Below are 112,798 nucleotides of genomic sequence, written 5' to 3'. Positions count from 1 at the left end.
GTCGGTGACCAGGTTGATGTTCGGCGTCGCCAGCCCGGCGCGCTGGAGTTCAGCGAACACCACCGGCAGGTCGTCCAGTTTCACGTGCGGCAGGACCAGGTTCTGCTCGTGCGTGACCCGGATGTCGTCCTGGCCGAAGCGCTCCGCGAGATCAGCGACCACGTCCATCTGGTCGGCCGTGGCGTCCCCCGGCGTTTCGCCGATCGCCTTCAGGCTGATATCGACGATGGCATAGCCAGGCCGCTTGTGCGGCTTGACGTTGTTGCGCACGAACCGGGCAAACGCCGGATCCGCCGCCTTGGCCTGCTCGAAGATTTCGGAGCGGTTCACCGCCACGTCCAGGTTGGGCATGGCGAAGGCGCCGCGGATGCGGGCCAGCTCGCTGTCCGGCAGATCGCCCGAAGGACCGATCTGCTCCCACTCGGCCTCGACCTGGCGTTTGAACTCCTCGGCGCCCAGCGCGGCCACCAGGATCTTGATGCGCGCCTTGTAGATGTTGTCCCGCCGGCCGTGGCGGTTGTACACGCGCAAAACCGCTTCCAGGTACGAGAACAGCCGGTTGGCCGGCAGGAACTCGCGAACGGTCGGCCCCACATGCGGGGTGCGGCCCAGGCCGCCGCCGACGATCACCTCGAAGCCCAGCGACCCGTCCCGGGCGCGCTTCAGCACCAGTCCGATGTCGTGGACCTTGGCCGCCGTGCGGTCCTTGGGCGCCGCCGTCACCGCGATCTTGAACTTGCGCGGCAGGAAAGAGAATTCCGGGTGCAGGGTCGACCACTGGCGCATCGCCTCTGCCCACACGCGCGGATCGTCCACCTCCTCGGCGGTGGCGCCGGCGTAGGGGTCGGCGGTCACGTTGCGGATGCAGTTCCCGCTGGTCTGGATGGCGTGCATGTCCACGCTGGCCAAATGGTCCAGGATGTCCGGGGTGTCCGCCAGCCTGATCCAGTGAAACTGCAGGTTGGTCCGAGTGGTGAAGTGGCCGTAGCCCTTGTCGTAGGTGCGGGCGATCCAAGCCAGCTTGCGCATCTGCGTCGAGTTCAGCGACCCGTAAGGGATCGCCACCCGCAGCATGTAGGCGTGCAGCTGCAGGTACAACCCGTTCATCAGGCGCAGCGGCTTGAACTGGTCCTCGGTGATCTCGCCGGCGAGCCGGCGGGTCACCTGTTCGCGGAACTCCGCCGACCGATCGGCGACCAGTTCCTTGTCGATGGCATCGTAGCGGTACATCCCGCCCTCACTTACGCTTGATCAGGTTGACGCGGCCGGACGAACGGGCCGCGCCGGAGGCATGCAGCAAGGCCTCGACGACTTCGCCGCCTTCAGCCTGCTTGCCATGATGTTGGTGGTTGGTGGGGCCGAGCGCCCGGATCCGCTCGCGATAGCTGAGCGGCGCCCAGATGCCGTCCGCATCCACCAGGTCGATGAGATAGGCGTCGATCACCACCGTCGGCTGGTTCTTGCCGTGCGCCTCCGCCTCCTGGGCGGCCGCGTCGTCGTCGAACAACTGGGCGTCGGCGAAGCGCTCCACCCATTGGCCCTCGCGCCAGAAGACGACCTCGCCGTCGATCAGCCGATTGGCGGTGAGCGCCTTCATGCCCGAACTTTCCTCAGAACAGCTTCAACTTGCGGTGGGGCTTGCCCGGCATGCGCCAGGGCCATGGCTTCGCCCACGATCAACAGAGCGGGACCACTGACGCTTTCGGCGGCTTGCGGCAGGCCGGCCAAGGTCGTTAACACCCGCCGCTCGTCGGCGCGGGACGCGTTCTCGACGATCAGCGCCGGCGTGGAGCCCGCGCGCCCGGCGCCCAGCAGGCGCGCCGCAATCGGCCCGGCCATGGAGACGCCCATGTAGATCACGACGGTCAGGTTCGGCTTAGCCAGGCTTTCCCAGTCGAGGTCCGGCTCCCCGCCCTTGGCGGCGTGGCCAGTGACAAAGGTCACCGCCTGCGCCGAGCCGCGGTGAGTCAGCGGCGCGCCCGCACCCGCGCCCGCGGCCAAGGCCGCCGTGACGCCCGGCACAACCTGGCATTCGACGCGCGCCTCACGGCAAGCCTCGAGCTCCTCGCCGCCCCGACCGAAGATGAACGGATCGCCGCCCTTCAGACGCACCACTTTCAGCCCATCGAGGGCGAAAGCGACCAGCATCCGGTTGATTTCGTCCTGGCTGTAGGAGTGCCGCGACTTGCGCTTGGCCACCGAGATCCGCCGCGCCGACGCGGGCGCCAGGTCAAGGATCTCGTCAGACACCAAGCCGTCGTGCACCACGACCTCGGCGGCCTGCAGCACTTTCAGCGCCTTGATCGTCAGAAGCTCCGGATCGCCCGGTCCCGCCCCCACCAGCCACACGGCGCCGGCCGCGCGCTTGGGCGCGCCGTTCAGAAGCACGAAGCTCCCCGAACGCTTGGACCTGTTCTCGTGGTTGGGCATGGAGTTTAAGCTTCTCTAAAAGCGAAGAACGCTTGAATCAGGACGGGACGGGCTTGCACCCGCCCCGCCAAACGCCCGCCGATGAAAAGGGCCGATACAGCGGCGGACGCTTGCAATTAGGTGCCGCAAAGGCCACTTCGCAACCCAAGGACTTCTGCCGGGGGCGTCAGGAAAACTTATGGATCGACCGCAAGAGCGCAGGCGGCTGCCGCCGCTCAACGCGCTGCGCGCCTTCGAGGCCGCCGCACGTCATCTGAACTTCAGCCGCGCCGCCGACGAGTTGTCCGTGACGCCGGGCGCCGTCAGCCAGCAAATCCAGAACCTGGAAGACTATGTAGGCGCCGCGCTGTTCAAGCGCACGCCCAAGGGCCTCCTGCTGACCGACGCGGCGCAGACCGCCCTGCCCGCTCTGCGCGAGGCCTTCGACCGCCTCGCCGAGGCCGCATCGCTGCTGACCGCAGCGGTCGACGGGCGCCGTCTCACCATCACCGCGGCGCCCTCCTTCGCCGCCAAGTGGCTGGTGCCGCGCCTCGGCAAGTTCGAGCAGGCCCACCCGCAGGTGGACGTGTGGCTGTCCGCCGGCCTGGAACTCGTCGATCTCACGGCCGGCGAGGTCGACGTGGCGATCCGTTACGGCGCCGGTCGCTATCCGGGCCTGGAGGTTCGCCGCCTCATGAGCGAGACGGTGATCCCGGTGATCAGCCCCGAGCTGCTCGCGCAGACGCCGCTCAGCTCGCCGGAGGACCTGTCCTCTCACGTCCTTCTGCACGACGGCTCGCCCGATCTCGACGATTCCTGCCCTGACTGGTCCATGTGGCTGGCGGCGCGGGGGGTGAAGGGCGTGGACGGCATGCGCGGCCCTCGCTTCAACCAGTCGAGCCTCGTCATCGAAGCGGCGGTGAACGGCCGCGGCGTGGCCCTGGCCAAGCAGACCCTGGCCCAGGCCGACCTCGAAGCCGGCCGGCTGGTCGCGCCTTTGCAGATCGCCACCGCGGTCGACTTCGCCTATTACCTCGTCCATCCCAAGGCCAAGGGCCGGCTTCCGCAGGTCAAGGCTTTCATCAGCTGGATCGAAGCCGAAGCCCAGGCGCACGAGGACGCGCTGCGGGCGATCAACAACGGCGCCGGCATCTAGACGAGATCGCTAGTGAGCTTAGCAACCCTCCCCCCGACCGATGAGCGCCCTGCCCCGGCCGATTGCCAGACCATGGCGGACGTGCGGCAAGGCGTCGACGCCCTGGATCGCGCCCTGGTCCTGATGCTCGCCGAGCGTCAGCGCTACATGGATGCCGCCGCCCGCATCAAGCAGAACCGCGACGCCGTGCGCGACAACGCGCGGGTTGAGGACGTGGTCGCCAAGGTGAAAGCCGCCGCCCGTGAAGTCGGCCTTTCCGAAGAGATCGCCGAACCGGTTTGGCGCACCCTGATCGAGCAGTGCATCGCCTACGAATTCACCGTCTGGGACCGGCTTCGCAGCGGGTCCTAGCCGCTCTTGGCCGCGCGATAGGCATCGATCGCTGCAACCACGCGGATCAGTTCGGCCCGCAACGCTGGAACGTCCGCCTCCCCGCCGAACTCCGCGACATCCGCCAGATCCCCCAAGGTGCGCGCGCCGATCCCACGGCCTGCGCCCTTGATGGTGTGCGCCACCTCACGCCGGCTCTGCGCTGGTGCGTCCAGCGACTCGACCCAGCCGGTCGCCTGCTGCCGAAACAGCTCCAGGACCTCGAGAACAATGCCGACGTCACCGGCCATGAAGCCCTCGAGATAAGCAAAATCAACGGGTTCGGAGCCGTCGAAGGAACTCAAGTCAGCACCTCGATTTCGCGTATTGCCAACGCGGGGATTGCGTGTATTTTCCGCGCCCTCGCCGCCGGTCCTCTCAGAGAGCCGGAGCCGGGACGGGTGTATAGCTCAGTTGGTAGAGCAGCTGACTCTTAATCAGCGGGTCCAAGGTTCGAATCCTTGTACACCCACCATCATCAAAGATGTTCGCTGACGTAGCGTTCACGCCGCAGCGCCTTCCGACCTCTTGCAGCTTTGGCTGACCGCATGAGCGGCGCAGGTCGCGTCGCTGCCGCTCGAATCACGCCGCCCGATCGATTTCAGAAACAAGGCGATCTAGCGGCGCCGACGTTCACGAATCCGTGTTCGCGCAACCCGGATTTGTGACCTGAGTTTTATGGTTAAGGTTAGGGGGCGCTCAGGCGATCTCGTGCGGTCTGCTCGACGTGCACGAACGCCAGCCCACAAGCGACTGCGTATTCAATAGTTTGTCCTCGCTCCTGACCCAGTCCGCTTGGTCACATCAGGAGCCTTCATGTCCCAATCCGTGGATACCCCGTCGTCGGTAAAACTCCGTCCCGCCGCCAAGTCCAAGGGCGGTGAAAGCACCCGACAACCGCCTCTCGAGACCGCAACCTTTGCTCCGCCCGCCGCGCGGGCCAGGTCAGCGCGCGACGGACGGCGCGCGACGCAAGCGACACCGGTGCTGTCCATTGTCGCTCCCACCTACAACGAAAGAGGCAACATCCGCCCGCTGGTGGAGGCGATCGCAGCCTCTATGGGCGATACCCGCTGGGAGCTGATCATTGTCGACGACGACAGCCCCGATGGCACCTGCCAGGAAGTGGCCGCCGTCGCTCGTGAGGGAGCGCCGGTGCGCTGCATCCGCCGGGTCGGTCGGCGCGGCCTGTCCTCGGCCGTGGTTGAAGGCGTGATGAGCGCCACGGCTGACGTTGTCGCCGTCATGGATGCCGACCTGCAGCACGACGAGCGGCTTCTACCTCGCATGCTCGAAACCCTTCGGACCACGGACGCGGATTTGGTCGTGGCCAGCCGGCACGTCGAGGGCGGCGGCCTAGGCGAGTGGAGCGCGATCCGCCGTCGGATGAGCGAGTTCGCCACCTGGTCGTCGCGGATCTTGATCGGCGACGCTGTCAGCGATCCGATGAGCGGCTTCTTCATGACCCGCCGCGCGGTGTTCGACGCGGTCGTCTACGACCTCTCTCAGCAGGGCTACAAGATCCTGCTGGACGTGCTGACCTCCTCCCCTCGCCAACTGAAAGTGGTGGAAACGCCCTACGTGTTCCGCGACCGCCGCTCGGGCGAGAGCAAGGTCGAGGCGATGATCATCCTCGAGTACGCCTTCCTGCTCATTGAGAAGTTCTCGAAAGGGCTGATCCCGCCCCGCTTCGTGCTGTTCGCCGCCGTCGGTTTCATGGGCCTGGCGGTCCACTTGGCGGTGCTGAACGCGATGAAGATCGCCGGCCTGGCGTTCTTGCCGGCTCAAGCTGTCGCCACGCTCTCGGCGATGACCTTCAACTACGTCCTGAACAACACGATCACCTACAGGACCGAACGTCTGAAGGGCCTCAGGTTCCTAGTCGGCTATGTCACCTTCTGCGGAGTCTGCAGCCTGGGTGCGGTGGCCAACATCAGCGTGGCCAACCTGACCATGAGCGAGATGCACAGCTGGCCGCTTGCCGGCGTCGCCGGCGCTCTGATGAGCTCTGTATTCAACTTCGGCGTGGCTAACCGCCTTGTCTGGGGCCGCCGTCGCCGTCCTGCGACGCCGATGGTCGTGCAAGCGGCGATCGCCTGAACGTCGGTCGCGGAACGAAAGCCGGAGCAGAACCCATGGCCGATCTCGCCGCCTCTCCGGGCGGGTTGAACAACTGCGCCGCTCGGCCCGCATGGGCCGGGCGGTCAATGAGCGGCGCGACATTCGCCGCCCTGATGTCCACCATCTTCGCTCTGGGAGCTGCCCTTCGGTTCTGGGACCTGGCCCGAGCGCCGATCTGGATGGACGAGGCCTTCTCGTACATGGCGGCGCAGCTGCCGCTACAGACCATCCTCTTCGGACAGATCGACAACCATCCGCCGCTCTTCTTCGCGCTTCAGCACCTCTGGCTCTCGGCGCAGCCCAGCATCGAGGCGCTCAGAGTTCCAGCGGCCTTGGCCGGAAGCCTCGCCGTGCTGATCACCGGGTTGGCTACAGCCGACCTGGTGTCGCGCCGAGCCGGCCTAGCCGCGGCCGCCTACTTGGCGCTTTGCACCGGTCACATCTACTTCAGCCAGGATGCCCGGATGTATCCGCTGCTCAGCCTGGGCCTCGCCCTCGCATTTTGGGGCCTCGTTGGCTTGGCTCAGCGTCCTGAACGCCGGCTGCCTTACGCGGCGCTCTACGTCGCTGGCGGCGTGGTGGCGGTCTATTCCCAGCTGCTGGCGCTGGTGTTCCTTGCCCTACTGAACGCCGCCTTGGTGCTGTGGGCCGTTGCTGCGCAGCGCTGGAAAGCAGCCGTTGCGCCCATTGTCCTGAGCAACCTCGTGCTTGGCGTGCTCAGCATCCCCTGGCTGCTGTCGATGGCCACTGCGATGGATACATTCCACGGGCTCAAGACCTTCGGCCCGCGCACCGCCGTCTGGTTCTTCAACAACATGGTCGGCTTTCCAGGTCTCCCGAAGCCGCTCAAGACGCCGGCGAACCTGCTCTTCGTCGCCCTTCTGCTGTTCGGCGCCTTCCGCGCTTGGCGCGGCGGCGAACGAGCCGTGGTGCTGGCCACCGTGACAGGCCTGCTCGCTTTTCCGATGGCGCTCGTGGTGCTGAACACGCGCGAGGCGATCCTGGAAAACCGCGTCTTCACGCCGTGCGAGGTTGCGGCGGCGGTCCTGTTCGGATTGGCGGCGACCAGCCTAAAGCCGGCGGCGCTGCGCTATGCGGTTCTGAGCGCAGTCTTGCTGCTTTCCGCAGCCTCCAGCTTCGCCGAGCACCGCCTGCGCGTGAAGCCTGAGGATCCTCGCCAGGTTCTCGTGAGCGCTGCGCAGCATGGCTTCTCGGAAGCCCCAGTCGTCACCTGCCACTTCCTCCCCGCCATGAGCGCCCACCTGACCGCGCCAGATCACCCGGTCTACTTCCTGGGACTGGATGGTCCGGTGCGTGTGGACCAGGACTTCCATCGCGTGATCGCGATGTCCATGAACGCTCTGCACCGCGCTCGCTCAGCCGACTACGCCCGCTACATCGGAGGGAACGCTAACGTGGCCCAGAACGAGCGCACGCTTGCGAGCGGCGGTCGCGTAATCGCGGTCAGCTCCTCATGCAGGGAGAACCGGGTGGACGAGTATCTGTCGGCGCTTGGAATGACGAAGGTCGCCGAACCTGCCATCCATCCGGCGCCGCGCACGATCTTCACCAACGTCTACACAGAGGTTGGACTCTGGAAGAAGCCGGGGGCCTGACCTCGGCATCTAAGCCCTGGCGGCGGCTTGCTCCGCGAGCTGGCGACGATCCACGGCCCACGACAAGCTCCAAAACAGCAGGCCGCCGATCGCCAGGCCCGACCCGACCCAACCGGTGGAGGTCCAGCCGAAGCCCGCGGAGATCGCCAAGCCGCCGAGCCACGGGCCCAAGGCGTTGGCGGTGTTGAAGGCGCTGTGGTTCAGCGCCGCCGCCAGGGTCTGGGCCTCCCCCGCCACATCCATCAGCCGGGTCTGCAGAACCGAACCCAGGCCACCGCCGCAGCCGATCAGGAACACCGCCGGAAGGATCGTCCAGAAGCTGGGCGCCGCGAATGGGTAGAGCGCCAGCGCTGCGGCGCTCCAGAGCAGAAGGCCTGCGATGGCCGGCATCTGCATACGGTCCGCCGCCCAGGCGCCCGCCAGGTTGCCCACCGTCAGCCCGCCGCCGAAGACGGCGAACACCACCGGCTCGAGTTCCGCGCCCACGCCCGTGACCGCGCGCAGGGTGGACGCGAGATAGGCATAGACCGCGAACATGCCGCCGAAGCCGATCGCGCCGGTGCCCAATGTCAGCCAAACCTGCAGCCGCTTCAGGGCGCCAAGCTCCTTCAGAGGGCTGGCGTCCGGCCGCGCGGCGTCCTTGGGGGCCAGCCAGGTGACCAGCACCATGGTCAGCACCGCGAGGCACGCGACCACGGCGAATGTGGACCGCCAACCCAGGGCCAGGCTGAGGGCCTTGGCGAACGGGACCCCGATCACCGTCGCAATGGTGAGGCCCATCAGAACCCGTGCCACGGCCTGGGTCCGCTTTTCGGCCGGCACCAGCGATGCAGCAACGAGAGCGGCGACGCCGAAGTAGGCGCCGTGGGGCACGCCGCTCAGGAAGCGGAACGCCAGCATCCACTCATAGGAGGGCGCCAGCGCGCTGAGGCCGTTGCCCACGGCGAACAGCCCCATCAATCCGATCAGCAGGATGCGTCGGGAGAGCCGCGCGCCCAGCACCGCCAGCACAGGCGCGCCGATCACCACGCCGAGAGCGTAGGCGCTGATCACATGCCCCGCCGTCGGCTCGTCGATCCCCAGGCCGGCTGCAAACTCGGGCAGCACGCCCATGGCGGCGAATTCGGTAGTGCCGATGGCGAAGCCGCCCATCGCCAGAGCCAACAAGACGAGGCCCACGCGATGGGTCGCCGGAACGGCTTCGTCGCCCGCGCGGGGCGGCGAAAGAGGTGTCGATGTCATTTGATTCCGCAACGCAGCAAGGCTTGGGCGTCCGCAACATAAGGACGCACGTCCCATGCACAACCGCGTCTTGGTCGAATATGGCCTGCCTCGCACGGTAAGCCGTCCGACCAGCGTTGATCGCGACACTCCGCGCCTGTGCGCGGGCGCAACATCTGTGGAAGAAAGCGCGCCGTTGCGACCAACACACCTTTTGACACGTTGCTAGCGGCGTGAAGGCCCTCATCTCTCCCCCCATGTTCACCCGTCGATTCCTGGTCTCCTTTGCAGCGCTTGCGGCAGGCTCATTGCCCGCCGCCGCCTTCGGCCAGGCCGCGCCCATGACCGCCGCTCCGCCGGCGCTTCTGCCGCGGCTCACGCCCGAGCAGCTCGCTTTGGCTGTGAAGGTGCTGAACGCCGCCGACACCCATGGGCTCGCGAAGCGCAACTTCAGCCCGGGCGATCCGGCGGAACAGGTGACGTCCGCACTGGTTGACTATGCCCGCGAGATCCACGTGGGCCGGTTGGCGCCGGAGGAGTTCCCGGCGGACTGGGCCGTTCGCCCGGCGCCCTATGATCCCCGCAACGAGCTTGCCGCGGCGGCGGCGTCGAACCGGCTGGGCGAGTGGTTGGAGGGCTTGCCGCCGCCCTACTCCGGCTATCGCGCCTTGAAGCGCGGCTTGGCGCAGTACCGGCAGATCGCCGCTGATGGCGGCTGGCCGACCATCCCGGCCGGCGAGGCGTTCGGTCTTGGCGCCTCTGGTCCGCGCGTGAGCGCCCTGCGCGCTCGCCTCGCGGTGGAGGACAAGGCGGTCACGACGACGGGCGCGAGCTTTGACGCGCCCCTCCAGCAGGCGGTGATCCGGGCGCAGCGCCGTTTTGGGCTAAAGCCGGATGGCGTGGTGGATGCCGGCACGCTTACGGCGCTGAACCAACCCGTTGGCCAGCGGGTGTTACAGATCATCGCCAACATGGAACGCTGGCGCTGGCTACCGCCAGAAATGCCGGCCACCCGGGTGCAGGTGAACTCCGGCGCGGCCATCGTCACCCTGTTCCGCGACGACAAGCCGGTGCTGTCGATGAAGGCCGTTTCGGGCCGGCCTGGGGACGAGACCCCCATGCTGTTCTCGCAGATTCACAGCGTGGTCCTGAACCCGCCTTGGAATGTGCCCTCCTCCATCGCCAACAAGGAGCTGTGGCCCAAGGAGAAGAAGAACCCTGGCTACCTGAAGCGGAACGGCTTCACCGTCATCTCCACGGAAGGCGGTGGCAGTCGGCTCCAGCAGAAGGCCGGCGATCAGAGCGCCCTCGGCCGATACAAGTTCGACTTCGACAATCCCTTTGCGGTGTTCCTGCACGACACGCCGTCGCAGAGCACCTTCTCGCGTTACGGCCGCCAGGCCAGCCACGGGTGCGTGCGCCTGGAGAAGCCCGCCGCCCTCGCGGAAGCCCTGCTCCAGGGGGATCCCCAGTGGACGCCGGAAGCCATCAAGTCGACGGTCGCGGCCGGCAAGACGGTGCGTGCCCGCCTGCCCCAGCAGATCCCGGTTTTCATCTTCTACTGGACGGCGTTCGGCGGTGCGGATGGACAGATGAATTTCCGCTCCGATCCCTATAATTGGGATCGCATGCTGCTGCAGCGGACCGGAACCCTCGCGCCGCCGGCCAGCAAAGCCTAGGAGCCGACGTCAGATGAGAAACTTGGGCCGCATCCTGCTTTTCGTCGCGGCCTTGGTGCTCGCACTGTTGATTGGAGTTCTGATCGGCCAGCGCCGTTCGGCTGAGACGGCGAGCGAACAGCCCGCATCCGGCGTGCAGATCACGACGGAGGCTCCTGTCAGTGCAGAGCCGGCGCCCGCTCCCCTGCCGGCGCCCGTCGTCGCGCCGCCGGCCGCCGCGCCGGTCACGCCGCCGCCGGTTGATCAGCAGGTGCAGGACGATGCCGCTGCGGTAGGCATGACCACCCGCGACGAGCCGGAAGTCCAGGACGAGCCGGACGCCCCGGCTGGCGCTCAGGGCGAGGCTGACCCCGCGCCAGCGACGAACTAGCTTAGGCGCCCGTCCACTGGCGCACGCGCGCTACGTCCACGTGGACGAAATTGGAAACGGGATAGTAGCCGACGCCGCCGGCCTTCACGTCCCAGGCGGCCTTGCGCAGGTTGCTGAGCTCAACGCCTGGGACACGCACGTCCACGGCCTTGCCGTGGGTGTGCTGACTGTTGGACGCCACGCCCGACGACTTGGCATGCAGCATGGCGTTGGTCTTGGGCGAACGGTAGCCGGAGATGATCTGGAACGGCTGGCGCGTATCGAGCCGCGTGCTGATCTCGTTCAGGGTGTCGAACAGGCGCTCGTCCATCTCGTGCTGTTCGCCGTTGCGCCAGTCGCGGAGGACTCGGCGCACCGCATGCAGAGCGTCGGGAACATACTGCCCCCGTTCGAAGTAGACGTCGTTGAACTTGTCGCCGGTGTGCAGGTTGTGCAGGGCGACCCGGCGGATCGCAGGCCCCGCTTGCGGAGCAAGGGTTTGAGCGAGGCTCACGCCCGGCATGGCGGCTGCGCTCAAGACCGCGCCTGCGCCCAGGCGAAGAAGTCCACGTCGTGCCAGCATCTCGGTCATCTAAGCTACGCCCCGATATCGCCGCCCCACGGCCACGCAGGTGAAAGTCTAGGCGCGGAGCCTTAAGGTCAACCTAAGCCACAGGCCGGTGCGACCACCCGCCGCAAGATGCTCAACGGCGCGCCAAGAAGAAACCCCGCCGGCGAGGCCGACGGGGTTTCGTTGTTCGGTCGATGCAGCGACGGCGGTCAGCCGTCAGCTGGCGCGTCCTACTTCAGGTGCTGCGCCAGGTGCTTGTTCATCTCGAACATCGACACCTTGTCCTTGCCGCTGAACACCGGCTTCAGCTTGTCGTCGGCGACGATCTCGCGCTTGTTTTCCGGGTTCTGCAGGTTGTTCTTCTTGATGTAGTCCCAGATCTTGGAGACCACTTCACCACGCGACAGCTGCGCGGAGCCGACGACGGCGGCGAGCTCCGGCGAAGGCGTGAGCGGCTTTTGCAGAGCGTTGGTTTTCTTCGTGTCGGCCATTGGGCTCCCCCAGCTAGAAATCGAGCGTCCGCCTCTTCGCAGCGCGTAAGAAGCTGAGTCGCTTAAGCCATCCTAGGTGCGGACTTCGCAGCGCGCCACCTAGAGAAGCGCGCTGCGGCGTCGCTGGGCGTGTAAAATCAGCGCAGGTCGCTCTGCGAGGCGCGGTAGGCGTCGCGCTCTTGGGGAGAGCGAGCCTCCGGCGAACGGCTCGTCAGGTCCTCACCGCCCTCGTCGGCGATGGTGTCATAGAGCGCGGCGGTGGCCCGTTCGGTCATCGGGTCCTTGCTCTTGTCGCGGGTGGAATAGCGCACAGCGCCATAGGCCATCGCGATGCCCAGCACGGCGACCCCGATCACTGTGGTCATGAACCAGCCCACCCCGCCGACGTCGGCTCCGCCTTGCGGCGCCTGGGGATTGGTTCCGATCGACTCGAGGATGCCGAAGAAGGCGGTCATGCCCATCGCCCAGAAAGCGGCGGCGGCGGCCCAGGCAAGCCAGATGAAGGCCTGCGCGCCGACGTCACGGCGCAGCGACCTGGGCGCATTCAGGTCGGGCGCGTAGTTGGCGGCTTCAGAAGGATGCACCGCGGCGGCGGTGGAATGGCTGTACGGCTGGGTGGCCATGGTTGGGTCTCTCAAAGCTCATGCCGGCTAACCGGCTTCGCTTGGAAAAACCCTGATCTAAGCCTGGGTTCCCGCCGCTGGGATCAGGCGATCTCGTTGCGAACGGCCGAAACAAACTCCACCAGAGCCGAGCGAGCCGGACCACGCGGCAGCTCCGAATAGGCGCGCAGGAGCTCCACCGCGCCCGGTTCGGCCAGCAGGGCGGCCACCTCGTCGATGGCGCCGCTGGACGCGCTGCCCTCGCCGAACATCTCGGCCACCGGGGCCTGCAGGGTGTTGGCGATCCGGGCGAGCATCGAGGCGCTTACGCGGTTGGAGCCGCGCTCGTACTTCTGGATCTGCTGGAACGTCACGCCGGCGGCCTCGGCCAGCGCCTGTTGCGAAAGCCCGCGCATCTTGCGCAGGAGACGGATGCGGGCGCCAACGGCCACATCCACAGGATCGGGCGCCGTTTCCACTTTCTGCATCGTGTTGTCTCCGTAAAGCCTGGCGGCCGAAGCCGGTGGGCCTCGAGCGGGCAAGCGCGCGGCGAATCGCCGGCAAGCGCGAGCGGGTGGCCCGACGTCCGGATAGCACGGCGGCCCTGCTGTGACGATGGCGCTTATGAAATGTAAACGGCCCCGCTTGATCGCGGGGCCGTCACAGAGTGTCCGGAAGGACGTCTTAGCTGGCCGCGATGGCCCGCGCGGCGCTCTGGGCCGCGATCGTGGTGCGCCCTTCCCGCTCGGCGATGCGGCGGAAGGTGGCGAGCGACTGACCGACCACCTGGTCCATGTTGTAGTACCGGTAGGTCGCCAGTCGGCCCACGAAGTGGACGTTCGGCGTCTCCAGCGCCAGGGCCTCGTACTTCTTGTAGAGCGCCTGGTTCTCCGGGCGCGGCACGGGATAGTAGGGGTCGCCGTCGGCCCGGGGATATTCGTAGGTGATGGTGGTCACCTTCGAGCTTTGGCCGGTCAGGTGCTTGTACTCGCTGATCCGCGTGTAGGGCGTCTGCTCGTCCGGATAGTTCACCGTGCCGACGGACTGGAACCACTCCTGCTGGAGGGTCTCGTGCCGGAAGGCGAGGCTCCGGTACGGGAGCTTTCCGTAGCGGTGGTCGAAGAACTCGTCGACCGGGCCCGTGAAGATCAGGTGGTCGTAGACCGTCTCGGCGCGGGCGTCTTCGTACTCGACGCCCGTTTCGACCGTCAGGCCCTTCTGGTCGAGCATGTTCTCGAACATCCGGGTGTACCCGTCGAGCGGCATGGCCTGGAACTTGTCGGTGAAGTAGCGGTCGTCCTCGTTGGTTCGGGTCGGGACGCGGGCGGTGACCGACTTGTCCAGCTCAGACGGATCCAGGCCCCACTGCTTGCGCGTGTAGCCGCGGAAGAACATCTCGTAGAGCTCACGGCCGACCTTGGAGACCACCACGTCCTCGGACGTGCGGATCTTCTCGACCTCCTCGCCACGGCTGGCCAGGAAGGCTTCCGCTTCATCATCGGTCTTCAGGTTGACGTTGTAGAGCATGTTCAACGTCGTGCGGTTGATCGGCATCGGCACCAGCAGCCCGCCGCGAACGGACGCCAGCACACGGTGCTCGTACGGCCGCCACTTGGTGAACTGCGAAAGGTAGCCGCTCACCTCCTCCGAGTTGGTGTGGAAGATGTGCGGACCGTACTTGTGCATCAGCACGCCGGCCGCATCCTTCTCGTCGAAGGCATTGCCGGCGATGTGCGGACGCTTGTCGATCAGCAGCACGCGCTTGCCGAGCTGAGTGGTCAGGCGCTCAGCCAGGACAGAGCCGGCGAAGCCGGCGCCGACGATCAGGTAATCGAAGGGCTTGTTGCGCGAGGCGGGGCGGATCGCGGGCGCGGCGACGCCGGATTGCGCCAGGGCGTCGCTGGCCGCCTGCTCGCGCTGGGCGATGGCCGAGGAGATCTCCGCGTTCATGCGCGTGAAGGTCTCGTCCCAGGACAGGGCCGAAAGCGCGGCGTCCACTTCCTTCAGCCACTCGCCGCGGGTGCGCGACAAAGCCAGGGCCTGTTCGCAGCCCGCGATGAACTCCTCGGTGGTTTGCGCCACCTTTACCGCTTCCAGGTCGCCGTAGTGGCGAACCACGTCGACGATGGGCGTGGACACCACCGGCCGGCCGCCCGCCAGGTATTCCGGCGTCTTGGTCGGGCTGATGAAGCGGGTCGACTCGTTGATCGCGAACGGCATCAGCGCCACGTCCCAGCCGCCCAGATAGCGCGGCAGGTCGTCGTAGCCCTTGCCGCCCAGGTAGTGGAGGTTCGGACGCTGCGGCAGGTGCGCCGGATCGATCTTCACCACCGGCCCGACAACCACGATGCTCCACTCCGGCCGGGCTTCGGCCAGGGAGTCCAGCAGCTGGAGATCCATGCGCTCGTCAACCACGCCGTAGAAGCCGAAACGCGGCTGCGGCAGGTGCGCCTGGTCTTCCGGGGTCTCGCGCAGCACCCGCGCCTTGGCGAAGTGCGCCCGATCCACGCTGGACGGGAACGGATGGATGTTGGGGTGACGGTCACGCTTGGCTTCCCACAGCGAATAGCCGCCGGTGAAGACCACGTCCGACAGGTTCATCAACTCCCGCTCGAGGATGGTCAGCTCGGGCGGGGCGAACTTGAAGTTCGCCAGCTCGTCCATGCAGTCATAGACGGTGCAGATCGCATCGATGTGCCGGGAGAAGCTCAGCATCATCGGGGTGTAGTACCACCGGACCAGGTCGCCCTCGTTCTCGGCGATCAGGCCGTCGAGGAGGGTGCGCAGCGTCTCTTCGCGCGCTTCGCCCTGGATGGCGTCCGGGATCGCTGGCGTGACGACGAACACGCCGCTGTCCGGGCAGGTGCGGGTGTTGAGACGAGCTTCAGCAACGTCCGGGCCACCCACCGGTTCTTCCCAGAAGATGACCTTCCGACCCTTGGCGAAACGGGTCATCAGGTGTTGCGGCCGCTGGAAGACAAAGTCCCAGCGCAGATGCGAGAAGCAGATCAGAGTCTGACGACCTCGGTCGCGGCCCCCGGCGAGCGTTGACAACGGCGCAGCGCCTTCGGCGCTCGGGAACCACTGAGTGTTCAAGGGCGCATTCCTTTTGTTGTTTGCAGACACACGAAGCCCGCTTTGTGAACTCTCATCTTCCACAAAGGTTCCAGAGGCTTGACCCTACGAGAACCTCCGCAGCGCGCATGAAAAAGGCCGGGTTTCCCCGGCCTTCTGAAGGAACATGCCCCAACACCTTACGGAGCTCAGGCAAGAACTTTGGCGCGGCGCTGACCGGCCGGTCCACGCACGCCAGAGCCGTAGGCGGGGCTGCGCTCCCAGCGCAGGGCGTCCGTGACGATCTGGTCCAGCGACGAGCGCGTCGCCTTCCAGCCCAACAGCGCCTGCGCGCGGCTCGGATCGGCAACCAGGCTCGGGGGATCGCCCGCTCTGCGCGCGCCGATACTGTGCGGCACGGGACGGCCGACGGCGCGACCCACGGCCTCCACCACCTCCAGCACGGAAGCGCCCTTGCCGGTCCCGACGTTGACCGCTTCGAAGGCGCCCGCCGGCAGGTCGGCCTCGATGGCCGCCACGTGCGCGGCGGCGAGGTCGTTCACGTGGATGTAGTCGCGCAGGCAGGTGCCGTCCGGCGTGTCGAAGTCGTTGCCGAACACCGTGAGCGGCTTGCCGTCGCCAAGGGCCGCGGCGATCGCCAGCGGGATCAGATGGCTCTCCGGCTCATGCGCCTCGCCGATCTGACCGGAGGGATCCGCACCGGCGGCGTTGAAGTATCGCAGCGCCACGGCGGTCAAGCCGTAAGCCCGGCACTGGGCGTCGATCAGCCACTCGCAAGCAAGCTTGGTGTCGCCGTAAGGGCTGGCCGGCGCCTTTGGCGCGCTCTCCGGGATGCTCTCCAGCGGGCCACGACCACCCTGCCCGTACACCGCCGCGCTCGACGAGAAGACCAGGCGGTTCACACCCTTCTCACGCATGGTGGACAGCAGCGACACCGTCCCGGAGACGTTGTGCTCCCAGAACAGGTCCGGCTTCACGGTGGACCGACCCACCTCGATCAAGCCGGCGAAGTGGATCACCGCCTTGACGCCGTGGGTTTCCATGGCCTCGCCCAGGGCGCGGCTGTCCCGGATGTCGCCATGCACGAACGCGCCCCAGCGGACCGCTTCGCGGAACCCTGAGCTGAGGCTGTCGTAGACGACTGGGAAATAGCCGAGCTCGTGAAGAGCCTTGGCCGTATGTGCGCCGATGTAGCCGGCCCCGCCCGTGACAAGCACGGCGTACTTAGAACCCCGATCCATGACCGCCATAATCCCTTTCACGCGCCTCGGTTCCAAGCCGGGAAGGCTCAACCAGGGAACGAAACAACCCGGGCATGGCTTAGAACATGCAGTTGTGACGGGGAAAGCCACGCTAGATGCGCAAACTCGAGCTTTGGGGCGGTCACGAGTGCACCGTGAACCGCGTTGGCGGCGCGTACCACGATCAAACCATCCGGTCGGGTCACCAGCATCGCATCTCAGATCTCGAGCTGTTCGCTGACCTGGGGCTGAAGGCCCTGCGCTACCCCGTGCTCTGGGAGCGCATTGCGCCCGAGCGGCCCGACAGCTTCGACTGGCGCTGGACCGACGAGCGTCTGACGCGCATCCGCGATCTCGGCATGCGACCCGTCGCCGGGTTGCTTCACCACGGCAGCGGCCCCCGCTACACCAGCCTCGTCGACCAGGACTTCCCTCTCGCCTTCAGCCGCTACGCCCGCGCCGTTGCGGAGCGTTACGGCTGGGTCGAGGAGTGGACGCCGGTGAACGAGCCGCTCACCACCGCCCGCTTCTCCGCCCTTTATGGGCACTGGTATCCGCACCTGTCGGACGAGCACGTCTTCTGGGCGGCGCTGCTGAACGAAATCGACGGCACCCGTCTGGCCATGCGCGAGATCCGCCAGGTCAACGCGGGCGCCCAGCTCATTCAGACTGAGGACCTCGGCCGCACCTACTCGACCCGGGCCGTGGCCCATCAGGCCGAGTTCGACAACATCCGCCGCTGGATGACCTGGGACCTGCTGTGCGGAAAGGTCACCCGCGAGCACCCCCTCTGGGCCCGGCTGAGCGACTTCGGGTTCGCCGACCGCCTGCGCGCCATCGCTGACGATCCCTGCCCGCCGGATGTCATCGGCGTGAACCACTATCTCACCAGCGAGCGGTTCCTGGATCATCGCACGGACGCCTATCCGCCGGAGCGCGTGGGCGGCAACGAGTTCATGGCCTTCGCCGACGTGGAGGCGATCCGTGTCTGTCTGCCCGCGCCCGCGGGCGTCGAGGGTGTGCTCCAGGAGGCGTGGGATCGCTACCAGATCCCGCTCGCCATCACCGAAAGCCACAACGGCTGTACCCGCGAGGAACAGGTGCGTTGGGTGCGCGAGGCGTGGGAGACCGCCGAGCGTCTGCGCGGCCGCGGCGCGGAGGTGGTGGCTGTCACCGCCTGGGCCCTGCTCGGGACCTACGACTGGAACAGCCTGCTGACCCGCCATGTGGGCCATTACGAGACCGGCGCCTTCGACGTTCGCACCGGGACACCGCGGCCGACCGCAATCGCGGCCGAGCTGAAGCGGCTCGGCACGGGTCAGGGCGAGGCCCACCCGGGCACCCTGGGGCCAGGCTGGTGGAAGCGAGACATCCGCATGGAATTCCGCCCTGTGTTCCGCACCGTGGAGACGCCGGAGCCGCGCGCGGAGGTGCGGACGCCCGCCTCTCCGACCCGGCCGCTGCTGATCGCCGGCGCGACCGGCACCCTCGGCAAGGCTTTGGCGCGCGCCTGCGAGTGGCGCGGGATCGACTACCGGCTGACCAGCCGAGCCGAACTGCCCCTCAATGACGAAGCCGCCATGAGCCGCCTGCTGGACGAGCTCGAGCCCTGGGCGGTGATCAACGCCGCCGGCTGGGTGCGGGTCGATGACGCCGAGACCGAGGTCGAGGGCTGCATGCAGGCGAACGCCGCCGGCGCGGTCGCCCTGGCTCGGCTCTGCCGTGATCGCGACCTGCCGATGGTCGGCTTCTCCAGCGACCTCGTGTTCGACGGCGCTAAAGGCGAAGCCTATGTGGAAAGCGATGCCGCCGCTCCGCTGAACGTCTACGGGCGCAGCAAGGCCGTGGCTGAGAGCGAGATCCTGGCTTTGGCCGGCAAGCCGCTGATGATCCGGACGGCGGCGTTCTTCTCGCCCTACGACCCCTACAACTTCGCCGCTCACGTGGCGCGCAGCCTGGCTGCGGACACTGAAGTGGTCGCGGCTGACGATCAGGTGGTCTCGCCCACCTATGTCCCGGACCTGGTGGACGCCACGCTGGACCTCCTTTTCGACGGGGAGACCGGGGTGCGCCACCTGGCCAATGCCGGCGCCGTCTCGTGGGCCGAGTTCGGCCGCCAGATTGCAACAGCTCTGGGCCTGAACCCCGCCCTAGTGCGGGGCGTGCCGGGCGCCACCCTCGGCCTGCCTGCCGCGCGCCCGGGGCATACACCTCTGGGCACCGAGCGCGGACAGCTCCTGCCGCCACTTCAAAACGCCATCGCCCGCTACGCCGCCGTCATGGCCGAGGCGGAGTTCGCGGGCGAAGCCGAAGCGATGGCGGATGGTGGAACGCCGGAGGACCGTCAGGTCGGCTCCGGCGCCCGGGTCAGCTAGGCGTCAGCCCAACGGCTTCTGATAGGTCTCGCCGTCGTCTTCGGCGTCGACCTCGAACAGGTCTTCCTCGTTCTCGGACAGCAGTTCGTCCAGGGCGTCGATCACCGCGTCGAGCTGTTCGGGAGAGGCGGCGAAGTCCATCTTCTCACCGGAGTCGTCCTCCAGGTGCAGGACGAAGTCCTCTTCGCGGACCGAGATCGAAAACTTGGCAAGCTGGCGCATGGGGTGTCCCTCCGTTCGGGACCAAAACCCCTAGCCTCGCCTTTCGTTCAGCGCAGTTCGCGCGCCGCAGCGACGACCCGCGCCGCCTTCTCGGTGGTCTCAGCCACCGTCTGGCCGGCGCGGTAGATCTCCCCGCCCAGACCGAACGCACGGGCGCCCACCGCCCACCAGTCCGCCATGGTGTCGGGCCCGACCCCGCCCACGGCCCAGACCACCGCCTGGCCGGGCAGCACGGCCTTGAGCTGCTTGAGATGCGCCGGCCCATAGGTCACGGCAGGAAACAGCTTCAGGTGCCGCGCGCCGGCCTCCAGCGCCATGAAGGCTTCCGTGGCGGTGGCGAAACCAGGCGCCGGATCGAGCTTCAACTCCACCGCCCGGCGGATCACGTCGCAGGAGGTGTTCGGCGAGACGATGATGCGCCCGCCGACCTGCGCCACCGCATCGACCCGTTCCGCGGTCAGCACAGTGCCCGCCCCGAACGCCATCCGGTCGCCGAACGCCTCCCCCAGTTTGCGGATGCTGTCGATTGGATCCGGTGAGTTGAGAGGCACTTCCACGCCACGCACGCCCGCATCATAGAGAGCCTGGGCGTGATCGAGGATCTCGTCCGGCCGGACGCCGCGAACGATCGCCACCACCGGGCATTCGGCAAGAGCATCGTCGAGGGTCATTGGCCGGCTCCCATCTGGTAAAGCGCGAACAGGCCGGCCACCGCAGCCTCTTCGCCGTCAAAGGTCTCGGAAGCCACGCCACGCGCCTCCAGCGCTCGGCTGTAGTGGCTGCAGAGCATCTCATCGCCTAGCAGCACGAGCGGCTCGCCCGGCCGTAGGCCAAGCAGTCGTGGCATGGCCGCCACCTCAGCCCCGATCAGCAGCCCCGAGAGATAGCTTGGCGTGCTCTCGACGGGCTTGCCGCCGCCGACCACCCGGGCTCTGGCGGTGAACAGCCGCGCCGCGAGTCCGTCGCCCTCACCGGCCGCGGCGACACCTTCAAGGAAGGCCGCCGCATCGTCTGCGCGCCCCTCGCCTTTTAAGACGCTGTGCTTGCTCAGCACGGCGAAGAGCTCGCCGGTCATGGCGGTCACGAACTGGGCGAGCTTGCCGTCCTCGACCACCATCCACTTGGCGTGCGTGCCCGGGTGGCAGACCACCTGGCGGCCGCGCGCCCGCTCTGGGTGGCGCGCCAGCCAGCCGAAAAGCTGGGTCTCCTCGCCGCGCATCACGTCGCTGGAGCCGGTCAGGCCAGTGCTGCGCATCCCCGGCACGATCCGCGCCCAGGGCGCGTCGGCCTCCACCGGTACGAGCTGCTTTGCGAGATCTTCCAGACCCGCCGCGCAGTCCACGTAGGGCGCGATGGTCCAGCCGAGGTTAGATCCGACCATGCCGCACAGCACCGCAGGCAGTCCCTGCGCCCTCAGATGCGGCTGCACCTCGTTCCGAAAGCGCTCGGCCGCCTCACCCGGTTTGAGGTTCGACACCCCCAAGCCGCGGAACTCGCCGCTTTCCACCACCCGGCCTTCCCCATCCAGGGTCCAGGCGCGGAGGTTGGTGGTGCCCCAGTCGCAGGCCAGCAGCTCGGCTTCCGCCATCAATGGGACTCCCGCGTCACTTCCGAACTCGACTTGCCGACCAGGAACTCGAGGTCCGCCCCCTGATCGGCCTGCAGCACGGTGTCGATATAAAGCTTGTACCAGCCGCGCGTGAACTTACTGGGCTCGCGCGTCGCTTCCCAGTCTTCGCGCCGCCGCTGCAGCTCGGCGTCATCCACCAGCAGCTCCAGCGACCGGTTGGGACCATCCACCACGATCTCGTCGCCGTTGCGCACCAGGGCCAGCGGCCCGCCTGCCTCGGCCTCTGGCGCCACGTGCAGGATCACCGTGCCATAGGCGGTTCCGCTCATGCGCGCGTCGGAGATGCGGACCATGTCGCGCACGCCCTTGTGCAGCAGCTTGGGCGGCAAGGCCATGTTCCCCACCTCGGGCATGCCTGGATAGCCTTTGGGCCCGCAGCCCTTCAGCACCAGGATGGAGGTCTCGTCGACCTCCAGATCCGGATCGTCGATGCGCGCGTGGTAGTCCTCGATGTTCTCGAACACCACCGCTCGCCCTTTGTGCGTCAGCAGTTCCGGCGTCGCGGCGCTCGGCTTGATGATGGCGCCTCGCGGGGCGAGGTTGCCGCGCAGCACCCACACGCCCGAGGACGGCCCGATCGGCGCCTCCGGCGTGCCGATCACCTCGCTGTTCCACACCTGCGCCGCGTCCGCGATCTCGCCCTGGGTATGGCCAGACACCGTCATGACGTCGCGCCGCAGGCGCTCGCCCAGCACGTTCATGACGGCGGGCACCCCGCCGGCGTAGCAGAAGTCCTCCATCAGGTACTTGCCCGACGGCATCAGGTTTACGAGCAGCGGCGCCTCGCGGCCGATCCGATCGAAGTCGTCGAGCGTCAGCTCCAGCCCCACCCGCCCCGCCAAGGCGATCAGGTGAACCACTGCGTTCGTGGATCCGCCGATGGCGGCGTGCATCAGGATGGCGTTCTCGAACGCTTCCCGCGTGAGGATCTGCGACAGCCGGACATCCTGCTTCACCAGCTCGACGATCCGCATCCCGGTCAGATGCGCGAGCGTTTTGCGGCGTGAGTCGACGCCCGGCAGGGCGGCGTTGTTGGGCAGGCTGACGCCCAGCGCCTCGATCAGGCTGGCGATGGTCGAGGCCGTGCCCATGGTGTTGCAGGTGCCGTGGCTGCGGCTCATCCCGGCTTCGGCGCTCAGGAAATCCTTGAGGCTCATTTCGCCGGCGCGCACCTGCTCGGAGAAGCGCCACACGTCGGTGCCCGACCCGATGTCCTTACCCTGAAACTTGCCGTTCAGCATCGGGCCGGAAGAGACCACCATGGTCGGCAGATCGACGCTGGCCGCCCCCATCAGCTGGCCGGGCGTGGTCTTGTCGCAGCCGCCCAGCAGCACGACCCCGTCGATGGGGTTGGCGCGGATGCTCTCTTCGACCTCCATGGCGAGGAGGTTGCGGAACAGCATGGCGGTGGGCCGCATCTGGGTTTCCGGCAGCGACATGGCGGGAAATTCGATCGGCACGCCGCCGGCTTCCCACACCCCTCGCTTCACGTACTCAGCCAGATCGCGCAGGTGGAATTGGCACGTCACCAGCTCCGACCAGGTGTTGCAGATCCCGATGATCGGCCGCCCGTCGAACACATGGTCCGGCAGTCCCGTGCCCTTGATCCAGCTGCGATGGATGAAGCCGTCGCGGTCGAGCTTGCCGTAGCTCTTGGCGCTGCGCAGAGGTTTGTCGGCCATGCGCGTCCTACCCTGAATGTTCGACGATGCTGGCAACCCTAACCCGCGACGACCCGGCTGGTTCAGAGGTCGCCCGTCACCCGGCGAACGTCGGCAGAGGATCGCCCCGAACGCCCGGTTCGAAAGCGAACAGCGCGCCGGCCAAGGGCTGAGCTTGGCGGGCCTCAGGCGTCAGCTCGTCCCAGGCGCTGGTGACGAACAGGGTGCAGAGATCCTCGCCTCCGAACGCGCAGCTGGTCGGCTGCTCCACGGGCACGGGTACGACGCGATCCACTGAGCCGTCCGGCGCATAGCGGACGACCCGCCAACCGCCCCAGTGAGCGGTCCACAGGAAACCCTCCTCGTCCATGGCCGCGCCGTCGGGCGAGCCGTTCTCGGCCGCGACAAAGGTCGTGCGGCGCGACAGGTCGGCCATGTCGTGGGCGAAGATCACGCCGTGCTTGGAGTCGGCCAGGAACATCCGCTCGCCGTTCGGTGTCCAAGCCGTCGCGTTGGCGATGTGAACGCCCTCGATGACGCGCTCCGTCCGCCACTCGGGCGTCGTGCGGAAGACGGCGCCCGGGCGGGTCCCGCCCTCGTCGTCCATGATGCTCCACCAGAAGGCCCCGTCAGGACCGATCTTGCCGTCGTTGGTGCGGAACCCGGGTTCGAAGGCGTGCGGCTGCACCAACTCGAAGGCCCCTGACCGGGTGTCGAACGCGGCCAGGCCACGTTCCGTCGCCAGCACAAGGCCGCCGCCTTGACGGACGACTGCGGCGCTTGCGCGCACCGGAAGGTCGAACGAGCCCTGAGAACCGGTGGAGGGCTCATGCCACGATAGCCTCCGCCCCTTGATGTCGAACCACCAAAGCCGGCGTTCCGACGAAACCCAAAGTGGGCCTTCTCCAAGCCTGTCAGATAGTTGCGCCACGACCCGCGGCTCCGGCGACCTCGACACCTCTTAACTCCCTCGAATCGTGTATCGGTGCGGCGAACACTGTTCTGCCCGCCCTGCGACATCCTGACTCCGGCGCTTAGGTTCCATTCAGACTCCGGGGTCTACTATGTTCATCGACGAATCCGGGAGGGGATCCCAACAATGTCGCTGTCCAGTTACTCTGACGTCTTCTCGATCAACCACGACCGCGGGTACGAAGAAGAGATCCACGCGGGCGACCTCGTCCGCACGGGTCCCAACCTGTTTCCGCACTTCGAGGTTCTCGCCGTTCACGCCGATAAGGCTTGGGTCCGCAACGTGACCACCGGCGCCGATCACCTGGCGATCTTGTCGCGCTGCCGCAAGATCAACGGCCAGCCGCTCGCCGCCGCGGCGGAATAAGACCTCGATTCCCTCCCCTCCGTCGGTCCGCCGACGGAAAACTCGTGAACCAAGCTGCGCGCCCCGAGTTCTAGCGGACAAGGGGCGCTTTTGCGCGCGATCAGCTTGGAGGACGCGCTATCTCCGCTTTCATGTTCGCTACGGGGATCGAAAACAGCATCCCCAAGATCAAGAATGGCCGCGTCCGCGTGGACCAGATGGAGTCCTGCGGCCACTATCGCCATTGGCGTAAGGACTTCGACCTGCTGGAAGAGATGGGCCTGCGCTTCCTGCGCTACGGCCCGCCGCTGCACACCAGCCTGCTGTCCGCAGACAAGTACGACTGGGAGTTCGCCGACGTCACCTTCGCTGAGCTGAAGCGGCGAGACATCGTGCCGATCGTCGACCTGTGCCACTTCGGCGTGCCCGACTGGCTGGGCGACTTCCAGAACCCGGACTTCCCGGAGGTGTTCGCCAGGTACGCGGCGGCCTTCGCCCGGCGTTTCCCCTGGGTGCAGCTCTACACCCCGGTCAACGAGATGTTCATCTGCGCCCAGTTCTCGGCCAAGTACGGCTGGTGGAACGAGCAGGGCACGACGGACAAGACCTTCGTCACGGCGCTCAAGCACATCGTCAAAGCGAACGTGCGCGCCATGCAGGAGATTCTGAAGGTCCGCGCTGACGCGATCTTCATCCAGAGCGAGTCCTCGGAGTACTTCCACGCCGAGAACCCCGCGGCCATCAAGCCGGCGGAGATCGAGAACTCCAAGCGCTTCCTGTCGCTGGACCTGAACTACGGCCATCGGGTCGACTCGGAGATGTACGAGTACCTGATGGACAACGGCATGACCCGGGACGAGTACCACTTCTTCCTGGGCAACTCGCTGCACCACCACTGCATCCTGGGCAACGACTACTACTGGACCAACGAGCACCGGGTGGCCGCCGACGGCCGCACGGCGGCTTCTGGCGAGATCTTCGGCTACTCGGAGATCACCCGGCAGTACTACAGCCGCTACCGACTGCCGGTGATGCACACCGAGACCAACATCGCCGAAGGGCCCAACGGGGACGAGGCGGTGAACTGGCTCTGGAAGGAGTGGGCCAACGTCCTGCGCGTGCGCAACGACGGCGTGCCGACGGTCGGCTTCACCTGGTACTCCCTCACCGACCAGATCGACTGGGACACGGGCTTGCGGGAAAACAACGGCCGGGTGCACCCGGTGGGGCTCTATGACCTGAACCGGGATATCCGCCCGGTCGGCAAGTCGTACAAGCAGCTGATCGCCGATTGGGGCGAGGTGCTGCCCACCCAAAGCGTCTGCCTCAGTGTTCCCATCGTGCTGCCCTCGGAGTACGAGGAGCGATCCGCCGAGCGGCAAAGAGCCGACGCGCGACGCCTGCGGGCCGTGGAGCTCGCCACCGGCAACTGAGGAGGCCCATGGCCGAGCTCCTGATCGGCGGCATGCCCGCCGTCACTCTTCGCGCCAGCGACGCGCCGGCCGAAGGGCCAGCCATCCTGGAAGCTGTGGTCCTTCCTGGCCGAGGCATGATGCTGCTGCAGGCCAAGGTGCGCCTGCCCTCGGGCGAACTGTTCGAGCTGATTCATGCGCCGCCCCTGGCGGAGGCGCCTGGCCAGCTCGACGGCGGACCCGACGACTTCGCGGGCAACAAGGCCTTCACCTTCGGCGGCGCGATCCTCGTGCCCTACGCCAACCGGATCACCGGCCGGAACCTCGAAGGCTCGCGCGAGACGGAAGCCGAAGTCGATGGCCGCACGGTTCGCCTGCTGCGCAACTGGGGCGGCAAGGCTCCCGGCGCGGCCCAGTATTCGATGCACGGGCTGATCCTCGACGCTCAGATCCCCTTCGAGCAGCCCAGTGAGGACGTAGTCCGTGGACGTCTGCAGGCGGGCAGCTTCGGCGGGCGCTGGCCCTCGGAGACCGAGCTTGAGTTCGAGTGGCGGCTGGCCGGCGGCGTCCTCAGCCTGCGGATCGACGCGCACAACCGGGGGGACGAAGTCCTGCCCATGGGCATCGGCTGGCACCCTTACCTCAATCTTCCCAGCCAGGACCGCCGCCAGGCTCGCCTGAGGCTCCCCGCCGCCAAGCGGGCGGAGGTGAACGACTACGACGAAGTGCTGCCCACCGGCCGCTTGCTGGACACGGTCGGCAGCCCCTACGACTTCAATGCCCCTCAAGGCGCCGCGTTGGCCGACCTTTATCTGGACGACTGCTTCACCGAACTGGAGCGCACCGGCGGTGAAGCTGTGGTCGAGGTGCTCGATCCGGCCGCCGGCGTCGGCTTCCGGGCCACCTCCCCCTCGCCCGAGGTGCATGCCATCCAAGTCTATGCGCCGACCGACAAGGCGTTCGTCGTGGTGGAGCCGCAGTTCAACCTGGCCGATCCCTACAGCCCGCTTTATCCGCAAGGAACGCAGACGGGGATGACGCGCGTGGCGCCCGGCGGGTCAGTCACCTACGAGGCTCGGCTGGAAGCCTTTGCCTTAGGAACCTGACTCTCACCTGACAGTTGTGGAGGCCAAACCGGAGGCCTCCATGAGCGGGTCTGTACGACCGCAAGTTCAGGAAGACGCAGAGATTGTCGATTTCGACGAAGCGCTGCTTCAAGCCTGCCCGGCTGAGCTCCGAGCTGAACTGATCAGCGAAGCGAACTTGCTCGCCCAAGCCTTCGCGCCGGAAGGCCGTCCCGCACAGCTTGAGGCCATGGCTGTCGCTCTGACTCGCGGCGCGCAATCGCCGGACATGGACCGTGGACGGGCGCGCCGCCTGGCGGCCGCACTGCGCGCCCTCGCTCGCGAGAGCGAGCGCTGACCCCTATTCGGCCGCCGCCACCGACGAGCCGCGGCCGGAGCGGCGCTTCTTGCCGCCTTCGCCATCCAGCAGCTTGCGCAGCTTGGCCGCCAGCAGCGCCGTCTCGTACGGCTTGTCGAGCAGCGGGAACTCGGCGTTCTCGATCACCGCGCCCTCGCCCACGAAACCCGAGGTGAGCAGGATCTGCAGTCCGGGACGCAACTCCCGCGCCGTGCGGGCCAGGCTCACGCCGCTCACGCCGCCCGGCATCACCACGTCGGTGAACAGCAGGTCGATCTCCGCAGCCGAGTTGAGCACGTCCAGCGCCTCGGCGGCGTTGGTGGCGGTGGTCACCTGGTAGCCAAGGGCGCCGAGCATATCGACCGTCAGGGACAGCACGGTCGCGTCGTCTTCCACGACCAGGATCCGCTCTGAGCCGCCCTCGATGGTCTTCTGGCGCGCTTCCGGGCGGACGTCCTCGGCCGGCGCGTCCGAGGCCGGCAGGCGCAGTTGGAAGCTGGTGCCATGGTTCGGCGCGCTTTCCAGGCGGACCTCGCCCTCGGACTGCCGGACGAAGCCGTAAACTTGGCTGAGGCCCAAGCCCGAGCCCTTACCCACTTCCTTGGTCGTGAAGAACGGCTCGAAGACGCGCTCGCGCACATCGGGCGACATGCCGACGCCGGTGTCCGAGACGGCGATCACGACCTGCTCGCCCTTGTCACCCGCTTCACGCGCGGTCTGGATCGACAGCAGCCCGCCTTCCGGCATCGCGTCGCGCGCGTTGACCGCCAGGTTGAGCAGCGCCGTCTCAAGCTGCGTGGGATCGACGTGGGCGCAGCAGGGCTCGTCCGCCAGCAGCAGTTCGACCGTCACCGCCTCGCCCACCGCCTGACGCACAAGCGGCGCGAAGTCGCGGATCAGGGCGTTCACATCCAGGGTGACCGGGCTCAGGTGCTGCCGGCGCGAGAAGGCCAGCAGTTGGCGTGTCAGGTCGCGGCCGCGCTCGGCCGCCTGGCGGATGGCGTCGATGCGACGGGCTCTGCGGGCCTCTTCCTCTTGCTTGCGGGCGAGCATGTCGACGTTGCCCAGCACCACAGTCAGCAAGTTGTTGAAATCGTGGGCTACACCGCCCGTCAGCTGCCCCACCGCCTCCATCTTGCGGGCGTGGGTCAGCTGCTCCTCGAGCATACGGCGATCGGTGGCGTCGAGGATCACGCCGAAGATCTCGCGCGGCTCCCCGTCCATGCTGGGCGCCAGCACGCCCTGGTCCTGCAGAACCCTGTACTGCCCGTCGGCGCACAGCCAGCGGAACTCGCACGAGTAGCGGCCGGTCTCCGCAGCGCCCGCGAAGGCGTCGATCACCGCGTCGATGTCGTCCGGGTGGATGCGGCCGACGCCGAACTCGGCCTCGTCCACGAAGCGATGCGCCGGAAATCCGGTGATCTCCTCGATGGCTTCGGACACGAACTGAGGCGCGAACGGCGGCTCCAGGCTTCGCGACGTGAAGACGATCGGCAGCGACTGGAGGATCGCCTCCTGCCGCGCCTCCGTCCGCCGCAACGCCCGCTCGGTCAGCGCCTTTTCGGCCTTCACCCGAGCATGCTCGTCCAGCAGCCACTGTTGGTAGGCCGACTGCCGCTTCACCTCTTCGGTCTTCAGGTAGAGGTCCACGAGGACGCTCACCTTGGACTTCAGGATGAACGGGTCCACCGGCTTGAACACCACGTCCACGGCCCCGGCCGAATAGGCCTGGAAGACGTGAGCCTCGTCCCGGAAGATGGCCGTGACAAAGACGATCGGGGTGCGAGCCGTCCGCTTGCGCGTCCGGATCAGCGCCGCCGTCTCGTACCCGTCCATCCCGGGCATGTGGAGGTCGAGCAGGATGACGGCGAACTCTTCGACGAGTAGGCGCCGCAGCGCCTCCTCGCCCGAGCGCGCCACCACCAGTTCATGGCCGAGCTCTTCCAGCGCCTGCACCGCGGCGAACGCATTCCGCTCATCGTCATCGACGATCAGGATGCGGGCCGTGATCGGCGTCGACAGATCTGGCGGAGCCGAAGTCGCGGGCTCCGCCGTCTGCGACGGCGTCCAGGTGGACGCACTGGCGCTTTGAGCTCGGGTCACGTCAGCTCGCTTGCGGCAACAAGGAGACGACCGTGTCGCTGGCCAGCTTCATCGCGTCCGCACGTTGGATCGAGACCCGCAGCACGGACACGAGATGGTCGATGTCCACCGGCTTGGAAACATAGTCCGACGCGCCGGCCTGGATGCATTTCTGACGGTCGCCTTTCATGGCCTTGGCCGTGACGGCGACGATCGGCAGCTCCGTGAGACCCGGGCGAGAACGGATCTCGCGAATGGTCTCGTAGCCGTCCATGTCGGGCATCATGATGTCCACCAGAACAACGTCCACATCCGGCTTGGCGTCGAGCACCTCGAGACCCGCCCGACCGCTTTCAGCATAGGCGAGCTCGATTCCATACTCCTCGAGCGCCGAGGCGAGCGAGAAGATATTGCGGATATCGTCGTCGATCACCACCACCTTGCGGCCGGCGAGGACGGTGTCCTCGTGCTTGCTCTGGTTCAGCTTGGCCTTGGCCGGGGCAGACAGGCGTTCCATCGGCTCGTGCAGCAGCAGGCTCATCTGGTCGACCAGCTGGTCCGGCGTGCGGGCCATGCGGACCAGGCCGCCGAAGATAGCCAGGCGCAGGCGGCGATCATCGTCCCCGTCCATCTCCTCGGGCGCGTAGACCACCACCGGCACCATTCGGCCGTCGCTCTGCTTGAGCAGCTCGACAGTTTCACCGATCGGCTGGGCGGCGGCTTCGATCATGATGCCGTCTGGCCGCTCGGCGTTGGACCGGGAGAGCACCTCCGCGAGATCCGACACGAGTTCGACTTGTGTGAAGCACTGGCGCAGGGTGTCCGCCGCCTCGCCTTCGTTGCCGACCAGGACGATCTTGCGCTCGACCTTGGCCACAAAGCTCTTCACGCCTTGCAGGGTCGAGACCACCACCTCGCGCTCCACCGGCTTGTGGGTGAAGCCGAAGGCGCCGATCGACAAGCCGAGCCCCTTCTGGTCGTCCGCCGAAATGACGTGCACGGGGATGTGCCGCGTCTCGGGCGTGCGCTTCAGCAGGTCGAGCAGGGCCAGGCCGTCCATGTCCGGCAGGCCGATGTCGAGCATGATCGCGTCGGGGCCGAAGCGGCGGGCCAGCGACGGCGCAGCCGCGCCCTCCCCTGTCACCACGCCCTTGAACCCGCTTTCGTGAACCAGGCTCAGCAGGATGGAGGCGAACCGCGGGTCGTCCTCGACGATCAGCACGACGCTGTCGCCGGACCGGATGGTGTCGCGATCGTCCGCCACTGCTTCCACCGGCTCGTCCGAGAAGGCCGACGGCATCAGCATCGGACGCGGCAGCGACGGCATCGCCGGCGCGCGGCTGCTGGTCGGCGCCTGGGCCGGGCTGAAGTTCAGCGGCAGGAACAGGGTGAAGGTCGAGCCCTTGCCCGGGATCGAGGTCACCTTCAGCTCGCCGCCGAGCAGGCGGGTGATTTCGCGGCTGATCGACAGACCCAGGCCCGTGCCGCCGTACTTGCGGCTGGTGGTGCCGTCGGCCTGCTGGAAGGCCTCGAAGATGATCCGCTGCTTGTCCTCGGGGATGCCGATGCCGGTGTCCTCGACCGACAGCGCCAGCACCTGGCCCGCCGTGTTGAGGTGGTCGTTGGTGGTGTTCCACCCGGCGTGCACCCGCGCGACCTTCAGCTTCACGCTGCCCTTCTCGGTGAACTTGAAGGCGTTCGACAGCAGGTTCTTGATGATCTGCTGCAGCCGCTTGTCGTCGGTGTACATCGAGCGCGGCAGCGCCGGATCCAGCTCGACCTGGAAGTCCAGCTTCTTGTCCGCGGCGATCTGCGAGAACGTCCGATCGACGTGGTCGCGCAGGGACGCGAAGGACATCTCGCCGATATCCAGGGTGACCGTCCCGGACTCGATCTTCGACAGGTCGAGGATGTCGTTGATGAGACCCAGGAGGTCGGTGCCCGCGTCGTGGATGTTGCGGGCGAACTCGACCTGCTTGTCCGTCAGGTTGCCCTGGGCGTTGTCCGCCAGCAGCTTGGACAGGATCAGCAGGCTGTTCAGCGGCGTGCGCAGCTCGTGCGACATGTTCGCCAGGAACTCGGACTTGTACTTCGAGGTCAGCGCCAGCTGCTCGGCCTTCTCTTCGAGGGCGAGCTTGGCCTGTTCCACTTCCCGGTTCTTGGCTTCCACCTGCTGGTTCTGGATCGACAGCAGGTGCGCCTTCTCCTGGAGCTCGGCGTTGGTCTGCTGCAGCTCCTCCTGCTTGGCGCGGAGCAGCTCTTCCGACTGACGCAAGCTGGCGGCCTGCTGTTCCAGCCGGTCGTTCGTCTTCTTCAGCTCTTCCTGCTGGGCCTGCAGTTCGGAGGTCAGCAGCTGCGACTGCTTCAACAGGCCTTCCGTCCGCATGTTGGCGGCGATGGTGTTGAGCACGATGCCGATGGATTCCATCAGCTGGTCGAGGAACTGCTGCTGGGTCTCGTTGAACTCGCCGAACGTGGCCAGTTCGATGACCGCCTTCACCTCGCCTTCGAACAGCGCCGGCAGCACGATGATGTTGGCCGGAGACGCCTCGCCGAGACCGGAGGAGATCTGGACGTAGTCCTTCGGCACATTGGTCAGCAGGATGCGCGACTTCTCGTACGCGCACTGGCCGATCAAGCCTTCCCGCAGCTTGAACTGGCTGGCCAGGTGCTTGCGGTTGTTGAAGGCGTAGGACGCTGCCAGGTTCAGGACCGTCTGGCTGTCTTCGTCACGATCCGAGACATAGAACACGGCGTGCTGGGCGTTGATCAGCGGCGCCAGTTCCGAGAGCACCAGGTTCGACACGGTCGACAGGTCGCGTTCGCCCTGCAGCATCCGGGTGAACCGGGCCAGGTTGGTCTTCAGCCAGTCCTGCTCGGTGTTCTTCAACGTCTGATCCTTCAGGTTCCGGATCATCTCGTTGATGTTGTTCTTCAGCTCTTCCACCTCTCCCGACGCTTCCACGGTGATGGACCGCGTCAGGTCGCCCTTGGTCACGGCGGTGGACACTTCGGCGATGGCGCGCACCTGGGTGGTCAGGTTGGCGGCCATGGCGTTCACGTTGTCGGTCAGGTCGCGCCACAGGCCAGCGGCCCCCGGCACCCGGGCCTGACCGCCGAGCTTGCCTTCGATACCCACTTCACGGGCCACGTTGGTCACCTGGTCAGCGAAGGTGGCCAGGGTCTCAATCATGCCGTTGATGGTGTCGGCGAGCGCGGCGATTTCGCCCTTGGCGTCCAGGGTCAGCTTCCGCTTCAGGTCGCCCTTGGCCACCGCGGTCACGACGTCGGCGATGTTCCGCACCTGACCGGTGAGGTTCGCGGCCATCATGTTCACGTTGTCGGTGAGGTCCTTCCAGGTGCCGGCCACGCCAGGCACCTGCGCCTGACCGCCCAGCTTGCCTTCCGTACCCACTTCACGCGCCACCCGGGTCACTTCCGAGGCGAAGGAGTTCAGCTGGTCCACCATGGTGTTGATGGTGTTCTTCAGCTCGAGGATTTCACCGCGCACGTCCACGGTGATCTTCTTGGACAAGTCGCCCTTGGCCACGGCGGTGGTCACGTCGGCGATGTTCCGCACCTGACCGGTCAGGTTGGCGGCCATCAGGTTCACGTTGTCGGTGAGGTCCTTCCAGGTGCCGGCGACGCCCTTCACCTGGGCCTGACCGCCCAGCTTGCCTTCCGTACCCACTTCCCGCGCCACGCGCGTCACTTCCGAGGCGAAGGCGTTCAGCTGGTCCACCATGGTGTTGATGGTGTTCTTCAGCTCGAGGATTTCACCGCGCACGTCCACGGTGATCTTCTTGGACAAGTCGCCCATGGCCACGGCGGTGGTCACTTCGGCGATGTTCCGCACCTGGCCGGTCAGGTTGGCGGCCATGAAGTTCACGTTGTCGGTGAGGTCCTTCCAGGTGCCGGCGACGCCCTTCACCTGCGCCTGACCGCCGAGCTTGCCTTCCGTACCCACTTCCCGGGCCACCCGGGTCACTTCCGAGGCGAAGGAGTTCAGCTGGTCCACCATGGTGTTGATGGTGTTCTTCAGCTCGAGGATTTCCCCCTTCACGTCCACGGTGATCTTCTTGGACAAGTCGCCGTTGGCCACGGCGGTGGTCACCTCGGCGATGTTCCGCACCTGGCCGGTCAGGTTGGCGGCCATGAGGTTCACGTTGTCGGTCAGGTCCTTCCAGGTGCCGGCGACGCCCTTCACCTGGGCCTGACCGCCGAGCTTGCCTTCCGTACCCACTTCACGCGCCACGCGCGTCACTTCCGACGAGAACGCGTTCAGCTGGTCCACCATGGTGTTGATGGTGTTCTTCAGCTCGAGGATTTCGCCGCGCACGTCCACGGTGATCTTCTTGGACAAGTCGCCCATGGCCACCGCGGTGGTCACCTCGGCGATGTTCCGCACCTGACCCGTCAGGTTGGCGGCCATGAGGTTCACGTTGTCGGTGAGGTCCTTCCAGGTGCCGGCGACGCCCTTAACGTTCGCCTGACCGCCCAGCTTGCCTTCCGTACCCACTTCCCGGGCCACCCGGGTCACTTCGCTCGCGAAGGCGTTCAGCTGGTCCACCATGGTGTTGATGGTGTTCTTCAGCTCGAGGATTTCCCCCTTCACGTCCACGGTGATCTTCTTGGACAAGTCGCCGTTGGCCACGGCGGTGGTCACTTCGGCGATGTTCCGCACCTGACCCGTCAGGTTGGCGGCCATGAAGTTCACGTTGTCGGTGAGGTCCTTCCAGGCGCCCGTCACGCCTTCCACTCGGGCCTGACCGCCGAGCTTGCCCTCCGTACCCACTTCCCGCGCCACGCGCGTCACTTCCGAGGCGAAGGAGTTCAGCTGGTCCACCATGGTGTTGATGGTGTTCTTCAGCTCGAGAATTTCACCGCGCACGTCCACGGTGATCTTCTTGGACAAGTCGCCGCGCGCCACGGCGGTGGTCACTTCGGCGATGTTACGAACCTGGCCAGTCAGGTTGGCGGCCATCAGGTTCACGTTGTCGGTCAGGTCCTTCCAGGTGCCGGCGACGCCCTTCACCTGGGCCTGACCGCCGAGCTTGCCTTCCGTACCCACTTCACGCGCCACCCGCGTCACTTCCGAGGCGAAGGAGTTCAGCTGGTCCACCATGGTGTTGATGGTGTTCTTCAGCTCGAGCACCTCGCCCTTCACGTCCACGGTGATCTTCTTGGACAAGTCCCCGTTGGCCACGGCGGTGGTCACGTCGGCGATGTTCCGCACCTGACCGGTCAGGTTGGCGGCCATCAGGTTCACGTTGTCGGTCAGGTCCTTCCAGGTGCCGGCGACGCCCTTCACCTGGGCCTGACCGCCGAGCTTGCCTTCCGTACCCACTTCCCGCGCCACGCGGGTCACTTCCGAGGCGAACGAGCCCAGCTGGCCCACCATGGTGTTCACGACCTTGCCGATGCGGAGGAATTCGCCCCGCAGCGGGCGCTCCTCGTTCTCGAGGTCCATGGTCTGCGACAGGTCGCCCTTGGCCACGGCGCCGATCACGCGGGCCATTTCGGCGGTGGGGTGCACCATGTCGGCGATAAGGGTGTTCACCGCATCGACCGAGGCCGCCCAGGAGCCCTGCGCCGACGGCAGGCGAGCCCGGTGGTTGATCTTGCCCTGACGGCCGACGGTCTCGCCCAGCCGCTCAAATTCCTTGGTCATCCGGTCGTTCAGCTCGACGACGTCGTTGAACGCTTCCGCGATCTCGCCGCCGATGCCCGTCAGCCCGCGCGAAAGACGGACCGAGAAGTCGCCGCGCCGGAACGCGCGCAGCGCGGCCAGCAGTTCGGCCGTTTCCAGCGACACGTCAGGCTTGCTGGCGCGGCTCGAGGTCTTCGATTTGGCGGCCTTCGTAGAGGCGGCGGCGGATGCAGGCATGGTTCCCCCGGAGGACATGGTGCGGTCTCGGGGGCCATGAATCGGAGTCCGCGCGACCAACTCGGTCGTCCGCAGAAACCAAGACACACCCCCGCCCTTTAGGCACAACCGAGAACCCGATCCTTGGGTTCCAGCTTGGCTGCAAATAATTTTTCGTGACGTCCGCCGGCCGTTTCAGGTCGCCCTATGCTGCCCTGAATCGTGCGCCGGATAAGCTAATCTAGCCCTGCAAAATGGTAGCGTAAACAAATGTGTATGGCGCAGGTCGAGGCCGACTTGTCGCACCCAACGAACAGCGTTGCCGGAACCGGGGACAGGGCCTCCCGTTTCCGACGGAGCGCCAACCGGGCGCCGCACCTGGAAGAGCAACCTCGCCCGATGTCCCAAGCCTATGACGCCTCAGCCTTCGAGCCGCCGCCCGAGGCTGAGGCCTTTTACGCCGAAAGTCTGAAGCTGCTGTCGGAATCCGGGATTCCGTTCCTGCTGTCCGGCACCTATGCGGTGACGGCCTACACGGGGATCTCGCGTCCCACCAAGGACCTCGACGTCTTCTGCAAGGCGGGCGACTACCCGAAGATCCTGGCCTTCTTCCAGGAGCGTGGCTACCGCACCGACGTCGAGGACGAGCGCTGGATCGCCAAGGTCTGGCAGGACAACCACTTCTTCGACGTGATCTTCGCCATGTCGAACGGCACCGCCCCCATCACGGAGGAGTGGTTCCACGAGAACGGCGAGATCGAGGTCTATGGCTCGAAGGCGAAGATCACGCCTCCGACGGAGCTGATCCTCTCGAAGCTCTTCATCCAGGACCGGTATCGCTTCGACGGCGCGGACGTCGCGCACGTCATTCTGCGGGCCCACGACAAGATCGATTGGCCGCACCTGATGCGGTACACCGAGCCCTATTGGGAGGTGCTGCTCAGCCACCTCATCAATTTCCGCTTCATCTACCCAACCGAGCGCGACGTCATTCCGCGCTGGGTCATGGACGAGCTGACAAGCCGCCTGCACGCCCAGGTCGGCCTGCCGCCCGCGCGAGTGAGGGTGTGCCGCGGCCGCCTGTTCTCTCCGCGCGACTATGTCACCGACATCACCGAGTGGGGCTTCGCCGACGTCGTCGGCAAGGGCCTGGAGGAACGGCATGAGCCTATCGCCTGACGTGCAACCGACCGGCGGGACGCTCCGCCTGGCAGCCATCGGAGACCTTCACGTCGGCGAGAACCATGTGCATCCCTACCGGGAGCTGTTCTCGCGCATCAGCCAGGAAGCCGATGTGCTCGCCCTCTGCGGCGACCTTACCAACTTCGGCAAGACGCCCGAGGTGGAAATCCTGGCCGAGGACCTGCAGGCCTGCACGATCCCAATGGTCGGCGTGCTCGGCAACCACGATTACGAATGTGGCCAGCCGCAGGAAGTCTCGCGCATCCTGCGCCAGGCCGGCGTCACCATGCTCGACGGCGAAGCGCACGAGATCGGCGGCGTGGGCTTCGCTGGCTGCAAGGGCTTCATCGGCGGCTTCGGGCGCTACATGCTGAGCGCGTTCGGCGAGCCGGAGATCAAGAGCTTCGTCCAGGCCTCCGTCGACGAGAACCTGAAGCTGGAAAGCTCCATGCGCATGCTGCGAAGCGACCGCAACGTGGTGCTCCTGCACTACGCACCGGTGCAGGACACGGTGGAAGGCGAGCCGCCGGAGATCTTCCCCTTCCTTGGGTCCGCGCGGATGGGCGAGACCATCGACCGTTTCGATGGGGTGAAGTGCGTGCTGCACGGCCACGCCCACAAGGGCGCCTACCAGGGGCGGACCCCTCGCGGCGTGCCGGTCTACAACGTGGCGCGCCCGGTGCTGAACCGCGACGTCGGCGTCGAGTTCGCAGTCTTCGACGTCTGAGCGGCGAGCGCGTCGCGCCCGATCGTCACTTCTTGGAGTCGAGCTCGTTGAGCACGGCTTCAGGGGCGACCTCTTGAGAGATTTCCTCAAGTTCGCGGTCCTGAGCCGCCTCGACGTCGAGCCGCTCGGCGATCGAGGTGGTTAGTTTCACCAGTTGGGTGATCTCGTACTCGGCCAGGAGGTTGATCTGCAGGTCGAGATCGGCGCGCTTCTCAGAAAGCGCCGCGATCCGGTTCTGCGAGATCAGCACGAATGTGGACAGGAAGATCGCCTCCACCGAGGCGATGGTGGCCAGGATCACAAAGGTCCGGTCAAAGCGGGGCACGCCAGGGATGACGCCCAGGTTGGCGGCGACCCAGAAGCCCACCAGCAGCAGATGCAGGTAGACGAAGTTCAGGGAGCCGGTGAAGTCGGTGATCCGCGCGGCAAGGCGCTCTCCCCGAGTGGCTTCCGCCTCCTCCCGCTTCCTTTGATCGCGCATCGCCTCGATGTTGCGGCGAAGCACCGCCGCCATGTCTCCCGGCGGCGCCCCGGTCTGGGCAGGATAGGTGACCCTCGGTCGATCTGGCTGGCTCGTCATCGCCAGACGAATTCCCAGCCCCCGCCGCCGTTCCCTCCGCGCCGCTTCGGAACCTTCACCTTGAGCGGGGGTTCACGCTCTCAGGGACGCCAGACCATGAAGCTTGTGATTTTCGGCCTGACGGTGAGTTCGTCGTGGGGCAACGGACACGCCACTCTCTGGCGCGGGTTGATCCGCGCGCTCGAGGGCCGCGGCGTGAAGGTCGTCTTCTTCGAACGGGACGTTCCCTACTACGCCCACCACCGCGATCTCTGGACCCTGCCCGCCGGCGATCTCGTCCTCTACCCGGACTGGGATAGCGTTCGCGAGCGGGCGCGGGCCGAAGCCCGATCCGCCGACGTGGTGATGGTCACCTCTTACTGCCCGGACGGCCGCCAGGCGTCGGCCCTGGCCGCCGAGAGCGGGCGCCAGGCGGTGTTCTACGATATGGACACGCCAGTGACCCTGGCCCGGCTGTCAGCCGGCGAAAGCGTCGACTACCTGCCAGTCGAAGGGCTCTCGGGCTTCGACCTCGTCCTCAGCTACACAGGCGGCGAGGCGCTTGTCCGCCTGCAGCGCGACCTCGGCGCCCGGCGCGCCCTGCCGCTTTACGGCCATGTCGATCCCGCTGCGCACCGGCCCGTGCCGGCGGACGAACGCTACGGGTGCGACCTGTCCTACCTCGGCACCTACGCCGCCGATCGACAGCCGGCCGTGAACGCCTTCTTCGCTGAGCCGGCGCGCCTTCGGCCCGACAAGCGCTTCGTACTGGGCGGCTCGGGCTATGACGCGAGCTTCCCATGGGTCGACAACATCTTCTTCTTCGACCATGTGCCGCCTGGCGAGCATCCGGCGTTCTTCGCATCCTCCAAGCTCACCCTGAACGTCACGCGGCGGGACATGGCCCAGATGGGGTACTGCCCCTCCGGCAGGCTGTTTGAGGCCGCGGCCTGCGGAACACCCATCCTCACCGACGTGTGGGAGGGCCTCGAGCTCTTCTTCGAACCGGGCCGCGAGATCCTCACCGCCACGAGCACGGATGAGGCCCTGGCGGCGGTGGACCTCGCGCCGGGCGACCTGGCGGCAATCGCCCGCGCTGCGCGGGAGCGGACGCTGGACCAGCACACCAGCGATCATCGCGCCGCCGAACTGATCGACATCCTGGCGCGATCGCCAACAGCCACCGACCTGGAGCGCGCCTGAGCATGTGGGGCATCATCCCGGCGGCCGGCCAAGGCACCCGCATTCAGCCCCTCGCCTTCTCCAAGGAACTGCTGCCGGTGGGCGTGCGCCGCGAGGGCGGCACGGAGCGTCCCCGTGCGGTCAGCGAGTACTTGGTCGAGCGGCTCGCCCTGGGCGGCGCCCGCAAGGTCTGTTTTGTGATCTCGCCGCACAAGGCGGACATCCTGCGCTACTTCAGCGACCGCGTCGGCGACGTGGACATCGCCTATGTGATTCAGCCCCGCGCCGCCGGCTTGTGCGACGCCATCTTCCGCGCCCTGCCCCTCATCCACCCGGACGAGCCGGTGGCCGTCGGCCTGCCCGACACCATCTGGTTTCCGGAGGACGGTCTGGCGAGCCTGCCGGACGACCGCTTCTCCTTTCTCACCTTCCCGGTTGAGCAGCCCCAGCACTTCGACGCCGTTCTGTCGGACGGAAGCGGCCGGGTGCTGGAGATCCAGGTGAAGCGCCCCGACGCCGGATCCAACTGGATATGGGGCGCCTTCAAGATGCCCGGCCGCGTCTTCCACGATCTGCACGCCCTGTGGATCGAGCGCGAGCGCGAGGACGAGTACCTCGGCACGCTGGTGAACGCCTGGATCGCCCGCGGCGGCGAGGCCTGGAGCGCCCAGCTTGGCACTGGCTATGTGGATGTCGGCACCCTGAACGGCTATCGCGAGGCGCTTGGCCTGCTGGGCGTCTCGCCTCAACCGGCCGCCGGCGAGGCTCCGTCCAGCGCGAGGTAGACCGGCAGGTTGGACCGGAACGGCCCGGCAAAGTGCAGGGTGAAGGCTCCCTCCACAGGGAACGGGCTCTGCAGCACTCGCCAGTCCGCGATCCGCAGCTCGCCGGCTGCTTTCAGCGTCTCCAGCAAACGCCCGTTGAACGCCCCCTGCTCGAAATCTGCGCCGGCCCATTCGCCGTGACAGACCCAGGCGGTCGCGGTCCGCTCCCAGTTCGTGCCTTCGAACAGCTCGGCCCAGCGCCCCATCAGCTGGGCGCCCCCTTCGCCGCGTGCGGCGAAAACCCCGGCGTTGAACGGCTGCGGCCAGTGCGGATTGTCCGGCGCCCCGACCATCAGCTCGTCGCCCTGGAACAGGTCCTCGATCCTGCGGTCCAGGTCGTGCACCACCGCATCGGTGTCCAGCCACAGCACCGCGTCGTAGCCGGACCGCAGCACGTGGCGGCACATAGCGGGCTTTTGCCAATAGACCGGCAGATCGAAGGGCGCCGCCGTGACGAAGTGGTGCTCGTAGCCCTGGCGGGCGGCGTAGGCCGCGTTCCTCTGCACCAGCAGGGGCATCAGCCCGAGCTTGTCGATCGGGCGATTGTCGAACTGTAGGATCGCGATCTTCATCCGCGTCCCTGCTTCCCACCTGCAGGGCCCGGTGTCCACAGCAGCGCTAGACGTCCGCTTCCAGACCGCTCAGTCGCAGTTGCTCGCGCAGGGTGGCGCGCAGGCGATCCAGGCCGTCGGGATGCAGCGCCTCGCAGCGGCAGGTGATCTTGGGCTCGGTGCCGGAGGCGCGCAGCAGCCACCAGCCGTCGTCGCTTTCGACCCGCAGGCCTAGCTTGGGGTCGAACACCGCGCCTTGCGCCGCCAGCCGCTCGGCCACCTCGGCGACCACCTCCGGCTTGCGGGCTTCGGGGCACGGAATGCGCAGCTCCGGCGTGGCGAAGCTCGGCGGCAGGCTATCGCGGAACTCGGCCAGTCCGCCGGGCATCTTCGAGACCGCCAGGAACGTCTGGATGGCCGCGAACACCGCATCGTCCACCCCGCCCCAGCCGTCGGCGAAGAAGATGTGGCCTGAGAGCTCGCCGCCCAGCAGGGCGCCTTCGCGCTCCATCGCCTCGCGCACCAGCACATAGCCGGAGGGCGACAGGGCGCAGCGCCCGCCCGCCTGCTCCACCCCGTCGAACAGCACCTTGCTGCACTTGACGTCGGCCACCACCGAAGCGCCCGGCCGCCGGCCGAGCAGGTCGCGTGCCAGCAGCAGGATCAACTGGTCGGCCCAAAGGATGCGCCCCCGGGCGTCCACCACGCCGATCCGGTCGCCGTCCCCGTCGAACGCCACGCCGATGTCCGCGCCGCGGGCGATCACCGCCTCGGCCAGCTGCGACAGGTTCTCCGCGACCGCCGGATCCGGATGGTGCGCCGGGAAGCGCCCGTCGATTTTGGTGTTCAGCAGGTGGTGCTCGCCAGGCAGCTTTTCGGCCAGCCGCTCGACCACCTCGCCGGTCGCGCCGTTGCCGCAGTCCCAGACCACCTTCAGCGGCGCCATGTCCTTCGCCGCGCGGGCCAGAGCCTCCACATAGGCTTCCACCACCGAGAAGCGCCGCGACGAGCCGGCGACCGCCTTGCGGCACGTCCCGTCCACCAGTTCCTTCAGGGCCGCGCCATGCACGCGCTTCTCGCCCAACAGGATCTTGAAGCCGTTCTCGTGCGAAGGGTTGTGAGAGGCGGTGACCATGATGGCCCCGTCCAGCCCCATTTCGCGCACCGCCCAGCCCAGCATGGGCGTAGGCCCAAGGCCGATCCGCTCCACCCGAACGCCGCCGTCCATCAAGCCCCAGACCAGCGCCTGCTCCAGGCTTGGCGAGCTGATTCGCCCGTCGCGGCCTACGCCGATGCGGCTCAGCCCCGCCGCCCGCGCTTGGGTGGCGTAGGACAGGCCGAGCCAATAGGCGCCGGCCCGGTCGATGTCCCGACCGGCCACGCCCCGGATGTCGTAGGCGCGAATGGCTTCGGGCCGGATCCTGGGGGCGGACCGTGCGTCCAGCCCTTCGGGGCGGGAGGGCCGTACGCCCTCCTCCGGATGGCTGAACGCATCGAGGCTCATGACGGCGCTCCAGTCAGGCGGTCAGCAGCGCCTTGTCGCCGCCCCGGGTGGATGCGGCCAGGCCTTCACCCGCCTCGAACCAAGCAATCGTGGAGCGCAGCCCTTGTTCCAGGTCGGTCTGCGGGGTCCAGCCGAGCACCCGCTCGGCCTTGCTGATGTCCGGCCGCCGGCGCTTGGGATCGTCGACCGGCAGCGGCTGGAAGATCACTTCCGAGTTCGAGCCGGTCATGGCCAGCACCAGGTCCACCAGCTCCAGGATCGTCCGCTCCACCGGGTTGCCGATGTTGATCGGCCCCGGCTGGGCGCCGTCGAACTCCATCAGCTTCATCAGCCCGTCGACCTGGTCGTCGACGTAGCAGAAGGAGCGGGTCTGCGAGCCGTCGCCGAAGACCGTGATGTCGTCGCCGGCCAGCGCCTGGCTGACCACGTTGGAGACCACCCGCCCATCGTCCGGCGACAGCCGCGGGCCATAGGTATTGAAGATCCGCGCCACGCGCACTTCCACCTTCTTCAGGCGGTCGTAGTCGAAGCACAGGGTCTCGGCCGCGCGCTTGCCCTCGTCGTAGCAGGCCCGCGGGCCTGTGCAGTTGACGTTGCCCCAGTAGCTCTCGACCTGCGGGTGCGCGTGCGGGTCGCCGTAAACCTCGCTGGTCGAGGTCAGCAGGAACCGCGCCCCGCATGCTTCCGCCAGCTTCAGCAGGTGCCGGGTGCCCAGCACATTGGTCATCAGCGTGTGCTCGGGATCAGCCTGGTACAGCGGCGGCGAGGCCGCGCAGGCCAGGTTGTAGACCCGGTCGAAACGCCGCTTCATCAGCTTGGCCGGAAGCGGCTCGACGATGTCGTGCTCGATCAGCTCGAAGTCGGCCGAAAGCTCGAGCCGCCGCAGGTTCTCGGGCTTTCCTGTGAGGAAGTTGTCCAGGCAGACGACCCGGGCGCCTTCCTCGATCAGCCGTTCGCACAGATGCGAGCCGAGGAAGCCGGCGCCGCCGGCCACCAGGATCTGTTTCTGCCGTCCATTCTTCATTTCGCCATCCTTCAACGCTGGACGTTCTAGGCGTGGCCGTCCCCCCGGTCGGCGTTTCCCGTCACCCTAACAAAGTAGAAGATTGTCCTTGCGACGCTGGGCCTTGGCGGCCGCAGCCTCGGTGAGATGCGCCTCGAGTTCCGCGGCGCGGTGGTCTGCTGTGTGCTCGGCCAGGATCCGCCCACGGGCGGCCTCGGCCATCTCCCGGCGCGCCGGCTCGTCGGTGCTGCGCAGTTGCTGCAGCACCTCTTCGCTCGTGCGGGCCAGGACGATCTCCGCCTTGGGCTCGAACAGGGTGTCCAGCCCGTCCCAGACGTCGGAGATGATCGGCGTGCCGCACGCGCCTGCCTCGAACAGCCGCACGCTGGGCGAAAAGCCCGCCGCGATCATGTCCGCCCGCGTGACGTTCAGCGTGTAACGGCTCGCCGCATAGAAGGTGGGATGCTCGGCCGGCGGGACGTGATCGATCCGCTCCACATTGGCGGGCCAGTCGATGTCCGCCGGGTACTGCGGTCCGGCCACGCAGAACTTCAGTTCCGGAGCCTGCCGCGCCGGCTCCAGCAGCAGTCGCTCCAGCGTCGGCTGCCGGTCGGGGCTGTAGGTGCCGAGGTAGCTCAGGTCCCAGCGCCGCGTTCCCGCCATCGGGCGATAGACGTCCGCGTCCACCGAGCAGTAGAGCGCCCGCGCCGCGGGCGAGCCGTAGCGCTTCATCAGCCGCTCCAGCGTCGGGCCGCCGGTGAAGGACAGGTAGACGTCGTAGCCGGGGATCAGCTCGGGCGTCAGGTACTCGAAGTCGCCTGCGGCCAGCTTGGCCAGCGTCACCGGCGTGTCGATGTCATAGAACGCGACCACGCCGCGCGCGGTCTTTTGCGCCCAGCGGCCGACCTCCACGCCTTCCGGAACGTAGGAGCCGACGATCACCGCGTCCGCCTGCTCCACTTCCGTTCGCCACAGCCGGGCAAGTTCGTCACGGTCCTTGTAGAAGGCCAGCTCGCAGAAGTCCGGCGAGGCCAGGTCGCGGTGCGCGCCCGCGTACCAGGGCACATCCCGCTCCAGGAACAGGATCTCGTGCCCGCGTGCGGCGAAGCTGCGAAGCAGCGCCCGGTAGGTGGTCGCGTGCCCGTTGCCCCAGGACGAGGACAGGCTGAGCCCTAAGACGACGAGCTTCACGCGAGGCTCCTTTCGCGCTTGGCGGCCGCCTCGTGCTTCAGCAGCACGTCCACCTCGGCTGCGCGCCGGGCATAGGTGTGCTCGGACAGGATCCGCTGGCGGGCCGCCTCGCCGATCGCACGCGCACGCTCAGGCGTCAGGGCCGCCACATGCTCGGCCACGTCCTGGCCGTCGCGCGCCACCAGCACTTCCTCGTCGGGGTTGAGGAACAGCTCGATGCCTTCCCAGGCGTCGGTGATCAGGCAGGCGCCCGCGCCGGCCGCTTCGAACACCCGCGTCGCCGGCGAGAAGCCGACGTCCGCCATGGAGTCCCGGGCCACGTTCAGCACCGCCAAGGGCGAGCAGTTAAAGGCGTTGTGGTCGGCCGTTCCCACGTGCCCGATCCGGCGCACGTTGGCGGGCATGGCCTTGTCGTCCCAGCCGTTGCCGCCGATCAGGAAGCGCCGCTCGGGCAGGCGCGCGGCCGGCTCCAGGAAGAAGCGCTCCACCCGGCTTTCCCGGTCCGGCAGTCGGTTGGCCAGGAAGTTGAGGTCGCCCTCGAAACGCGTCTGCGCCGGGACCGGATGGTGGGTCGAGGGATCCAGGGCGTTGTAGATCGGCCGGCAAACCCGCGCGCCGAAGCCCTCATAGGCGTTGATCACCGGCGGGCCGCCGCCATAGGTCAGCACCATGTCCAGGCTCGGCAGGACCCGGTGCATCGGCAAGCTGGCGTCGCCGCGCAGCTCGGACAGCGTCGCCGGCGCGTCCACGTCCCAGAAGATTTTGATGGCGTGCGGCCGGGCCACGGCCATGACGCCTTCCAGCAGCTCGTCGTCGAACACGCCGACGCCGCTCGCCTTCACCACCACATCGGCTTCCGCCGCCTTGGCGATCACGGTCTGTAGGGCCGTCTCGGTGGCCGGATAGACCACCACCTTGCACCACTCCGGCGGCTCGATGTCCTTGTGTCTCTGCCGGTCGAAGGCGTCGGGCTCGTAGAAGGTGATGTCGTAGCCGCGCTTGGCGAGCTCGGAGAGCATGCCGCGATAATAGGTGGCCGCGCCGTTCCAGTAGGACGACAGCAGGCTCGAACCATAAAAGGCGATCTTCATCAGACGGTCTCGGTGATGAGCTGTTGGGCGGCCGGGCGGGCGGTCTTGTTCAGCTGGGCGACGAAGCCCAGCAGCTCCTCGGCCCGGTGCGCGCAGGTGTGGCGGGCGCGGATCGTCTCCAGGCCCGAGCGGACGAGGCTTTCACGCAGGTCGGGGTCGTTCTGGATGGCGCGCAGATGCCGCTCGACCTCCGCGCCGTCGCGCGCGAACAGGAAGTCCTGCCCCGGGCGGAACAGGTTCTCGGAGTCGCTCCAGGGCGCCGAGACCAGCGGAATGCCGCAGGCCAGCGCCTCGAAGACCCGGATCGTGGGGATGCCTGGCAGGGTCGTAACGTAGAAGCGCCGCGGCACGTGCACGGTGGCGAGGTGGCGGGCGAAGACCTCCGGCGCGCGGGCGTTGGCCAGCCAGCCGCGATAGCGAACGCCATAGCGCTCCAGCATGGCCAGGGCTTCAGGCGGATACCGAACCCCAAAGATATCCAACGAAAGGCCGGCAGCCTTGGCAGGCGCCATCAGGAATTGCTCGAGCTCGCCAGTCCGCTCGCCGTCCCCCCAGTTGCCGATCCAGACCAGACCTTCGCGCGCCTGCTCGGCCGCGGGCGGATGAAACAGCTCAACGTCGGCAGCCTCGTGCCAGACGAACACCCGGTTCTCCCAACCCCAGCGGCGGTAGACCTCCGCCAGGGTCTCGCCGAACGCGAGGACCCCGTCGTAGCCGGACAGATCGAAAGCCCGGATCGCGTCCGGATCGCTGACGGCCCGGTGGTGGGTGTCGTGGAACAGCAGGGTGAACCGGCCGCCCCGCGCCCGCGCCTTGCCGATCTCGGCGACCAGCGACGGCTCGTTCCACTCGTGCATGATGACGAGGTCGGCGCCGTCCAGCGCGCGATCGGGATCGAAGTCCGAGCCGAACTCGGTGGAGCTCAGCTCCGGATAGGCCGCACGATACGGCTCCAACCCAGCCTCGCCATGGTCCGCGAGCAGGTTCTGCAGGCTCCACGCCCCCTGAGGCTCCAGAACCTCGACCTGATGGCCCCGACGGATCAGGTCCCGCAGCACGCCGCGCAGGAAGTGCGCGTTCCCGTGATTCCAGCACGAGGCCAGGGAGTGGGTGAAGTAGACGATCTTCATGCGGCGACCTCGGCAGGCGGCTGGAAGAGGTCGGGCCGGTACTGGCGATAGACCTGCAGGACGCCCGCCGTCATGGCGGAAACGGAGTAGCGAGCGGCGCGCTGGCGGGCTTGCTGCCCCAGTTGCTGGGCCCGCAGCGGATCGACGAGCAGCTCCTCGAAGGCCGAGGCGAAGCTTTGCGGGTCCGTCGGATCGGCGAACACCGCCACGCCGTCCCACAGCTCGCGGAAGGTGGGAATGTCGGACAGCACCAGGGCGCAGCCGGCTTGCGCCGCTTCCAGCACGCCGAGGCCGAAGGGCTCGTAGAGCGCCGCCGATGCGAACACCGGCGCACGGGCCAGCCACGACTCCACGCCTTGCGACGACAGCCGCCCGAGGGCCTGCGCGTGGCGCAGGGTCACCGGTCCGCCGGTGGGGCCTTGCAGCGGGCCCGCGGCGTGCAGCGGCGCGTCGATCAGCGCGGCCGCCTCGTCCAGCACTTGGATGTTCTTGCCTTCGTCCCACAGCCGGCCGGAGGTGAAGACCATCTTCTCCCGCGCCCAGGTGGAGACTTGAGGCGGCTTGCGCCCGTTGTGGACGGCGAACGGCCGCGGAAGCTCGTAGGTCAGCGCCGTGGCTTGCGCGAAGGCATGCGTCGGCGCGATCAGCGCGTCGCAGGCGATGAGGCCCTGCCACAAGGCTTGAGTGCGCCAGCGGAAGTCGGCCGGCATCATCCCGTCCTTCACCTCGCTCCACCAGGTGGCGAGGCAGGAATGGCAGGCGCCGATCACCGGCGCCGAGAAGCCGCCGCCCGCCGCGATCGCGGGCGTGTTCAGATGGATCAGGTCCGCCTTGGCGCCGCGCGCCAGCCCACGCACCGCCGCTCCGACCTCCAGGATCTCCGCAGGCTCTGACGCCATCCAGTCCAGCGGAAGGCGCGTGTCGACCAGCTCCAGCCGCGGCACGCGATGGGCTTCTGCCATCTGGTCGGCGCTGGGCGACGGGCCCAGCACCACCAGGGTCGTCGAGACGCCGGTGTCCGCCAGCCCGCGCGCCAGGTCGAGCGCATAGGTCCAGACGCCGCCGACAGCGTCGGCGGTCATCAGCAGCTTCGGCCCGGCGTCGCGCGTCACGGCCGGCATGGCGCCTCGCTGGCGGCTGCGCTCATCAGGACAGCGCCTCGGCGGGCTCGCGGCGGACGCCCTGCCCGCCCCGCTCGGCCATCAGCCACTGGGCGAGTTGGGCGACGCCGGTTCGCCAATCCAGGGCTTCCGCAAGACCGAGCTCGCGCCGCGCCGCCGACGGGTCCGAGACGTAGTAGCGCTGGTCGCCGGCGCGCCAGTCGGAGAAGCCTAGGTCGACCTGTCTGCCGGTCAGCTCCTCGATGTAGGCGATCAGCTGAACCAGGCTCACCGCATTGGACGGCCCGCCGCCCAGGTTGAAGGCCCGGCCCTTCACGGCCGAGATCTTCCGCCAGGCCTGCATATAGGCTTCCACACAGTCGCCGACGTTCAGGATGTCGCGCACTTGCTTGCCGTCGCCATAGATGCTGATCGGCTTGCCCTCGAGCGCCTGGATCAGGAAGTGGGCGACCCACCCCTGGTCCTCGGTGCCCATCTGGCGCGGGCCATAGATGCAGCTCATGCGCATGACGCAGGTGTCGAGGTCGAAGCTGCGGGCGTAGTCGAGGACGTATTGGTCCGCAGCGCCCTTGGAGCAGCCGTAGGGCGTGTGGAAGTCCAGCGGGCGGCTCTCGCTCACGCCACGCACCCGCAAGGCGGCGTCCACCGGGCGATAGGCGTCGCCGACGAGCTCCAGCGGCACGTCAGCCAGATCGCCGTAGACCTTGTTTGTGCTCGCGAAAATCACCGGCGCCGTGCCGCCGCGACGGCGCACCGCCTCCAGCACGTTCAGCCCGCCGAGGATGTTCACCTCGAAGTCTTCGATCGGGTCGACCAGGCTGGTGGTGACGGCCACCTGCGCGGCCATGTGGAACACGGCCTGGGCTTCACGCACCGCCTCGTCCACCGCACGGGCGTCGCGGATGTCCGCCGCCACATGGGTGATCTGCGCGCCATGGCGGCTCTTGAGCCAGGACAGATTGCGCTCGACGCCCTCGCGGGTGAGCGCGTCGTAGACGATGACCTCATGGCCATCGGCCGCGAGCCGGTCGGCGATGTTGCAGCCGATGAAGCCCGCGCCGCCGGTGACGAGGACCGGACCTTTGCCAGCGCTCATGCCACCAGCCCGCGCATTTCGAGTTCCTTGCGGGCCTCGACCACGCGGTCTTCGGCTTCCTGCCGCGCCACCCACTCGGCCAATTCGGCCAGGCCGGCGGTGAAGTCTTCCTGGGCCCGGTAGCCCAGCACTTCGTGAGCTCGGGTCAGGTCAGGGATGCAGTGCCGGATGTCGCCGGCCCGCGCCTTGCCGGCCACTTCCGGCTGCAGGTCGGGACGGCCCATCGCGGCGGCTTGCAGCAGGGCGACTTCCTCCACGGTCCGGTCTTCGCCGGATCCGATGTTGAACACCTGGCCGTCGGCCTTCGGCTCGTGAAGGGCCAGGACGAAGGCGCGCGCCACGTCGCGGACGTGGACGAAGTCGCGCCGTTGCTGGCCGTCCTCGAACACCATCGGCGCCTGGCCGTTGGCGATGCGCGAGGCGAAGATCGCCAGCACGCCGGTGTAGGGGTTGGAGAGCGCCTGGCCGGGGCCGTAGGCGTTCCACAGGCGAAGGGCCGAGCCGCCCATCCCGTATTGCTTGGTCAGGGTGAGCGTCAGCCGCTCCTGAACGTACTTGCCGATGGCGTAGACGCTCTTCAGGCCGCTGCCCTTGGTCTCCGGCGTCGGCACCGGGATCATCGGCCGACCCTGCTCGTCGAGCGGATCCCACGAGCCGTCGGCGTTGCGGCTCTCGCGAACCACATCTTCCATCAGCTTTCCATCGACGGTCTTGTAGAGGCCCTCGCCGTAGATCGACATGGAGGAGGCGACGACCACCCGCTCCACCGGGTTGTCGATCAGTTGCTGGAACAGCACCGCGGTGCCGTAGTCGTTGACCGAGGTGTAGCGGTCGACGGCGTACATGCTCTGACCGACGCCCACTTCCGCCGCCAGGTGGACCACCTTGTCCACGCCCTTGAGCGATTTCAGAACCGCCGCCTCGTCCCGGACGTCGCCCACAATCAGCTCCGCGTCTTCGGCCAGTTCGGCCGGGCGGGTGCGCTTGGGGTGGACCTGCTCGATCAGGCTGTCGAGGATGCGCACCTTGTCGCCACGCTCCAGGAGCGCCTGCGTGAGGTGTCGACCAATGAAACCGGCGCCGCCGGTGATAAGAACGGTTTCAGCCATTGGCGGAACTCAGCGGTTGGAGTGTTGGGACAGACGGAAAGAAGGTCCGCCCGCGTCGAATTGTTGGAGGTGAAGGGACAGACGCTTGATCTCGCTCTGTCCTTGGGAGTTCTTTCCGATGCGCACCGCGCACTGCGCGCCTGCTAGCCAGTTCCCTGACCCTTCGGGGCCTACAACGCTCTGGCCTTGGCACATGGCGGTCCCTCGCCTTCACACACCCGCCAAGCTAACCCTTCATCTTCATGTAAGTTCCCGCAGGCTCCACAGTTTCAGTTCCCAATGCGAAGCTTGGTTCCGAGCGCACATTCGCGTGAGCGTAAGTTGCTCGGCCTTGCGGGTCTCACGAATCGGCGAACGCGGGAGCCAATCGCCACCTCCCGTCGTTATCGGCCTTTCGCCGCTGGAGCATTCTAAGGAACAAAGCTCCAGCCTAGCTGTTCTTGCGTGAGGTACTTTCCTCCGGAGCGGCGTTTCGCCGTGTCCGGACAACGAGCGCAGGGGCGTGATGAGCCGAAACAAGCTACGCGTTGGGATCGTCGGCGTTGGCAACTGCGCCTCGTCCTTCGTCCAGGGGCTGAGCCACTATGCCGAGGCCACGGCCAACGAGCCGCCGCCTGGCCTCATGCACGTCGAGCTCGGCGGCTATCATGTGAGCGACATCGAGATCGCCTCGGCCTTCGACATCCACGCCGGCAAGGTCGGCCGGGACATCTCCGAAGCGGTGCTCGCCAAGCCCAACAACACCATTGTCTTCGCAAAGCCCAAGGCGGCGGGCGTGAAGGTCCTGCGCGGCCCGACCCTGGACGGCATCGGCCAGTACATGGCCGGCGACATCGAGGAAGCCGACGCGCCGCAGGTGGACGTCGCCCAGGCCCTGCGCGACTCCAAGACGGACGTCCTGGTGTCTTATCTGCCGGTGGGCTCGCAGGCGGCCACCGAATTCTACGCTGAACAGGCGCTGGAGGCCGGCTGCGCCTTCGTGAACTGCATTCCGGTGTTCATCGCTTCCGATCCGAACTGGGCAAAGCGCTTCGAGCAGCGCGGCGTGCCGATCATCGGCGATGACATCAAGAGCCAGGTGGGCGCCACCATCCTCCACCGGATGGTCGCGAACCTGTTCCGGGAACGTGGCGTGCGGGTGGACCGCACCTACCAGCTGAACTTCGGCGGCAACTCCGACTTCAAGAACATGCTGGAGCGCGAGCGCCTGCACTCCAAGAAGATCTCCAAGACCCAGGCGGTGACCAGCCAGCTGGACGTGCCCCTGGATCCGGACGACGTCCACGTCGGCCCCAGCGACTTCGTGCCCTGGCTCACCGACCGCAAGTGGGCCCACATCCGCGTGGAAGGCACCACCTTCGGCGGCGTGCCGCTGAACGTCGAGATGAAGCTGGAAGTGTGGGACAGCCCCAACAGCGCCGGCATCGTCATCGACGCGGTGCGCTGCGCCAAGCTGGGTCTCGACCGCGGCCTTTCCGGCCCCCTGCTCGGCCCGTCCAGCTACTTCATGAAGTCGCCGCCGGAGCAGTACACCGACAACGAAGCGCGCGAGCGGACCGAAGCCTTCATCGAAGGCGCCGGCGGACCGGCGCCTGTGCGGGCGAAGGTGAAGCTCGCCTCGTGACCACCACGGTCTTCTTCGTGCGGCACGGCTCCCATGATCGTCTCGGCCACGTCCTCTGCGGGCGGATGGCCGGCGTCGGCCTGGGCGAAGCCGGCCGGCGGGAAGCCCAGGTGCTCGCCGAGCGCCTGAAGGGCGAGAGCCTCGCCGCCGTCTATTCGAGCCCGCTGGAGCGAACCCAGCAGACCGCCGAGCCGATCGCCCAGGCCGCCGCCCTGCCCCTGCAGACCGCGGACGACCTGATCGAGATCGACTTCGGCGAGTGGACCGGCGCCGGCTTCGACGCGCTGAACGCCGACCTACGCTGGGCCGCCTGGAACGCCCAGCGGTCGATCGCCCGGCCTCCGGGCGGCGAAAGCATGCTGGAGGTTCAGGTCCGCCTGCGCCGCTGGCTGGACGAGGTCCGGGCGCGCCATCCGGACCAGAAGATCGCGGCGGTCAGTCACGCCGACGCGATCAAGGCGGCGCTCGCCCACGCGCTGGGCTTGTCGCTCGACCAGCACCACCGCCTGGAAGTCAGCCCAGGCTCGATCAGCGTGCTCGTCACCGGAGACTGGGGAATGAAAGTGCAGAGCATAAACGAGGTCCCGCGATGAGCAGCCTGACCGGCGACCAGATCCGGGAGCGCGCCGCCGCCCTCGGCGACTGGTTCCACAACATCGACCTGAACGGGGTGCAGACCGCCCCGAACCACTTCCTGAACGACTACCCGAACGTGAAGTGGAAGATGTTCCAGCACGCCATCCCGGAGGACCTCACGGGCAAGACGGTGCTGGATATCGGCTGCAACGCCGGCTTCTACTCCATCGAGATGAAGCGCCGCGGCGCCGACCGCGTCCTCGGCATCGACTTCGACGAGCGCTACCTGAACCAGGCCCGCTTCGCCGCCGAGGTGAAGGGCATCGACATCGAGTTCCGCGAGCTGAGCGTCTACGACGTCGCCCAGATCGGCGAGACCTTCGACGTCGTGCTGTTCATGGGCGTGCTCTACCACCTGCGCCATCCCTTGCTGGCGCTGGACCTCATCCACGATCACGTGGCCAAGGACATCCTGATCTTCCAGTCAATGCAGCGCGGCTCCCCTGAGGAAGCGCCCGTTCGCGCCGACTACGACTTCTTCGAGCAGGAGCACTTCGAGGAGCCCGGCTACCCGAAGATGCACTTCATCGAGCACAAGTACGCCAACGACTGGACCAACTGGTGGGCGCCCAACGCCGCCTGCTCGGCCGCCATGCTGCGCAGCGCCGGGTTCCAGATCCTCGAGCACCCGGAAGAAGAGGTGTTCATCTGCCGCCGCGGCGAGCGGCCGACACCAGCCGGAGCGGTTTATCCGGCCAAGCCAAAGACCAACGGAACGACGAACGGCGGGGGCCACGCATGATCGAAGCTGCCAAGATCTGGAACGAGCCGAACAACAAGAGCCACTGGGACCCGAACATCGACCCCGAGTGGGACATGTTCGCCAACATGACCCGTCTCGCCGGCCAGGCCATCGCGGCCGAGAACAGCCGCCTGCCCCGCGTGCTCGGCGGCATGTCCCCCATTGATCCGGGCTTCCTGAAGCGCCTGGAAGCCAAGGGCGCGTTGGACGAGATCGACGTCGTCGCCGTCCACGGCTTTCCGCTGGACTGGAACCTGTGGTCCATCGACGAGTGGCCGGCAAAGGTCGAGGAGATCCGCGCGGTCACCGACAAGCCCGTCTGGGTCACCGAGGTCGGCGTCTCCTCCTTTGGCTCGGAAGAGGTCCAGGCCTGGGGCGTCAAGAAGACCGCCGAGTTGCTGGTCGGCAAGGTCGACCGCGCCCACTGGTACAGCCTGTGGGACCTGCCCAAAACCTGGGAAGCCACCACCCGCCACAAGGAAGCCGAGGGCTCGTCCTACTACCGGCACTTCCACATGGGCCTGCTGCGCGAGGACGGCTCGCCCAAGCCGGCGGTCGAGGCCTTCGCCGAGCACGGCCAGGGCATGGGCATCTGCCAGTGGTTCCACTTCGAGGACCATCGCCTCGAGCCCGCGGTCGAGTGGCTGAAGCGCCTGGGCGTCAAGCACCTGCGCACAGGCCTGTCCTGGGCCGACAGCTTCCGCCCGGACGCCCTGCGCTGGTTCGACAAGCAGATGGAGGCGCTGGCCGACTTCGACGTCACGGTCACCTTCTGCTTCACCCCCGAGCATCGGGGGATCGAGCCGCACCACACCAGCCCGCCGCAGGTGGCCGAGGAGTTTGCGGAGTTCTGCGGCCAGATGATCCGCCGCTACGCGCCCGCCAGCAGCGCCCAGCCCGAGCCGCTTCTGGCCGTAGGCTGACGTCGGTGCCCGGAGGCTGGACGCCGAACCTCAGCTGGATCACGCCCGATCTGGCGGTCGGCGGCAGCTTTCCGGCCGGCCGGGCCGCCGCGCTGGCGGCCGACCATGGCGTCGGCGCGGTGATCGACGTCCGATCCGAGGCCTGCGACGACCCCCATGAACTGGAAGGTTGCGGGATCCGCTTCCTGCACCTTCCGACGTTTGATCACCACGCCGTCAGCCAGTCTATGCTGGACGCGGGCGTCGCCTTCGCGGCAGATGCCCGTCGGGAGGGCCGGCGCTTGCTGATCCATTGCGAACACGGCATCGGCCGTTCCGCCACTGTTGCGCTGTGCGTGCTGGTGGACCGTGGCATGGGACCCATGGAGGCCCTGTCGCGATCCAAGGACGTGCGAGAGCTCGTCTCTCCAAGCCCCGCCCAGTACGAGGCCTGGACCTGCTGGCTCGGCCGCAGCGCGCCGCAAGCGCGGGTCCCCACCTTTGACGCCTTCAAGGCCGTCGCCTACCGCCACCTGACGGCCGGCGCCTGATGCTGGTCTATGGAGACCGGGCGCGCAGGCTCGCGCCCCGCAAGGCGCTGCGCGCCCTCACCGCCACGCTGAAGACCGCGGAAGAAGCTGGCGCGGGCGTCGCCCGGCACGACCTTCTCACCGACGCCTTCGTGCAGGCCTCAGGCCTGATGCAGGGGTTCGCCGACGCCGAGTTCGATCAGCGCGGCTTCGATGACCTTTCTCCCATGCAGGAGGCCTGCGCCAACCTGCTGCTGGCGCTCGCCAAGAAGCTCGCCGCCTCGGCCTGGAGCGGCTACGCCTCCAGCGGCCCGCCCATCGCCCTGGAGCTGATGGCCGTCGCTCTGCAGCCCGCCCCCGACGCGATTTCTGTCAAAACGCCGGAAGGCTACGCCTTCTATGCCAGCTATCCGGAAGGCTTCCTCAAGGCGGCCATCGAGCACCGCTGGGACTCGCCACCCCTGGTGATCGGCCTGCGCAGCATCGGCACGGGTTTGGCCGCCCTTGTGGCCGCCGCCGCCAACGCCAAGACCTTCTACACCCTGCGCCCGACCGGCGAGCCGTTCCGCCGCCGCATGCAGGCGTCGGAAGCCCTGCGTCAGCTGTTCGCCAGTCACGCCGGCCCCTTCGCCATCGTGGACGAAGGCCCCGGCCTGTCGGGCAGCTCGTTCGGCGCCACGGCCGACCTGCTCGAAGAGCTCGGCGTAAGCCCTGAGCGCATCGTCTTCCTGCCCAGCCACCCCGGCGACTTGGGTCCCGAGGCCAGCCCGCAGCATCGCGCCCGCTGGGCCGCGGCCCAGCGACCAGTCGCCACCTTCCGTGACCTCCAGGTGGACGAGCCGCTGGAGCAATGGTTCGCCGACCTGATGCCGCCGATCGACCGGATCGAGGACCTGTCCGGCGGCGCCTGGCGAAAGGACCTGCGCACGGACGCCTGGCCGCCCGCCAACCCAGCGCAGGAGCGGCTGAAGTTCCGGCTGACCACCGCCACCGGCGCCTGGCTTGCCAAGTTCGCCGGCCTGGGCGCCATCGGCCAAGGCAAGTTCGAACGCGCCCAGGCGCTGCATCGCGCGGGCTTCTCGCCCGAGCCGCTGGCCCTGCGTCGCGGCTTCCTGCTGGAGCGCTGGGAGCCGGGCGAGATCGGCGTCGGCCCGGATCGCCAGGAGTTCGTGGAACACCTCGGTCGCTATCTGGGCTTCCGCGCTTCGGCCTTCCCGGCCGATCCCGAACAGGGCGCCCGCCTGGACGAGCTGGCCGAGATGGCCCGCGTGAACGCGGGCGAGCTGCTTGGGACGCACACCGCCGAGGCTCTCGAGCCCCGGCTCGCCTGGCCGGAAGACGTGGCCCGCCCGGTCCACATCGACGGCCGCCTTCACTCCTGGGAATGGCGGATCAGCCCCGACGGTCTGCTGCTCAAGACCGACGCCCTCGACCATTCGGAAGCCCACGACCTGCTGGGCTGCCAGGACATCGCCTGGGACGTGGCCGGCGCGGCCGTCGAGTTCGACCTGACGGACGAGGAAGTGCAGCGCGTCTGCGCCGGCGTCGAGGCGGTCAGCGGCTTTGCGGTCGATCCTCGCCTGCTGGCCTTCTTCGCCCTCTGCTACCCCGCCTTCCAGGCCGGGCTCTGGCGCTTTGCGGCAGGCTCCGCAGGCGCCGATGAGCAGCCCAGGATCTCAGCTCACGCCGCCCGCTACGCCGAACGGCTGACGGCGCTCGCCGCGAACTGACCGCGCCGCCCGGCGGTTCATGACACATGAGCCCCGAACCCGATCTTCACCCTGGCGACCAGGTCCCGCCCGGCACGCCGCAAAGCGGCGAGAACCTCTGCCCCCGCTGCGGCGGCTCCGGGCGGCTGCAGGGCGCGCCCTGCCCCGACTGCGACGGTTCCGGGCGCGTTGTCGAGCTGATCGGCGACGCTTGATTCTTTATCGCAACCGCACCAGCAAATGATGGCGAAAGGAACGTCGGTCTCCATTCCCGGTTGAGCAGCGCGACCGTCATGGCCTGGAGATACCCGATGCGTACCATCTACCTTGCGGCCACCGCCGCTTGCGCCCTCAGTCTCGCGGCCTGCGCCAGCGACATGCAGAGCGCCAGCAGCGCCTCGGCCATGGGCTCGCCGGCTTCGGCGGCCGCCGCCGCGGCTGCGCCGACCACCGCGACCGCCTTTATCGCGGAAGCCGCCCGCAGCGACATGTACGAGATCCAATCGAGCCAGCTGGCGCAGTCCAAGGGCTCGTCGCAGGCGGTGAAGGACTTCGCGGCTCAGATGATCCGCGACCACACCAACTCGACCCAGATCGTCATGGCCGCCGCCCAGCAGGCCGGCATGAACCCGCCGCCTCCGCCGCTCGACGCCCGTCGCGCCGGCATGATCCGGCAGCTGCAAGGCGCCTCGGGCGCCGCCTTCGACCGCATGTACCTGCAGCAGCAGCTGATGGCGCACCAGGAAGCCCTGGCCTTGCACAGCGGCTATGCCCAGAACGGCGACACGCCCCAGCTCAAGGCGGCCGCGGCGCAGATCGCGCCGATCGTGCAGCAGCACCTGACCCACGTTCAGGGCATGCAGCCGAGCTGATGAAGGCTGGTCGCCTCGGCCCGCCGAGGCGACCGCTATCCTTATCGCGGCAGGCGGCTCTCGCCCATCAGGTAGGCGTCCACTGCCTGGGCGCACTGGCGGCCCTCGCGGATAGCCCACACCACCAGGGACTGGCCCCGCCGCATGTCCCCGCACGTGAAGACGTTCGGCGCTGACGTGCGATAGTCGACGACGTTAGCCCGGACGTTGCCGCGCGGGTCAAGCTCGACGCCCGCCGTTTCGACCAGCCCGGCATGCCGGGGACCGACGAAGCCCATCGCCAGCAGCACCAGGTCGGCCTTCAGCTCGAAAGCCGAGCCCTCGACCTCCTGCATCTTCATCCGGCCGTCATCGCCTTTCACCCACTCCAGGCGCACGCACTCGACCGCCGTCACATGGCCGTCCTTGCCGACGAACCGCTTGGTGCCGACCGCGAACTCGCGCTCGCAGCCTTCCTCGTGGCTCGAGGAGGTGCGCAGCTTCAGCGGCCAGTCGGGCCAGGTGAGCACCTTGTTCTCGCGTTCCGGCGGCTGGGGCATGATCTCCAGCTGGGTGACCGAGACCGCGCCGTGCCGGTTGGAGGTGCCGATGCAGTCCGAGCCGGTGTCGCCGCCGCCGATCACCACCACGTGCTTGCCGGCTGCCGACAGGGTGCCGTCCGGGGCCGCGCGCTCTTCCGGATCGCCGGCGTTGCGCTTGTTTTGCTGGGTCAGGAACTCCATGGCGAAGTGAACGCCGCCCAGCTCACGCCCGGGAACGGGCAGGTCCCGCGGGTTTTCCGCCCCGCCCGCCATGACCAGCACGTCGTAGTCGTCCAACAGGCGCTCCACCGAGACGGTGACGCCCACTTCGAAGTTGGTCCGGAAGATCACCCCTTCGGCTTCCATCTGCTGGATGCGCCGATCGATCAGGTGCTTCTCCATCTTGAAATCGGGGATGCCGTAGCGCAGCAGGCCGCCGATCCGGTCCGACTTCTCGAACACAGTCGGCGCATGGCCGGCTCTGGCCAGCTGCTGGGCGCAGGCCAGACCCGCGGGGCCGGAGCCCACCACCGCCACCCGCTTGCCCGTCCCGCGGGGGCTCGGCTGCGGCTTGATCCAGCCTTCCTGCCAGCCGCGGTCGACGATCTCGCACTCGATCGACTTGATGGTGACCGGCACGTCCTCGATGTTCAGCGTGCAGGACGCCTCGCAGGGCGCCGGGCAGACGCGGCCCGTGAACTCCGGGAAGTTGTTGGTGGACTGCAGGTTGTCCAGCGCGTCCTTCCACTGGTCGCGATAGACCAGGTTGTTGAAGTCCGGGATCTGGTTGTTCACCGGGCATCCCTGGTGACAGAACGGGATCCCGCAATCCATGCAGCGCGACGCTTGGCGTTGCAGCTCGGGATAAGGCAGCGGCCGAACGAACTCTTTCCAGTGCTTCAGGCGCTCTTGCGGGGCTTCATAGCCCCGGTCATGGCGTTCGATTTCAAGGAAGCCGGTGGGCTTGCCCATGGGGTCAGTCTCCGATTTCCGAGTTGCTATTCAGCGGCGACGAGCGGCAGCCCGTCCTTGGCCGAGCCGAGTTCGAGAAGCGCGCGCCGGTAGTCGTTCGGCATCACCTTCACGAACCGCCCCAGCGCCTCGTCCCAGTTGTCCAGGATCTCCGTCGCCCGCTTGCTGCCGGTGTGCAGCTTGTGGCGCTCGATCAGGATGCGCAGCCGCTCGGCGTCGAACCGCAGCATGTCGCCCATGCCGTTGTTGTCGACCGAGATAGACCGCTGGCTGGGCCGGTACGGCGTCTCGTCGGCCGCGTGCGGCGCCGGCTCCGCCGGCTCGATCCGCTCCAGGCTGACCATCGCCTTGTTGCAAAGCTGCTCGAAGCGACCTTCCGGATCGTAGACATAGGCGACGCCGCCGCTCATGCCGGCCGCAAAGTTACGCCCGGTCTGGCCCAGCACCACCACAACGCCGCCGGTCATGTACTCGCAGCCGTGGTCGCCCACGCCTTCGACCACCGCCACGGCGCCCGAGTTGCGGACGGCGAAGCGTTCGCCGGCCACGCCTTCGATGTACGCTTCGCCCGAGATCGCGCCGTACAGCACGGTATTGCCGACGATGATGTTCTCCGTCGGCTCGCGGGTGGACGCTTCCGGCTGGCGGACCACGATCCGGCCGCCCGACAGGCCCTTGCCCACATAGTCGTTGCCGTCGCCGATCAGCTCCAGGGTCACGCCGCGCGCCGCAAATGCGCCGAAGCTCTGACCGGCCTGGCCGCGGAAGCGCAGGCTGATGGTGTCCTCGGGCAGGCCGGCGTGGCCAAAGCGCCGCGCCACCTCGCCCGACAGCATGGCGCCGGCGGTGCGATTGATGCTGCGGATCTCGTACTCGCCGCGGACGGCCTGACCGTTCTCCAGCGCCGCCTTGGCGTCGGCGATCAGGGTGTGGTCCAGGGCCTTGCCCAGGCCATGGTCCTGCCGGTGCATGTTCCAGAGGCCCTTCAGGCCTTCGGCCGGCGCGGAATACAGGATGCGCGACAGGTCCACGCCCTGCGCTTTCCAGTGGTTCACCGCCGTATGCATGTCCAGGCGGTCCACTCGGCCGACCATGTCGTTGACGGTGCGGAAGCCCATCTCGGCCATGATCTCGCGCAGCTCTTCCGCCACGAAGAAGAAGTAGTTGATCACGTGCTCCGGCGCGCCCTTGAAGCGGGCCCGCAGCACGGGATCCTGCGTCGCCACGCCCACCGGACAGGTGTTCAGGTGGCACTTGCGCATCATGATGCAGCCCGCCGCAATCAGCGGCGCGGTGGCGAAGCCGAACTCGTCCGCTCCCAGCAGAGCGGCGATGGCCACGTCGCGGCCGGTGCGAAGACCGCCGTCCGCCTGCACCGCGATCCGGGTGCGCAGGCCGTTCAGCAGCAGGGTCTGCTGCGTCTCGGCCAGGCCGATTTCCCAGGGCGAGCCTGCGTGGGTCAGCGACGTCAGGGGCGAAGCGCCCGTGCCGCCTTCGAAGCCGGAGATGGTCACGTGGTCGGCGCGCGCCTTGGCCACGCCCGCCGCGACCGTGCCGACGCCAACTTCCGACACCAGCTTCACGGAGATGCGGGCGCCCGGATTGACGTTCTTCAGGTCGTGGATCAGCTGCGCCAGATCCTCGATCGAATAGATGTCGTGGTGCGGCGGCGGGCTGATCAGGCCGACGCCTGGCGTGGAGTGCCGGACGCGGGCGATGTTGCGGTCCACCTTGTGACCGGGCAGCTGGCCGCCCTCCCCGGGCTTGGCGCCCTGGGCCATCTTGATCTGGATGTCGTCGGCATTGACGAGGTACTCGGCAGTGACGCCGAACCGGCCCGAGGCCACCTGCTTGATGGCCGAGCGCATGGAATCGCCGTTCGGCAGCGGCTGGAAGCGATCAGACTCCTCGCCGCCTTCCCCGGTGTTCGAACGACCGCCGATGCGGTTCATGGCGATGGCTAGCGTGGTGTGCGCCTCGCGGCTGATCGAGCCGAAGCTCATGGCCCCGGTGGCGAACCGCTTCACGATCTCCGCGGCAGGCTCGACCTCGTCCAGCGACAAGGGCTGATCGGCCGGCTTCATCCGCAGCAGGCCGCGGATGGTCAGCAGACGCTCGCTCTGCTCGTTGATGGAGCGGGCGAAGTCCCGGTAGGCCTCGGACACATTCCCACGAACCGCATGCTGCAGCTGCGACACGCTTTCCGGGCTCCAGGCGTGCGCCTCGCCCCGGATGCGCCAGGCGTACTGCCCGCCCACGTCCAGCATGGTCTTGTAGATCGGGTTGTCGCCAAAGGCGTCGCGATGACGGCGGACGCTTTCCTCGGCGATTTCCTGCAGGCCGATGCCTTCGATGGTCGTCGCCGTGCCCGTGAAGAACCGGCTGATCAGCTCGGACGACAGGCCGATGGCGTCGAAGATCTGGGCGCCGCAATAGGACTGGTAGGTGGAGATGCCCATCTTGGACATCACCTTCAGCATGCCCTTGCCGACGGCCTTGATGTAGTTCTTGCGCGCGTCATAGGCGCTGATCGCCGAATTGGACTGGGCGCGCAGCTGCTCCAGGGTCTCGAACGCCAGGTACGGGTTCACCGCCTCGGCGCCGTAACCGGCCAGGACGCAGAAGTGGTGCACTTCGCGCGCTTCGCCCGTCTCGATGACGAGGCCGGTTTGCATGCGCAGGCCTTGGCGGATCAGGTGATGGTGCACGGCCGCGGTGGCCAGGGCCGCCGGGATCGGGATGCGGTCCTCGCTCGTCGCGCGGTCCGACAGGATCAGGATGTTGACGTCGGCCAGCACCTGGTCGGTCGCCTCGCGGCACAACCGCTCCAGCGCCCGCTCCAGACCCGCCGCACCCTCTTCCGCCGGCCACGTCGCATCGAGCGTCGCCGTGCAGAAGGCGCCGTCCAGCAGCTCGTGGATGGCGCGGATCTTGGCCAGATCTTCGTCGGTCAGAATCGGCTGGGCGACTTCCAGGCGCTTGTGGGCGCCGGCATTGCGGCCCAGCAGGTTCGGACGCGGTCCGATCATCGAGACCAGGCTCATGACCAGCTCTTCGCGGATCGGATCGATCGGCGGGTTGGTCACCTGGGCGAAGTTCTGCTGGAAGTAGTCGTAGAGCAGGCGCGAGCGCTTGGAGAGCACCGCGATGGGCGTATCGACGCCCATGGAGCCCACCGGATCGTCGCCCAGCCGGCCCATCGGCTCCAGGAAGAACGCCAGGTCCTCCTGCGTGTAGCCAAACGCCTGCTGGCGATCGAGCAGCACGGCCGGATCATTGGACGGCGCCACATCCGGCGTCGCCGCCAGCGCCACCTCTTCGAGCTTAAACTGGGTGTCGGAGAGCCATTCCTCGTACGGGGCGGCCTCGGCGAGCTTCGCCTTGATCTCCTCGTCCTCGATGATCCGCCCCTCTTCCATGTCGATGAGGAGCATCTTGCCCGGCTGCAGCCGCCACTTGCGAACGATGCGCTCTTCCGGGATCTGCAGGACGCCGACTTCCGAGGCCATGATCACATGGTCCTGGTCGGTGATGACGAAGCGCGCGGGACGCAGGCCATTGCGGTCCAGGGTCGCGCCGATCTGGCGCCCGTCGGTGAAGGCCACCGCGGCGGGGCCGTCCCACGGCTCCATCAGCGCGGCGTGATACTCGTAGAAGGCCTTGCGCTTGGCGTCCATCAGCGGATTGCCGGCCCAGGCTTCCGGGATCAGCATCATCACCGCCTGGGCCAGCGGGTAGCCGCCGGCCACCAGCAGCTCGAGCGCATTGTCCAGGCACGCGGTGTCCGACTGCCCGTGCGGGATCAGCGGCCACATCTTGTTCAGGTCCGGCCCCAGCAGCTCGCTTTCCATGGAGCGGCGGCGGGCGTTCATCCAGTTCACATTGCCGCGGACGGTGTTGATCTCGCCGTTGTGGGCGATGAACCGGTACGGGTGCGCCAGCTTCCAGGACGGGAAGGTGTTGGTCGAGAACCGTTGGTGGACCAGCGCCAGGGCGCTTTCCGCCCGCTCGTCCTGCAGGTCCTGGTAGAAGGTCCCAACCTGGTCCGCCAGAAGCAGGCCCTTGTAGACCACCGTTCGCGTCGAGAACGACGGGATGTAGAGCTGCGTCAGCCCCGGCAGGTTCTTCTTGGCCGCCAGCTCCGCCAGCGGGTTCTGCAGCTGCTTGCGCACCGCCAGCAGCTTGCGTTCATGGGCGTCCTGGTCGCGCACGTTCGGACCGCGGCCGATAAAGGCCTGACGGATCACCGGCATGGACTCCAGCACGGCCTGGCCCAGGCCCTCGAGGTTCACCGGCACGTCGCGCCAGGCGATCAGCGGCTGCTTCTCGACCCGCAGGAAGTGCTCGAACTGCTCCACCGCCGCCGCACGGGCGTCCTCGTCGCGCGGCAGGAAGCACATGGCCACCGCATACTCGCCGAAGGCCGGCAGCTCGACGCCGGCGCCTTGCGCCCAGGCGCGGTACAGCCCGTCCGGAATCTGAATCAGAATCCCCGCGCCGTCGCCCACCAGCGGATCGGCGCCCACGGCGCCCCGGTGATCCAGGTTCACCAGGATCTGCAGCCCGGCCTCGATCACCTCGTGCGACTTGCGGCCTTTGATGTTGGCCACGAAACCCACGCCGCACGCGTCGTGCTCGTTGGCCGGATCGTACAGTCCCTGCGGCCCTGGCGCGTTCATCCTCACCCTCATTCCCCTCGCGCATGCCGAAGCGCCGCTGGGGCTGGGCGCCGCCTAACGGGTTTCAACACGCTGTCGCGGGCATTTACTCGGCAAGAACATGCCTTGTCGATGCCAGGAAAGCTGGGCCTGAGGAAGATTTTTCCAAAGCTCCGAAAAGGCCGTCTTCGGAGCTTTGGAAACGGGTCAAAAAAAGAGGCCGCGCAGTGGCGCGGCCTTGAAGTTCATAGGGAGGAAACGCCCCAAAGGGCATAGGCAATTTGCGCCGCATGTTACCGGTAGCAAAGCGAATTTCCTGTGACAGCGCCCGTGCGGCCGGAGCCGCTAAAAGGCGCCTGCTCTCGCGGCGCCGGCGCCCACGCTGTAGGCGCCGACCCCCGGCTCAGCGTTCGCGAACAGCGTAAGCGCGCCCTTGCCGGCCGACGATTCGGATGAGGTCGCCCATGGCGTGATCCACGTCCAGCAGGTGCAGCCCCCAGGATGGATCGACGCCAGTCGCGCGCAGGATCTGCCCGCCCAGCTCGTCCGTGCGCCCGCCGCCCGGGTTGGGGATCACGTGCAGCGACAGGTAGTCGAACTCACCCCGCGTCACGCACTCGGTGGAGATCATGCCCGGCGTCTTCACGAACGGCGTTGCGATGGCGCGCGGCGGCCGTGTCCACTGCGGCGCGACATCTCCGCCCGAGCCGTTCAGGGAGCCCCGCGTCAGGAAGTAGGGCGTCGGCCGCCCGGCCCCGCCGCCCAGCGCCGCCGGGTTCACGCAGGCGACCCGCAGCCCGTCGCGTCCCCGGCCGAACCGCGCATTGGCCGGCGGCGGCACCCGGTCTCGGAAGGTGGCGTAGCTGATCACGCAACCCAGCTGGTCCTCCGCCCGGCACAGCGGAATCGCCTTGAACGTGCCGCCGAGGTCCCTGCCCGGGGGGACCAGCACCGGCGCGCCCAGTATCAGGGCCGAGACCAGCTGGCGCTGCAGGGGCTTGCCGTCCACCGTCTCGGCGATCAGCCGGTTCAGCATCGCCCCACCCTGGCTGTGGCCGATCAGGACCACCCCGCGCCCCTTGTTCTCGTGCGCCAGGTACCAGCGCCAGGCGTCCAGCACGTCGGCATAGCCGCCCACGCCCTCGGCCGGCGGCGCGCCGACCGGCGCCGGCCCGCCCGCCGGCGCTCGCAAGGCCGTCAAAGTCCGCTGTCGATAAAGCGGTGCAAAGGTCCGGCACACCTGCCCGAACCTGGCGAACTGCAGCCGCACCACGTCCCACTCCATCCGATCGGGCGTGAAGTCGGCCTGCCAGGTCGGATCTCTGGACACCGTCGGATAGACATAGAAGCAATCCACCGACGGGTCCTTGGCCGGCGCGAACCGCTCCGTCCGAGTGGCGCCGTCTGCGGTGATCACTGTCGCGTCGAGATCCGCCTTGCAGCGGTCGTCGGCTAGGTCCGGCCGGCACAGCCAAAGCTCCGGCTTGGCGTAGTCCGGCCGCTCGCTCGCCGCCTGCCCCTGCGCCGCCCCGGCGAGGCTAAGGCCAAGCGCCAGAGCCGCTCCCAGTCGCCGAAGCCGTCCCATCCAACTCTCCTGTTTCCGAAGCCGCTGACAAAAAAGGCGGCGGACGGCCGAAGCCGCCCGCCAGAGAGGGCTCAGGGTGGATCAGAAGGTCTTGCGGATGCCGATCTCGAAGGTCCGGCCCAGCGGGTTGGCCAGGAACGGGTCGTAGCCGAGCTCCTCCTGGGCCGGCGGCGGGTCGCGGTCGAATAGATTGGCGACGCTGGCCGTCAGGGCCAGTTCGTTTGCGAGCTCCACGCGATAGGTGAGGTCCACCGTGATCCAGTCCTCGCCCTCTTCGCCGTACTGGATGCCCGGCCGCTCGTCGGTGACGGCCGAGACGTAGTTCACCCCCACCCGCAGGTTCTGTCGCCCAAGGCTGTAGTTGGCGGCGAGGTTGGCCCGCAGCTTGGGCGCGGCCTGTGCGAAGGTGGCGAAGTTCAGCGTCCCCAGCCGGTCGTCGCCCGTGGAGACGACCACCCCGTCCAGCGACGTCGGCCCGGTCCGCAGCTCCGTCACCCGCGTCGCCGTCAGGTTCAGCGACAGGTCGCCGTTCCCCACCGGCAGGGTGTAGTCGGCCTGGATGTCGAAGCCGTTGGTGGTCTGCCCCGGCCCATTGCCCACCAGGGTGGACAGGCCCGAGAAGGTGCCGACGCCGCTCATCCCCACTGCGCATCCGGCGTTGAAGGTGATCCGCTGCAGCAGCGGCTGGCGCGCCGGGTCGCAGGTGGTGATCGTCCCGCCGGGGCCGTTGAACACCAGGCTGGCGATCTGGTTCGGATCGGCGACCTGGCCGATCTCGTCCTGGGTCCGGATGTCGAAGTAGTCGACGATCGCCCGGAAGGTGTGGCCGTCCATCAAGCCGCGGCTCTGCCAGATCACCCCCGCGTTCCAGGTCTTGGCGGTTTCCGGCTTCAGGCCCGCGTCGGTGATGAAGTTCACGGCCAGCCAGTTGCCGCCGGCCACCGTGATGGTCCGCGCGTTGACCACCACCGAGCCTGGGATCGTGCCCACCGGCGGGGTCTGGTAGTTGGTGCCATAGGACCCGCGCAGGGACAGCGGCCCCCACACGTTCCACTTGCCGGCCAGCTTGTAGACCGTGGCCCCCAGCCCGCCGGAGAACTCCTCGCGTCGCACCGCCGCCTGGACGTTCAGGGTGTCCAGGATCGGGATGTCCACCTCGGCGAACACTGAATACTGCTGCCGGTCGGCATAGTCGGGCGGATCCGGCGCAAACAGCACGAACGGCCCCGGCGCGTCCGGCGTGCAACCGCGGAAGTTCGGGTCCGTGGTCGGCAGCGGGTTGGCCTCCATGGGCAGGGAGCCCGGGCCGTTGGCGCTGGTGGTGCCGCGCGGCCACTCGCACTGCACCGTGCCGTTGAACAGCGGATCGCTGTTGTTCTGGCGGCTCTCGAAGGCGCGAGCCTGCGCCCCGACCGCCCAACCCACCTGCCCGCCGGGCAGCCGCGGTCCGGACCGGCCGTCGAACACCAGGTCCACCGTCAGGTCGCTGCTGACCGTCTCGATGCCCCGCGGGTTGAACAGCCAGCGGGTCAGCTCGGCCGAGTTCTCGCTGCCCGCCACATAGTTGGGGTTGGCCAGGCCCCGGACCGGCTGGCCGGCGAAGGAGCTGGCGAAGGGGTTCCACCACTGGCACGCGCCTTGCCCCGCCGCGGCCGGGTTCTGCGTGCCGAACCGGTTGGGATCCAGGTCGGGCGCCTGGCAGCCCGGGCCGCCAAAGCCGTTCAGCGCCTGCTGCAGGCGGAAGCCCACCGTGTCCGGGTGGGTGTTGAACGAATTGGCCTGGTTGTAGGTGACCGCGAAGTCGTAGCCGACGTCGCGCGCAAAGCTCGCCCACTCGCCCAGCGTGCCGCGCAGGCCCGCCGACACCCGCCACATCTGGTTCTCGACCCGGTCCGGCACCCCAAACCCGTTGGACGACAGGGCCGAGTTGCCGCCGTGGCCGAGCAGCCGGTAGGTGACGGGCGTGAAGCCTTGCGCGCCCGTGATCCCCTTGGACGCCGCAAAGGCCGCCGCATACGGGTTGGTGATGGGTACATAGAGCTGGTTCACCGCCCCCGTGGCCAGCGCCGGCCCGCGGGAGATCGGCTGGGCGGGCGAGCCGAAGATCTCCGGCACCGTCACCTGGCCATAGGACACATCGAAGTGGAACTTCATGTTGTCCGTGACGTCGGCGTTCAGCTGGGCGTAGGCGCGGTAGGTGTCCGTCGGCTCCACCAGGTTGTAGTAGGGTATGTAGTTGTAGGCGCAGGTGAAGTTGTTGTCGTAGCGCCCGCCGACGGCCGCGCAGCTCGCGGGCGTGAAGTCCGAAACGATGCCGCCCACGGCCGGCCCGAACTCGCCCACGTCCGTTGCGCTCGGGATCGCCGGCAGCGCGCCGCGCGGGATCCAGCCGGCCAGGTTGGTCAAGGTCGACCAAGGCGCGGGGTTGTAGCCGGCCCGCGTCGGGTCCAGCGAGGCGTGGGTGAAGTCGCGGTCCAGGGCGTGCAGCCGCGAGCGGTGCTCGTACTCGGCCGACCAGAGGAAGTTCACCCGGTCGCTGCCGGTCCCGCCCATGACGCCCAGCGAGTAGTCGCCGCGCGAGCCGGAGATCTGCTTGTACTGCCCCTCGACCTGCAGCCCTTCGAAGTGGTCGCGGGTGATGAAGTTGACCACCCCGCCGGTGGCGTCGGCGCCGTAGGTCACCGCCGCGCCTTCCTTCAGGATCTCGGTCCGCGCCAGCGCGATCGAGGGGATGTTGGCGGTGTTGGCGTTCATCCGCCGCCCGTTCAGCAGGGTCAGGGTCTTGTTGGCCCCGATGCCGCGCAGGTTGAACTGCACCGATCCGGTCAGCGCCGGTCCGCCGAAGTAGTAGGACTCGCCGGTGATCGGGCCGGAGATCGTCAGGGTCTTGGCGAACTCCAGGGCCGACGGAGCCCCTCGCCGCTCCAGTTCTTCGTTGGAATAGACCTCCACCGGCAGGGCGGCGTCTAGCGGCGTGCCGCGGATAAGGGAGCCGGTGACGACCACCTCATCCAACTGCGCGCCGGCGCTCGAGCCGGGGGTGGCGGCGCTCGCGCCGGCCTGCGCCCAGGCGCTCCCGGGCATGCCGACGCTCATCAAGGATATGAGAACAGCGACGCTCGAAGCGCCGTAAAGGGCCCGCATCATGGTTTCCTCCCGGGGAGCCTTGTTGGCTCACTCTCGTGAGAATGAAGGTTCATCGCGGGTCGAGTTTTGTCAAACGGTGTTTTCACCGCTGAGGCTTGTGAGCTGCCGACTCCAGGTGGTGCGCGGCTCGATGCGCGCGGCGGCTGTGAAGCCTCAGTCCGCCTTGGCGGCGCAGATGGAGCGGAAGCCCGCGGCCATAAAGGAGGCCATCCGCTGCTTGATCGCCGGGAAGTCGTCCGACCGGCAAAGGCCGCCCGACAGCTTGTCGATCCGTCCCGTGCGGGCCAGGGTGACCATGAGGGCGCCCGTCACGAAGTGGTAGCCCCAGAAGATGTCCTCTTCGGCGCAGTCCGGCAGCGCCTTCTTCAGCAGACCGATCAGCCGCAGCACCACCGGGTCGAAGTGCTGGTCCATCAGTTCGGCGCCCCACTCGGGCGTGTTGGCCACCTGGGCGCTGAGGGCCCCATAGTTCTTCCAGCTTTCGCCGCCCTCGATGTAGAGGTCGAGGTCGGTGTCGAGGAACGCGTGCAGCGCTCCTTCCACCGTCGGCTTGCCGCCGCTGGCGGCTTCGTAGTCGTCCAGCGCCTTCATCCGCCGCTCGCCGGTCACCACGGCACGCCGGGCGAAGACCGCATCGAACAGCTTCTTCTTGTCCTCGAAATAGTAGTTCAGCAGCGTGTGGTGCACGCCCACGCGCCGGGCCACGTCCTTCAACGTCGTTCCATGCAAACCATGCTTGGAGAAGAGATGCTCGGCGGCGTCGAGGATCTGCTCCTGGGTCTCGGCGCGTTGTTCGGCCTTCCGGGAGCCTCGGCGTGGGGTCACGTTTTCAGGCACTTGGCAGTCTTTCGGCGCTGCGACCGCGGGCGTCAAGCTGGCCGCCGCCATCGCGCCTGCGAGACGGGCCACCCGGCCAACATATACTCCGGGTTGTAATCCCAACTTGGTTGAGCCGGCATTCGCCTCTAGATGCGCCGAAATGTCGTCAAGGAACTCGCGGGAAAGCTGTACAGAGCGGCACGGCGGCTGCTAGCGTTCTGTCGGCGCGGGCTTGCGGCCGCGCTTCCGCGGACCGTTGTCTCGTCCGCCGCGCTGCTGAGGACCGGCGACCGAGGATGGACCGAAATCTTCCGCCGCTTTCCGATGAACTGGTGGCTCCCTTCCTGGAGCTGCTCCAGAGGTTGCGCGCCATCTGCGACGGCGATCTGGAAAAGAACATCATCCTGCTCGCCATCGCCGCACGCAGCGTTGCGGATGCCGAGTTCGCGGCGATGTCCAACGAGGCGCGGATGCAGAGCACCGCCCCTCTCCTACCGTCGCGAGGCCTGAACCTCCGGTCCATCGCCGAGTCGTCCGGCATTCCCCGCGAGACGGTTAGACGCAAGGTTGGCGAGCTGATCGAGGCGGGCTGGATCGGCCAGTCGGGCCGGAATCTGCACTTCACCGCCCAGGGATACGCCGCCCTGACGGTTGGGCGGGAGGGGCTTGAAGCACTTGCCCATCAGTTCCACCAGGTCGTCCAAGGCCGCGCGGCGCGCGCGGCTGGCGCTGGCGGAGCCCCGGTGTGAACCGCCGCTAAACGGGCCGCCCCGCCGCCGTTCAGACCCATGCCTCTAGTCTGTGCATCTCGGCCGATCCCCCGCGGCCTTCGGAGATTCGCACATGAAACTGCTTGTTCTTGGCTCAGCCGCCGCGGCCCTTGTCGCTCTCAGCGCCGGGGCCGCCAGCGCCCAATCCTACGGCGGGCGCTACGCCTATGATGGAGCATACGGCCAAGGCTATTACGACCACGGTCGCCACTATCAGGACCGCTACGCTCGTGACTACCGGGCCAGCCGGGACAGCGACCGTGACGGTGTTTCCGACCGCCGGGAATGGAATCGCGACCGTGATCGCGACGGCCGCCCGGATCAGTTCGACCGCTACGACAACCGCCGCCAGGACCGTTACAGCGCGCGGCGGCAGTACGACCGCTATCCTCACTATCGCGGTGGCGAATACGGCCGCCGCTGGTAGTTCCGCCGCGCTTCGCGCGTGAGCCCCTCAGGGCTGGCCAAACCTCCAGCCGCCAGCCCTGAGGCCTCTGCCGCGCCTGGCTTCCACCAAGCGGCTCGCATTTGCGAGCATAAGAGAGTTGATGTGGCTGCGTATCGCGCTCTCCAGGGTGAACGGCGCGAGCGCCGCTGCCTCCACTGAAGGACGGTCTTCATCCAAGGCTTGCGCCAGGGCCGCGGCGTAAGCCTCTGGCGAGGCCGGGCTCAACCGGCCAGCACCGCTCGCCGTGATCAGGCGTGACAAGGCCGGCGAACAGTCCACCGCCACAACTGGGCAGCCCTCCGCCAGGGCTTCCACCGCGACGGCAGGAAGGCCCTCCCAGGCCGATGTGATGGCAAGCGCTTGGGCCTCTCGATAGTACGGCCTTGGGTCGCTGACGTAGCCCACGAACTCCACACGATCCGCGATGCCGAGGGTCTTGGCCAAAGCCTGGAGACTCGCCAGGCGCGCGCCCTGGCCCAGCACCTTGAGCCGCCATGGACGATCACCGAGTTGGGCCGCCGCTCTCAACAGCAGCTCGAAATTCTTCTGCTCGGTGAGCCGACCGACGGCCAGAAGCATCGCCGGCTCCGCTGTGCGCTCGGCTGGCGAGCGGCTGGCCGGCAAGCTGTCCAGGTAAGGGTTCGACACGACCTGAACCTTGTTTGCGGCGGCCGGATGGAAGGCCACGATCTCCGCAGCGTCCTCGGGAGAGAGCACGAGCACAGCCGACGCTCTGCCAATCGCTAGCCGGTACGCCACCGCTTTCAGTCCGGAGCGCAGACGCCCCCGTCCTGTACGCCGGATAGGATTCGTCATCTTCAACACCAGGTTGGTGTCGTCACGCGCCGACAGCCAGTGCGCGGCGGCGCACAGGATGTTCGCGTGATTGCCGGCCGAAAGCAGAACCCCCGGACGCAGCCGCCGGATGGACAAGGCCAGCGGAACTAGCGCCGCCAGCAAGTGAGCCGCTCCGCGAGCGCTTCCCTTGATGGGCGTAAGCGGGAGGACGGGTACGTCCTCGTCCAGGAACCGGCGAGCCCGACCACCCCCGGGACCCAGCGTCGCGACCGTGGTGCGGACGCCAGATTGCTGGAGACGACTGGCCAGGACGCAGCTGACCTTCGAGGCGCCGCCGGCGCCGAACCGCGGCAAGAAGACAAGCACGCCGTCCTTTGCCTGGAGGCGCCGTTCACGGGGGGAGCAAGGAGGCTCGCCGATCTCGTGTCCACCGACCGTTTCCACGACTAAGCCCCTGTGCGCTCTGCGATTCTTACTGAGCGAGGTTATTTGACCTCGGTCAATGTTCGGTGACGCCCGCAGGCCAGATCCGCGGCGCCTTCGCCCAAGATGTCGTCAGCCGTTGTGGGCTCGACCATGGGCTGCCACATAGGGCGTATGCCGGCTTCGTCGCCCACCGCCGCTCCACGAGTTTCGTTCGCCTTGAAAGGCCGGACGGGTCACGCCTCTCGTGTCCGGACGCTGCGGATCGCGCTGCCGGCCGTGAGCGCCCTGCTCTTCCTGATCGTGATCGCCGCCGCCTTCCGAGGAGGACTGCAACCAAGCGCCCGCGCCAGCGCACAGCCGGGCGAGACCCAGCTCACCGCGCCGCGGCTGGCCGGCGCTGACGGCAAGGGCCGACCCTTCGTGATCACCGCCGTTTCGGCGACGCGCAGCTCCGCGCCGCCCCAGCGCATCCAGCTGGATCACCCGGTGCTGGTCAGCGATGAACAAGGCCCCGACAATCTGAAGGTCGTCGCCGCCCGCGGGACCTACGACCCGGCGGACGAGAAGCTGTTCCTGGAAGGCGGCGTCAGCCTCACCGGCGCCAGGGGCGAATTCCAGGCCCCTTCCACCGTGTTCGACGTCAAGTCGGGCCAGCTGGTGGGCTCCGGCCGCGTGCAGACCCGGGCGCAATCCAGCGAGGTCCAGGCCCGCTCCGTCACCGCCGATACGAAAAACCGCTCGGTGACCTACTCGGGCGGTGTTCGCAGCCGCCTCAACCTGGACTAAACGGCCGGTTCGGTCAGCGCGTCGGAAAGGTCGCCTTGAAACAGCAGCAGGTCCCGGCCGCGCCGGAAACTCAGGCCGCCGGTCTCGTTGTGGACCGGGTCAGCAAGGCCTATCACGGCCGCCAGGTCGTGAACGGCGTATCCCTCACCCTCGCCCGCGGCGAGGTGGTCGGTCTGCTGGGCCCTAACGGCGCCGGCAAGACCACCTCGTTCTACATGATCACCGGCCTCGTTCCGGCCGACGCAGGCCGCATCCTGCTCGACGGCAAGGACATCACCAGCGAGCCCATGTACCAGCGCGCCCGCATGGGTGTGGGCTACCTGCCGCAGGAAACCTCCATCTTCCGCGGCCTGACGGTCGCTGAGAACGTCATGGCCGTGGCCGAACTGCGGGAGAGCAGCCGCAAGAAGGCGCAGGAGATGGTCCGCAGCATCCTGGAGGAGCTGCACATCGACCACCTGCGCGATTCACCGGCGATCGCCCTGTCCGGCGGTGAACGGCGGCGGGTGGAGATCGCCCGGGCCCTGGCCTCCGAACCGTCCTTCCTGCTGCTGGACGAGCCGTTCGCCGGCATCGACCCTCTGGCTATCGCCGACATCCGGGAGATGATCGGCTACCTGAAGCAGCGCGGCATCGGCATCCTGATCACCGACCACAATGTGCGCGAGACGCTGGACATCATCGACCGCGCCTCGATCATCGCCGCCGGCCAGGTGCTCTTCGACGGCTCGCCGGAAGAGGTGCTGCAGGACGCCGAAGTCCGCCGCGTCTACCTCGGCGACTCATTCCGCTGACCGACCGCTACAACGTCTGACTGCATGACCCTGAAGGAACGCTCCAGGTGAACACACCCCGTCGCGCCATCATCCTGAGCGCCGGCCAGGGCAAGCGGCTCTCGCCGCTGACAGACCGCCGCCCCAAGTGCCTGATCGACCTGTCCGGGCGCACCCTGCTCGGCTGGCAGCTGCAGCGGCTGCACGCCGCGGGCGTGCCCGAGGTCGTGGTGGTCACCGGGTTCGGCGCCAATCTGGTGGAGGCGGAAATCGCCCGCCTCGCCCTGCCCGGCATGCAGGTGCGGACCCAGTACAATCCCTTCTACGGGCTGGCCGACAACCTGGCGTCCTGCTGGGTCGCCCGCCATGAGTTCGAGGGCGACGTCCTCCTGCTGAACGGAGACACCCTCTTCCAGCAGGGCGTGGCCGAGCGGCTGATCGCGGCGCCGGACGCCCCGATCACCGTCACAATCGACCGCAAGCCGGCCTACGACTCCGACGACATGAAGGTGCTGACCGAGGGTTCGCGCCTGAAGGCCATCGGCAAGACCATCGAGGCCTATGACGCCGAATCCATCGGCTTCCTGCGGTTCTCCGCGGAGGGCGCGCAGCTGTTCTCCCGCGCGGTGGACGAGGCCATGCGCCGGCCGGAAGGCCTGCGTCGCTGGTATCTCAGCGTGATCGACCACATCGCCCAGACCAGCGACAGCGTGCACGTCTGCTCGATCGAGGGCTTGGAGTGGGGCGAGATGGACTTCCCGGAAGATCACGCGGTCAACACCGAGATGACCGGCCGCTGGGCCCGCCAGGAAGACGCCGCCTAGGCGTCTTCAGCCGCCGGTGATCTGCCGCACGAGGTCGAGGTCGGCGGGCTTGTCCACGTCCACCGCCGCCAACCCGTCGCGGCTGGGGGTCACTGCCGCCTTGGCGCCCGCCAGCGCTCCCAGGCGCGCCAGCGCCTCGGCCAGAGTCAGCCGGCCCAGCAGATAGCGCAGCAGGGTCCCGGGCCCGATCTTGCCGACGATGCGCCAGGGCCGCTTGCGATCGGCTTCCACGCGCCGCCAGAGCGCCACCGCCCCGGCCGCGCGCGCCGAGCGCAGGAGAAACAGGTTGCAGCCGGACCACTGGCCGTCGGCGAACTTGATCCAGGTGCGGCGGGTGTCCGGCGCGGCGGCCTCCACCAGCTCGCGCCGAGCCATGAGCACGCTGATGTCGGCCTCGGCCGGCGAGTCGGCCAGGAAGTCGCTGACCCAGCGGGGCTGCAGAAGAGCGTGATCGACCGTGGTGACCAGCAAGGGCGCGCCCAGCGCCTCCAGCGCCTGGCCGACGCTTTGGCTCGGGCCTTCGGCGGCCGGCAGCACGCGCGCCCCGCACTGCCGGGCGAGCTCGGCCACCGTCTCGTCGGACGTCGAGACCGCCACCTCCGGCGCGCCGGCCTCCCGCAGGGCCGTGACCACCCGCTCCATCAGGGTGCGGCCTTCCAGCACGATCTGCGCCTTGTGGCCGACGCCGGCATAGGCGGCCAGCGGGTCTACGCCCGGACGCGACCCGGCCAGCACGAGCGCGCGCGGGACCATCAGGCGATCGACTTCTCGTAGATGCGGTAGGTCTTGTAGATCTGCGAGCCCACCGCGCGGATGATGGCGTTCATCGCCGTGTTGTCCTCGAGGATCCAGGACGCTTCGAAGGTGCGGTAGCCCAGGCCGCGGGCCGCCGTCACGCCCTGGTCGATCAAGATGAACGGGAGCAACTGGCCTTTGCGCGTGCCGTGGAACTTCCGCCGCACCCCCAGCAGAGGCATGCGCACGCTGGTCAGGCCCTTCACCTTCAGGCGGTACAGCAGCTTGGCCCAACCGAACGGCAGCAGCTCGCCCTTCAGGTCCCGGATGGCCTCGTTCACGTTCGGCAGCAGCACGATGAACCCGGCCGACTCGCCGTCGATCTCGGCGAAAAGAGTCATGCGCGGATCGATCACCGGCTTCATCGCCTTGGCCAGCTGGCGTGTCTCGGCTTCTGTCGTGGGAGTGAACCCCCAGTTGCCCGACCAGGCGTCGTTGAGGATCTGCGTCAGGGTGGCGACTTCCTCGTCGTAGCGGGACATGTCCAGCTGCCGGATCCGCACCCCTTCGCGCCCGCGCCGCGCCAGCTCGACGATCTTGTGCGGCAGGTCGTCGGTGTGCGGGCTGACCCAGGCGTAGACGTCCTTGGCCTTGGCGTAGCCCTGCGCCTCAACCTGCGCGGCGACATAGGGCTGGTCGTGGCCCATCAGCACCATCGGCGGCGTGTCGAAGCCGTCGATCAGCAGGCCGACCTCTTCGTTGATCGACAGATTGAACGGCCCGATCGCCCGCGTCTTGCCACGCGCCCGCAGCCAGTCCTCGGCGGTGCGGAACAGGGCCGAGAAAATCTCCGCGTCATCCTCCGCCGCGATCATGCCGAAGTGGCCCACAGGCCCGCGCCCGTCGTCCGGCGTCAGCTCGTCGATCTGCGCGCTGATCCGGCCCACGTCGCGCCCGCCGCGCACCGCCAGCCACAGCTGCACCTCGGCGTGGGCGAAGAACGGGTTGTGCTTGGGCGACAGCGCCTCGCGCCGCTCCATCAGGAGGGGCGCAATGTAGTTCGGATCGTGCGCGCTCAGGCGCATCGGCAGCCGGATGAACCGCTCCAGCTCCGCCTTCGTCTGGACCGGCACGATGGCGATGTCCGCGCCTGCGAGCGCCTGCGAGCCGTCCATGCCGATCCCCTCAGCCTTCCAGATGAACCAGCGCGCCCGCCGCCGCGAAGGCGAAGATCGCCGCGCCCGACCAGGCGCCCAGCGCCGCCGGCAGCACCCCGCTCTGCGCCATGGCCGTGAACACCCCGTCCACCACCATGAACAGCAGCCCCGCCGCCAGGCAGCCGACCACCGTCCGCCCGCCGCCGCTGCGGAAGTTGACCAGCAGCACCGGCGCGGCCAGCAGCAGCATCACCACCGCCCCCAGCGGCGCGGCCCAGCCCCGCTGCAGCGCGGCCTCGTAGAAGGACGGCGGCCGCACCGCCGCGCCCCCCGCCAGCGCCCGGGCCGCTGAGGCCGGCGCCAGGTCCTGCGGATCGCCGAACAGGGCCCGCACGTCCGCCGGACGCGGCCCCTGCGTCCAGTCCATCTGCGCGGCGCTCGCCTGCTGCACGCCGTTCGGCCCCACCGTCTCGATGGCCGGCCGCTCCAGCCGCCAGCCGCCGCCCTGCCAGGCCGCGGCGGGGGCGCGCACGCGCTCCACCAGCCGTCCCTGCCCGTCCCGCCGGTAGAGGCTGAGGTCCACCAGCCGCCGCCCGGCCGTATCGCCCGGCGTCGCCACCACCACGTCCGTGCCGACGCGGAAGCTACGCGGCTCCGGCGCCTTGTCCTCGGCCTCCGGCGCACCGCGCGCCCACCAGGCGTCCAGCGCCGCATCGGCCCTGGGGGACAGCCACTGGGCGCACGCCAGGTGCAGCGCCGCGACGCCCAGCGCCACCGGCAGGGCGATGGTCACCAGCCGGTAGACCGACATGCCGGTCGAACGCAGCGCCACCACCGCGTTCTCTCGGGCCATCTGGGTGAAGGCGAACAGCGCCCCGGCCAGCATGGCCAACGGCGCCACCTGCTGGATCAGCGTCGGCGTGCGCAGCAGGGCGTAATAGACCACCCCGCCGGCCCCCAGCTTGCGCTCCAGGATGTCCGTGGTCGCGTCCAGCAGGTCGAGGATCTGCAGGATCGACACCAGGATCACCAGGGCCGCGAGCACCCGGGTGGCCAGGATCTTGGTCACATGGCGCTGGATGATCACGCCGCGGCCTCCGCCTTGGGCCGGCGGCGCGGGGTCAGCCGGCGGATCACCTCGCCGATCCGCTCGGCCAGGCGGCTGACGGGCGTCTCGCCCGGCCGCTTGCGGCTCGACGCGAAGATGCCGATGCAGATGCCGGCGAACACCAGGAACGGCGCGCCGACGCCCAGCAGGGCCGGCGCCTTGCCGTCTGCCGCCAGCCCCTGCCCCAGCGCCAGCATGTGCTGGAAGAACAGCAGCAGCAGGCCCGCGATGATGATCCCCGGCGCCCGCCCGCCGCGCTTGGCCGACAGCCCCAGCGGCAGCGCCAGCAGCGGCAGCAGCGGCAGGCAGAAGGTCCGCGCCAGCCGCGCCCACAGCTCGGCCATCAACGTCGCCCGCGGGATCACGGAGTTCGGATCACCCGCCGACTTCAGCAGCTCGGACAGGGTCAGCTCCCGCTCGTCCCCGCCCCGCGGCCGCAGCAGCTTTTCGGCCCCGCTCAGCGGCAGCTCCAGGCTGAAGCTCTCGAAGGTCAGCACCCGCGCCCGGCCGCCTGCGCTGGTGCTCAGCTGCTGGCCGTCGCGCATCTGCAGGGTCACCGAGCGCCCGTCGGGCGAGCGCACCAGCTGGCCGGAGGCCGCCGTGGTCACCTGCTCGCGCCCGTCCGTCAGCACCTCGCGGATGAACAGCCGCTGCAGCCGCTGGCCCGTGGCGTCCACATTGTCGGCGGTCAGCGTCAGCGACGGATCGGGCGACAGAAACGTCCGCGCCTGCACCAGCCCATTCCAGCCCGCGCTCTGCGCCTGGTGCAACACCGCGCGATAGGTGTAGCGGCTGTAGGGCTGCACAAAGCCGAACAGCACCAGGCTGATCAGGGTCAGCACCGCCGCCAGCGCGAGGTAAGGCGCCGCCAGCCGGCTCAGGGACACCCCGCTGGCCAGCAGGGCGTCGATCTCCGATCCCTCGTTCAGGCGGCTGACCACCATGAACAGGGCGATGAAGAACGCGGTGGGCAGGGTCAGGCCGAGGTAGTGCGGCACCAGGTTGGCGGCCAGCTCGGCCACGAAGCCGAACCGGTCGCTGCTGTCCGACAAAAGCTGCAGAAGCCGCAGCACCCGCTCCAGCAGCAGCGCGACCAGGGTCACGCCCAACGCCCCCAGCAGCGGCCACAGCGTCAGCCGCAGGATGTAGCGATCGATAATCTTCACTTCGGTGCGGTCCCGCCCTTTCAGGCCTTGGGCCAAAGCGCCTGCAGGCGCTCGCAAAGCCGGGCCATGGCCGCCTCGTCAAGCGCCACGGCGGGCGACAGCGCCGGCACGCCCGGCCAGCCGGCGTCGGGAAACGCCTGCTCCTCGAACCGGCGCTCGCCCTCGTAGCGGGGAATGACGTGGAAGTGGACGTCGGGGTCCACCATCATCAGCATCAGGTAATTGATGCGCTCGTACGCAACGAGGCTGCGCAGGCTCTGCTCGACGCCCTGCGTCACTTGGCCCAGCTCGGCGAAGGCCTCGGGGCTGATCTCGGAGAACGCCGTCGCCTGGTCCTTGCACACCAGCACAAGAGAGCCAAATGTGGGTTGGCTTGGCCGTACCAGCACAAGCCAGTGACCCGTCTCGACGACAAGGCTGGACGGGTAGCCGAACTTCAGGGCGGTCGGATTGGTCATGTGCGCCTTCGGACGGCCAAATCGACCGCCGCCGGATCATAGGAACTCAGCTTCGCCCATGAAAGCCAGAACCCTCTCGCCCTTGCTCGTGGCGGCGGCTGTTCTTGCGGCCGCCGCACCCGCCCTGGCCCAGGACGACTGCGTCGGGCAGTCCGGCGACGGGGCGGCGAAGCTCACGGTTGAGACAACGGGCATGCGGGACGCGCAGGGCGAGATCGCGGTCACCGTCTATCCAGACGATCCCCGCCGCTTCATGGCGCGCGGGGGCAAGCTGCTGCGCGCCCGGGTCAGGACGGACCTGCCGACCACCAGCGCCTGCTTCTGGCTGCCGTCCGGCGTCTACGCCGTCGCCGTCTACCATGACCGGAACGAGAACCGGGACTTCGACCGCAACCGCCTGGGTCGCCCGGCCGAAGGCTTCGGCTTCTCCAACGACGCCCCGACCCGCTTCGGCCTGCCCTCCTTTGACCAGGCGCGCTTCCGCCTGCCGCCGGTGGGCCGCACCCTGAAGATCAAGATGCACTACCCCTGACCGGGCTCAGCCGACCCGCAGGCGATAGCGGCCCAGCTCGCCGATCGTCCCGCCGGAAAGTCCCCGGGCGGTGACCCGCACGTCCCAGCCGCCGTCCCGCGTCTCGATGTCAAACCCATGCCAACGAGCGGCCTCGTGATGGCCCTCCACGGAAGACGCGGACGGCACGCCCAGCACCGGGATCGGCCCTCGGGGACCTGGGGCGCTGCCCACCGCGGCCGTATGGGCATGGCCGTGCAGCACCAGCTCCGCTCCGGCCTCGCGGAGCACGGCCCGCAAGGTCTCGCCGTCCCGCAGGCTCTTGCGCCGCGACACCACCCCGTTCACCGGCGGATGGTGGATCAACAGCAGCCGGAACAGCCCCTCGCCCTTCAGCTCCGGCAACAGGCGCGCTAGCCGATCCAGCTGTTCGGGCCCCAGCTCCCCCTGCGCCAGGTGCGGCGCGGTCGGCAGCGCCGAGCAGAGGTTGATCACCGCCACCGGCCCCCGTCGCCGCACGTACGGGAATGCGGTCGCCGCCTCGTCGCCCAGCCAGGGCCGCCAGGGGTCGAACCGCGCCGCGTCCGCCCGGCCCACCAGGGCGTCGTGGTTGCCGGGGCTGACGGTGACATCGGCGCTGGGCCCCAGGCCGTCCAGCCAGCGGCGCGCCGCCTCGAATTCTTCGTTCGTGGAGAAGTTCGTCAGGTCGCCGGTGATGGCCAGGTGATCGGGCGCGTGCGCCTTTACGTCGGCGACCAGCTGCGCCAGCACCGCCGGATCGTGCGTGCGCCCCTTGCGTCGCCAGGCGAAGCGGCTCAGGCGGCGCTTGAGCGGCTGATCGCGTCCGCCGGCGCCCGGCGGCGGCGGCAGGTGCAAGTCCGAGATATGGGCGAGGCGAAACGCCACGGTGGGGATGCTCTCTGGCCTGTGAAGCTCGAGCTGCGTATCAACTTCGGCGGGTTTGAACAGGGGCGGATTTGAAGATGGGCAGCGCGGACGCACAAGGTCGGGCGACGCGGGCGACCACGGTCGCCGGAGGCGAGGCGCGGATCTGGGGCATGACGGGCGCCGAGCGTCTGGAGCGCATGTACCGCCGGGCCGGTCTCGACATCGTTGCGCCGGAGGCCCTGGCCGCCCCGGCGGCGTCGGAGGGCGGCGTGCTGATCTCCCGCGCCGACTGGGTCTATGACGAATCGCTGATCAAGGCGCTGGCCCAGCGTCCGGGCGGCCTGCTGGTCGCGCCGAACGGAACCGCCCTGGCGGCCCACGTGACCTCCACCGACGCCTCCGCGGCGGCTGCCGCCTTAGCCGCCGGCGAGAACCCGTCGGCTCGCGTGGCGGGTCTGACGCCCCTCGATCGCGACGAGCTCGCCTACAACCAGGCGCTCCGCAAGCGCGAGCCGCCGGTGCTTGAGCCGCTCACCTCCGACAACGTGGGTCAGGTGGAACGGCGGACCTTCCAGGGCTCGTACAAGGGGGTGACGGACATCGTCACCAAGTACCTGTGGCCGGCGCCGGCCCGCGTGGTCACCCGCTGGTGCGCCCTCGCCCGCATGACGCCCAACCAGGTGACCACCATCGGCTTCCTGCTGGTGCTGGCCGCCTTCTGGCTGTTCTGGAACGGCCACTACGGCTGGGGTCTCGCCTGCGGCTGGGTCATGACCTTCCTCGACACCGTCGACGGCAAGCTCGCCCGCGTGACCATGACCTCGTCCAAGTGGGGCAACGTCTTCGACCACGGCATTGACCTGGTGCACCCGCCCTTCTGGTGGTGGGCCTGGTGGGTGGGCCTTTCCGCCGTGGGCCAGCCCGTGCCCTACGCCGGCGCGATGCTCGCCGTGGTCCTCGTGGGCTACGTCGTCCAGCGGATCCTGGAAGGCATCTTCATGCGCGCCTTCGGCTTCCACGTTCATGCCTGGCGCCCCTTCGACAGCTGGTTCCGGCTGATCACCGCTCGCCGCAACCCCAACCTGATCCTGCTGACCGGGACCTGGCTGCTCGGCCGGCCGGACGTCGGCTTTGCCGCCATCGCGCTGTGGACGGCCCTGTCCCTGCTCGTCCACCTGGCCCAGCTGGTGCAGGCCTTCGCTACGCCGAAAGCCAAGGTGACCTCCTGGTTGTCCCGGTGATCCACGCCGGCGTCCTCACCAACCCCCGCAGCCGCCGCAACCTGGCCGGCGCTCAGCCCACGCCTGCGCCAGCCGGCGTCCAGGTCGAGGTTTCGCGAGGGTTGGAGACGCTGGACGAGGAACTTGCCCGTCTCGCCGCCGCCCGTATCGATCTCCTGGTGATCGACGGCGGCGACGGCACGGTCAGAGAGGTGCTCACCCGTGCGCCGCGCTGCTTCACGGCCGGCATGCCGCGCATCGCCGTCTTGCCCTCCGGCAAGACCAACGTCCTGGCGCATGACCTTGGCGCCCCGCGCGGCTGGACGCTCGAGCAGGCCCTGGCCAGCGCCGAACGCGGCGGCGTAGCCTCGCGCAGCCCGCTTGAGGTCCTGCGGCCCGGCGCGACCTCCCCGGATCTGCGCGGTTTCGTGTTCGGAGCGGCGGCCTATGTCCGCGCTTCGGAGCTCGCTCAGACCGGGCATCGCCTCGGCATCTTCAACAACCTGTCCGTGGCCGCCACCCTGGCCGCCGCCGTGCTCCAGACCCTCACCGGCCGTGACGACCGCGGCTGGCGGGCCGGCGAACGGCTGGCCCTGGGCTTCGATGGCGAGGCGCCTTGCGAGCAGCAGCTGTTCCTTCTGCTCGCTTCGACCCTGGAACGCCTTCCCATGGGCCTTGCGCCTTTCGGGGCGGGAACGCGGGGCCTTCGCGCCCTCACCGTGGAGGCGCCACCCCGCAGGCTGGCCGCCGCCCTCCCGCCTGTGCTGGCCGGCCGATCGCCCGCCTGGCTGGAAGCGGCCGGCTATCGCCGCCATGCGCTGGAGATCTTCGACCTGCGCCTCCCCTCGTCCTTCGTGCTGGACGGCGAAACTTATCCGGGCGGAGAGCTCACGGTCCGCCGTGGCGCGCCCCTGCAGTTCGTCACCCCGGTAGGCTCCGAGACCCCATGAGCCCCGAACTCCTGTCCTTTGTCCGTCGTGAGCTGGCCGCGCCTGTTCCCGATCAGGTGCGCCAGTTTGGCGAGTCGCTCGCCCGCGACCGAGGCGCTGTGGCGGTTCTGTTCTACGGCTCGATCCTGCGCACCGGCGATCTCAGCGGCGTGCTGGACTACTACCTTCTGACGCCTCGCCCCCTGCGGCGCGGCGTGCGGGCCCTGGCCGAGCGCTGGCTCTGGCCGGAGGTCAGCTACCATCAGATGGACCTGGGCGGAGAGACTCTTCGGGCAAAGGCGGCCACCCTGCCAGTCCAGACCTTCCGCAGCGCAGCCGGCGGGCTGCAGCTCGACACCACCATCTGGACCCGCTTCGTGCAGCCTAGCGCTGTAATCTGGTCCGCCGAAACCGCCGTGGCCGAGGAGATCGTCGTCGCGGTCGCCGCCGCCTGCGAGACCGCCGCGCGGTTCGCCGCCGCCCTAGGGCCGCAGAGCGGCTCGGCGGAGGCCTTCTGGCTCGCCCTGTTCCGCAGCACCTACCAGGCCGAACTGCGCATGGAGGACCCGACCCGCTCGGCCCAGATCCTCGCCTATCAGCCGGAACGCTACCGCGCCCTGCTGCCGCTGGCCTGGGCGAGCGCCGGGATCGGCTTCGATGTCTCGAGGGATCAGCTCACGCCCAAGCTGCCGCAGGCGGAGCGGCGGTGCATCCTGGCCGCCTGGGCGCAGCGGCGCAGAGCCGGAAAGCCTTTGAACGTCGCCCGCCTGATCAAGGCGACCTTCACCTTCGAAGGCGCAGCGCGTTATGCGGCCTGGAAGATCGAGCGGCATACCGGCCTGCACATCGAGGTGACGCCCTGGCGTGAGCGTCACCCCCTGTTGGCCGCGCCGATCGTGGTCTGGAAGCTCTGGCGAGCCCGCCGGCGTCAGCCGGCGGCGCGCTGATCCAGGCTCGGCAGCACGCCGAACTCACGTCCGACCCACTCGAAGATCGCCAGCACTTCGTCGATCTGTTCCGGCGTGTGCGCCGCGCTGACGCTGGAGCGCAGCAGCGGGCGGTTGTTCGGCGTGGCGGGCGGCAGGGCGAGGTTCAGATAGACCCCGCCGGCCAGCAGCCCGTTCCACATCGACAGCGCTGTCGGAAGATCCGGCATCACGACCGCCACGATCGGACTGGCCTTCGGTCCGGTGGTGAAGCCCAGGGCGTTCAGGCCCGCGTGCAGACGCTCGGCGTTGGCCATCAGCTGGGCGCGCAGGGCGCCGTCGGCTTCGACCTTCTCCAGCGACTTCAGCGTCGAGGCGACCACCGCCGGCGGCAGCGAAGCGGTGAACATGTAGGGGCGGCTGACCACCCGCAGGATGTCGAAGTCGTCCGCGTCGGAAACGCAGAACCCGCCGATCGCGCCCAGGCTCTTGGAGAAGGTGCCGACGATGAAATCGACGTCCTCTTCCACGCCTGCGGCTTCGGCCAGGCCCCGGCCCTTCTCGCCCAGGACGCCCATCGAGTGGGCCTCGTCCACGAGCAGGTAGGCGCCGGTTTCCTTTTTGACCTCGACCATCTCGCGCAGCGGCGCGACGTCGCCCATCATCGAGTAGATGCCCTCGACGACGATCAGGCGGTCGCCCGGCTGGCCTTCCAGCCGGCGCAGGCGCTTGTAGAGGTCTTCCGGATCGTTGTGGCGGAAGCGGATCACCTCGGCGTGGCCCAGGCGCGCGCCGTCATAGATGCTGGCGTGGCTGTCGGCGTCCAGGATCAGGTGGTCGCCGCGACCGACCAGGGCCGACAGGACGCCCAGGTTCGCCTGGTAGCCGGTGGTGAACACCATGGCATGCTTGCGGCCGTAGAAGCTGGCCAGAGACTGCTCCAGCTGCGTGTGCGCGCCGTAGCTGCCGTTGGCGATTCGCGAGCCGGTCGTGCCGGTGCCCCAGCGGCGCACCGCCTCGACGGACGCTTCGACGCTTTCCTGGTCGAAGGTCAGCCCGAGGTAGTTGTTCGTGCCGAGCAGGATGACCCGCTTGCCGTTGATCAGCCCTTCGGTGGGCGACAGCACGGCGTCGAACGCCACCTGGAATGGATCGGCTCCGGCGCGCCGGATGCCCGAGTAGGCCTCGAGTTGGCCGAGGTGTTTTTGCAGAAGCCCCATTTTCACGCCTTCGTCCGGAGCTCGTCGATCAGGCTGGCGAGGTCTCCCACCGTCTGAACGAGCGCCATGCGATCGAGCGGAATGGACAGGTCGAACTTGTCCTCCAGCTCCATCACGATGTTCATCAAAGCCAGGGAATCCACCGCCAGATCCCGGGCGATATCGGTCGCCGGCGTCAGCACCACCGGCTGTCCCAACACAGTCTCGGCGGCCCGCGCGATCTCGCGCACCGTCAGGTCTGCGACCACCTCACCCATTGGATGACGACTCCCCTTACGCCCCTCGCGCGCTCACAGCTAAGAACCCCGAGCGGGAAGCGCCACAGGTTCCTTATAGAAACGTAATAATTTCGTCACCGGGACAGAACGCCCGCCTCCAGGTTCCAGCGCAATGTGTCGCGGAAACCGTCGGTCAGGCTGTAGACGGGCGGGGGCAGATCCCGGCCGCGCTCCCCCTCATGGACGCTCCAGTCCAGGTGCCGCATCTCGCGGGCTTTTCCGGGCGTGAGCATGGGAGAATGGCCCATCGCCTGCCCCAGAGCGCCGAATACGCCCAGGAAAGTCACCAGAAGCTCGGGTGTACGCACCAGCGGCGCTTTCCGGCCGCTTGCCGCCAGCGCCGCCTCCATCAGCTCGCGCCAGCCGTAGCCGTCGGGCCTGGCGTCCGAGAGCGTGACCAACTCCTGGGCTGGTGGGGCGCCGGCCATCGCGGCGATCTGCCGCGCCGCGTCCTCCACGTGGATGGCCGCGATCCGCGCCCGCGAATCGAACACCGGCAGCACCGGGCTGGTCAGGGCCGCCTGGAACAGGGGCAGCAACTCCACGTCGCCCGGTCCGTAGATCGCCGGCGGCCGCACCACCGTCACTCGTTCGCTCAGGATCTCCCGGGCGACGTCCTCGGCCTGCCGCTTGCTGCTCGCATAGTCGGATAGCTGCGGCTCTCGCGCCGCCAGGCTGGAGACCAGCAGCAGGCGCTCAGCGCCGGCTTGGAGGGCGGCTTCCGCGACCCGGCGCGTCCCGGCCACATTGACCGCCTCGAAGGCGGCTTTGGAGCGGGCTTTCACCAGCCCGGCCGCATGCACCACGACCTCGGCGCCGGCGCAGAGCGCCGCCAGCCCGCGGCTGTCGGCGAGGTCGCCAGGAACAACCTCCGGCTCGAAGCCGCGCCAGGATGGGTCGATCGGGTCCTTGCGGGCCAGGATGCGCACCTGCCAGCCCGCTTCGAACAGCGCCCGGACGAGGTGACGCCCCAGGAAACCCGTGGCGCCGGTGACCGCCGCAAGGCGCGCCATTCAGCGCGCCGTCTTCTCGAAGGCGCCCGATTCGAACAGCGCTCGCGCCTTAGAGCGGCTGAGCTTGCCCGACGAGGTCTGCGGCAGGGCATGAGCCCCCACGAGCTGCACCTGGGCGTCCACCCCGTGCCGGGCCCGCAGCACGGCCGTGACGTCTTCCGTGATCGTGCGGCGAACGTCCGGGTCGCTGCTGCGGCACTGCACCAGCACCACCACCCGCTCCTCGCCCGCCTCGTCGGTCACCGACACGGCGGCCACGTCGCCGCTACGCAGGGCGCCCACCGCCTGCTCGGCCGTCCATTCAAGGTCCTGCGGCCACACGTTGCGGCCGTTCAGCAGGATCAGGTCCTTGGCCCGGCCGGTCGGGACCACCTCGCCTTCCACCACGAACCCCAGGTCGCCGGTGTCCAGCCAGCCGTCCGCCGACAGGGCGGCGGCGGTGGCTTCCGGCTGCTCAAAATACTCGCGCATCAGGCTCGGCCCGCGCACGAAGATCCGCCCGACCTGACGCTCGCCCAAAGGCTCACCCGTCTCGTCGCGGACCTGCAGCTCGTGGCCCGGCAGAATGGGGCCGCACCGCACAAAGCTGCGCTCGCGTCCCTCGCCCTGCGGCGCGACCACGGCGCCGTCCTGCTCCATCCGGTCCACATCCACCGTTTCGGTGCGCAGGCCGCCTTCCAGCGGCGCCATGGTCAGCGCCAGGGTGGCTTCCGCCATGCCGTAGCTCGCCACGAAGGCGCTTCGCCGGAAGCCCGAACCGCCAAAGGTCTCCGCGAAAGCGTCCAGCGGCCCGGGGCGAACCATGTCGCCGCCGACGCCCGCGATGCGCCACTTCGACAGGTCCAGCCCGCCGCCGTCGCCTCGCCGGGCGCACAGCTCGTAGCCGAAGGTCGGGCTGTAGGAGATCGTGCCGCCGTTGCGCGAGATCATGTCCAGCCACAGGTTCGGCCGGCGCACGAACGCCGCCGTCGGCAGCAGGTCCACCGACATCTGGCTGGCCAGAGGGCTCAGCAGGAAGCCGATCAGCCCCATGTCGTGATACAGCGGCAGCCAGGAGACCGCCCGGTCCTCCGGCTTCACCTGCAGCCCGTCGCGGGTGATCGCCACCGCATTGGCCATCAGCGCCCGGTGGGTGACCACCACGCCCGTCGGATGCCGCGTGCTTCCCGACGAGAACTGCAGGTAACAGGTCTGGTCCGGCGCGATGGCCGGCAGCTCCCGCCCCGCCCCGTCCGGCAGCGTCTCGAGGCTCAGCTGCAGCCGAGCGCCCGCTTCGCGCCCGGCTTCCTGCACCCACTCGTCGTAGGCCGCCGGCCCGAACACCGCCGCGGCCTTGGCCGACGACAGCATCCGCCCGATCTGCGCGACGTAGGCCTCCTTGCCGCCCAGCGGCGCCGGCAGCGGCAGCGGCGCCGGGATGATCCCCGCGTACTGACAGGCAAAGAAGGCCCGCACGAACTCCGGCGTTGTGTCGGCTACCAGACCGACGCGGTCCCCCGCCTCCAGCCCCGCCGCCAGCATTGCCCGCCCGAGGCCCTGCGCCTCCTCCCTCAGACGTCTGTATGTCTGCGACAGGACCAGCTGACCGCGCAGGTCATGAAAATTGATCCCGGTCTCGCCCGTGGCGGCATAGTCGAGCGCCTCGGTGAGCGTCGCAAAATCGGCATGGCGCAGGCGCCGTCCAGGCGAAGTCGGGGTGATCGTCAAAGCAAAACGTCCAGGCAATACGGATCGAAAATCAAGCGGACCGGCCGCGCCGCCGCAGCACCAGCACGAGCATGCCCAGCGCCAGCGCGATGGAGGCCGCAAGCAGGCTCGCCCCGGCCGCTTCGACGCCGAAACGGCGCACCAGCGGCGGCAACGCGATCGCATAGCATACCGCCACGACGACTCGCACCCGCACCGCAGCGCCCGCGTGGCCCAGCGAGATCACCAGCGGCTCCAGCGGCAATGCGATCAGCCCCACCACGGCCGCGGCCACCTGCCAGGTCATCAACGAGGCCGCCGATTCGAAGCCCGCTCCGAGGATGAGGCGCAGCAGCGGCGCGCCCGCAAACGTCGAGACCACCAGCAGCACAATCCCGACCCCACCCGCGGCAAGGCCGATCTGCACGGCGAGGCGCCACATCATCGCTTCCCCGGAACTCGCGCGCAGCCGCGCAAGCTCTGGGTAGAGCGCCGGAACCAGCAGCTTGGCGGGCTTGGCGATCGCGTCGGCGACCTGCCGGCCAACCCGCCAAAGCGCCGCCTGGGACGGCCCGAGCACGCTGCCGACCATCAAGGTCACCAGATGGGTGAAGGCGGTCCCCAGGGTCGCGTTGAGGTTGGTCGCCCAGGCGAAGCGCCAGACCCCCGGCTGAGGGATGCGGTAAGAACCGCCCCAGCTGAACCCCTCCAGCAGTCCCCGTCGGCGAAGTTCGAGCCAGGCGCCGCCGCACATCCACAGGAATCCGGCGAGCGTGCCCGCCGCCCACACCAGCAGAAAAGGGCCAAGCGACCAGTTCAGCCATAAACCGAGACCGCAGCCGGCCAAGCGGACCAGGGAGATCACCACCGCCTGCCCCGCCAAGATGTCGAAGCGGTCGAACAGCCGCAGCAGCCCAAGCGGCGCCGCGGCGACGATGATGGCGACCGAAGTCGCATATGCGGCTGCGGCGGGAGCCTGTGCCGGCTCCCATCCGAGCGGGCCTGCGAACAGGAGCGCTGCCGCCACCCCGATCGCCACGCCCGCCACGCCGCTCAAGACGTCGAGCATGGCGGTGAAGCGGATCACCCGCTGGAACTCGCCGATCCGGCGCTCTTGCAAGGGCTCGGCGCCGTACTGGAGCACTGTCTGCCACGACTGAAAGCGCACCACGTCGCCGAGCAGCTGTGCAAAGGCGTGCATCAGCACAAGGATGCCGAAGGGCTGCACGCCGAGGGCGCGCGCCGCCAAGGCGGTGTAGCCTAGGCTGATCACCGCGTTCACGGTTCGCCCGCCCAGCAGCTTGCCGGTGTTCACCAGGACGCGCCGGAAAACTTGCTCGCTGGCCTCGGCGCTGCGCTCCTGGTTCAACTGCGATCCTGCGCCCAACGCCCACCCATCATGCGCGACAAAGCGCTGGCCCTACTTAGGACAGCTGCCTGCGCCGCCCAAGCGCCGCGATGCCGCTGTTCAGCCTGCTGCGCGCGCCGTGCCGAACAGCTCCTGGAGCGCGACCATGATGTGGTAGAAGCTGCTCGCGGGCGCCGGCTCGTCCACGAAGCTGCCGTCGGGCCGCATCTTGTCGCGCCAGGCGCCGCGGGTGGGGACGTCCAGGTACCGCGCCAGACCTCGGCACGCCATCAGGGCGTCGCCTTCCTCCCCCAGGATCAGCGCTGCTTTCAGGTATTCCGTCTGCGGCCAAAGGCGAGCCGTCGCGTCGCGCACCGACAGGTCGTCCCACAGGGCGTTCACCGCGACCTCGCGCTCCGTGTCGACACCACGCTTGCCCAGTTCGAACAGCTTGCGCGCCGCACTCCTGGCGCGCGTATCGCCACGGCTGACGCCCCAACGCTCAAGCAGCCACGCCCATTCGAAATGGTGCCCTGGCTCAACCAGCCCGGCCTCGCCAGTGATCGGCCGCCACTCCGCGTCGAAGAACTCCTGCAGCACTCCTGTCTCAGGATCGATGAAGCGGTCCAGGGCTAAGCCCGCGAGCTCGTCGGCCAACGCCGCCCACTCCGCGTCCCCGCCAGCGGCCTGCCATTCCAGCGCCGTTTCAAGCAAATGCTTGGCGGCCATCAGGTGGGCGGGGAACAGGGTGTCGATGGCCCAGCCGACGAAGGGCACGCTCGAGGCGCCGGTGTCGGCCAGCAGATAGGCGGCCATGCGCGCCACGGTCTTGGGCGAGGCGCCCGCCTGCAGCGCCTCGTAGATCAGCAGCCCGGCCGCGCCGGCGCTGTAGAGGGTGCCGGCGCCAGGGGCCCAGGCGACCACGCCGTCGACGCCTAGCCGCAAAGGCCCCAGGCGCAGCAGCCCGTCCGAGAGCCGCTTGATCCGTTCGGCTTGCCGCCAGGCCCGGTGGGCGCGTTCGCGATCCTGATCCATGCCGGCACAACGCCCGTGCGGCAGCTGCGGTTCTGGCTGGCCGGCGGCAGGCGCCTGGAGGGCGTCAAGACAGCGCCGGCGCCGGCGCTCGGGCGCGGTTCGGGGGGGCGGTGGATTGGCGCTCCACCAGGGCGTGGCTCAGCAGGTGGTCGCCGGCGGCCGGGGCGCCGTTGCGGATCGCTCCCATCAGCAGCTCCAGCGCTGTCGCGGCCATCTGGCGGACCGGCTGGCGAATGGTGGTCAGCGGCGGCCAAAGGGTGGTGGCGACGGTCGTGTCGTCGAACCCCACGACGGTGAGGTCTCGGGGCACGTCCAGGTGCCGGCGGTGGGCCACAGAGACCGCCGCGGCGGCCATGTCGTCGTTGCTGGCGAAAATCGCAGTCGGAGGGCAGGCTTCGTCCAGAAGCCATTCGGCGGCGCGCAGCCCGGAGGTGTAGCTAAAAGCGCCCTGGGCGATGATGAGCTCCGCGCCCGGGGTGGCGTCCACCGCCGCGCGACAGCCCTCGAGCCGCAGCGCGCTGGACGACTGGTCCGGGTTGCCCGCAATGAAGCCGATGCGGCGGTGACCGAGCGACAGGAGATGGCGCGCCATGTCGTGGCTCGCCTGCCAGTCGTCGATACGCACGCTTATTCCTTCGCCAGTGGGCTGGCCCACGGCAACCACCGCCGTCGGGAGGTGAGCGTCGCTGAGCACCTGCCGGATGGCGGGCAGCTCTCCCAGCGGTGGCGCGAGCACCACGCCGTCGACGCCCTGCGCCATCCGTCGCAACTCGGCCTCGGGCGGCGCCAGGCCGTCTTCGCCCTTCACGAGCGTCAGGCGCACGCCCTTGGCGGCGGCTTCCTCGAACACTCCGATCAGGAAGTCGCTCATGAAGGCGGCGCTGGGGTTGGAGTAGACGACCCCCACCCTCGCCTCACCGGCAGTCACAAGGGTCCGCGCCGCGATGTTGGGCTCATAGTTGAGGGTGCGAATGGCGGCGAGAACGGCCTTGCGGGTGCCATCGCGCACGCCGGCCTCGTTGTTGATGACGCGAGAGACGGTCATCTTGGAGACGCCAGCCACGCGCGCGACATCGATAATCGTCGGGCCGCGCCCGCGGCCGATGGCCTTCGCCAATCCGATCTCCCCGATCGATACCCTTCCCTCTCCTGCAACATTTCCGCGCCAAGGCCAACTAGGGGCGGATCTAAGAGGAAGAACGCCGAGAGCAAGGCGGGGCCATTGCGGATGAGAACGTTCCCAATTCCCGCGCCTGCCTAGGCTTAAGGCGGCGCAACAACCTACGGCCGATATAAAGAAACGCCTCCGACCGTGAACGGGCGGAGGCGCCAAGGAAAGGAAAAGGTCACATCAAAGGGAATGTGAACGTTACCATCGGTAGATCGACGACCCGCAGCCGTCAACCCGGATCGACGTTTAACGAACATCAGGAGGCGGCGGACTGGGGGCGGTGGCAGGTAGCTCGCCGGCTGAGCTTGTCAGCCCGTCGAGCGCTGCCAACCTCACAGGACTTCCGCTTACATAAGCCGCTCGGCGGCAGGCCCCTGCGTCTGAGCGCGCCGATTGAGGCCGCACCTGGCGTGCGCTCCCTCAACAGCGGTCACGACAGCTCGCTGAGCCTGTCGGACCGAATCCCGGCGTAACGCGGAACACTCCGCTGCCCCACACGGCGCGCGCTCCACGGTCACGACCGCAGGCAAGTTGATCGTGGGTGCTCAGAGCCCGACGCCCGAGGGGCGACAGGAAAGCGATGGTACCGCCCTCCCGGATCGAACGGGAGACCTCCAGAGCCACAATCTAGCTTTTCGAACGCAATAACAATGCCTTGCACAACTCTTTGACTGCAGTCGGATCGATGCTCGCGCCCTTCTAGGGCGTCGGTCTAGTATGCGCTGATGACGCTGCGCCCCTCTATCACCGTCGCTACACCGTGCTACGGCGGCATGGCCCACGCGGCCTGCTTCAGCTCGCTGCTGGCCCTCCGCCGAACCTGCGCAGCGAACGGCATTCCACTCCGCGTCGAGCTCGGCGGCGGCGAAGCCTTGATCGGCAGGTTCCGCGCCGCGGCGCTAGCCGCCTTCCTGGGGTCGGACGCAAGCCACCTGCTCTTCATCGACGCTGACATTGGCTTCCCGCCTGAAGCCGTCTTCCGGCTGCTCGACCACAGGAAGGAAGTGGTCGGCGGGGCTTACGCGCGGAAGACGCTGACGGCGCGGGGACCGCAACCCGAGTTCATCCTCGCGACGAACGCGACTGAGGACGGCGGATTGCAGCCGGCGCTTGAGGTCGGAACGGGCTTCCTGCTGATCAGCCGGACGGCCGCTCGCCGAATCACCGACGGCTACCCTCAGCTGCGCGCCCGGCTGGGCGACGTGAAGGCCAGCACCGCGCCGGAAGCGGCGATGGTGTTCGACTCATTCGTAGACCCGGACACCCGCCGCTACCTGAACGACTACCAGGCGTTCTGCCGTCGCTGGCGGGACATCGGCGGCGAGGTCTGGGTGGATCTCGATGTGGAGGTCACCCACCAGGCGGAAGCTCAGGTGCTCCTCAGCCAGGCGCCATTGGGGGCGGGGTCCGCCGTTGCGCCTCAGGAAATCGGATCGACCTAACGGAGCGCGATACGCTCGCCATCTACGGGCTCAGACGCCTTCCACGAACGCAGCGGCGGGCGTAGCGTAGGTCGTCGGGGAGTTCTGCCGAGGCCGCCATGCGCCGTGCGTTCGACCCGCCCCGCCGCGCTGCTCAGTACCTCCGGATGTCCACGGACCATCAGAGGTACTCGATCGAGGCGCAGACTGCAGCGATCGCCGCCTACGCTCTGGCCTCAGGGTACGAGATCCACCGCACCTACGCCGATCCCGGCATCAGCGGGTTGCGGTTCGAGACCCGCCCCGCGCTGCAGCAGCTGCTCACGGACGTGCTGTCGGGCGACCGCGCTTTCGAGGCCGTGCTGGTCTACGACGTGAGCCGCTGGGGACGCTTCCAGGATCCCGACGAGAGCGCCCACTATGAGTTCCTCTGCCGGCAAGCCGGAGTGCAGGTCGTCTACTGCGCTGAGCCGTTCGTAAACGACGGCTCGTTTGCAGCGATCCTCGTCAAGCACATCAAGCGCGGCATGGCGGCCGAGTACAGTCGAGAGCTTTCGGCGAAGGTGATCCGAGCCAAGCACGGTCTTGCCGCCAAGGGCTATTGGGTCGGCGGCTCGCCGGGCTACGGAATGCGGCGCAGGATCGTCATGCCGGACGGCGCGCCAGGCCAGCTCCTCCAGGACGGCGACCGCAAGGCGCTGCAAGGACACCGGGTGATCCTGACGCCCGGCCCCGCCGCCGAGGTGGAGACGGTGCGCCGGATCTTCCGGCTGTATGTGGTCGGCGGCTATTCGATGGTCGGACTGGTCGCGCTGCTCAACGCTGAGGGTACGCCCGCTCTCCATGGCGGCCTCTGGACCAAGTCGCGGGTCAAGTCGGTGCTTCGTAGCGAGAAGTACTGCGGCGTCTACACCTACGGGATGACACACCAGGACCTGCAGGGCCGGCGCCGGGGCACGCGCCGCCTGCGCCTGGCCGGCGCCTGGCGGCCGGTGATCAGCCGCGCGATGTTCGACGCCGCGCAGACCAGCTGCCGCCAGCGCAAGCCCTGGATGGAAGACGCCGCCCTTCTCGACGAGCTCCGCACGGCGTGGGCCGATCAGGGCGCGCTCTCCGCCAAGATCATCGCGGCCCACCCGGCCACCCACGCCCCGTCCGTCTACAAGGCGCGGTTCGGCGGCCTGCTGGGCGCCTACCAGCTGATCGGCTACGCCCCTACGCCCCACCAGGTCCGCTCCGCTGAGGCCGCGCGGCGGGACCGGCCGTTCACGCGCCGCCCCCCGCGCCCGACCCGGTCCAACGCGGAGCTCACCGCAGGCCTGCAGGCCCTGCTCGATCGCACCGGGCGGATCACCGTGGACGCCATCGACGAGGATCCGGCCCTGCCCTCCGCCGCGATGCTGAGCCAACGCTTCGGCGGCATGGCGGGGGTGTACGCCGCCGTCGGCTACACCCCCACTCGACGACAGGCGCTCCTGGCCCGACCGCGACCAAGCGCCGGACCGCGCCAAGGCTGAGCCGCCGCCGACCCGCCGCATCACGGATCGTCGGCGGCGTCACCGATCAGACCGAGCTTGCGGGCGCGCACCACAGCCTGCACCCGCGTGCGGACGCCCAGCAGCGCGCAGGCCTTCGCCAGGTGACCTTCCACGGTGCGCGGCGAGATACCTAGAATCACCGAGATGTCTGAAGCCGATTTGCCTTTTTCCGCCCACTCTAGGCAGGCCCTTTGACGGTCGGTCACAAGCCGCGCCAGCCGCGCCGCGTCGGCAAGCGATGCGGAACGATCCCCGCGATCATCAACAATGCTCATGGCAAAACTTCCTGAAACAGCATCCACCCAAACCGCCAAGAAAGACGACGCCATTCAGGAAGTAGTTCCCGTGACTTCAATCTGCAGTCGAAACTCACAAGTTCATTGGTCCAGCGCCGCAAGGCGATTGCGGCGTTCACGCCGAATCCTTGCGGATACCTGCAACTGCAGGACATGGGCAGCGCCCTCCAGGTAGTCTTACTTGCCCTGACCCCGTAGGTCTACGGATCGCGCGCTCGCGGCGGACACGTCAGGAGTCGGTCCTCACTTCGGGACCTCGCCGTGCTCGACCCCGCCGCCCTCGCCGCTCTCGCCGCCGCCTGCGCCCCGCAGGTCGCGCCGGTCACCCTGGTGGCTGTGGCGCAGGTCGAAAGCGGGCTCGATCCCCTCGCGATCGGGATCAATGGCGCGCAGCCACGCGCCCTCCGACCGCGCACCGCCGGCGAGGCGGCGGCGACCGCCCGCCGGCTGATCGCCGAGGGGCGCAACCTCGACCTCGGCCTGGCCCAGATCAACGTCCGCAACCTCGGATGGCTGGGGCTTTCGGTCGAGGCGGCCTTCGACCCCTGCCGCAACCTCGCCGCCGCAGCCCGGGTGCTGCAGGCGGGATACCGACCGCATGACGCCGCCCGAAGCGGCACGCCGGCGCTGCACATCGCGCTCAGCCGCTACAACACCGGCCGCGCCACCGCCGGCCTGCGGAACGGCTACGTGGCCAAGGTGCTCGCCGCCGCCGCGCGCCTCGCGCCGCGGCTGGCCCCTCCGCCTATCGCCTCGTCCGCGCCGCCCGCAGCCGAGCGCCCTTGGGACGTCTTCGCAACCCGGTCCGGCAGCGCAGACCTGCTCGTCACCCCAGCCCCTGGAGCCCAGCCGTGATCCCTGCCGCCGCCCTGCGCCCCCTTGCGCTCGCCGCCGCCCTGCTCGCCGCGACCCCCGCCGCGGCCCAGGCGGGCGGCGGCGCCGACCTCGGGGCCTTCATCCAGAACATCATCGACCTGCTGAACAGCAGCGTGGTCCGCGGCCTGGCGATCCTGGCGGTGATCCTCACCGGCATCGCCTGGATGTTCGGCCACCTGGACCTGCGGCGCGCCGGCACGGTGGTCGTGGGGATCATCGTGATCTTCGGCGCTTCCACCATCGTCGACATGATCACCGGCGGACAGGGCGGCTGAGATGGACGCGGCGCCGCTCACAGAGGACGTCCTGTTCCTCGCCTGCACCCGCCCGGCGCTGGTCTGGGGCGTGCCGATGGAGGCCATGGGGCTCAACCTGATCGCCTCCGCGGTCGCCTTCCTGGCCGCCGGCTCGCCAGCCTGGCTGCTCGCCGCGCCCGTGCTGCACCTGGTGTTCCGCGGCGTCTGCCGGGCGGATCCGAACGCCTTCCGCGTCCTGCGGCTCTGGCTGGAGACCCGGCCCGCCGCGCGCAACGCCCGCCTCTGGGGCGGCGCCTCGACCACGCCGCTGGCCCTGCGGCCGCGGGCGGAGACGCGTCATGGCTGAACCCCTCGCCCGTCCGGCGCCGGCCGGCGCGCTGCGCCGGGAGCCGGAGCCCGGCCGCGTCCTGCCCTACGCCCGGCACGTCACCGAAAGCATCCTGGCGCTGGACAGCGGCGGCCTGATGGTCTGCCTCGAACTGGCCGGCGCCAGTTTCGAGACCGCAGACCCCGAGACCCTCAACGCCCGGCACGCGGCGCTGAACGACGCCTGGCTGAGCCTCGCCCACCCACGGCTGGCGGTCTGGCATCACCTGGTGCGCCAGCCGCAGGCCGACTGGCCGGAGGGGCGTTTCGAGTCGGCCTACGCCGCCGAGCTGGACGCCGCCTGGCGCGCGCGGACGCAGACGCGTCCGCTGTTCGCCAACCGGCTGTTCCTCACCCTGGTGCTCCGCCCCGGGAGCGTCCCGGCTGTCGGGACGGAAACCTGGCTGGCGCAGCGGATGCGCCGCCCTGCAGACAGCCTGACGGAGCGGGAGGACGTGGCCCGGCTGTCGGAGGCCGGCCGCGACCTCGTGCAGCACCTGGCGCGCTATGGGCCGCGCCGGCTCAGCCTCGTCGAGCGCGACGGCGTCCTGTTCTCCGAGCCCCTGGAGATGCTGCGGCTGCTGTTGTCCAGGCGCCCCGAACCCGCGCCGCTGGTCCGCGGCCACCTGGGGGCCGCGCTCTACGCCGACCGGGTGATCTTCGGCCGCGAGGCGCTGGAGATCCGCACGCCCGGGGCCGCCGCTTACGCCGGGCTGCTGGGGATCAAGGCCTATCCGGCCACGACCCGGCCCGGGCAGTGGGACGCCCTGCTCTCCGCGCCGTTCGCGTTCACCTGCAGCCAGTCCTTCGCCTTCCTTTCGCCGGCAGCGGCGCAAGGAGTGCTCGGCCGCAAGCAGAACCAGCTGGTCTCGGCCCAGGACCCGGCCGCCTCCCAGGTCGACGACCTGGCCGCGGCCCGCGACGGCCTGGCGTCCGGCCGTTTCGTCCTCGGCGAGCACCAGGCCAGCGTCCTGGTGCACGGCGAGACCGGCCGCGCCCTGGCCCAGAACATGGCGGCGGCCCGCGCCCTGCTGGCCGAGTCCGGCCTGGTGGCGGCGCGCGAGGACCTGGGGCTGGAGGCGGCCTTCTGGGCGCAGTTCCCCGGCAACTTCCGCTGGCGGCTGCGGCCCGCGGCGATCACCAGCCGCAACTTCGCCGCCCTGGCGCCCTTCCACACCCATCCGGCCGGCCAGGCTCAGGGCTGCCACTGGGGCGCTGCGGTCAGCCGGCTGCGCACCCGCGCCGGCTCGCCCCTGTGGTTCAGCTTCCATGTGGGCGACCTGGGCCACACCTTCATCTGCGGCCCCTCCGGCTCCGGCAAGACCGTGCTGCAGAACCTGCTGCTCGCCCAGGTGGAGCGGCTCGGCGCCCAGCGGGTGTTCATCGACAAGGACCGCGGCGCGGAGATCTTCATCCGCGCCAGCGGCGGCGCCTACCTGGCCCTCAGGCCCGGCGAGCCCACCGGCTTCGCCCCGCTCAAGGCGCTGACCGACGCGCCGGCCGACCGGCGCTTCCTCGGCCGGCTGTTGCGGGCGTTGGCCGCCCCCTCCGACCGGCCGCTCACCGCCGTCGAGGAGACCGCGCTCGATGCGGCCGCCGCCGGCCTGCTTCGCTTGCCGGCCGCCGACCGCTCCATGGCCGCCGCCCGCAGCCTGCTGGGACACAGCGACGCCGGCGGAATCGGCGCGCGGCTGGAGCGTTGGACGCAGGGCGGCGCCCTCGGCTGGGCGCTGGACGGCGCGGCCGACGCCCTCGACCTCTCCCCGCGGCTGGCCGGCTTCGACATGACCGCCCTGCTGGACGACGCCGAGGTGCGGACTCCGGTGCTGCTCTACCTCTTCCACCGCCTGCAGCAGCTGGCGGACGGCCGCCGATTGGTGATCGACATCGACGAGTTCTGGAAGGCGCTGGGCGACCCGGCCTTCCGGGCCCTGGCCGAGGACGGGCTGAAGACCTTCCGCAAGCAGAACGCCCTGCTGGTCCTGGGCACCCAGTCGCCCGCCGACGTCCTGCGCTCGCCGATCGCGCACACCCTGGTGGAGCAGTGCGCCACCCAGATCTTCCTGCCCAACCCGCACGCCACGGTCCGCGACTATGTGGAGGGGTTCGGCCTCAGCCGGCGCGAGCTCGCCCTGGTGCGCGAGGGGTTCGGCGGGCCCCACCGCTTCCTGCTCCGCCAGGGCCTGGAGTCCACCGTCGCCGAGCTCGACCTCACGGGCCTCGACGACCACCTGGCGGTGCTCTCGGGCCGGGCCGGCACCGTCGCCCTGCTGGAGCGCCTGCGCGCCGTCCACGGCGACGACCCGGCCCGCTGGCGCCCCGCCTTCCACCAAGCCCTACGGGAATCCGCCTGATGCGCCGTCTCCGCCCGCACCTCTGTCTCGCCCTGGCCCTGGCGGCCGCCCAGCCGGCCGCCGCTCAGGTCGTGGTCCACGATCCGACCAGCTACGCCAGCCTGCTGCGGCAGGCTCAGACCGCCGCCGAACAGCTGCAGACCCTGCGGGGCCAGCTGGAGGAGGCCCGCCGGCTCTCCGACCGGCTGAACAATCCCGCGGGCCTCGCCGATCTGGCGCCCGTCCTGGCGGCGCCCGGCCTGCGGGGCGCGCTGCCTGAGCTCGAGGCGGTCCGCCGCGCCGCCGACGGCGACCTCGCCGCCCTCGGGGCGCTCGCCCCGCGGGCGACGGCGCTGCGGGAGGCGGCTCGCCTTTACCGGCCCGCGCCGGAGGACGAGCCTGGCCAGGCCCTGGCCCGCACCGGCGACCGCGCCGCCCGCGACCAGGCCTTGGCCGAAGCCGCGGCGGAGGCCGGCGACCGCCGCCGACCCGGGCTGCAGCAGCTGGCCGGGGCGATCGGCACGGCGCCCACCGCCCGCGGCGTGCTGGAGCTGCAGGCGCGACTGGCCGCCGAACAGGCGCTGACCGCCAACGACCAGCTGCGCCTTCAGGCGCTGGCCATGAGCCAGGCGGCGGAGCAGCGCCTGGCGGACCAGCGGCTGCGCGAGCGCGCCGCCGCCGCCGCGGCCGCCCGCCGCGCCCTGTTCCAGGGCGCCCTGCCGTGAACGGCGGCTTCCAGGTGTTCGGGCCCGCCTATGCGGCGGTGGACGCCCGGCTCGCCGCCGCCCTGGGCGACGGGGCCGCCCGCGCCATCGCCGAGGTCGCCGGGCCCCTGCGCCTGGCGCTGGCGCTCTACGTCCTGCTCTACGGCTTCGCCATCCTGCGCGGGGCCATCGCCGAGCCGCTGGCCGACTTCGCCGTCCGGTCGGTGAAGCTCGCCGCCCTCTACGCCCTGGCCGCCACGCCGGCCTACGGCGACTGGATCGTCCAGCCGCTGTTCCACGCCGCCCCGGATCTGCTGGCCCGGGCGGTCGGCGGGGCGGCGGCGGCCGAGGACGCCGGCCAGGTGTTCGACGCCTTCCTGGCGCGGGCCGGCCTGCTCGGCCAGGCCTGCGCCGACCAGGCCAGCGCCTTCGACTGGCTGCCGCTGCTGGTGGCCGGCGCGGTGTTCGCCGCCGGAACCGCCGCTGCGGCCGTGGGCTTCGGCGTGCTGCTGCTGGCCAAGGTCGCCCTCGCCCTGTTGATCGCCCTGGGCCCGCTGTTCGTCGGCCTCGCCCTGTTCGACGCCACCCGCCGCTGGTTCGTCGGCTGGCTCAGCCAGGCGGTGAACTACCTGGTGCTGTTCGCCCTGCTGCTGGCGGTGCTGGCGCTGGTGGAGGCGCTCGTCGCCGACCAGTGGTCCGCCTTGCAGGGGCAGGATCCGGTGGCCGCCGGCCTGCTGTTCGTCGCCCTGGCCCTGCTGGCCGGCGTGCTCTTCCTGCAGGTCCCGGCCATCGCCGCCGGCATCGCCGGCGGGGCCTCCGCCGGCCTGGCCGACTTCGCCAACGCCGCCGCCCTCGGGCTCGGCGCCCGTCCCCGCACCCCGTCGCCGGCCGGCGGCGGCCGCACCCGCATCGCCCGCGAGGGCGGCTCGGTGCGGCCCCTGCGCGGCCGCGCCTGAGGAGACCCTCCGATGCCACGATCCCGTCCCCGGCCTCCAGCCCTCGCCCTTGTGCTGGCGCTCGCCCTGTCCGGCTGCGCAACCCACGAGCAGTCGACCGGCTGCCACGGCCCCCGCCGCCCGGCCAATCCGCCCTCCGCGCCGGCCGACGCCGGGCCGTCTCTTCCGGAACCCACGCCATGGCTCCGGTAACCCCGTCCGGCCTGCAGGCCTACCTCGCCGAAGCGGAGAGCTGGGACCACGACCGCTGGCGGGCCGCCGAGCGCTCCCGGCGGCGGGCCTGGGCCGCCGCAGCCGGCGCGGCCGGCCTGGCCGGCTGCTGCGCCCTGGCCCTGGCCGCCCTCGCGCCGCTGAAGACGGTGGAGCCCTATGTGGTGCGCGTCGACCGGACCAGCGGCGCGGTCGAGGTGCTCACCGGTCTGTCCGGCCGCCGGGACATGCCGGTGGAGGAAGCGGTCACCAAGAGCTTCCTGGCCACCTATGTGCGGGCCCGCGAGAGCTGGCTGGCGCCCGCCGCCGAGGCCAACTTCCGGCAGGTGGCGGTGATGTCGGCGCCCGCCGAGCAGCAGCGCTGGGCGGAGGCCTTCCGGCCCTCCAACCCGGCAAGTCCGCAAGTGGCGCTCGGGCCCGACGCCGAGGCCGAGGTTCAGCTGCGGGCCATCAGCCTGGCCGCCCCGGGCGTCGCCACCGTCCGGTTCCGTCGCACCCTCCGGCGCGGCGGTCAGGTCGAGACCGGCGACTGGCTGGCCACGATCAGCTTCGCCTATGTCCGCGCGCCGCTGCGCGAGGCCGACCGGCTGCGCAATCCGCTCGGCTTCCAGGTCACCCGCTATCGCACCGATCCGGAGGTGACGCCGTGATCCCCCGCCGCAGGCCCCTCGGATATTTCGCGTCCCTGACGCTGGCCGCCCTGCTCGCCGCCGCGCCGCCCGCCGCCGCGTCCGACCCGCGCATCCGCACCCTGGACTATCAGCCGGACAAGGTGGTGGCGCTCACCGCCGCGCCGCGCACCGCGCTGCAGGTGCAGTTCCCGGCGGGGGAGACCGTCCGGCACGTGGCGGCCGGCGACGGCGCCGCCTGGGACGTCGCGGTGGAAGGCGGGGCGCTGTTCCTGCGGCCCACCGCGCCGGCCGCGGCCGGCAACCTGCTGGTGGCGACCGCACGGGCCGACGGGATCCTGCGCCACTACGCCTTCAGCCTGCGGACCGCGACCCCGGCCAAAGCCGGCGCGCCGCTCTATGTGGTGCGCTTCCAGGATCCGCAGGCCGACGCCCTGCGGAAGGCGGCCGCCGCCGCCGACCGGCTTTCGGAGCTGGCCGACCTGGCCCTGGCCGCGCGACTCGAGCACGGCGCGGTCGAAGGTCCCCGCAACTTGGCCTACGAGCGGCAGGGACCCGAGTCCCTGGCGCCGGCCGAGGTCAGCGACAACGGCCGCTTCACCGTCCTGCGCTTCGCCGGCGCCCAGGCCCTGCCGGCGGTCTACACCGTAGGCCCCGACGGCGCCGAGGCCCTGGCCCGCTTCGACGTCCGCGGCGACCGGCTGGTGGTGCACGGCGTCGCCGCCCAGCTGCGGCTCCGCCGCGGCCGGCAGGCGCTCTGCCTGTTCAACCTGGCCTGGCGCCCGGAGGCGGCCCCGACCCCCACCGGCACGGCCGCCCGCGAGGTCGTGCGCACCCTGAAGGGGCTTGCGCCATGACCGCCGAGGCCGACCCGCCGGTCCCCGAGCCGCCCCTCGACCGCGGGATCTCGCCGGTGTCCGGCCGCGCGCGGCGGGCACCCGCCCGCCTGGTCCTGCTGGCCGCCCTCGGGCTGGGCGGCGGCGCCCTGGCCCTGGCCGCCGCCCGCCCGACGGGTCCGGCGCCGGAGCAGTCGCCCTCGGCCGCCGCCCGCGAGCTGGCGCCGTTCGAGCCCGCGCCCCGACGGCCGCCCGCCACGCCCCCGCCGCCGGTCGGGACGCCGGACGCCCCGGTGGATCTCACCCCGCCGGAGGTCCCGGCGAGCGATCTGCCGCCGCCGCCAGGCGCCCCGCTCCTCGCGTTTCGCGCCGGCGGGTCCGAACCGCGGACGCCGGCCGCGACACCCGTCCAGCGCTCCGACCCGCCCGCGGTGGCCGTGGTCCGCGCCGGCCGGCTGCCGGATCGCCGGCTGGTGCTGCTGGCCGGGGCGCGCCTGCCGTGCATCCTGGAGACCGCCCTCGACAGCGCCGTCCCCGGACCGGCGACCTGCCTGCTGGCGGACGATGTCTGGGGCGAGGACGGAACCGTGGTGCTGCTGGAGCGCGGCGCCCGGCTGCTGGGCGAACACCGCGGCGGCCTGCGGGCCGGCGACCGCCGGCTGGCCGTGAGCTGGACCCGGATCGTCACCCCCGCCGGGGTGGCGGCGGACCTCGCCGCCCCGGCCGTCGACCCGCTGGGCCGCGCCGGCCTGCCGGGGGTGGTGGACAACCGCTGGGGCGAGCGCCTCGGGCCGGCCCTGCTCGTGTCGCTGGTGGAAGGCGCCGCCGGCCGGCTCGCCCGCCGCGGCCCCTGGGCCTGGCTGGCCGCGCCCGGCGCCTCGGCGACGACCGAGGCCCTCCGCGCCGGTCGGGAGGTCGCCCCGCGGGTGGCGGTCCCGCCGGGCGCCGAGATCGGCGTGCTCACCACCCGCGACCTCGACTTCTCCGAGGTCTACGCCCTGGCGGCCGCGCCATGAGCGGGGACGCCGCCATCCTCCACCACCACCTCAAGCCGCTTCGCCAGGCGCTTGATCTTCCTGGCGTAACCGAACTCGTGGTCAACCGGCCGGGGGAGTACGGGATCGAACGGGCCGGGACCTGGAGCTTCCAGGCCGCGCCCGAACTCACCGCCGACTGGCTGCACACCCTGGCGGTGGCGGCGGCGGCCAACACCCGGCAGGACGTCTCCGCCGCCCGGCCGCTCTGCGCCACCGTCCTGCCGGGCGGGGAGCGCTGCCAGATCGTGCTGCCGCCGGCCGCCGAGCAGCTGTCCCTCACCCTGCGCCGCCCGCCGGGCCGCGCCCTGGAGCTGGCCGAGCTGGCGGCCGCCGGCCTGTTCCAGACGGTGGGCGCGCCGGGGGCGGCCCGCGCCCTTGCGGACGCCGCCCTCGCGGCCCTGGCCGCAGCGGGGAACTGGCCCGCCTTCCTGGCGGCGGCCGTGCGCGCCCGCCGCAACATCCTGATCTGCGGCGCCACAGGCTCCGGCAAGACCACCCTGGCCCGCGCCCTGGTGCGGCTGATCCCCGCCGACGAGCGGCTGGTGACCCTGGAGGACGCCCGCGAACTCACCGTGCCGCACCGCAACGCCGTGCACCTGCTCTACGCCAAGGACGGCCAGGGGCTGGCCCGGGTGGCCCCCAAGGCGCTGCTCGAGGCCGCCCTGAGGATGCGGCCCGACCGCATCCTGCTGCAGGAGCTGCGCGACGAGGCGGCCTTCTTCTACCTGCGGACGGTCAGCGCCGGCCATCCGGGCTCGATCACCACCCTGCACGCCGACAGCCCGGACCTGGCCTTCGAGCAGCTGGCCCTGCTGGTGAAGGAAAGCGGCGCGGGCCAGGCGCTGCCGGGCGCGGAGATCCGCGGCCTGCTGCGGCGGCTGGTGGACGTGGTGGTGCACATCGCCCGCCGCCGCGACCGCTTCCAGGTGACGGAGATCTGGCATGACCCCGCCGCCAAGGCTTGAGCGCCTGGCGCGCGGCGTCGCGCTGGCGGCCGCAGGTCTCGCCGGTCTGCTGCTGTTCGCCGCCCTGGCGGCCCTGCTGGCCCTCGCGGCGCTCGGCCAGCTGTCCCCCGAGCTCGACCCCGCCGCCCTGCCCGCATGGTTCTGGCGTCACCGCCGCCGCCCCGAGCTGCAAGCGGCGCTGGCCGACGGCGCCCTGCTGGCCGCCGCCGGCCTGCTCGTCCTGGTCATGGCCGCGGTCCGGGCGCATCGCCGCCCGCTGCACGGCGCCGCCCGTTGGGCGTGCGAAGCCGACCTGAGGCGGGCGGGCCTGCGGGCCGAGGCGGGCATCGTGCTCGGCCGCAAGGGCGGCCGCCCCCTGGTGCTGGGCGGGCCCGAGCACGTGATGCTCTACGCCCCCACCCGCACCGGCAAGGGCGTGGGCGTGGTGATCCCCAACCTGCTGAGCTGGCCGCATTCGGTGGTGGTGCTCGACGTCAAACGGGAGAACTGGGACGCCACCGCCGGCTTCCGGGCCGCCGCCGGCCAGCCGGTCCACCTGTTCGATCCGCTGGAGGCCGAAGGCCGGACCGCCCGGTTCAATCCCCTGGGCCACATCGACCGCGCCGACCCGACCGCGGTGATCGACGCCCTGCAGAAGATCGCCGCCATGCTGTTTCCGGCGCCGCTCCGGGCCGATCCCTTCTGGTCCGAGGCCGCCCGCACCGGCCTGGTGGGCCTGGGCGCCTATGTGGCCGCCACCCCCGAGCTGCCCCTGGCGTTCGGCTCGATCTACGACCTGCTCACCCAGGGCGATCCGCGCCGGCGGCTGCCGCAGCTGATCGCCGCCCGCCGCCGGGCCGGCGCGCCGCTGCCGGCGGCCTGCGTCCAGGCGCTGACCGACTTCACCTCCAGTTCGGACAACACCTTCGCGGGGGTCCGCCAGACCCTCACCTCGCGCCTGAACCTGTGGCTGAACCCGCGGGTGCGGGCCGCCACGGCGGCCAGCGACTTCGACCTCGCCGCCCTGCGCAGCCGGCCGCAGTCCATCTATCTGGCCGCCAGCCCCGACAACCTGCCGCGCCTGGCCCCGCTCTACAGCCTGCTGCTCCAGCAGCTGGTGGACGCCGCCGCCGCCGAGCGACCGGGCGGCGGCCGGCATCCCTTCCCGGTGCTGGTGCTGCTGGACGAGTTCGCGCGCCTCGGGCCCGCGCCCGCCCTGGCGCACGGCTTCGCCTATCTGGCCGGCTACGGCCTGCGCCTGCTGCCGGTGCTGCAGAGCCCCGCCCAGCTGCGGGCCGAGTACGGCCCGGACCTGGCCGAGGAGATCCTGGCCAACTGCGGGGCGGAGATCGCCTTCGCCCCCAAGGAGCTGGCCGTCGCCCGCGAGCTCTCCGCCCGGCTCGGCGACACCACCGTCCCCGGCGCCGCGCGCACCCGCCCCGCCGGCCTCTCCGCCGGCCCCCGCAGCGTCTCCGAATCCGACCACCGGCGGCCGCTGCTGCTGCCGCAGGAACTGCTGCAGCTGCCGCCCTCGGCCCTGCTGGTGCTCAAGGCGGGCGCGCCGCCGGTGCGCGGCCGCAAGATCCGCTACTACGCCGATCCGCTGTTCACCTGGCGGCTGCGCCCGCCGCCCCCTGTTCCGCCCTGCGAGCCGCCGGCCGGCGCCTTGCCGATCCAGACGTCAGGAGACGCCGAGGACCTGTCCCCGGAGCTGCTGACCGCCCTGGCGGCGGAGGGCCTCGAGCCGCCGCCGGCCGGCGCCTCCGAGCCCGAGCTGCAGGCCTGGGTCGACGCCCTGGTGGCGCCCAGAGATCGCCTCCCGGAGCTCGCCCATGGCTGACCGCCGCAACCGCCTGTCCGCCGACGCCGACGCGCCGACCGACGTAGCCGGCGACCTCCCCGAGCCGCTCAACGGACGCTACTTCCGCGAGCCGGCGCCGCGCGGCCGCGTGCGGCTGTTCCGCGACGCCACCGGCCGCGCGCCTGTGCTCGAGGACGCCGGTCGCCGCCTCACCGCCCTGCGCAACGACCCGCAGCTGGTCCGCGACCTGGTGGCCATCGCCGCCCACCGCGGCTGGACCCGGCTTCGGGTGGAGGGCGCGCCCGAGTTCCGCCGGGCCGTCTGGCTGGAGGCGCGCCTCGCCGGGCTGGAGGTGCAGGGCCACCGCCCGTCCGAGCGCGATCGGCAGTATCTGGCGCGCCGCACCGAGCGCGCCGCCCGCCGCACGCAAGGTCGACCGGGGCCGCGCGACCGCCCGGCCGACGCCGACCGCCGCCTGGAGATCATCCGCCGGGTGCTGCAGGCCCGGGTGGCCGACCCCGAGCTGCGGGCGCGGGTGCTGGCCTATGCGCAGCGGCGACTGGGCCGCCGGCCCGAGCGCCAACGGGACGGACCGGAGCGGAGCCTTTGACCGCCCGCCGCGTCTGGAGCCAGGGCGACCCGCAGGCTAGGCTTGCGAGGTCAGAGGCGCGTGAGCCACGGAACCGGGGAGCAGAGCTTGAGTGACGAGGACGCCCGCGGCGACGAAGACGCCCGCAGCTACATCGCCCACGTGCTGATGGAGGAGACCGCCGACTACCTCCGGCGCGGCCGGATCTTCGAGGCGGATCCGCTCGGCGAGGTGGAGGCCGGCTGGGTGGCCGCCTTCAAGACCTGGACGGCCACGCACCACCCCCAGGTCCGCAAGATGCTCGATGACCTCTGGGCCGAGCTGCGGCTCCGGGACGCCGAACCGCCCTTCGCGCGGGTGGAGGCGGAGCTCGACGCCCTGCGCCAGCGCCTCGCAGCGATCCCGGCCGAAGGGGGCCCCGCGCTATTGGCCGCGCGCATCGAGGCCTACCTCGCTCAGCGGGCGCGCCCCGCCAACTAATACGCAAACGCCAGGACAGCCGGGTTGCGAGCCGCGGCCTCCGGCTGTCCCGGCGCTGCGTCTATGCGGAGCCGCACACCCAGAGCGGAACGTCCGGTTCTCCTTCAGGTCGCGCCAAAGCCCCTGCCGAGCTGGCGCGCGGCCTTGTGCACGGCGGAGCGCCAATCACCGGGCGCGTCCTGGCGACAGACCGTGATGCTGTCGTACCAGGGCGTACGGTCCCCCTCGCCGCCCCAGCGCCACTCCGGGTACTCGTCGGAAACCAGGACAAAGGTCCGCACGCCGAGGGCGCCGGCGAGGTGCGCCCAGGAGGTGTCCGTCGTCACCAGGGCGTCGAGCGACAGAAGCTTGTGAGCGCTGTCCAGCATGTCCCCCGCCGGCTGGAGGAACTCGCCGTCCGGGAAGGCCGCCGCCAGGAGGTTCGGCGAGCTCATCGAGCGGAGGCGGTCATCGGCGAAGTCGGGGTTCCCGCGCCAGACCAGGCCAATCCCGCCGGTCCGCCGCACATCGCGGCATCGTAGGTACGGCGCGCCGCTCAGGGTCTCGCGCGTCACCCCGAGACGATGCGGCAGGGACAGCAGGCCGACCCAGCAGTCATAGTCGGCGGCGAACCCCTTCGCCCGGTCCCCGATCACCTCGGCGGCGCCCAGACCCGCGAGCAGCCGCATGTTCGGCCGCGAGCAGGCGAGCGTGATCCGGCTGGCGCCGAGCCGTCGGAGCGCCGGCAGGAAGCGCGCCATCTGGATCTCATCGCCCAGGCCCTGCTCTCCCCAGACCAGCAGGCGTCGGCCGGCGAGCGCATCCCCGCTCCATTCCGGCTTGCTGAACCTCTGGCGCAGCTCACGACGGCGCGGTCGCCCTTCGAATTCGGCAAAGCCCGACTCATACCGGCCCGCCCTGATGTGGTGGACGGCCCGGGTGTGCCAGTTCGAGGTCGCTTCGTTCACGCCGCCCCGTTACCAAAGACGGCGGGTCGTACGCCAGCGGAGCCTCAGCAGCCCGCGAGCAACAAGGACATCCTCCACGCGCCATCCAGGTCGCCGTTGCGGCCGATGGACAGCTTGGAAGCCTCTCCCGCCGCCCGAAGCGGCCCCACAACTGACGCGCCGTCGCCCGGCCACCGCACCGTCGGGAGGGCGACCGGCGCCATCTGGCGAGGGCGCTCGCAAGCCTGGTCCATCGCAGGGCGGCCTCGCCGCCGCAGCAAGGAGCTGCTCGAACCGGCGCCCGCGCGTTGACGGCCGGAAGGCGCTTTGACGACCGCCTTGGACGGGCCGCCAGGCGAAAGCGGAGGCGCTCGGTAGAAGGGGACCGGAACGGGTCGGCGGGGCGGCCATTCCTTGGCCGCGCGGCCGCCGGCCGCCTCCTGCGCAATCCGCACGAGGTCGATCCGGTCGCGCCGGTCAGCCGCGCGGCTGGTTTGCATCTGGCGCCAGATGGCGAACAGGCCAGGCGCGGCGACGATGAGAAACGGCCACAGCCGCTCAAGTTGGGAGACGAGTGCATCCACCTCAAGCCCCCTACCCGACGCGCCACAGGAGGAAGATGAAGGCCGCGGCGAGCGCCCAAAGGCCGGCTGCCAGGGCGAGCGCCAGCGGCAGGCCGCGAAGCGAATGCGCGGTGGCGAAGACGCAGCCCGACGGGCCGCAGTGCGGGGTGCACGCATGCGGTGGCTTTCTGATGATGCAGGTCGTTGAGGCCGCTCTGGCGGAGCGGCTTATAGATGGACACACCAGCGACCCGTGGTATGGCCGCCAGGTGTCTTCGATCTCTTGCAAGGTTTGCGGTGGCTACACGGCGCTGCTCGCCGAGGCGGACGCCAATCGCACTTGCGAAGACCTCAAGGCGGGCGGGCCGGTGTTCGCCCCGAGCGGCGAGCTCGTTCCCTACCTGCGGTGTCAGTCGTGCGGGCTGATCTTCACCAGCCACTTTGACGGCTGGTCACACGCGGAGTTCGAGGCTCGGATCTACAACGCCGACTATGTGAAGACTGACCCGGAGTTCGTGGCTGAGCGCCCGAGCCGAAACGCCCGCATCGTCTGGGAGCACTTCAGCTCGGCGCCGTCTGCGCTCGACTACGGCGGGGGAAGCGGCGCTCTTGCTGCTAGCCTGCGGGCGCGCGGCCTAGCCGACTGCGTGACCTACGATCCGTTCAGCGCCGAGTTCTCGGAGCGACCCGCCCGCAGGTTCGGCCTTGTGACGTCGTTCGAGACGCTCGAGCATGTGCCTGACCCCTTGGGGACAGCGCGCGATCTCGCCGGCTTCGTTGAGCCGCCCGGCGTCGTGTTCTTCTCGACCCTCGTTCAGCCAGACGACATCGAGCGGATTGGCTCGTCGTGGTGGTACATGGCCCCGCGTAACGGCCACATCACCCTGCACAGCCGCCAGTCACTCGGGCTGACCTGGGCTGCGCAGGGGATGCGGTGCGTGTCGTTTGGAGACGTCTGGCATTGCGCGTTTTCTGAGCCGCCAACCTGGGCGGTTCCGCTGCTCAAGCGAGCGCAGCGCGAGATTACGCCAGCTTGAGGCGTCGGCGGTTATCGGAGGTGAGCTACGGCCTTCGCGACAGCTGACGGCCAGTCACCCGGCGCGTCCTGCCGGCAGATAGTCACGCTGTCGTACCAGGGCGTGCGGTCGCCCGCTGCGCCCCAGCGCCACTCGGGATATTGGTCGGAGATCAGGACGAAGGTCGGGACGCCCAGCGCTCCGGCGAGATGGACCCACGACGTGTCCGTTGTGACGAGCGCATCCAGGCTCAGCAGCTTGCGGGCGCTGTCCAGCATGTCGCCCTCGGGCTCCATGAAGACACCGTCGGGGAAGGCTTCGGCCAGCAGGTCCGGCGACGGCATGGAGCGGAACCGGTCATGGCCGAACCCGGCGTTGCCTCGCCAGACGAGGCCGACGCCGCCCGAACGCTGGGCTTCAGGCCGGCGCAGGTAAGCGGCGCCGGACAGGTTCTCAACGGTGACACCCAGCCGGTGCGGAAGGGACAAGGCGCCCAGCCAGTAGTCGAACGGCGGCGGCGTCACCACCGATCCCCGGTTCGCCAGCCAGGTCGCGCCGCACCCCACCAGGAGGCGCATGTTGGGCTTCTGGCAAACATAGGTGACCTGGGCGCCGGCAGCCCGCAGCGGCCTGAGGAAGCGGGCCATCATGATCTCATCGCCGAGGCCTTGTTCACCCCAGATCACGATGTGCTGGCCGTCCAGCGGCTCGCCTGCCCATTCCGGCTTGCCGGTGCGCCTGGGAGCCAACGTCTCCCGCTGCCGGCGCGTCTCCAGCGCCGCGAACCCTTCGCGGTACCTGCCGGCGCGCAGCAGGCCGTAGGCGTGATCCAGGGGGTTCGCGGCGACGTTCACGCGATCCCGTTACCAAACACCATCGGTCGGACGCCAGCGGCGCTGCACGGCCCGGCGCGCCGGGATGACGCGCGGAGCCGACGCGCCTGCGCTGGTCGCCGTCGAACAGGCGCTGACAAGGGCCTCTGCGCCGGATGGGCTTGACGTCGGCGCAGATCAGGCAACGCTGTTCGCTCTCGGCCGGACGGGTCGAGGGCGGATGAGCAAGGCGCCGGCGATCCGGACGGACCGCCGCGCCACGGAGCAGCGGGCCCCGATGGTGGACGAACGGCAGGCGCAGGCCGTGGCGCGCGAGGAGGCGGCGGCCTGGTTCGCGCGGCTCAACAATCGGGCGGTGAGCGTCGAGGCGCTGCAGGACTTCCACGCCTGGCGCAGGCGCCCCGGCAACCGCCGCGCCTACGAGGCTGTGGAAGCGGCCTGGCGAGCGTCGGGACGCCTGGCCGAGGACCCGGAGATCGCCGCCCTCGCCCGCGCCGCCCTGACCGGCGCGCCAAGCCGCGAAGCGCCGTCCCGCAGCCGCCGCCGGCTGGCCATCGCCCTGGCTGCGGCGGCGGCCGTGGCCCTGCTGGCGGCGATCGGCGTCGCCTACAGCCGGGTGCAGCCCGAGACCTTTGAGACGCCGGTCGGCGCGCCGCGGCAGGTCCGGCTGGCCGACGGCTCGCAGCTCACCCTCGACACCGCCAGCCGGGTGCGGGTCCGCCTGACCCCTCGAGCCCGCACGGTGGAGCTCGAACGCGGCCAGGTTCTCTTCGCGGTGGCGCACGACGCGGCCCGTCCGTTCACGGTCGTCGCGTTCGACGTCCAGGTGCGCGCGCTGGGCACGCGCTTCGAGGTGGATCGCAAGGGCGCGCAGCTGGCGATCACCCTCCTGCAGGGCGCGGTGGAGGTGCGGGGACCCGATCAGGCCCGCAGCTGGGCGCTGCGCCCAGGCCAGCAGCTGCGGCTCGCCGGCGGGGCCGCCGAACTCGCGCCGGTGGACGTGGCCGAGGCGGAGGCCTGGACGAGCGGACGCATCACCCTGCGCGACACGCCGCTGGCCGCGGCCGTGGCCGAGGTGAACCGCTACAGCCGCGAGCCGGTGCGGCTGGAGGCGCCGGACCTGGCCGACGCCCGGGTGAGCGGGGTGTTCCAGGCGGGCGACAACGCCGCCTTCGTGGCCGCCGCCCAGGCGCTCTACGACCTTGAGGTCCACCGGGAGAACGGCGCCGTCCGGCTCACGCGCCGCAGCGGCGCGGACGAGAATCCTCGACCACCCTCAGGGTAGGACCGCGTCACTTGCGTCTTGGCGGCCAGGGACCCGCAACGGGGGAAGGACACGCCGGACCGGCGGGTTCGCCAGCGGGCCCGCGGGACCCGCCCATGCCTTCGACGCCTCATACGCCGCCTGCCCGTCTTCGCCGACGCCTTCTCGCCACCTCGCTGCTCGCCGGCTTCGCCCTGGCCGCAACGCCTGCCGTCGCCGCGGCGGCGGACGCCCGCCCGCAGCCCGGTGTCGCCCGGCCCGTGAACATCCCGGCCGGCGACCTCGACCGGGCGTTGCTGTCGCTGGCCGACCAGACCGGCCAGCAGCTGCTCTATCCCGCCGAGCTCGTCCGCGGCCGCAGGGCTCCGGCCCTGCAGGGCCGCTTCACCGCCGACGCCGCCCTCGCCCGGCTGCTGGCCGGCACCGGTCTGGCGGCCGCCGAGACCGCGCCAGGGGTCACCGTGCTGCGCCCGGCGTCTGGGGACGGCGGCGCGGGAGGCGCCGCCGCGCCGCGCCCTTTCCCGGACGTCGCAGCGGCCGCTGATCCCGCCGAAGCGCCGGTCGTGACCGGCGCCCAGGCGGCCGCCCCGGCCGGCGCGGTTCCGACCCTGGCCGAGGTGCTGGTCACCGGCAGCCATATCCGCGGGGTGACGGACAGCCCCTCGCCGGTGACGGTGCTCAGCCGCGACGACATCGACCAGGCCGGCCACGCCACGGTGGCCGCCGCCCTCCAGGCCCTGCCGCAGAACTTCTCGGGGGTGGGCACGGAAGGCACGGCGACCACCGGCGCCGACCGGCTGGGGACCAACAACAACTACGCCAGCTCGGTGAACCTCCGCGGCCTGGGCCCCGACGCCACCCTGGTGCTGGTCAACGGCCGCCGGATGGCCGGAGCCGGGGCGATGGGCGACTTCTCGGACGTCTCGGCCCTGCCGACCGCCGCGATTTCCCGGATCGAGGTGCTGCTGGACGGCGCTTCGGCGCTCTACGGCTCGGACGCGGTGGGCGGGGTGGTCAACATCGTGCTGCGCCGGGACTTCGAAGGCGCGGAGACCCGGCTGCGGGCCGGGGTCGGCACGCGCGGCGAGCCGGCCGAATGGATGGCCGCCCAGACGGTCGGCCGCCGCTGGAACGGCGGCTCGGGCCTGCTCTCCTACGAGTATCATCGCCGCGACGCCCTGCCGGCCGCGGACCGGGCGTTCTCCGCCAGCGCCGACCTGAGGCCGTTCGGCGGGACCGATCAGCGCACCTACTACGGCTCGCCCGGCACCCTTGTCGTCCAGGACCCGGTCACCCGCGCCTACCTGCCCGCCTATGCAATACGGCCTGGGGCCGCCGGACCGCTGACGGCCGAGGACTTCCTGCCGGGGCAGGCCAACCTGTCCAGCCCGCGGGCCGCCGCCGACCTCTTGCCGCAGCAGCGCCGCCACAGCCTCTATGGGGCGCTCTCCCAGGAGCTCGGCGACCGCCTCACCCTGTCCGGCGACCTGCGACTCAGCGAGCGGCGCTTCGTCTCCCGCAGCGCCTCGCAGGGCAGCCTGATCAGCGTCACCTCCGCCAACCCGTTCTTCGCCTCGCCGACCGGCGCCGCCTCGCATCTGGTGGCCTACGGCTTCAGCGGCGACATGCCGCCGCCCCGCGGCGTCGGCTTGGCCCGCAGCCTCGGCGCCTCCTTCGGCGGCGACCTGCGCCTCCCCGGCGACTGGCAGGCCAGCGGCTACCTGGCCTTCGCTGAAGAGCGCGGCCGCGACCGCATCGACGGCCTGATCAACAGCGACGCCCTGCGGGAGGCGATCGGGGCGGTTCCCGATAACCCGGCGACGCCGTTCAGCGCCGCACGCGACGGCTTCTTCAATCCCTTCGCCGGCGCGCCCGGCGGGACCCCGGTCGCCGCCGCCTTCATCGGCAGCGGTTACCAGGCGACCCACACGCGTTCGCGGGTCAGCTCCGTCAACCTGCAGGCCGACGGCAGCCTGCTGCGCCTGCCCGGCGGGCCGCTGCGGCTGGCGGCGGGCGCCCAGCTGCGCCGCGAGACCTTCGAGCGGGGCGGCGAAAGCCTGTACGCCGGCGTCACGCCCAGGCCCTTCGCCGCCGTGTCGAGCCGCCGGGACATCACGGCGGCGTTCGCCGAGCTGCGCGCGCCCCTGGTGGATCCCGAGGCCGAACTCCCCGGCCTGCGGCGGCTCGAGCTGTCCCTCGCGGGGCGGGTGGAGCGCTATGAGGATTTCGGAACCACCGCCAACCCGAAGCTCGGCCTGATCTGGGAGCCGGTCGCGGACCTGCGGGTGCGGGCCAGCTACGGGACCTCCTTCCGCTCGCCGAGCCTGCGCGAACTCAGCGATCCGGCGTCGAACTCGCCGTCGCTGATCCCGGTCGGCGCGGTGCGGGTGCTCAGCCTCGTGCAGTACGGCGGCAACCCTGGGCTGGAGCCGGAGACCGCCACCTCTTGGACGGCCGGCCTCGAGTACCAGCCGGTCCGCCACCCCGGCCTGCGGCTGACCGCCGGCTGGTTCTCGATCGACTTCGACCAGCGGATCGCCCAGCCGGTGCTCGCCAACCTGGCCGCCGCCCTCACCGACCCAACCCTGGCGCCCTTCGTCCAGCGGATCGACCCGGTGGGCGACGCCGCCGACCGGGCGCGGATCGCCGAGCTGATCGCCAGTCCGCAGACCAACACCTCCCAGGGCGTGTTCCCGCCGGAGTCCTATGGCGCGATCATCGACGCCCGCTACGTCAACACCGCCGCCTTCGAGGCCGAGGGGCTGGATCTCGGCGGCGCGTGGCGTTGGACGCGGGGCCGCGACCGCTGGGCGTTGGCCGCCAACGGCTCCTACCTGCTGCGCTTCCGGCAGACGGTCACGCCCACCTCGGCGCCGCAGGACCTCGCCGGCCGGGCCAACTATCCGGCTCGCTTCAGGGCCCGCGCCAGCCTGGACTGGGGCCGCGGTCCGTTCGGGCTGGGCGTCGCCGTCAACCACATGAGCCGAAGCCGCGACGACCTCGGCGTCCGGATCGGCGCCTGGACCACCGCCGACCTGCAGGCCCGGCTAAGCGGGCCGGCTGAGGGCCGCTTCGCCGGCCTTGACCTCTCCCTCAGCCTCCGCAACCTGTTCGACGCGGACCCGCCGTTCCACAACAGCCCGTACGGCGTGGGCTACGACGCCGCCAACACCGACCCGGTGGGGCGCTTCGCGGCCCTGCAGCTGACCCGCCGCTGGTAGCCGCATGCGCCCGCAGCTGTTCCGCCGCGCGCAACGCGCGCGTTCGCTCCGCCCTGCCCGCGCCCCCGCCGCGGCGCCGCGGCGCCTGACCGGCGCCCTCCTCGCGGCCGGTCTCCTTACCGCCCTGGCCGCCGGCCCGGCCGTCGCCCGCCC

102 protein-coding genes and 1 tRNA gene (2 of these 103 only partly in view) are annotated in these 112,798 nt (G+C 69.4%); 52 read left to right on the top strand and 51 right to left on the bottom strand.

Going from position 1 to position 112,798, the window contains the following annotated elements; translation table 11 throughout:
- The 3 genes in view from DJ018_RS11765 to cobA are tightly spaced (at most 7 nt apart) and all read right to left on the bottom strand, a layout consistent with a single transcriptional unit that may run on beyond the window.
- A protein-coding gene (locus DJ018_RS11765; protein WP_111515134.1) for a nitrite/sulfite reductase crosses the window boundary here: on the bottom strand, positions 1–1,230 show its 5' portion. It extends 426 nt beyond the left edge of the window; the window shows 1,230 of its 1,656 coding nt (coding positions 1–1,230); it begins with the start codon at positions 1,228–1,230; the stop codon falls past the left edge of the window.
- 7 nt (positions 1,231–1,237) lie between these two features.
- Positions 1,238–1,597 carry a DUF2849 domain-containing protein gene (locus DJ018_RS11760; RefSeq protein ID WP_111515133.1) on the bottom strand — a complete coding sequence of 120 codons (360 nt, stop codon included), beginning with the start codon at positions 1,595–1,597 and terminating at the stop codon, positions 1,238–1,240.
- Positions 1,594–2,430, bottom strand: a complete 837-nt coding sequence (cobA, locus tag DJ018_RS11755) for a uroporphyrinogen-III C-methyltransferase (protein WP_111515132.1) — start codon at positions 2,428–2,430, stop codon at positions 1,594–1,596. The genes DJ018_RS11760 and cobA overlap by 4 nt, the downstream gene beginning before the upstream one ends.
- A gap of 178 nt (positions 2,431–2,608) precedes the next feature.
- On the opposite strand from cobA, the gene gcvA reads away from it, so the two are divergent.
- Together gcvA and DJ018_RS11745 are read left to right on the top strand one after the other, a co-directional pair.
- Positions 2,609–3,565: a transcriptional regulator GcvA gene (gcvA, locus tag DJ018_RS11750; RefSeq protein WP_111515131.1), complete on the top strand. Its 957-nt coding sequence runs from the start codon at positions 2,609–2,611 to the stop codon at positions 3,563–3,565.
- Positions 3,566–3,637: 72 nt separating this feature from the next.
- The gene (locus DJ018_RS11745; protein WP_111515130.1) at positions 3,638–3,916 is read left to right on the top strand and encodes a chorismate mutase; all 279 of its coding nucleotides are present in this window, start codon (positions 3,638–3,640) and stop codon (positions 3,914–3,916) included.
- Here DJ018_RS11745 and DJ018_RS11740 read toward each other — a convergent pair.
- Positions 3,913–4,239, bottom strand: a complete 327-nt coding sequence (locus DJ018_RS11740) for an Hpt domain-containing protein (protein WP_111515129.1) — start codon at positions 4,237–4,239, stop codon at positions 3,913–3,915. The two genes, DJ018_RS11745 and DJ018_RS11740, sit on opposite strands and share 4 nt — an antisense overlap.
- Positions 4,240–4,333: 94 nt before the next feature.
- On the opposite strand from DJ018_RS11740, the gene DJ018_RS11735 reads away from it, so the two are divergent.
- The 3 genes from DJ018_RS11735 (at position 4,334) to DJ018_RS11725 (ending at position 7,671) form a co-directional block, all read left to right on the top strand.
- Positions 4,334–4,409: transfer RNA gene (locus DJ018_RS11735), tRNA-Lys, on the top strand.
- A gap of 341 nt (positions 4,410–4,750) precedes the next feature.
- Complete coding sequence (locus tag DJ018_RS11730) at positions 4,751–6,034, top strand: glycosyltransferase (RefSeq protein ID WP_111515128.1); 1,284 nt, start codon at positions 4,751–4,753, stop codon at positions 6,032–6,034.
- A gap of 35 nt (positions 6,035–6,069) precedes the next feature.
- Positions 6,070–7,671, top strand: a complete 1,602-nt coding sequence (locus tag DJ018_RS11725) for a glycosyltransferase family 39 protein (RefSeq protein WP_111515127.1) — start codon at positions 6,070–6,072, stop codon at positions 7,669–7,671.
- 9 nt (positions 7,672–7,680) lie between these two features.
- Here the strand turns inward: DJ018_RS11725 and DJ018_RS11720 are convergent, their stop codons facing one another.
- Complete coding sequence (locus tag DJ018_RS11720; protein WP_111515126.1) at positions 7,681–8,913, bottom strand: MFS transporter; 1,233 nt, start codon at positions 8,911–8,913, stop codon at positions 7,681–7,683.
- A gap of 236 nt (positions 8,914–9,149) precedes the next feature.
- On the opposite strand from DJ018_RS11720, the gene DJ018_RS11715 reads away from it, so the two are divergent.
- Entirely contained in the window at positions 9,150–10,571 is a 1,422-nt protein-coding gene (locus tag DJ018_RS11715) for a L,D-transpeptidase family protein (protein WP_111515125.1), read from the top strand.
- Positions 10,572–10,584: 13 nt separating this feature from the next.
- Positions 10,585–10,941 carry a hypothetical protein gene (locus tag DJ018_RS11710; protein WP_133254278.1) on the top strand — a complete coding sequence of 119 codons (357 nt, stop codon included), beginning with the start codon at positions 10,585–10,587 and terminating at the stop codon, positions 10,939–10,941.
- Between the two features lies 1 nt (position 10,942).
- On the opposite strand, the gene mepK is transcribed toward DJ018_RS11710, so the two are convergent.
- From mepK to galE, 6 genes are all read right to left on the bottom strand, one after another.
- Positions 10,943–11,512 carry a peptidoglycan L,D-endopeptidase MepK gene (gene mepK, locus DJ018_RS11705; RefSeq protein WP_240609529.1) on the bottom strand — a complete coding sequence of 190 codons (570 nt, stop codon included), beginning with the start codon at positions 11,510–11,512 and terminating at the stop codon, positions 10,943–10,945.
- Positions 11,513–11,721: 209 nt separating this feature from the next.
- Positions 11,722–11,982, bottom strand: a complete 261-nt coding sequence (locus DJ018_RS11700; RefSeq protein ID WP_111515123.1) for an SWIB/MDM2 domain-containing protein — start codon at positions 11,980–11,982, stop codon at positions 11,722–11,724.
- A 137-nt stretch (positions 11,983–12,119) separates the two neighbouring features.
- On the bottom strand, positions 12,120–12,605 hold the full coding sequence (locus tag DJ018_RS11695; RefSeq protein ID WP_111515122.1) for a hypothetical protein: 486 nt from the start codon (positions 12,603–12,605) through the stop codon (positions 12,120–12,122).
- Positions 12,606–12,688: 83 nt separating this feature from the next.
- On the bottom strand, positions 12,689–13,072 hold the full coding sequence (locus tag DJ018_RS11690; protein WP_111515121.1) for a helix-turn-helix domain-containing protein: 384 nt from the start codon (positions 13,070–13,072) through the stop codon (positions 12,689–12,691).
- Between the two features lie 196 nt (positions 13,073–13,268).
- Complete coding sequence (gene glf, locus DJ018_RS19445; protein ID WP_240609528.1) at positions 13,269–15,680, bottom strand: UDP-galactopyranose mutase; 2,412 nt, start codon at positions 15,678–15,680, stop codon at positions 13,269–13,271.
- 167 nt (positions 15,681–15,847) lie between these two features.
- Positions 15,848–16,900 (bottom strand): UDP-glucose 4-epimerase GalE, encoded by a 1,053-nt coding sequence (gene galE, locus DJ018_RS11680; protein ID WP_111515306.1) that lies wholly within the window; start codon positions 16,898–16,900, stop codon positions 15,848–15,850.
- Positions 16,901–17,016: 116 nt separating this feature from the next.
- Between galE and DJ018_RS11675 the strand changes: the two genes are divergently transcribed.
- Complete coding sequence (locus DJ018_RS11675; protein WP_111515120.1) at positions 17,017–19,275, top strand: family 1 glycosylhydrolase; 2,259 nt, start codon at positions 17,017–17,019, stop codon at positions 19,273–19,275.
- A gap of 3 nt (positions 19,276–19,278) precedes the next feature.
- Here the strand turns inward: DJ018_RS11675 and DJ018_RS11670 are convergent, their stop codons facing one another.
- From DJ018_RS11670 to DJ018_RS11650, 5 genes are all read right to left on the bottom strand, one after another.
- Entirely contained in the window at positions 19,279–19,497 is a 219-nt protein-coding gene (locus DJ018_RS11670) for a hypothetical protein (RefSeq protein WP_111515119.1), read from the bottom strand.
- A gap of 47 nt (positions 19,498–19,544) precedes the next feature.
- Positions 19,545–20,168 (bottom strand): 2-dehydro-3-deoxy-6-phosphogalactonate aldolase, encoded by a 624-nt coding sequence (locus DJ018_RS11665; protein WP_111515118.1) that lies wholly within the window; start codon positions 20,166–20,168, stop codon positions 19,545–19,547.
- Positions 20,165–21,085 carry a 2-dehydro-3-deoxygalactonokinase gene (locus DJ018_RS11660; protein WP_111515117.1) on the bottom strand — a complete coding sequence of 307 codons (921 nt, stop codon included), beginning with the start codon at positions 21,083–21,085 and terminating at the stop codon, positions 20,165–20,167. Before DJ018_RS11660 ends, DJ018_RS11665 begins: the two co-directional genes overlap by 4 nt.
- Positions 21,085–22,809, bottom strand: coding sequence for an IlvD/Edd family dehydratase (locus tag DJ018_RS11655; RefSeq protein WP_111515116.1), 1,725 nt, complete (start codon positions 22,807–22,809; stop codon positions 21,085–21,087). Before DJ018_RS11655 ends, DJ018_RS11660 begins: the two co-directional genes overlap by 1 nt.
- Before the next feature lie 76 nt (positions 22,810–22,885).
- Positions 22,886–23,719, bottom strand: a complete 834-nt coding sequence (locus DJ018_RS11650; protein WP_165842900.1) for an SMP-30/gluconolactonase/LRE family protein — start codon at positions 23,717–23,719, stop codon at positions 22,886–22,888.
- 168 nt (positions 23,720–23,887) lie between these two features.
- Here DJ018_RS11650 and DJ018_RS11645 point away from each other — a divergent pair, with 168 nt between their 5' ends.
- From DJ018_RS11645 to DJ018_RS11630, 4 genes are all read left to right on the top strand, one after another.
- Positions 23,888–24,127, top strand: a complete 240-nt coding sequence (locus DJ018_RS11645; RefSeq protein WP_111515114.1) for a hypothetical protein — start codon at positions 23,888–23,890, stop codon at positions 24,125–24,127.
- A gap of 131 nt (positions 24,128–24,258) precedes the next feature.
- Complete coding sequence (locus tag DJ018_RS11640; protein WP_111515113.1) at positions 24,259–25,539, top strand: family 1 glycosylhydrolase; 1,281 nt, start codon at positions 24,259–24,261, stop codon at positions 25,537–25,539.
- An 8-nt stretch (positions 25,540–25,547) separates the two neighbouring features.
- Positions 25,548–26,624: an aldose 1-epimerase gene (locus DJ018_RS11635; protein ID WP_111515112.1), complete on the top strand. Its 1,077-nt coding sequence runs from the start codon at positions 25,548–25,550 to the stop codon at positions 26,622–26,624.
- A 40-nt stretch (positions 26,625–26,664) separates the two neighbouring features.
- Positions 26,665–26,940 (top strand): hypothetical protein, encoded by a 276-nt coding sequence (locus tag DJ018_RS11630; protein WP_111515111.1) that lies wholly within the window; start codon positions 26,665–26,667, stop codon positions 26,938–26,940.
- Positions 26,941–26,943: 3 nt separating this feature from the next.
- On the opposite strand, the gene DJ018_RS11625 is transcribed toward DJ018_RS11630, so the two are convergent.
- Positions 26,944–29,043 (bottom strand): response regulator, encoded by a 2,100-nt coding sequence (locus tag DJ018_RS11625; protein WP_111515110.1) that lies wholly within the window; start codon positions 29,041–29,043, stop codon positions 26,944–26,946.
- A 1-nt stretch (position 29,044) separates the two neighbouring features.
- A complete protein-coding gene (locus DJ018_RS11620; protein WP_205853758.1) occupies positions 29,045–34,909 on the bottom strand; it encodes a HAMP domain-containing protein in 5,865 nt (1,954 codons plus the stop codon).
- A 378-nt stretch (positions 34,910–35,287) separates the two neighbouring features.
- On the opposite strand from DJ018_RS11620, the gene DJ018_RS11615 reads away from it, so the two are divergent.
- Both DJ018_RS11615 and DJ018_RS11610 read left to right on the top strand, forming a co-directional pair.
- Entirely contained in the window at positions 35,288–36,067 is a 780-nt protein-coding gene (locus DJ018_RS11615; protein WP_111515109.1) for a nucleotidyltransferase family protein, read from the top strand.
- Positions 36,051–36,797 (top strand): metallophosphoesterase family protein, encoded by a 747-nt coding sequence (locus DJ018_RS11610; protein ID WP_111515108.1) that lies wholly within the window; start codon positions 36,051–36,053, stop codon positions 36,795–36,797. Before DJ018_RS11615 ends, DJ018_RS11610 begins: the two co-directional genes overlap by 17 nt.
- Before the next feature lie 25 nt (positions 36,798–36,822).
- Here DJ018_RS11610 and DJ018_RS11605 read toward each other — a convergent pair whose 3' ends face one another.
- Positions 36,823–37,377 (bottom strand): DUF1003 domain-containing protein, encoded by a 555-nt coding sequence (locus DJ018_RS11605; protein ID WP_205853756.1) that lies wholly within the window; start codon positions 37,375–37,377, stop codon positions 36,823–36,825.
- A gap of 96 nt (positions 37,378–37,473) precedes the next feature.
- Between DJ018_RS11605 and DJ018_RS11600 the strand changes: the two genes are divergently transcribed.
- Together DJ018_RS11600 and DJ018_RS11595 are read left to right on the top strand one after the other, a co-directional pair.
- The gene (locus DJ018_RS11600) at positions 37,474–38,559 is read left to right on the top strand and encodes a CgeB family protein (protein ID WP_111515106.1); all 1,086 of its coding nucleotides are present in this window, start codon (positions 37,474–37,476) and stop codon (positions 38,557–38,559) included.
- Between the two features lie 2 nt (positions 38,560–38,561).
- Complete coding sequence (locus DJ018_RS11595; RefSeq protein WP_111515105.1) at positions 38,562–39,323, top strand: sugar phosphate nucleotidyltransferase; 762 nt, start codon at positions 38,562–38,564, stop codon at positions 39,321–39,323.
- Here the strand turns inward: DJ018_RS11595 and DJ018_RS11590 are convergent.
- The 9 genes from DJ018_RS11590 to DJ018_RS11550 all read right to left on the bottom strand — a co-directional run bounded on the left by DJ018_RS11590 (position 39,284) and on the right by DJ018_RS11550 (position 49,158).
- Positions 39,284–39,934 (bottom strand): hypothetical protein, encoded by a 651-nt coding sequence (locus tag DJ018_RS11590; protein WP_111515104.1) that lies wholly within the window; start codon positions 39,932–39,934, stop codon positions 39,284–39,286. The genes DJ018_RS11595 and DJ018_RS11590 overlap by 40 nt on opposite strands.
- A gap of 46 nt (positions 39,935–39,980) precedes the next feature.
- Positions 39,981–41,417 (bottom strand): phosphomannomutase/phosphoglucomutase, encoded by a 1,437-nt coding sequence (locus tag DJ018_RS11585; protein WP_111515103.1) that lies wholly within the window; start codon positions 41,415–41,417, stop codon positions 39,981–39,983.
- A 13-nt stretch (positions 41,418–41,430) separates the two neighbouring features.
- Positions 41,431–42,441, bottom strand: a complete 1,011-nt coding sequence (locus DJ018_RS11580; protein WP_111515102.1) for a UDP-glucuronic acid decarboxylase family protein — start codon at positions 42,439–42,441, stop codon at positions 41,431–41,433.
- A 66-nt stretch (positions 42,442–42,507) separates the two neighbouring features.
- Positions 42,508–43,611 carry a CgeB family protein gene (locus DJ018_RS11575; protein ID WP_111515101.1) on the bottom strand — a complete coding sequence of 368 codons (1,104 nt, stop codon included), beginning with the start codon at positions 43,609–43,611 and terminating at the stop codon, positions 42,508–42,510.
- Positions 43,608–44,702, bottom strand: coding sequence for a CgeB family protein (locus DJ018_RS11570; protein WP_111515100.1), 1,095 nt, complete (start codon positions 44,700–44,702; stop codon positions 43,608–43,610). Before DJ018_RS11570 ends, DJ018_RS11575 begins: the two co-directional genes overlap by 4 nt.
- Entirely contained in the window at positions 44,702–45,832 is a 1,131-nt protein-coding gene (locus DJ018_RS11565) for a CgeB family protein (protein ID WP_111515099.1), read from the bottom strand. The genes DJ018_RS11570 and DJ018_RS11565 overlap by 1 nt, the downstream gene beginning before the upstream one ends.
- Complete coding sequence (locus DJ018_RS11560) at positions 45,829–46,953, bottom strand: glycosyltransferase family 4 protein (protein ID WP_205853755.1); 1,125 nt, start codon at positions 46,951–46,953, stop codon at positions 45,829–45,831. Before DJ018_RS11560 ends, DJ018_RS11565 begins: the two co-directional genes overlap by 4 nt.
- A 25-nt stretch (positions 46,954–46,978) precedes the next feature.
- On the bottom strand, positions 46,979–48,049 hold the full coding sequence (locus tag DJ018_RS11555; protein WP_111515098.1) for an SDR family NAD(P)-dependent oxidoreductase: 1,071 nt from the start codon (positions 48,047–48,049) through the stop codon (positions 46,979–46,981).
- Entirely contained in the window at positions 48,046–49,158 is a 1,113-nt protein-coding gene (locus DJ018_RS11550) for an NAD-dependent epimerase/dehydratase family protein (protein ID WP_111515097.1), read from the bottom strand. Before DJ018_RS11550 ends, DJ018_RS11555 begins: the two co-directional genes overlap by 4 nt.
- A 505-nt stretch (positions 49,159–49,663) precedes the next feature.
- Here DJ018_RS11550 and DJ018_RS11545 point away from each other — a divergent pair.
- The 8 genes from DJ018_RS11545 to DJ018_RS11515 all read left to right on the top strand — a co-directional run bounded on the left by DJ018_RS11545 (position 49,664) and on the right by DJ018_RS11515 (position 56,173).
- Positions 49,664–50,782, top strand: a complete 1,119-nt coding sequence (locus DJ018_RS11545; protein WP_111515096.1) for an inositol-3-phosphate synthase — start codon at positions 49,664–49,666, stop codon at positions 50,780–50,782.
- Entirely contained in the window at positions 50,779–51,375 is a 597-nt protein-coding gene (locus DJ018_RS11540; protein ID WP_111515095.1) for a histidine phosphatase family protein, read from the top strand. Before DJ018_RS11545 ends, DJ018_RS11540 begins: the two co-directional genes overlap by 4 nt.
- Positions 51,372–52,160 (top strand): TIGR04290 family methyltransferase, encoded by a 789-nt coding sequence (locus DJ018_RS11535; RefSeq protein ID WP_111515094.1) that lies wholly within the window; start codon positions 51,372–51,374, stop codon positions 52,158–52,160. The genes DJ018_RS11540 and DJ018_RS11535 overlap by 4 nt, the downstream gene beginning before the upstream one ends.
- A complete protein-coding gene (locus DJ018_RS11530) occupies positions 52,157–53,083 on the top strand; it encodes a glycosyl hydrolase (RefSeq protein WP_111515093.1) in 927 nt (308 codons plus the stop codon). Before DJ018_RS11535 ends, DJ018_RS11530 begins: the two co-directional genes overlap by 4 nt.
- 5 nt (positions 53,084–53,088) lie before the next feature.
- The gene (locus tag DJ018_RS11525) at positions 53,089–53,613 is read left to right on the top strand and encodes a protein-tyrosine phosphatase family protein (protein WP_111515092.1); all 525 of its coding nucleotides are present in this window, start codon (positions 53,089–53,091) and stop codon (positions 53,611–53,613) included.
- Positions 53,613–55,322 (top strand): hypothetical protein, encoded by a 1,710-nt coding sequence (locus DJ018_RS11520; RefSeq protein WP_111515091.1) that lies wholly within the window; start codon positions 53,613–53,615, stop codon positions 55,320–55,322. The genes DJ018_RS11525 and DJ018_RS11520 overlap by 1 nt, the downstream gene beginning before the upstream one ends.
- 26 nt (positions 55,323–55,348) lie before the next feature.
- The gene (locus tag DJ018_RS19200; RefSeq protein ID WP_165842899.1) at positions 55,349–55,516 is read left to right on the top strand and encodes a hypothetical protein; all 168 of its coding nucleotides are present in this window, start codon (positions 55,349–55,351) and stop codon (positions 55,514–55,516) included.
- A 96-nt stretch (positions 55,517–55,612) separates the two neighbouring features.
- Entirely contained in the window at positions 55,613–56,173 is a 561-nt protein-coding gene (locus DJ018_RS11515; protein WP_165842898.1) for a DUF4142 domain-containing protein, read from the top strand.
- Between the two features lie 41 nt (positions 56,174–56,214).
- Here DJ018_RS11515 and DJ018_RS11510 read toward each other — a convergent pair whose 3' ends face one another.
- The 5 genes from DJ018_RS11510 to DJ018_RS11490 form a co-directional block, all read right to left on the bottom strand.
- Positions 56,215–57,666 (bottom strand): glutamate synthase subunit beta, encoded by a 1,452-nt coding sequence (locus DJ018_RS11510; protein ID WP_111515089.1) that lies wholly within the window; start codon positions 57,664–57,666, stop codon positions 56,215–56,217.
- Positions 57,667–57,692: 26 nt separating this feature from the next.
- Positions 57,693–62,345: a glutamate synthase large subunit gene (gene gltB / locus DJ018_RS11505; RefSeq protein ID WP_111515088.1), complete on the bottom strand. Its 4,653-nt coding sequence runs from the start codon at positions 62,343–62,345 to the stop codon at positions 57,693–57,695.
- 382 nt (positions 62,346–62,727) lie between these two features.
- On the bottom strand, positions 62,728–63,909 hold the full coding sequence (locus DJ018_RS11500; RefSeq protein WP_111515087.1) for a DUF3089 domain-containing protein: 1,182 nt from the start codon (positions 63,907–63,909) through the stop codon (positions 62,728–62,730).
- 81 nt (positions 63,910–63,990) lie between these two features.
- The gene (locus DJ018_RS11495; protein WP_111515086.1) at positions 63,991–67,056 is read right to left on the bottom strand and encodes a TonB-dependent receptor domain-containing protein; all 3,066 of its coding nucleotides are present in this window, start codon (positions 67,054–67,056) and stop codon (positions 63,991–63,993) included.
- 153 nt (positions 67,057–67,209) lie between these two features.
- Positions 67,210–67,944, bottom strand: a complete 735-nt coding sequence (locus DJ018_RS11490) for a TetR/AcrR family transcriptional regulator (RefSeq protein WP_111515085.1) — start codon at positions 67,942–67,944, stop codon at positions 67,210–67,212.
- 227 nt (positions 67,945–68,171) lie between these two features.
- On the opposite strand from DJ018_RS11490, the gene DJ018_RS11485 reads away from it, so the two are divergent.
- Both DJ018_RS11485 and DJ018_RS19315 read left to right on the top strand, forming a co-directional pair.
- On the top strand, positions 68,172–68,624 hold the full coding sequence (locus DJ018_RS11485) for a helix-turn-helix domain-containing protein (protein ID WP_111515084.1): 453 nt from the start codon (positions 68,172–68,174) through the stop codon (positions 68,622–68,624).
- Between the two features lie 94 nt (positions 68,625–68,718).
- Complete coding sequence (locus DJ018_RS19315) at positions 68,719–69,072, top strand: hypothetical protein (protein ID WP_205853752.1); 354 nt, start codon at positions 68,719–68,721, stop codon at positions 69,070–69,072.
- A gap of 27 nt (positions 69,073–69,099) precedes the next feature.
- On the opposite strand, the gene DJ018_RS11475 is transcribed toward DJ018_RS19315, so the two are convergent.
- Positions 69,100–70,257 carry a glycosyltransferase gene (locus tag DJ018_RS11475; protein WP_133254277.1) on the bottom strand — a complete coding sequence of 386 codons (1,158 nt, stop codon included), beginning with the start codon at positions 70,255–70,257 and terminating at the stop codon, positions 69,100–69,102.
- 336 nt (positions 70,258–70,593) lie between these two features.
- Here DJ018_RS11475 and lptC point away from each other — a divergent pair, with 336 nt between their 5' ends.
- The 3 genes from lptC to DJ018_RS11460 are packed head-to-tail and all read left to right on the top strand — an operon-like array spanning position 70,594 to position 72,700.
- The gene (gene lptC, locus DJ018_RS11470) at positions 70,594–71,103 is read left to right on the top strand and encodes an LPS export ABC transporter periplasmic protein LptC (protein WP_165842897.1); all 510 of its coding nucleotides are present in this window, start codon (positions 70,594–70,596) and stop codon (positions 71,101–71,103) included.
- A 35-nt stretch (positions 71,104–71,138) separates the two neighbouring features.
- Positions 71,139–71,897 carry an LPS export ABC transporter ATP-binding protein gene (lptB, locus tag DJ018_RS11465; RefSeq protein WP_111515081.1) on the top strand — a complete coding sequence of 253 codons (759 nt, stop codon included), beginning with the start codon at positions 71,139–71,141 and terminating at the stop codon, positions 71,895–71,897.
- Positions 71,898–71,944: 47 nt separating this feature from the next.
- The gene (locus DJ018_RS11460; protein ID WP_111515080.1) at positions 71,945–72,700 is read left to right on the top strand and encodes a phosphocholine cytidylyltransferase family protein; all 756 of its coding nucleotides are present in this window, start codon (positions 71,945–71,947) and stop codon (positions 72,698–72,700) included.
- A 6-nt stretch (positions 72,701–72,706) separates the two neighbouring features.
- Here the strand turns inward: DJ018_RS11460 and DJ018_RS11455 are convergent, their stop codons facing one another.
- Genes DJ018_RS11455 through DJ018_RS11435 form a run of 5 tightly spaced genes read right to left on the bottom strand, consistent with a single transcriptional unit; the run spans position 72,707 to position 77,324 of the window.
- Positions 72,707–73,453 carry a nucleotidyltransferase family protein gene (locus tag DJ018_RS11455; RefSeq protein ID WP_111515079.1) on the bottom strand — a complete coding sequence of 249 codons (747 nt, stop codon included), beginning with the start codon at positions 73,451–73,453 and terminating at the stop codon, positions 72,707–72,709.
- Positions 73,453–74,610, bottom strand: a complete 1,158-nt coding sequence (locus DJ018_RS11450; RefSeq protein WP_111515078.1) for a dATP pyrophosphohydrolase — start codon at positions 74,608–74,610, stop codon at positions 73,453–73,455. The genes DJ018_RS11455 and DJ018_RS11450 overlap by 1 nt, the downstream gene beginning before the upstream one ends.
- 10 nt (positions 74,611–74,620) lie before the next feature.
- The gene (locus tag DJ018_RS11445; RefSeq protein ID WP_111515077.1) at positions 74,621–75,679 is read right to left on the bottom strand and encodes an LptF/LptG family permease; all 1,059 of its coding nucleotides are present in this window, start codon (positions 75,677–75,679) and stop codon (positions 74,621–74,623) included.
- On the bottom strand, positions 75,676–76,866 hold the full coding sequence (locus DJ018_RS11440) for an LptF/LptG family permease (protein WP_240609526.1): 1,191 nt from the start codon (positions 76,864–76,866) through the stop codon (positions 75,676–75,678). The genes DJ018_RS11445 and DJ018_RS11440 overlap by 4 nt, the downstream gene beginning before the upstream one ends.
- Before the next feature lie 20 nt (positions 76,867–76,886).
- Positions 76,887–77,324, bottom strand: a complete 438-nt coding sequence (locus DJ018_RS11435) for an HIT family protein (protein WP_111515076.1) — start codon at positions 77,322–77,324, stop codon at positions 76,887–76,889.
- 58 nt (positions 77,325–77,382) lie between these two features.
- On the opposite strand from DJ018_RS11435, the gene DJ018_RS11430 reads away from it, so the two are divergent.
- Positions 77,383–77,856 (top strand): DUF2141 domain-containing protein, encoded by a 474-nt coding sequence (locus DJ018_RS11430; RefSeq protein WP_111515075.1) that lies wholly within the window; start codon positions 77,383–77,385, stop codon positions 77,854–77,856.
- Positions 77,857–77,862: 6 nt separating this feature from the next.
- Here DJ018_RS11430 and DJ018_RS11425 read toward each other — a convergent pair whose 3' ends face one another.
- Entirely contained in the window at positions 77,863–78,741 is an 879-nt protein-coding gene (locus tag DJ018_RS11425) for a metallophosphoesterase family protein (RefSeq protein WP_111515074.1), read from the bottom strand.
- Between the two features lie 77 nt (positions 78,742–78,818).
- Between DJ018_RS11425 and DJ018_RS11420 the strand changes: the two genes are divergently transcribed.
- The 3 genes from DJ018_RS11420 to DJ018_RS11410 are packed head-to-tail and all read left to right on the top strand — an operon-like array spanning position 78,819 to position 81,819.
- The gene (locus DJ018_RS11420) at positions 78,819–79,964 is read left to right on the top strand and encodes a CDP-alcohol phosphatidyltransferase family protein (protein WP_240609525.1); all 1,146 of its coding nucleotides are present in this window, start codon (positions 78,819–78,821) and stop codon (positions 79,962–79,964) included.
- The gene (locus DJ018_RS11415; RefSeq protein WP_165842896.1) at positions 79,961–80,893 is read left to right on the top strand and encodes a diacylglycerol/lipid kinase family protein; all 933 of its coding nucleotides are present in this window, start codon (positions 79,961–79,963) and stop codon (positions 80,891–80,893) included. The genes DJ018_RS11420 and DJ018_RS11415 overlap by 4 nt, the downstream gene beginning before the upstream one ends.
- Positions 80,890–81,819 carry a hypothetical protein gene (locus DJ018_RS11410; RefSeq protein ID WP_111515072.1) on the top strand — a complete coding sequence of 310 codons (930 nt, stop codon included), beginning with the start codon at positions 80,890–80,892 and terminating at the stop codon, positions 81,817–81,819. The genes DJ018_RS11415 and DJ018_RS11410 overlap by 4 nt, the downstream gene beginning before the upstream one ends.
- Here DJ018_RS11410 and spt read toward each other — a convergent pair.
- The 7 genes from spt to DJ018_RS11375 form a co-directional block, all read right to left on the bottom strand.
- On the bottom strand, positions 81,801–83,018 hold the full coding sequence (gene spt / locus DJ018_RS11405; RefSeq protein WP_111515071.1) for a serine palmitoyltransferase: 1,218 nt from the start codon (positions 83,016–83,018) through the stop codon (positions 81,801–81,803). The two genes, DJ018_RS11410 and spt, sit on opposite strands and share 19 nt — an antisense overlap.
- Before the next feature lie 2 nt (positions 83,019–83,020).
- A complete protein-coding gene (locus DJ018_RS11400; protein WP_111515070.1) occupies positions 83,021–83,275 on the bottom strand; it encodes an acyl carrier protein in 255 nt (84 codons plus the stop codon).
- Between the two features lie 95 nt (positions 83,276–83,370).
- Positions 83,371–84,309 carry an NAD-dependent epimerase/dehydratase family protein gene (locus tag DJ018_RS11395; RefSeq protein ID WP_111515069.1) on the bottom strand — a complete coding sequence of 313 codons (939 nt, stop codon included), beginning with the start codon at positions 84,307–84,309 and terminating at the stop codon, positions 83,371–83,373.
- Complete coding sequence (locus tag DJ018_RS11390; RefSeq protein ID WP_240609524.1) at positions 84,310–86,016, bottom strand: fatty acyl-AMP ligase; 1,707 nt, start codon at positions 86,014–86,016, stop codon at positions 84,310–84,312.
- A gap of 31 nt (positions 86,017–86,047) precedes the next feature.
- A complete protein-coding gene (locus DJ018_RS19440; RefSeq protein ID WP_240609523.1) occupies positions 86,048–87,364 on the bottom strand; it encodes a lipopolysaccharide biosynthesis protein in 1,317 nt (438 codons plus the stop codon).
- 99 nt (positions 87,365–87,463) lie between these two features.
- On the bottom strand, positions 87,464–88,378 hold the full coding sequence (locus DJ018_RS19560; RefSeq protein ID WP_111515066.1) for a DUF4112 domain-containing protein: 915 nt from the start codon (positions 88,376–88,378) through the stop codon (positions 87,464–87,466).
- Between the two features lie 64 nt (positions 88,379–88,442).
- On the bottom strand, positions 88,443–89,495 hold the full coding sequence (locus DJ018_RS11375; RefSeq protein WP_111515065.1) for a LacI family DNA-binding transcriptional regulator: 1,053 nt from the start codon (positions 89,493–89,495) through the stop codon (positions 88,443–88,445).
- Positions 89,496–90,274: 779 nt separating this feature from the next.
- Between DJ018_RS11375 and DJ018_RS11370 the strand changes: the two genes are divergently transcribed.
- The gene (locus tag DJ018_RS11370; RefSeq protein ID WP_133254276.1) at positions 90,275–90,991 is read left to right on the top strand and encodes a hypothetical protein; all 717 of its coding nucleotides are present in this window, start codon (positions 90,275–90,277) and stop codon (positions 90,989–90,991) included.
- A 98-nt stretch (positions 90,992–91,089) separates the two neighbouring features.
- Entirely contained in the window at positions 91,090–92,487 is a 1,398-nt protein-coding gene (locus tag DJ018_RS11365; RefSeq protein ID WP_111515063.1) for a recombinase family protein, read from the top strand.
- 20 nt (positions 92,488–92,507) lie between these two features.
- Here the strand turns inward: DJ018_RS11365 and DJ018_RS11360 are convergent, their stop codons facing one another.
- A complete protein-coding gene (locus DJ018_RS11360) occupies positions 92,508–92,837 on the bottom strand; it encodes a helix-turn-helix domain-containing protein (protein WP_111515062.1) in 330 nt (109 codons plus the stop codon).
- A gap of 228 nt (positions 92,838–93,065) precedes the next feature.
- On the opposite strand from DJ018_RS11360, the gene DJ018_RS11355 reads away from it, so the two are divergent.
- The 13 genes from DJ018_RS11355 to DJ018_RS11295 all read left to right on the top strand — a co-directional run bounded on the left by DJ018_RS11355 (position 93,066) and on the right by DJ018_RS11295 (position 104,822).
- Positions 93,066–93,659, top strand: coding sequence for a lytic transglycosylase domain-containing protein (locus DJ018_RS11355; protein WP_111515061.1), 594 nt, complete (start codon positions 93,066–93,068; stop codon positions 93,657–93,659).
- A complete protein-coding gene (locus DJ018_RS11350; protein ID WP_165842894.1) occupies positions 93,656–93,955 on the top strand; it encodes a TrbC/VirB2 family protein in 300 nt (99 codons plus the stop codon). The genes DJ018_RS11355 and DJ018_RS11350 overlap by 4 nt, the downstream gene beginning before the upstream one ends.
- A gap of 1 nt (position 93,956) precedes the next feature.
- Positions 93,957–94,283: a VirB3 family type IV secretion system protein gene (locus tag DJ018_RS11345; RefSeq protein WP_111515060.1), complete on the top strand. Its 327-nt coding sequence runs from the start codon at positions 93,957–93,959 to the stop codon at positions 94,281–94,283.
- A complete protein-coding gene (locus DJ018_RS11340; protein WP_111515059.1) occupies positions 94,276–96,657 on the top strand; it encodes a VirB4 family type IV secretion/conjugal transfer ATPase in 2,382 nt (793 codons plus the stop codon). The genes DJ018_RS11345 and DJ018_RS11340 overlap by 8 nt, the downstream gene beginning before the upstream one ends.
- Complete coding sequence (locus DJ018_RS11335) at positions 96,657–97,361, top strand: type IV secretion system protein (protein ID WP_111515058.1); 705 nt, start codon at positions 96,657–96,659, stop codon at positions 97,359–97,361. The genes DJ018_RS11340 and DJ018_RS11335 overlap by 1 nt, the downstream gene beginning before the upstream one ends.
- On the top strand, positions 97,358–98,296 hold the full coding sequence (locus DJ018_RS11330) for a type IV secretion system protein (protein ID WP_111515057.1): 939 nt from the start codon (positions 97,358–97,360) through the stop codon (positions 98,294–98,296). Before DJ018_RS11335 ends, DJ018_RS11330 begins: the two co-directional genes overlap by 4 nt.
- Before the next feature lie 179 nt (positions 98,297–98,475).
- Entirely contained in the window at positions 98,476–99,156 is a 681-nt protein-coding gene (locus DJ018_RS11325; protein WP_111515056.1) for a VirB8 family type IV secretion system protein, read from the top strand.
- The gene (locus DJ018_RS11320) at positions 99,153–99,992 is read left to right on the top strand and encodes a TrbG/VirB9 family P-type conjugative transfer protein (RefSeq protein WP_240609522.1); all 840 of its coding nucleotides are present in this window, start codon (positions 99,153–99,155) and stop codon (positions 99,990–99,992) included. The genes DJ018_RS11325 and DJ018_RS11320 overlap by 4 nt, the downstream gene beginning before the upstream one ends.
- Entirely contained in the window at positions 99,989–100,987 is a 999-nt protein-coding gene (locus DJ018_RS11315; protein WP_111515055.1) for a TraB/TrbI/VirB10 family type IV secretion system protein, read from the top strand. Before DJ018_RS11320 ends, DJ018_RS11315 begins: the two co-directional genes overlap by 4 nt.
- A complete protein-coding gene (gene virB11, locus DJ018_RS11310; RefSeq protein ID WP_111515054.1) occupies positions 100,984–101,973 on the top strand; it encodes a P-type DNA transfer ATPase VirB11 in 990 nt (329 codons plus the stop codon). The genes DJ018_RS11315 and virB11 overlap by 4 nt, the downstream gene beginning before the upstream one ends.
- Positions 101,951–103,792, top strand: coding sequence for a type IV secretory system conjugative DNA transfer family protein (locus tag DJ018_RS11305; protein ID WP_111515053.1), 1,842 nt, complete (start codon positions 101,951–101,953; stop codon positions 103,790–103,792). The genes virB11 and DJ018_RS11305 overlap by 23 nt, the downstream gene beginning before the upstream one ends.
- A complete protein-coding gene (locus DJ018_RS11300; RefSeq protein WP_111515052.1) occupies positions 103,785–104,363 on the top strand; it encodes an LPD7 domain-containing protein in 579 nt (192 codons plus the stop codon). The genes DJ018_RS11305 and DJ018_RS11300 overlap by 8 nt, the downstream gene beginning before the upstream one ends.
- 87 nt (positions 104,364–104,450) lie before the next feature.
- A complete protein-coding gene (locus DJ018_RS11295; RefSeq protein ID WP_111515051.1) occupies positions 104,451–104,822 on the top strand; it encodes a hypothetical protein in 372 nt (123 codons plus the stop codon).
- A 104-nt stretch (positions 104,823–104,926) separates the two neighbouring features.
- Here the strand turns inward: DJ018_RS11295 and DJ018_RS11290 are convergent, their stop codons facing one another.
- Positions 104,927–105,769 carry a glycosyltransferase family 9 protein gene (locus DJ018_RS11290; protein WP_111515050.1) on the bottom strand — a complete coding sequence of 281 codons (843 nt, stop codon included), beginning with the start codon at positions 105,767–105,769 and terminating at the stop codon, positions 104,927–104,929.
- Positions 105,770–105,813: 44 nt separating this feature from the next.
- Positions 105,814–106,332 carry a hypothetical protein gene (locus tag DJ018_RS11285; RefSeq protein ID WP_111515049.1) on the bottom strand — a complete coding sequence of 173 codons (519 nt, stop codon included), beginning with the start codon at positions 106,330–106,332 and terminating at the stop codon, positions 105,814–105,816.
- A 35-nt stretch (positions 106,333–106,367) separates the two neighbouring features.
- Between DJ018_RS11285 and DJ018_RS11280 the strand changes: the two genes are divergently transcribed.
- Positions 106,368–107,348, top strand: a complete 981-nt coding sequence (locus DJ018_RS11280) for a class I SAM-dependent methyltransferase (protein WP_111515048.1) — start codon at positions 106,368–106,370, stop codon at positions 107,346–107,348.
- Between the two features lie 11 nt (positions 107,349–107,359).
- Here the strand turns inward: DJ018_RS11280 and DJ018_RS11275 are convergent, their stop codons facing one another.
- Positions 107,360–108,181 (bottom strand): glycosyltransferase family 9 protein, encoded by an 822-nt coding sequence (locus DJ018_RS11275; protein WP_111515047.1) that lies wholly within the window; start codon positions 108,179–108,181, stop codon positions 107,360–107,362.
- Between the two features lie 199 nt (positions 108,182–108,380).
- On the opposite strand from DJ018_RS11275, the gene DJ018_RS11270 reads away from it, so the two are divergent.
- The 3 genes from DJ018_RS11270 to DJ018_RS19555 all read left to right on the top strand — a co-directional run.
- Positions 108,381–109,445: a FecR family protein gene (locus DJ018_RS11270; RefSeq protein ID WP_165842893.1), complete on the top strand. Its 1,065-nt coding sequence runs from the start codon at positions 108,381–108,383 to the stop codon at positions 109,443–109,445.
- A 95-nt stretch (positions 109,446–109,540) separates the two neighbouring features.
- On the top strand, positions 109,541–112,645 hold the full coding sequence (locus DJ018_RS11265) for a TonB-dependent receptor (RefSeq protein ID WP_111515045.1): 3,105 nt from the start codon (positions 109,541–109,543) through the stop codon (positions 112,643–112,645).
- Between the two features lie 4 nt (positions 112,646–112,649).
- Positions 112,650–112,798: the 5' portion of a S9 family peptidase gene (locus DJ018_RS19555; protein ID WP_111515044.1), read on the top strand. The gene runs 2,410 nt beyond the window's last position; only the first 149 of its 2,559 coding nucleotides appear in the window; it begins with the start codon at positions 112,650–112,652; its stop codon lies off the right edge, out of view.

It is taken from the genome of Phenylobacterium deserti (assembly GCF_003254705.1).
Lineage (GTDB): Bacteria > Pseudomonadota > Alphaproteobacteria > Caulobacterales > Caulobacteraceae > Phenylobacterium > Phenylobacterium deserti.
This window is presented reverse-complemented; position numbering and strand designations above follow the sequence as displayed.

Excerpts from the sequence above, each read along its gene's own strand:
- DJ018_RS11760 (WP_111515133.1), bottom strand. The coding sequence starts at position 1,597 with ATGAAGGCGCTCACCGCCAATCGGCTGATCGACGGCGAGGTCGTCTTC.
- cobA (WP_111515132.1), bottom strand. The coding sequence starts at position 2,430 with ATGCCCAACCACGAGAACAGGTCCAAGCGTTCGGGGAGCTTCGTGCTT.
- gcvA (WP_111515131.1), top strand. The coding sequence starts at position 2,609 with ATGGATCGACCGCAAGAGCGCAGGCGGCTGCCGCCGCTCAACGCGCTG.
- DJ018_RS11745 (WP_111515130.1), top strand. The coding sequence starts at position 3,638 with ATGGCGGACGTGCGGCAAGGCGTCGACGCCCTGGATCGCGCCCTGGTC.
- DJ018_RS11730 (WP_111515128.1), top strand. The coding sequence starts at position 4,751 with ATGTCCCAATCCGTGGATACCCCGTCGTCGGTAAAACTCCGTCCCGCC.
- DJ018_RS11725 (WP_111515127.1), top strand. The coding sequence starts at position 6,070 with ATGGCCGATCTCGCCGCCTCTCCGGGCGGGTTGAACAACTGCGCCGCT.
- DJ018_RS11720 (WP_111515126.1), bottom strand. The coding sequence starts at position 8,913 with ATGACATCGACACCTCTTTCGCCGCCCCGCGCGGGCGACGAAGCCGTT.
- DJ018_RS11715 (WP_111515125.1), top strand. The coding sequence starts at position 9,150 with ATGTTCACCCGTCGATTCCTGGTCTCCTTTGCAGCGCTTGCGGCAGGC.
- DJ018_RS11710 (WP_133254278.1), top strand. The coding sequence starts at position 10,585 with ATGAGAAACTTGGGCCGCATCCTGCTTTTCGTCGCGGCCTTGGTGCTC.
- mepK (WP_240609529.1), bottom strand. The coding sequence starts at position 11,512 with ATGACCGAGATGCTGGCACGACGTGGACTTCTTCGCCTGGGCGCAGGC.
- DJ018_RS11700 (WP_111515123.1), bottom strand. The coding sequence starts at position 11,982 with ATGGCCGACACGAAGAAAACCAACGCTCTGCAAAAGCCGCTCACGCCT.
- DJ018_RS11695 (WP_111515122.1), bottom strand. The coding sequence starts at position 12,605 with ATGGCCACCCAGCCGTACAGCCATTCCACCGCCGCCGCGGTGCATCCT.
- DJ018_RS11690 (WP_111515121.1), bottom strand. The coding sequence starts at position 13,072 with ATGCAGAAAGTGGAAACGGCGCCCGATCCTGTGGATGTGGCCGTTGGC.
- galE (WP_111515306.1), bottom strand. The coding sequence starts at position 16,900 with ATGGATCGGGGTTCTAAGTACGCCGTGCTTGTCACGGGCGGGGCCGGC.
- DJ018_RS11675 (WP_111515120.1), top strand. The coding sequence starts at position 17,017 with ATGCGCAAACTCGAGCTTTGGGGCGGTCACGAGTGCACCGTGAACCGC.
- DJ018_RS11670 (WP_111515119.1), bottom strand. The coding sequence starts at position 19,497 with ATGCGCCAGCTTGCCAAGTTTTCGATCTCGGTCCGCGAAGAGGACTTC.
- DJ018_RS11665 (WP_111515118.1), bottom strand. The coding sequence starts at position 20,168 with ATGACCCTCGACGATGCTCTTGCCGAATGCCCGGTGGTGGCGATCGTT.
- DJ018_RS11660 (WP_111515117.1), bottom strand. The coding sequence starts at position 21,085 with ATGGCGGAAGCCGAGCTGCTGGCCTGCGACTGGGGCACCACCAACCTC.
- DJ018_RS11655 (WP_111515116.1), bottom strand. The coding sequence starts at position 22,809 with ATGGCCGACAAACCTCTGCGCAGCGCCAAGAGCTACGGCAAGCTCGAC.
- DJ018_RS11645 (WP_111515114.1), top strand. The coding sequence starts at position 23,888 with ATGTCGCTGTCCAGTTACTCTGACGTCTTCTCGATCAACCACGACCGC.
- DJ018_RS11640 (WP_111515113.1), top strand. The coding sequence starts at position 24,259 with ATGTTCGCTACGGGGATCGAAAACAGCATCCCCAAGATCAAGAATGGC.
- DJ018_RS11635 (WP_111515112.1), top strand. The coding sequence starts at position 25,548 with ATGGCCGAGCTCCTGATCGGCGGCATGCCCGCCGTCACTCTTCGCGCC.
- DJ018_RS11630 (WP_111515111.1), top strand. The coding sequence starts at position 26,665 with ATGAGCGGGTCTGTACGACCGCAAGTTCAGGAAGACGCAGAGATTGTC.
- DJ018_RS11620 (WP_205853758.1), bottom strand. The coding sequence starts at position 34,909 with ATGCCTGCATCCGCCGCCGCCTCTACGAAGGCCGCCAAATCGAAGACC.
- DJ018_RS11615 (WP_111515109.1), top strand. The coding sequence starts at position 35,288 with ATGTCCCAAGCCTATGACGCCTCAGCCTTCGAGCCGCCGCCCGAGGCT.
- DJ018_RS11610 (WP_111515108.1), top strand. The coding sequence starts at position 36,051 with ATGAGCCTATCGCCTGACGTGCAACCGACCGGCGGGACGCTCCGCCTG.
- DJ018_RS11605 (WP_205853756.1), bottom strand. The coding sequence starts at position 37,377 with ATGACGAGCCAGCCAGATCGACCGAGGGTCACCTATCCTGCCCAGACC.
- DJ018_RS11600 (WP_111515106.1), top strand. The coding sequence starts at position 37,474 with ATGAAGCTTGTGATTTTCGGCCTGACGGTGAGTTCGTCGTGGGGCAAC.
- DJ018_RS11595 (WP_111515105.1), top strand. The coding sequence starts at position 38,562 with ATGTGGGGCATCATCCCGGCGGCCGGCCAAGGCACCCGCATTCAGCCC.
- DJ018_RS11590 (WP_111515104.1), bottom strand. The coding sequence starts at position 39,934 with ATGAAGATCGCGATCCTACAGTTCGACAATCGCCCGATCGACAAGCTC.
- DJ018_RS11585 (WP_111515103.1), bottom strand. The coding sequence starts at position 41,417 with ATGAGCCTCGATGCGTTCAGCCATCCGGAGGAGGGCGTACGGCCCTCC.
- DJ018_RS11580 (WP_111515102.1), bottom strand. The coding sequence starts at position 42,441 with ATGAAGAATGGACGGCAGAAACAGATCCTGGTGGCCGGCGGCGCCGGC.
- DJ018_RS11570 (WP_111515100.1), bottom strand. The coding sequence starts at position 44,702 with ATGAAGATCGCCTTTTATGGTTCGAGCCTGCTGTCGTCCTACTGGAAC.
- DJ018_RS11565 (WP_111515099.1), bottom strand. The coding sequence starts at position 45,832 with ATGAAGATCGTCTACTTCACCCACTCCCTGGCCTCGTGCTGGAATCAC.
- DJ018_RS11560 (WP_205853755.1), bottom strand. The coding sequence starts at position 46,953 with ATGCCGGCCGTGACGCGCGACGCCGGGCCGAAGCTGCTGATGACCGCC.
- DJ018_RS11555 (WP_111515098.1), bottom strand. The coding sequence starts at position 48,049 with ATGAGCGCTGGCAAAGGTCCGGTCCTCGTCACCGGCGGCGCGGGCTTC.
- DJ018_RS11550 (WP_111515097.1), bottom strand. The coding sequence starts at position 49,158 with ATGGCTGAAACCGTTCTTATCACCGGCGGCGCCGGTTTCATTGGTCGA.
- DJ018_RS11545 (WP_111515096.1), top strand. The coding sequence starts at position 49,664 with ATGAGCCGAAACAAGCTACGCGTTGGGATCGTCGGCGTTGGCAACTGC.
- DJ018_RS11535 (WP_111515094.1), top strand. The coding sequence starts at position 51,372 with ATGAGCAGCCTGACCGGCGACCAGATCCGGGAGCGCGCCGCCGCCCTC.
- DJ018_RS11530 (WP_111515093.1), top strand. The coding sequence starts at position 52,157 with ATGATCGAAGCTGCCAAGATCTGGAACGAGCCGAACAACAAGAGCCAC.
- DJ018_RS11520 (WP_111515091.1), top strand. The coding sequence starts at position 53,613 with ATGCTGGTCTATGGAGACCGGGCGCGCAGGCTCGCGCCCCGCAAGGCG.
- DJ018_RS19200 (WP_165842899.1), top strand. The coding sequence starts at position 55,349 with ATGAGCCCCGAACCCGATCTTCACCCTGGCGACCAGGTCCCGCCCGGC.
- DJ018_RS11515 (WP_165842898.1), top strand. The coding sequence starts at position 55,613 with ATGCGTACCATCTACCTTGCGGCCACCGCCGCTTGCGCCCTCAGTCTC.
- DJ018_RS11510 (WP_111515089.1), bottom strand. The coding sequence starts at position 57,666 with ATGGGCAAGCCCACCGGCTTCCTTGAAATCGAACGCCATGACCGGGGC.
- gltB (WP_111515088.1), bottom strand. The coding sequence starts at position 62,345 with ATGAACGCGCCAGGGCCGCAGGGACTGTACGATCCGGCCAACGAGCAC.
- DJ018_RS11500 (WP_111515087.1), bottom strand. The coding sequence starts at position 63,909 with ATGGGACGGCTTCGGCGACTGGGAGCGGCTCTGGCGCTTGGCCTTAGC.
- DJ018_RS11495 (WP_111515086.1), bottom strand. The coding sequence starts at position 67,056 with ATGATGCGGGCCCTTTACGGCGCTTCGAGCGTCGCTGTTCTCATATCC.
- DJ018_RS11490 (WP_111515085.1), bottom strand. The coding sequence starts at position 67,944 with ATGGCGGCGGCCAGCTTGACGCCCGCGGTCGCAGCGCCGAAAGACTGC.
- DJ018_RS11485 (WP_111515084.1), top strand. The coding sequence starts at position 68,172 with ATGGACCGAAATCTTCCGCCGCTTTCCGATGAACTGGTGGCTCCCTTC.
- DJ018_RS19315 (WP_205853752.1), top strand. The coding sequence starts at position 68,719 with ATGAAACTGCTTGTTCTTGGCTCAGCCGCCGCGGCCCTTGTCGCTCTC.
- DJ018_RS11455 (WP_111515079.1), bottom strand. The coding sequence starts at position 73,453 with ATGGTCCCGCGCGCGCTCGTGCTGGCCGGGTCGCGTCCGGGCGTAGAC.
- DJ018_RS11450 (WP_111515078.1), bottom strand. The coding sequence starts at position 74,610 with ATGGACGGCTCGCAGGCGCTCGCAGGCGCGGACATCGCCATCGTGCCG.
- DJ018_RS11435 (WP_111515076.1), bottom strand. The coding sequence starts at position 77,324 with ATGACCAATCCGACCGCCCTGAAGTTCGGCTACCCGTCCAGCCTTGTC.
- DJ018_RS11430 (WP_111515075.1), top strand. The coding sequence starts at position 77,383 with ATGAAAGCCAGAACCCTCTCGCCCTTGCTCGTGGCGGCGGCTGTTCTT.
- DJ018_RS11420 (WP_240609525.1), top strand. The coding sequence starts at position 78,819 with ATGGGCAGCGCGGACGCACAAGGTCGGGCGACGCGGGCGACCACGGTC.
- DJ018_RS11410 (WP_111515072.1), top strand. The coding sequence starts at position 80,890 with ATGAGCCCCGAACTCCTGTCCTTTGTCCGTCGTGAGCTGGCCGCGCCT.
- spt (WP_111515071.1), bottom strand. The coding sequence starts at position 83,018 with ATGGGGCTTCTGCAAAAACACCTCGGCCAACTCGAGGCCTACTCGGGC.
- DJ018_RS11400 (WP_111515070.1), bottom strand. The coding sequence starts at position 83,275 with ATGGGTGAGGTGGTCGCAGACCTGACGGTGCGCGAGATCGCGCGGGCC.
- DJ018_RS11395 (WP_111515069.1), bottom strand. The coding sequence starts at position 84,309 with ATGGCGCGCCTTGCGGCGGTCACCGGCGCCACGGGTTTCCTGGGGCGT.
- DJ018_RS19560 (WP_111515066.1), bottom strand. The coding sequence starts at position 88,378 with ATGGATCAGGATCGCGAACGCGCCCACCGGGCCTGGCGGCAAGCCGAA.
- DJ018_RS11370 (WP_133254276.1), top strand. The coding sequence starts at position 90,275 with ATGACGCTGCGCCCCTCTATCACCGTCGCTACACCGTGCTACGGCGGC.
- DJ018_RS11365 (WP_111515063.1), top strand. The coding sequence starts at position 91,090 with ATGCGCCGTGCGTTCGACCCGCCCCGCCGCGCTGCTCAGTACCTCCGG.
- DJ018_RS11360 (WP_111515062.1), bottom strand. The coding sequence starts at position 92,837 with ATGGCGTCGTCTTTCTTGGCGGTTTGGGTGGATGCTGTTTCAGGAAGT.
- DJ018_RS11345 (WP_111515060.1), top strand. The coding sequence starts at position 93,957 with ATGGACGCGGCGCCGCTCACAGAGGACGTCCTGTTCCTCGCCTGCACC.
- DJ018_RS11340 (WP_111515059.1), top strand. The coding sequence starts at position 94,276 with ATGGCTGAACCCCTCGCCCGTCCGGCGCCGGCCGGCGCGCTGCGCCGG.
- DJ018_RS11335 (WP_111515058.1), top strand. The coding sequence starts at position 96,657 with ATGCGCCGTCTCCGCCCGCACCTCTGTCTCGCCCTGGCCCTGGCGGCC.
- DJ018_RS11325 (WP_111515056.1), top strand. The coding sequence starts at position 98,476 with ATGGCTCCGGTAACCCCGTCCGGCCTGCAGGCCTACCTCGCCGAAGCG.
- DJ018_RS11315 (WP_111515055.1), top strand. The coding sequence starts at position 99,989 with ATGACCGCCGAGGCCGACCCGCCGGTCCCCGAGCCGCCCCTCGACCGC.
- virB11 (WP_111515054.1), top strand. The coding sequence starts at position 100,984 with ATGAGCGGGGACGCCGCCATCCTCCACCACCACCTCAAGCCGCTTCGC.
- DJ018_RS11305 (WP_111515053.1), top strand. The coding sequence starts at position 101,951 with ATGACCCCGCCGCCAAGGCTTGAGCGCCTGGCGCGCGGCGTCGCGCTG.
- DJ018_RS11300 (WP_111515052.1), top strand. The coding sequence starts at position 103,785 with ATGGCTGACCGCCGCAACCGCCTGTCCGCCGACGCCGACGCGCCGACC.
- DJ018_RS11280 (WP_111515048.1), top strand. The coding sequence starts at position 106,368 with ATGAAGGCCGCGGCGAGCGCCCAAAGGCCGGCTGCCAGGGCGAGCGCC.
- DJ018_RS11270 (WP_165842893.1), top strand. The coding sequence starts at position 108,381 with ATGAGCAAGGCGCCGGCGATCCGGACGGACCGCCGCGCCACGGAGCAG.
- DJ018_RS11265 (WP_111515045.1), top strand. The coding sequence starts at position 109,541 with ATGCCTTCGACGCCTCATACGCCGCCTGCCCGTCTTCGCCGACGCCTT.